This window comes from Nocardia terrae (assembly GCF_009760405.1).
Lineage (GTDB): Bacteria > Actinomycetota > Actinomycetes > Mycobacteriales > Mycobacteriaceae > Nocardia > Nocardia terrae.
The window spans coordinates 171,195-286,537 of sequence record NZ_WRPP01000004.1; the positions used below are offsets into that span (position 1 = coordinate 171,195).

General features: G+C 67.4%; 97 protein-coding genes and 1 pseudogene (1 of these 98 only partly in view). 39 read left to right on the forward strand and 59 right to left on the reverse strand.

Going from position 1 to position 115,343, the window contains the following annotated elements:
* Nucleotides 1-26: 26 nt before the first annotated feature.
* The gene (locus GPX89_RS20985) at nucleotides 27-1,007 is read right to left on the reverse strand and encodes an alpha/beta hydrolase (protein ID WP_157389355.1); all 981 of its coding nucleotides are present in this window, start codon (nucleotides 1,005-1,007) and stop codon (nucleotides 27-29) included.
* A gap of 247 nt (nucleotides 1,008-1,254) precedes the next feature.
* On the opposite strand from GPX89_RS20985, the gene rfbA reads away from it, so the two are divergent.
* Nucleotides 1,255-2,130: a glucose-1-phosphate thymidylyltransferase RfbA gene (rfbA, locus tag GPX89_RS20990; RefSeq protein ID WP_157389356.1), complete on the forward strand. Its 876-nt coding sequence runs from the start codon at nucleotides 1,255-1,257 to the stop codon at nucleotides 2,128-2,130.
* 2 nt (nucleotides 2,131-2,132) lie between these two features.
* Nucleotides 2,133-2,726 (forward strand): dTDP-4-dehydrorhamnose 3,5-epimerase family protein, encoded by a 594-nt coding sequence (locus GPX89_RS20995; RefSeq protein WP_157389357.1) that lies wholly within the window; start codon nucleotides 2,133-2,135, stop codon nucleotides 2,724-2,726.
* 186 nt (nucleotides 2,727-2,912) lie between these two features.
* On the opposite strand, the gene GPX89_RS21000 is transcribed toward GPX89_RS20995, so the two are convergent.
* Nucleotides 2,913-4,379, reverse strand: a complete 1,467-nt coding sequence (locus tag GPX89_RS21000; protein WP_328602107.1) for an MFS transporter — start codon at nucleotides 4,377-4,379, stop codon at nucleotides 2,913-2,915.
* An 86-nt stretch (nucleotides 4,380-4,465) separates the two neighbouring features.
* Here GPX89_RS21000 and GPX89_RS21005 point away from each other — a divergent pair, with 86 nt between their 5' ends.
* On the forward strand, nucleotides 4,466-4,885 hold the full coding sequence (locus tag GPX89_RS21005) for a MarR family transcriptional regulator (RefSeq protein WP_157389358.1): 420 nt from the start codon (nucleotides 4,466-4,468) through the stop codon (nucleotides 4,883-4,885).
* Here GPX89_RS21005 and GPX89_RS21010 read toward each other — a convergent pair whose 3' ends face one another.
* Both GPX89_RS21010 and GPX89_RS21015 read right to left on the reverse strand, forming a co-directional pair.
* On the reverse strand, nucleotides 4,886-5,758 hold the full coding sequence (locus GPX89_RS21010) for a helix-turn-helix domain-containing protein (RefSeq protein WP_157389359.1): 873 nt from the start codon (nucleotides 5,756-5,758) through the stop codon (nucleotides 4,886-4,888). It abuts the gene before it with no gap.
* 106 nt (nucleotides 5,759-5,864) lie between these two features.
* Nucleotides 5,865-6,452, reverse strand: a complete 588-nt coding sequence (locus GPX89_RS21015) for a DUF4282 domain-containing protein (RefSeq protein WP_157389360.1) — start codon at nucleotides 6,450-6,452, stop codon at nucleotides 5,865-5,867.
* A 338-nt stretch (nucleotides 6,453-6,790) separates the two neighbouring features.
* Between GPX89_RS21015 and GPX89_RS21020 the strand changes: the two genes are divergently transcribed.
* The 4 genes from GPX89_RS21020 (at nucleotide 6,791) to GPX89_RS21035 (ending at nucleotide 11,113) form a co-directional block, all read left to right on the forward strand.
* Nucleotides 6,791-7,267 carry a hypothetical protein gene (locus GPX89_RS21020; protein ID WP_157389361.1) on the forward strand — a complete coding sequence of 159 codons (477 nt, stop codon included), beginning with the start codon at nucleotides 6,791-6,793 and terminating at the stop codon, nucleotides 7,265-7,267.
* 306 nt (nucleotides 7,268-7,573) lie between these two features.
* Entirely contained in the window at nucleotides 7,574-9,787 is a 2,214-nt protein-coding gene (locus tag GPX89_RS21025; protein WP_157389362.1) for a molybdopterin-dependent oxidoreductase, read from the forward strand.
* 80 nt (nucleotides 9,788-9,867) lie between these two features.
* Nucleotides 9,868-10,011 carry a hypothetical protein gene (locus tag GPX89_RS21030; protein WP_157389363.1) on the forward strand — a complete coding sequence of 48 codons (144 nt, stop codon included), beginning with the start codon at nucleotides 9,868-9,870 and terminating at the stop codon, nucleotides 10,009-10,011.
* Between the two features lie 484 nt (nucleotides 10,012-10,495).
* Complete coding sequence (locus GPX89_RS21035; RefSeq protein WP_157389364.1) at nucleotides 10,496-11,113, forward strand: pyridoxamine 5'-phosphate oxidase family protein; 618 nt, start codon at nucleotides 10,496-10,498, stop codon at nucleotides 11,111-11,113.
* A gap of 12 nt (nucleotides 11,114-11,125) precedes the next feature.
* Here the strand turns inward: GPX89_RS21035 and GPX89_RS21040 are convergent, their stop codons facing one another.
* Nucleotides 11,126-11,587, reverse strand: coding sequence for a GtrA family protein (locus tag GPX89_RS21040; RefSeq protein WP_157389824.1), 462 nt, complete (start codon nucleotides 11,585-11,587; stop codon nucleotides 11,126-11,128).
* 157 nt (nucleotides 11,588-11,744) lie between these two features.
* On the opposite strand from GPX89_RS21040, the gene GPX89_RS21045 reads away from it, so the two are divergent.
* Both GPX89_RS21045 and GPX89_RS21050 read left to right on the forward strand, forming a co-directional pair.
* Nucleotides 11,745-13,151 (forward strand): FAD-binding oxidoreductase, encoded by a 1,407-nt coding sequence (locus GPX89_RS21045; protein WP_407939439.1) that lies wholly within the window; start codon nucleotides 11,745-11,747, stop codon nucleotides 13,149-13,151.
* The gene (locus GPX89_RS21050; protein ID WP_328602110.1) at nucleotides 13,148-13,909 is read left to right on the forward strand and encodes a decaprenylphospho-beta-D-erythro-pentofuranosid-2-ulose 2-reductase; all 762 of its coding nucleotides are present in this window, start codon (nucleotides 13,148-13,150) and stop codon (nucleotides 13,907-13,909) included. The genes GPX89_RS21045 and GPX89_RS21050 overlap by 4 nt, the downstream gene beginning before the upstream one ends.
* 472 nt (nucleotides 13,910-14,381) lie before the next feature.
* Here GPX89_RS21050 and GPX89_RS21055 read toward each other — a convergent pair whose 3' ends face one another.
* Nucleotides 14,382-15,302 carry an NAD-dependent epimerase/dehydratase family protein gene (locus GPX89_RS21055; protein WP_157389366.1) on the reverse strand — a complete coding sequence of 307 codons (921 nt, stop codon included), beginning with the start codon at nucleotides 15,300-15,302 and terminating at the stop codon, nucleotides 14,382-14,384.
* Between the two features lie 88 nt (nucleotides 15,303-15,390).
* On the opposite strand from GPX89_RS21055, the gene GPX89_RS21060 reads away from it, so the two are divergent.
* Both GPX89_RS21060 and GPX89_RS21065 read left to right on the forward strand, forming a co-directional pair.
* Nucleotides 15,391-17,316, forward strand: a complete 1,926-nt coding sequence (locus GPX89_RS21060; protein WP_157389367.1) for a galactan 5-O-arabinofuranosyltransferase — start codon at nucleotides 15,391-15,393, stop codon at nucleotides 17,314-17,316.
* 156 nt (nucleotides 17,317-17,472) lie between these two features.
* On the forward strand, nucleotides 17,473-19,362 hold the full coding sequence (locus tag GPX89_RS21065) for a glycosyltransferase family protein (protein WP_328602111.1): 1,890 nt from the start codon (nucleotides 17,473-17,475) through the stop codon (nucleotides 19,360-19,362).
* Here the strand turns inward: GPX89_RS21065 and GPX89_RS21070 are convergent.
* Together GPX89_RS21070 and GPX89_RS21075 are read right to left on the reverse strand one after the other, a co-directional pair.
* Nucleotides 19,347-20,945 (reverse strand): serine/threonine-protein kinase, encoded by a 1,599-nt coding sequence (locus tag GPX89_RS21070; RefSeq protein WP_157389368.1) that lies wholly within the window; start codon nucleotides 20,943-20,945, stop codon nucleotides 19,347-19,349. The genes GPX89_RS21065 and GPX89_RS21070 overlap by 16 nt on opposite strands.
* A 14-nt stretch (nucleotides 20,946-20,959) precedes the next feature.
* A complete protein-coding gene (locus GPX89_RS21075) occupies nucleotides 20,960-22,837 on the reverse strand; it encodes a serine/threonine-protein kinase (RefSeq protein ID WP_198347526.1) in 1,878 nt (625 codons plus the stop codon).
* A gap of 63 nt (nucleotides 22,838-22,900) precedes the next feature.
* Between GPX89_RS21075 and GPX89_RS21080 the strand changes: the two genes are divergently transcribed.
* Together GPX89_RS21080 and GPX89_RS21085 are read left to right on the forward strand one after the other, a co-directional pair.
* Nucleotides 22,901-26,161, forward strand: coding sequence for an arabinosyltransferase domain-containing protein (locus GPX89_RS21080; RefSeq protein ID WP_157389370.1), 3,261 nt, complete (start codon nucleotides 22,901-22,903; stop codon nucleotides 26,159-26,161).
* Nucleotides 26,162-26,390: 229 nt separating this feature from the next.
* The gene (locus GPX89_RS21085; RefSeq protein WP_407939441.1) at nucleotides 26,391-29,744 is read left to right on the forward strand and encodes an arabinosyltransferase domain-containing protein; all 3,354 of its coding nucleotides are present in this window, start codon (nucleotides 26,391-26,393) and stop codon (nucleotides 29,742-29,744) included.
* 92 nt (nucleotides 29,745-29,836) lie between these two features.
* Here GPX89_RS21085 and GPX89_RS21090 read toward each other — a convergent pair whose 3' ends face one another.
* The 21 genes and pseudogenes from GPX89_RS21090 to glf form a co-directional block, all read right to left on the reverse strand.
* Entirely contained in the window at nucleotides 29,837-30,043 is a 207-nt protein-coding gene (locus GPX89_RS21090) for a DUF5988 family protein (RefSeq protein ID WP_157389371.1), read from the reverse strand.
* A gap of 84 nt (nucleotides 30,044-30,127) precedes the next feature.
* Nucleotides 30,128-30,610, reverse strand: a complete 483-nt coding sequence (locus GPX89_RS21095; RefSeq protein WP_157389372.1) for a hypothetical protein — start codon at nucleotides 30,608-30,610, stop codon at nucleotides 30,128-30,130.
* 54 nt (nucleotides 30,611-30,664) lie between these two features.
* Nucleotides 30,665-32,209 (reverse strand): acyl-CoA carboxylase subunit beta, encoded by a 1,545-nt coding sequence (locus GPX89_RS21100; protein ID WP_328602112.1) that lies wholly within the window; start codon nucleotides 32,207-32,209, stop codon nucleotides 30,665-30,667.
* A 57-nt stretch (nucleotides 32,210-32,266) separates the two neighbouring features.
* A complete protein-coding gene (gene pks13 / locus GPX89_RS21105; RefSeq protein WP_198347527.1) occupies nucleotides 32,267-37,405 on the reverse strand; it encodes a polyketide synthase Pks13 in 5,139 nt (1,712 codons plus the stop codon).
* 116 nt (nucleotides 37,406-37,521) lie between these two features.
* On the reverse strand, nucleotides 37,522-39,444 hold the full coding sequence (gene fadD32, locus GPX89_RS21110) for a long-chain-fatty-acid--AMP ligase FadD32 (RefSeq protein ID WP_157389373.1): 1,923 nt from the start codon (nucleotides 39,442-39,444) through the stop codon (nucleotides 37,522-37,524).
* 473 nt (nucleotides 39,445-39,917) lie between these two features.
* Entirely contained in the window at nucleotides 39,918-40,901 is a 984-nt protein-coding gene (locus GPX89_RS21115; RefSeq protein ID WP_328602113.1) for a cutinase family protein, read from the reverse strand.
* Nucleotides 40,898-41,431, reverse strand: a complete 534-nt coding sequence (locus GPX89_RS21120; RefSeq protein ID WP_157389374.1) for a DUF732 domain-containing protein — start codon at nucleotides 41,429-41,431, stop codon at nucleotides 40,898-40,900. The genes GPX89_RS21115 and GPX89_RS21120 overlap by 4 nt, the downstream gene beginning before the upstream one ends.
* A gap of 134 nt (nucleotides 41,432-41,565) precedes the next feature.
* A complete protein-coding gene (locus GPX89_RS21125) occupies nucleotides 41,566-43,665 on the reverse strand; it encodes an alpha/beta hydrolase-fold protein (protein WP_407939476.1) in 2,100 nt (699 codons plus the stop codon).
* A gap of 149 nt (nucleotides 43,666-43,814) precedes the next feature.
* On the reverse strand, nucleotides 43,815-44,732 hold the full coding sequence (locus GPX89_RS21130; RefSeq protein WP_235947822.1) for an alpha/beta hydrolase: 918 nt from the start codon (nucleotides 44,730-44,732) through the stop codon (nucleotides 43,815-43,817).
* 256 nt (nucleotides 44,733-44,988) lie between these two features.
* Nucleotides 44,989-46,323: pseudogene (locus tag GPX89_RS21135) on the reverse strand (alpha/beta hydrolase-fold protein); the annotation flags it as partial.
* Nucleotides 46,324-46,430: 107 nt separating this feature from the next.
* Complete coding sequence (locus GPX89_RS21140; RefSeq protein WP_157389376.1) at nucleotides 46,431-47,471, reverse strand: alpha/beta hydrolase; 1,041 nt, start codon at nucleotides 47,469-47,471, stop codon at nucleotides 46,431-46,433.
* A gap of 364 nt (nucleotides 47,472-47,835) precedes the next feature.
* Nucleotides 47,836-48,819, reverse strand: a complete 984-nt coding sequence (locus GPX89_RS21145; protein ID WP_157389377.1) for an alpha/beta hydrolase — start codon at nucleotides 48,817-48,819, stop codon at nucleotides 47,836-47,838.
* A gap of 187 nt (nucleotides 48,820-49,006) precedes the next feature.
* Nucleotides 49,007-50,026 carry an alpha/beta hydrolase gene (locus GPX89_RS21150; RefSeq protein WP_235947731.1) on the reverse strand — a complete coding sequence of 340 codons (1,020 nt, stop codon included), beginning with the start codon at nucleotides 50,024-50,026 and terminating at the stop codon, nucleotides 49,007-49,009.
* A 157-nt stretch (nucleotides 50,027-50,183) separates the two neighbouring features.
* Nucleotides 50,184-51,128: an alpha/beta hydrolase gene (locus GPX89_RS21155; protein WP_198347528.1), complete on the reverse strand. Its 945-nt coding sequence runs from the start codon at nucleotides 51,126-51,128 to the stop codon at nucleotides 50,184-50,186.
* 124 nt (nucleotides 51,129-51,252) lie between these two features.
* Nucleotides 51,253-52,329 carry an alpha/beta hydrolase gene (locus tag GPX89_RS21160; RefSeq protein ID WP_157389379.1) on the reverse strand — a complete coding sequence of 359 codons (1,077 nt, stop codon included), beginning with the start codon at nucleotides 52,327-52,329 and terminating at the stop codon, nucleotides 51,253-51,255.
* Nucleotides 52,330-52,663: 334 nt separating this feature from the next.
* Nucleotides 52,664-53,707: an alpha/beta hydrolase gene (locus GPX89_RS21165; RefSeq protein ID WP_157389380.1), complete on the reverse strand. Its 1,044-nt coding sequence runs from the start codon at nucleotides 53,705-53,707 to the stop codon at nucleotides 52,664-52,666.
* Between the two features lie 262 nt (nucleotides 53,708-53,969).
* Nucleotides 53,970-55,964 carry a flagellar motor control protein ZomB gene (gene zomB / locus GPX89_RS21170; protein ID WP_407939442.1) on the reverse strand — a complete coding sequence of 665 codons (1,995 nt, stop codon included), beginning with the start codon at nucleotides 55,962-55,964 and terminating at the stop codon, nucleotides 53,970-53,972.
* A gap of 1 nt (nucleotide 55,965) precedes the next feature.
* A complete protein-coding gene (locus GPX89_RS21175) occupies nucleotides 55,966-56,913 on the reverse strand; it encodes a decaprenyl-phosphate phosphoribosyltransferase (protein WP_157389381.1) in 948 nt (315 codons plus the stop codon).
* A 26-nt stretch (nucleotides 56,914-56,939) separates the two neighbouring features.
* Nucleotides 56,940-57,524 (reverse strand): phosphatase PAP2 family protein, encoded by a 585-nt coding sequence (locus GPX89_RS21180; protein ID WP_157389382.1) that lies wholly within the window; start codon nucleotides 57,522-57,524, stop codon nucleotides 56,940-56,942.
* Nucleotides 57,521-59,467, reverse strand: coding sequence for a glycosyltransferase (locus tag GPX89_RS21185; protein WP_157389383.1), 1,947 nt, complete (start codon nucleotides 59,465-59,467; stop codon nucleotides 57,521-57,523). Before GPX89_RS21185 ends, GPX89_RS21180 begins: the two co-directional genes overlap by 4 nt.
* Nucleotides 59,464-60,660: a UDP-galactopyranose mutase gene (glf, locus tag GPX89_RS21190; protein WP_328602116.1), complete on the reverse strand. Its 1,197-nt coding sequence runs from the start codon at nucleotides 60,658-60,660 to the stop codon at nucleotides 59,464-59,466. The genes GPX89_RS21185 and glf overlap by 4 nt, the downstream gene beginning before the upstream one ends.
* Nucleotides 60,661-60,970: 310 nt before the next feature.
* On the opposite strand from glf, the gene GPX89_RS21195 reads away from it, so the two are divergent.
* Nucleotides 60,971-62,197 (forward strand): hypothetical protein, encoded by a 1,227-nt coding sequence (locus tag GPX89_RS21195; protein WP_157389384.1) that lies wholly within the window; start codon nucleotides 60,971-60,973, stop codon nucleotides 62,195-62,197.
* Here the strand turns inward: GPX89_RS21195 and GPX89_RS21200 are convergent, their stop codons facing one another.
* From GPX89_RS21200 to GPX89_RS21210, 3 genes are all read right to left on the reverse strand, one after another.
* Nucleotides 62,198-62,887: a DUF7144 family membrane protein gene (locus tag GPX89_RS21200; RefSeq protein WP_157389385.1), complete on the reverse strand. Its 690-nt coding sequence runs from the start codon at nucleotides 62,885-62,887 to the stop codon at nucleotides 62,198-62,200.
* A gap of 143 nt (nucleotides 62,888-63,030) precedes the next feature.
* The gene (locus GPX89_RS21205) at nucleotides 63,031-63,786 is read right to left on the reverse strand and encodes a MerR family transcriptional regulator (protein WP_328602117.1); all 756 of its coding nucleotides are present in this window, start codon (nucleotides 63,784-63,786) and stop codon (nucleotides 63,031-63,033) included.
* An 80-nt stretch (nucleotides 63,787-63,866) separates the two neighbouring features.
* A complete protein-coding gene (locus GPX89_RS21210; protein WP_157389386.1) occupies nucleotides 63,867-64,319 on the reverse strand; it encodes a DUF4189 domain-containing protein in 453 nt (150 codons plus the stop codon).
* A 288-nt stretch (nucleotides 64,320-64,607) separates the two neighbouring features.
* On the opposite strand from GPX89_RS21210, the gene GPX89_RS21215 reads away from it, so the two are divergent.
* Nucleotides 64,608-65,339 carry a S1 family peptidase gene (locus tag GPX89_RS21215; protein WP_157389387.1) on the forward strand — a complete coding sequence of 244 codons (732 nt, stop codon included), beginning with the start codon at nucleotides 64,608-64,610 and terminating at the stop codon, nucleotides 65,337-65,339.
* Nucleotides 65,340-65,406: 67 nt separating this feature from the next.
* On the opposite strand, the gene GPX89_RS21220 is transcribed toward GPX89_RS21215, so the two are convergent.
* Both GPX89_RS21220 and GPX89_RS21225 read right to left on the reverse strand, forming a co-directional pair.
* Nucleotides 65,407-66,045: an NAD(P)-dependent oxidoreductase gene (locus GPX89_RS21220; RefSeq protein WP_157389388.1), complete on the reverse strand. Its 639-nt coding sequence runs from the start codon at nucleotides 66,043-66,045 to the stop codon at nucleotides 65,407-65,409.
* Between the two features lie 28 nt (nucleotides 66,046-66,073).
* Nucleotides 66,074-67,012, reverse strand: a complete 939-nt coding sequence (locus GPX89_RS21225) for an EamA family transporter (RefSeq protein WP_157389389.1) — start codon at nucleotides 67,010-67,012, stop codon at nucleotides 66,074-66,076.
* Between the two features lie 108 nt (nucleotides 67,013-67,120).
* Here GPX89_RS21225 and GPX89_RS21230 point away from each other — a divergent pair, with 108 nt between their 5' ends.
* Entirely contained in the window at nucleotides 67,121-67,621 is a 501-nt protein-coding gene (locus GPX89_RS21230) for a MarR family winged helix-turn-helix transcriptional regulator (protein ID WP_328602118.1), read from the forward strand.
* 90 nt (nucleotides 67,622-67,711) lie between these two features.
* Here the strand turns inward: GPX89_RS21230 and GPX89_RS45505 are convergent, their stop codons facing one another.
* On the reverse strand, nucleotides 67,712-69,085 hold the full coding sequence (locus GPX89_RS45505; protein WP_157389390.1) for a SpoIID/LytB domain-containing protein: 1,374 nt from the start codon (nucleotides 69,083-69,085) through the stop codon (nucleotides 67,712-67,714).
* Between the two features lie 166 nt (nucleotides 69,086-69,251).
* On the opposite strand from GPX89_RS45505, the gene GPX89_RS21240 reads away from it, so the two are divergent.
* Nucleotides 69,252-71,492 (forward strand): N-acetylmuramoyl-L-alanine amidase, encoded by a 2,241-nt coding sequence (locus tag GPX89_RS21240; protein ID WP_157389391.1) that lies wholly within the window; start codon nucleotides 69,252-69,254, stop codon nucleotides 71,490-71,492.
* Between the two features lie 52 nt (nucleotides 71,493-71,544).
* On the opposite strand, the gene GPX89_RS21245 is transcribed toward GPX89_RS21240, so the two are convergent.
* Nucleotides 71,545-72,345 (reverse strand): HAD family hydrolase, encoded by an 801-nt coding sequence (locus GPX89_RS21245; protein ID WP_157389836.1) that lies wholly within the window; start codon nucleotides 72,343-72,345, stop codon nucleotides 71,545-71,547.
* Between the two features lie 260 nt (nucleotides 72,346-72,605).
* Here GPX89_RS21245 and GPX89_RS21250 point away from each other — a divergent pair, with 260 nt between their 5' ends.
* From GPX89_RS21250 to GPX89_RS21270, 5 genes are read left to right on the forward strand one after another with little or no spacing between them, the layout of a single operon-like run.
* On the forward strand, nucleotides 72,606-73,583 hold the full coding sequence (locus tag GPX89_RS21250; protein ID WP_157389392.1) for an ABC transporter permease: 978 nt from the start codon (nucleotides 72,606-72,608) through the stop codon (nucleotides 73,581-73,583).
* Nucleotides 73,583-74,560, forward strand: a complete 978-nt coding sequence (locus tag GPX89_RS21255; RefSeq protein WP_157389393.1) for an ABC transporter permease — start codon at nucleotides 73,583-73,585, stop codon at nucleotides 74,558-74,560. Before GPX89_RS21250 ends, GPX89_RS21255 begins: the two co-directional genes overlap by 1 nt.
* Nucleotides 74,557-76,416, forward strand: coding sequence for an ABC transporter ATP-binding protein (locus GPX89_RS21260; RefSeq protein ID WP_157389394.1), 1,860 nt, complete (start codon nucleotides 74,557-74,559; stop codon nucleotides 76,414-76,416). Before GPX89_RS21255 ends, GPX89_RS21260 begins: the two co-directional genes overlap by 4 nt.
* 43 nt (nucleotides 76,417-76,459) lie before the next feature.
* Nucleotides 76,460-78,142: an ABC transporter family substrate-binding protein gene (locus GPX89_RS21265; RefSeq protein WP_328602119.1), complete on the forward strand. Its 1,683-nt coding sequence runs from the start codon at nucleotides 76,460-76,462 to the stop codon at nucleotides 78,140-78,142.
* Between the two features lie 38 nt (nucleotides 78,143-78,180).
* A complete protein-coding gene (locus GPX89_RS21270; protein ID WP_328602120.1) occupies nucleotides 78,181-78,795 on the forward strand; it encodes a hypothetical protein in 615 nt (204 codons plus the stop codon).
* A 7-nt stretch (nucleotides 78,796-78,802) separates the two neighbouring features.
* On the opposite strand, the gene pip is transcribed toward GPX89_RS21270, so the two are convergent.
* The 6 genes from pip to GPX89_RS21300 form a co-directional block, all read right to left on the reverse strand.
* Nucleotides 78,803-79,759 carry a prolyl aminopeptidase gene (pip, locus tag GPX89_RS21275; protein WP_328602121.1) on the reverse strand — a complete coding sequence of 319 codons (957 nt, stop codon included), beginning with the start codon at nucleotides 79,757-79,759 and terminating at the stop codon, nucleotides 78,803-78,805.
* On the reverse strand, nucleotides 79,759-80,511 hold the full coding sequence (locus tag GPX89_RS21280) for a Type 1 glutamine amidotransferase-like domain-containing protein (RefSeq protein ID WP_198347530.1): 753 nt from the start codon (nucleotides 80,509-80,511) through the stop codon (nucleotides 79,759-79,761). The genes pip and GPX89_RS21280 overlap by 1 nt, the downstream gene beginning before the upstream one ends.
* A gap of 156 nt (nucleotides 80,512-80,667) precedes the next feature.
* Complete coding sequence (locus GPX89_RS21285) at nucleotides 80,668-80,892, reverse strand: DUF397 domain-containing protein (protein ID WP_157389396.1); 225 nt, start codon at nucleotides 80,890-80,892, stop codon at nucleotides 80,668-80,670.
* A 29-nt stretch (nucleotides 80,893-80,921) separates the two neighbouring features.
* Nucleotides 80,922-81,116 (reverse strand): DUF397 domain-containing protein, encoded by a 195-nt coding sequence (locus GPX89_RS21290; RefSeq protein ID WP_328602122.1) that lies wholly within the window; start codon nucleotides 81,114-81,116, stop codon nucleotides 80,922-80,924.
* Nucleotides 81,113-82,027 carry a helix-turn-helix domain-containing protein gene (locus GPX89_RS21295; protein ID WP_328602123.1) on the reverse strand — a complete coding sequence of 305 codons (915 nt, stop codon included), beginning with the start codon at nucleotides 82,025-82,027 and terminating at the stop codon, nucleotides 81,113-81,115. The genes GPX89_RS21290 and GPX89_RS21295 overlap by 4 nt, the downstream gene beginning before the upstream one ends.
* Nucleotides 82,028-82,697: 670 nt before the next feature.
* Nucleotides 82,698-83,444 (reverse strand): lysophospholipid acyltransferase family protein, encoded by a 747-nt coding sequence (locus GPX89_RS21300; protein ID WP_328602124.1) that lies wholly within the window; start codon nucleotides 83,442-83,444, stop codon nucleotides 82,698-82,700.
* Between the two features lie 105 nt (nucleotides 83,445-83,549).
* Here GPX89_RS21300 and GPX89_RS21305 point away from each other — a divergent pair, with 105 nt between their 5' ends.
* Nucleotides 83,550-84,404 carry a hypothetical protein gene (locus GPX89_RS21305; protein WP_157389399.1) on the forward strand — a complete coding sequence of 285 codons (855 nt, stop codon included), beginning with the start codon at nucleotides 83,550-83,552 and terminating at the stop codon, nucleotides 84,402-84,404.
* A gap of 45 nt (nucleotides 84,405-84,449) precedes the next feature.
* The gene (locus tag GPX89_RS21310; protein WP_328602234.1) at nucleotides 84,450-85,994 is read left to right on the forward strand and encodes a Rieske 2Fe-2S domain-containing protein; all 1,545 of its coding nucleotides are present in this window, start codon (nucleotides 84,450-84,452) and stop codon (nucleotides 85,992-85,994) included.
* A gap of 54 nt (nucleotides 85,995-86,048) precedes the next feature.
* On the opposite strand, the gene GPX89_RS21315 is transcribed toward GPX89_RS21310, so the two are convergent.
* From GPX89_RS21315 to serS, 7 genes are all read right to left on the reverse strand, one after another.
* Nucleotides 86,049-86,402 (reverse strand): BP74-related protein, encoded by a 354-nt coding sequence (locus tag GPX89_RS21315; protein ID WP_157389401.1) that lies wholly within the window; start codon nucleotides 86,400-86,402, stop codon nucleotides 86,049-86,051.
* Nucleotides 86,403-86,506: 104 nt separating this feature from the next.
* Entirely contained in the window at nucleotides 86,507-87,526 is a 1,020-nt protein-coding gene (locus GPX89_RS21320; RefSeq protein WP_157389402.1) for a MauE/DoxX family redox-associated membrane protein, read from the reverse strand.
* 90 nt (nucleotides 87,527-87,616) lie between these two features.
* Nucleotides 87,617-88,552 (reverse strand): DMT family transporter, encoded by a 936-nt coding sequence (locus GPX89_RS21325; RefSeq protein ID WP_328602125.1) that lies wholly within the window; start codon nucleotides 88,550-88,552, stop codon nucleotides 87,617-87,619.
* 35 nt (nucleotides 88,553-88,587) lie between these two features.
* Nucleotides 88,588-88,713: a hypothetical protein gene (locus GPX89_RS45510; RefSeq protein WP_268893339.1), complete on the reverse strand. Its 126-nt coding sequence runs from the start codon at nucleotides 88,711-88,713 to the stop codon at nucleotides 88,588-88,590.
* Between the two features lie 242 nt (nucleotides 88,714-88,955).
* Complete coding sequence (locus GPX89_RS21330) at nucleotides 88,956-90,215, reverse strand: MFS transporter (RefSeq protein WP_407939477.1); 1,260 nt, start codon at nucleotides 90,213-90,215, stop codon at nucleotides 88,956-88,958.
* An 81-nt stretch (nucleotides 90,216-90,296) separates the two neighbouring features.
* Nucleotides 90,297-92,165 (reverse strand): putative bifunctional diguanylate cyclase/phosphodiesterase, encoded by a 1,869-nt coding sequence (locus GPX89_RS21335; RefSeq protein ID WP_328602126.1) that lies wholly within the window; start codon nucleotides 92,163-92,165, stop codon nucleotides 90,297-90,299.
* 75 nt (nucleotides 92,166-92,240) lie between these two features.
* Nucleotides 92,241-93,500 carry a serine--tRNA ligase gene (gene serS, locus GPX89_RS21340; RefSeq protein ID WP_157389403.1) on the reverse strand — a complete coding sequence of 420 codons (1,260 nt, stop codon included), beginning with the start codon at nucleotides 93,498-93,500 and terminating at the stop codon, nucleotides 92,241-92,243.
* Nucleotides 93,501-93,648: 148 nt separating this feature from the next.
* On the opposite strand from serS, the gene GPX89_RS21345 reads away from it, so the two are divergent.
* The 6 genes from GPX89_RS21345 (at nucleotide 93,649) to GPX89_RS21370 (ending at nucleotide 99,361) form a co-directional block, all read left to right on the forward strand.
* Nucleotides 93,649-95,238 (forward strand): GMC family oxidoreductase, encoded by a 1,590-nt coding sequence (locus GPX89_RS21345; protein WP_157389404.1) that lies wholly within the window; start codon nucleotides 93,649-93,651, stop codon nucleotides 95,236-95,238.
* 264 nt (nucleotides 95,239-95,502) lie between these two features.
* Nucleotides 95,503-96,579, forward strand: a complete 1,077-nt coding sequence (locus GPX89_RS21350) for a septum formation family protein (RefSeq protein ID WP_157389405.1) — start codon at nucleotides 95,503-95,505, stop codon at nucleotides 96,577-96,579.
* A gap of 19 nt (nucleotides 96,580-96,598) precedes the next feature.
* Nucleotides 96,599-96,952, forward strand: a complete 354-nt coding sequence (locus GPX89_RS21355; RefSeq protein ID WP_157389406.1) for a metallopeptidase family protein — start codon at nucleotides 96,599-96,601, stop codon at nucleotides 96,950-96,952.
* Nucleotides 96,953-97,032: 80 nt separating this feature from the next.
* Nucleotides 97,033-97,344 (forward strand): PE domain-containing protein, encoded by a 312-nt coding sequence (locus tag GPX89_RS21360; RefSeq protein ID WP_157389407.1) that lies wholly within the window; start codon nucleotides 97,033-97,035, stop codon nucleotides 97,342-97,344.
* Nucleotides 97,345-97,358: 14 nt separating this feature from the next.
* Nucleotides 97,359-98,546, forward strand: coding sequence for a PPE domain-containing protein (locus GPX89_RS21365; RefSeq protein ID WP_157389408.1), 1,188 nt, complete (start codon nucleotides 97,359-97,361; stop codon nucleotides 98,544-98,546).
* The gene (locus GPX89_RS21370) at nucleotides 98,543-99,361 is read left to right on the forward strand and encodes an ESX secretion-associated protein EspG (RefSeq protein ID WP_328602127.1); all 819 of its coding nucleotides are present in this window, start codon (nucleotides 98,543-98,545) and stop codon (nucleotides 99,359-99,361) included. The genes GPX89_RS21365 and GPX89_RS21370 overlap by 4 nt, the downstream gene beginning before the upstream one ends.
* On the opposite strand, the gene GPX89_RS21375 is transcribed toward GPX89_RS21370, so the two are convergent.
* From GPX89_RS21375 to GPX89_RS21385, 3 genes are all read right to left on the reverse strand, one after another.
* Entirely contained in the window at nucleotides 99,362-100,024 is a 663-nt protein-coding gene (locus GPX89_RS21375; RefSeq protein WP_328602128.1) for a histidine phosphatase family protein, read from the reverse strand.
* Complete coding sequence (gene pheA / locus GPX89_RS21380; protein ID WP_328602129.1) at nucleotides 100,021-100,938, reverse strand: prephenate dehydratase; 918 nt, start codon at nucleotides 100,936-100,938, stop codon at nucleotides 100,021-100,023. Before pheA ends, GPX89_RS21375 begins: the two co-directional genes overlap by 4 nt.
* An 82-nt stretch (nucleotides 100,939-101,020) precedes the next feature.
* Complete coding sequence (locus tag GPX89_RS21385; RefSeq protein ID WP_328602130.1) at nucleotides 101,021-101,440, reverse strand: hypothetical protein; 420 nt, start codon at nucleotides 101,438-101,440, stop codon at nucleotides 101,021-101,023.
* A gap of 114 nt (nucleotides 101,441-101,554) precedes the next feature.
* On the opposite strand from GPX89_RS21385, the gene GPX89_RS21390 reads away from it, so the two are divergent.
* The 4 genes from GPX89_RS21390 to GPX89_RS21405 all read left to right on the forward strand — a co-directional run bounded on the left by GPX89_RS21390 (nucleotide 101,555) and on the right by GPX89_RS21405 (nucleotide 105,396).
* Complete coding sequence (locus GPX89_RS21390; RefSeq protein ID WP_198347531.1) at nucleotides 101,555-102,325, forward strand: DUF2470 domain-containing protein; 771 nt, start codon at nucleotides 101,555-101,557, stop codon at nucleotides 102,323-102,325.
* Nucleotides 102,326-102,458: 133 nt separating this feature from the next.
* Nucleotides 102,459-103,256, forward strand: coding sequence for a CPBP family intramembrane glutamic endopeptidase (locus GPX89_RS21395; protein WP_157389409.1), 798 nt, complete (start codon nucleotides 102,459-102,461; stop codon nucleotides 103,254-103,256).
* A gap of 50 nt (nucleotides 103,257-103,306) precedes the next feature.
* Nucleotides 103,307-104,755 (forward strand): LCP family protein, encoded by a 1,449-nt coding sequence (locus GPX89_RS21400; protein WP_157389410.1) that lies wholly within the window; start codon nucleotides 103,307-103,309, stop codon nucleotides 104,753-104,755.
* 92 nt (nucleotides 104,756-104,847) lie between these two features.
* Nucleotides 104,848-105,396: a ferritin gene (locus tag GPX89_RS21405; RefSeq protein ID WP_157389848.1), complete on the forward strand. Its 549-nt coding sequence runs from the start codon at nucleotides 104,848-104,850 to the stop codon at nucleotides 105,394-105,396.
* A 183-nt stretch (nucleotides 105,397-105,579) separates the two neighbouring features.
* On the opposite strand, the gene GPX89_RS21410 is transcribed toward GPX89_RS21405, so the two are convergent.
* The 4 genes from GPX89_RS21410 to GPX89_RS21425 form a co-directional block, all read right to left on the reverse strand.
* Nucleotides 105,580-106,497 (reverse strand): DUF5926 family protein, encoded by a 918-nt coding sequence (locus GPX89_RS21410; protein WP_157389411.1) that lies wholly within the window; start codon nucleotides 106,495-106,497, stop codon nucleotides 105,580-105,582.
* Between the two features lie 204 nt (nucleotides 106,498-106,701).
* Complete coding sequence (locus GPX89_RS21415; RefSeq protein WP_328602132.1) at nucleotides 106,702-107,469, reverse strand: glycerophosphodiester phosphodiesterase; 768 nt, start codon at nucleotides 107,467-107,469, stop codon at nucleotides 106,702-106,704.
* Complete coding sequence (locus tag GPX89_RS21420; RefSeq protein ID WP_157389412.1) at nucleotides 107,466-108,593, reverse strand: DUF4328 domain-containing protein; 1,128 nt, start codon at nucleotides 108,591-108,593, stop codon at nucleotides 107,466-107,468. The genes GPX89_RS21415 and GPX89_RS21420 overlap by 4 nt, the downstream gene beginning before the upstream one ends.
* A gap of 18 nt (nucleotides 108,594-108,611) precedes the next feature.
* The gene (locus GPX89_RS21425; protein WP_328602133.1) at nucleotides 108,612-108,983 is read right to left on the reverse strand and encodes a rhodanese-like domain-containing protein; all 372 of its coding nucleotides are present in this window, start codon (nucleotides 108,981-108,983) and stop codon (nucleotides 108,612-108,614) included.
* A 321-nt stretch (nucleotides 108,984-109,304) separates the two neighbouring features.
* Here GPX89_RS21425 and GPX89_RS21430 point away from each other — a divergent pair, with 321 nt between their 5' ends.
* Nucleotides 109,305-109,916, forward strand: a complete 612-nt coding sequence (locus GPX89_RS21430) for a hypothetical protein (protein ID WP_157389413.1) — start codon at nucleotides 109,305-109,307, stop codon at nucleotides 109,914-109,916.
* 176 nt (nucleotides 109,917-110,092) lie between these two features.
* Here the strand turns inward: GPX89_RS21430 and msrA are convergent, their stop codons facing one another.
* Nucleotides 110,093-110,755 carry a peptide-methionine (S)-S-oxide reductase MsrA gene (gene msrA / locus GPX89_RS21435; protein WP_157389414.1) on the reverse strand — a complete coding sequence of 221 codons (663 nt, stop codon included), beginning with the start codon at nucleotides 110,753-110,755 and terminating at the stop codon, nucleotides 110,093-110,095.
* Nucleotides 110,756-110,950: 195 nt separating this feature from the next.
* Here msrA and GPX89_RS21440 point away from each other — a divergent pair, with 195 nt between their 5' ends.
* The 3 genes from GPX89_RS21440 to GPX89_RS21450 all read left to right on the forward strand — a co-directional run bounded on the left by GPX89_RS21440 (nucleotide 110,951) and on the right by GPX89_RS21450 (nucleotide 113,329).
* Nucleotides 110,951-111,574, forward strand: coding sequence for a superoxide dismutase (locus GPX89_RS21440; protein ID WP_328602134.1), 624 nt, complete (start codon nucleotides 110,951-110,953; stop codon nucleotides 111,572-111,574).
* Between the two features lie 204 nt (nucleotides 111,575-111,778).
* Nucleotides 111,779-112,300: a peptidase gene (locus GPX89_RS21445; protein WP_157389416.1), complete on the forward strand. Its 522-nt coding sequence runs from the start codon at nucleotides 111,779-111,781 to the stop codon at nucleotides 112,298-112,300.
* Between the two features lie 291 nt (nucleotides 112,301-112,591).
* Nucleotides 112,592-113,329 carry a TMEM165/GDT1 family protein gene (locus GPX89_RS21450; RefSeq protein ID WP_157389417.1) on the forward strand — a complete coding sequence of 246 codons (738 nt, stop codon included), beginning with the start codon at nucleotides 112,592-112,594 and terminating at the stop codon, nucleotides 113,327-113,329.
* On the opposite strand, the gene GPX89_RS21455 is transcribed toward GPX89_RS21450, so the two are convergent.
* Both GPX89_RS21455 and GPX89_RS21460 read right to left on the reverse strand, forming a co-directional pair.
* Nucleotides 113,270-113,908, reverse strand: coding sequence for a TetR/AcrR family transcriptional regulator (locus tag GPX89_RS21455; protein ID WP_157389418.1), 639 nt, complete (start codon nucleotides 113,906-113,908; stop codon nucleotides 113,270-113,272). The two genes, GPX89_RS21450 and GPX89_RS21455, sit on opposite strands and share 60 nt — an antisense overlap.
* Before the next feature lie 26 nt (nucleotides 113,909-113,934).
* Nucleotides 113,935-114,843: an SDR family NAD(P)-dependent oxidoreductase gene (locus tag GPX89_RS21460; protein WP_157389419.1), complete on the reverse strand. Its 909-nt coding sequence runs from the start codon at nucleotides 114,841-114,843 to the stop codon at nucleotides 113,935-113,937.
* 145 nt (nucleotides 114,844-114,988) lie between these two features.
* Between GPX89_RS21460 and GPX89_RS21465 the strand changes: the two genes are divergently transcribed.
* Nucleotides 114,989-115,343 carry the 5' portion of an SDR family NAD(P)-dependent oxidoreductase gene (locus GPX89_RS21465; protein ID WP_328602135.1) on the forward strand. Its footprint extends 413 nt past the window's final position, so 355 of the gene's 768 nt are visible here — the first part of the coding sequence; its start codon is at nucleotides 114,989-114,991; its stop codon lies beyond the right edge, outside the window.

Consider the following 115,343-nt stretch of genomic DNA (forward strand, 5'->3'; position numbering starts at 1 on the left):
CATCAATCACGCTGTGCGCGATTCGATCACGCTGTGCGCGCGACCCGTTCGACCGCGATCTGGGCACGGACGAACCGCGCCACACTCGCCAGTGCCGCCCGGCTCTCGGGCATCGCCGGGAAGATGGCCATGAACGCGTGCACCTGCCCCCGCCAGATCTCGAGCGTGGCGGGTACGCCGGACTGGGCCAGCCGCTGAGCCATGATCTCGCTGTCGCGGCGCAGCACCTCGTCCTCGGCGACGATGAGCAGTGCGGGCGGCAGACCCGCCAGCACATGATTGACCGGTGACAGCCGCGGATCGAGGCGGCCGTCGACCTCCGCGCCCAGCTTCACCACGGACTCCAAGGCGGACAACGGAATCAGGGCGTCGCGGTGGTAGTTGGGGTGGTTGCGCTTCTCGGTGCAGTCCAGATCCAGTGCGGGGCACAGGCCGACGAGCCCGGCGGGCACCGGCAGGCCCGCGTCGCGGGCGCGCAGGGCGGTCGCGAAGGTCATGTAGCCGCCGGCGGAATCACCCGCGAAGACCACCTTGGAGGCCGGAACACCGTGGGCGAGCAGCCATTTGTAGGCGGTGAGGCAGTCGGTGACCGAACCCGCGATATCGGTCTCGGGCAGCTGCCGGTATTCCACGCTGACCACCGGCAGTCCGGTGCGGCGGGCGAGCGCCGCGACCACGGGGCGGTGGGTGTCCAAGCCGCACAGGAAGAAGCCGCCGCCGTGCATGTAGAGCACCGCGCCGTCGCGCAGCGACTTGCGCGCTCCGGCCGGTCGCACGATCTCCATGCGGAAGCCGTTGAGCCGCACCTGCTCCCGTTCCACTCCGCGCGGCGCCGGGCGGAACTTGGCCAGGGTGTTGATGACCGTGCTGGCGACCGGCATGGACGCCGCGGTGACGGGGACCAGTTCACCGGCGGGCCGGATCATGGTGCGCGCGACGACGGTCAGGGCGCGGGCGGCGGCACTGGTCCGGTTCGGGTTCTGGACAGGGTGGTCGTCGTGAGTCATCGCGCACCTACCTCGTTGTTGGCGCGCCGAGCCGTTCGTCCGGTGCGTCCGAAGCGTTGGCTCGGCACCCGGCGCGCGAGAGTCGGCGCTGACATCTCACATAGTGTCGTTTCAGAACACCATGGGAACGTGACCTACGTATCAGAAATCGCCGGATTGCTATGGCGGTAAACGGCCGTGATCGATTCGAAGTCCATTCGGAGCCTCACCACCACGGTCCGCGACCGAACTGGCAGACTGTTGTGACATGCGCGGAATCATTCTGGCCGGGGGCACCGGATCGCGGTTGCACCCGATCACGCGCGGGGTGAGCAAGCAGCTGGTCCCGGTGTACGACAAGCCGATGGTGTACTACCCCCTGTCCACCCTCATGCTGGCGGGGATACGGGACATCCTGGTCATCACCACCCCCGAGGACAGCGACGCGTTCGCCCGCCTGCTCGGCGACGGCAGCCGCTTCGGCGTCTCCATCTCCTATGTGGTGCAGCCCGAACCGGACGGCCTGGCCCGCGCCTTCGTCCTCGGGGCCGACCACATCGGCACCGATACCGCCGCACTGGTGCTGGGCGACAATATCTTCCACGGCCCGGGCCTGGGCACCGGCCTGCAGGCCCTGCACGATCTGGACGGCGGCGCGGTCTTCGCCTACCGGGTCTCGGACCCGACCGCCTACGGCGTCGTCGAATTCGCCGACGGCCGCGCCATTTCCATCGAGGAGAAGCCCAAGGCGCCGCGCTCGAACTACGCGATCCCGGGGCTGTACTTCTATGACAACGACGTGCTCGCCATCGCGCGCGACCTGAGGCCGTCCGACCGCGGCGAGTACGAGATCACCGATATCAACCGCGCCTACCTGGAGCAGGGCCGACTGCACGTGCAGGTGCTGCCCCGCGGCACCGCCTGGCTCGACACCGGCACCTTCGACTCCCTGCTGGACGCGGCCAATTACGTGCGCACCATCGAACAACGGCAGGGCCTGAAGATCGGTGTGCCCGAGGAGGTGGCCTGGCGGCTGGGCTTCATCGACGATGATCAGCTGACCCGGCTGGCGGAACCGCTGGTGCGGTCGGGTTACGGCAACTACCTGCTGGGCCTGCTGGACCACGGGCGAACCTGGGAGTAGGCATGCGGATTCGGGAACTGTCCATACCCGGTGCGTGGGAGTTCACGCCCGTCCTGCGCGGCGATGACCGCGGAGTCTTCTACGAGTCGTTCAAGGCCTCGGAGTTCGAGAAAGCCGTGGGCCGGCCCTTCGATCTGCTGCAGGTCAATATCTCCACCTCCGCGGCGGGCGTGCTGCGCGGCATCCACTACACCGAGAATCCGCCCGGCCAGGCCAAATACGTGACGTGCGTGCGCGGGGCCTTCCTGGACGTGGTGGTGGACCTGCGCCGCGACTCGCCCAGCTTCGGGACGTGGGACGCGGTCGTCATCGATGACGTCGAGCGCAAGGCGGTGTTCCTCACCGAGGGTCTGGGCCACGCGCTGCTGTCCCTCGAGGACGGCTCGACCGTCAACTACCTGTGCTCCTTGGAATACTCCCCCGAATTCGACCGGGATCTGGACGCTTTCGACCCGGACCTGGGGATCGAGTGGCCGACCGTCGGCCGTGACGGCCGCCCGCTCGAGTTCATCCGCTCCGGCAAGGACGCCGCCGCGCCGCGCCTGGCGGATCTGAAGCAGCTGTCCCGCCTCCCCGGAACTTCAGCGGACGGCTGAGAGCCGCAACCCGTCCCACACCCGTGCCGGCGGTTGAGTGCCAATCCGATTCCGGACGTCCCCGACGAGTTACCCAGATCCTTGCGAAATCAGTTGTTACGCAGGGGGCGCATCGCGTAACGCGATGCGCCCCAGCAATTTTCAAAGGCCCCGCCCGTGTGAGCGGCGAGCGGCGCCTCCACCGTGTCAGCCGACCAGCTCGACCTCCACGTCACGGGCCTCCTGGCGGCGGGCCCGCAGCTTGGGGATGAACACCGTCAGGGCGACCAGGGCTCCGACGATGGACACGCCGGCGGCGAATTCCAGGCCGGGCCGGTAGGTGTCGAGCATGGCCGACGGGGTCGGGTCGCTCGGCACGTTCGAGGTGACGATGGCGGTGGTCACCGCGAGCACGATTGCCGCACCGACCTGCATGGCGGTCTGCAGCACACCGGCCGCCAGGCCCTGCTCGTCATCCTCGATGCCGCTGGTGGCCTGAATGTTGATGGCGGGGAAGCCGACCCAGCCGATGCCGACCAGCAGCACGGCGGGCAGGATCACGGCCAGGTAGCCCGGCGCGGTGTCGATGCGCAGGTACATCAGGTAGCCCACCGCCATGACCACCATGGTGACGGCGATGATCGGGCCGGTGCCGAAGCGGTCGACGAGCTTGTCGGAGACGAAGGCCGAGGCGACCACCAGCAGACCGACGGGCAGCAGCGCCATCGACAGCTTCAGCGGCGACCAGCCCAGGGTGTCCTGCAGGTACAGCGTGGTGATGAACTGCCAGCTGAAGTACGAGCCGGCGACCGCGATGATGGCCAGGCTGGCCCGGACCAGGGTCGGCTTGCGCAGGATGCCCAGGCGGACCAGCGGGTACTTGACCTGGCTCTCGGCGTAGACGAACGCCGCACCCAGCACGGCCACCGCGACGAACGATCCGATGGTGCGCGCCGAGCCCCAGCCCGCCTGCGGGGCGGAGACCACGGTGTAGACGAGCAGCAGCATGGTGGCGGTGGACAGCAGCGCGCCGATCAGGTCGTGCCCGCCCTCCTCGGCCGGCTTGTCCTTGGGGACGAGGAAGTACGCGGCGACCAGCGCGGCCAGCGCGACCGGCACGGGGAGCAGGAAGGTCCAGCGCCAGCCGAGCCCGGTCATCAGGCCGCCGAAGAGCAGGCCCATGGAGTAGCCGCCGGCACCGAAGACGGTGTAGATGGACAGCGCCTTGTTGCGGGCGGGTCCCTCGGCGAAGTTGGTGGTGATGATGGACAGACCGGTCGGCGCGGTGAACGCGGCAGCCAGGCCCTTCACGAAGCGGGTCAGGATGAGCAGCGCCGGCGAGCTCACCAGAGCGCCGGCGAGAGAAGCCAATGCGAAGACCGCCAGGGCGATCAGGAAGACCTTGCGGCGGCCCAGCAGGTCGGCGGTGCGGCCGCCCAGCAGCAGCAGGCCGCCGTAGCCGAGCACGTATCCGCTGACGAGCCACTGCAGGGTGGAGGTCTGAATGTGGAGTTCGGTGCCGATGGAGGGCAGCGCGACGCCGATCATCGACACGTCGAGGCCGTCCAGGAACAGCACGATGCACAAGGTGATGAGCATGCCCCAGAGCCGGCCGGTCCACTTGGTGGTGTCGGCCGCGGTGCTCACTGCGGGGCGAATCTCGGTGGAAGTCACGAGAAGCGACAGTACATGCACGCGCATCAAATGCACAAGCATTTAATGCGGTTGCATGGTTCTGCCGAGGGGACTAGGATGGCCGCATGCCGAAGCCGACAGCGCCTGTCGAACGGCCCGTGACAACGTCTTTCGAGACGTCCGGGCTCGTAGGGGAGTGGCGCGATCTGCTGGCCCGGCACGCGACGACCTCGTGCGCTCTGGAAAAGGAACTGCAAGGCCGCCACCACATCGGGCTCAGCGAATTCGAAACCCTGGATCGCCTCGTCGAAGCGGACAGCGACAGCTGCAAGATGAGCGATCTCGCCAATGACATCTACCTGAGCCAGAGCGCGCTCTCGCGCACGGTGGCCAGGCTCGAGCGCGACGGGCTCGTCGACCGCACGCTGTGCACCGAGGATCGCCGCGCGATCTTCGTGTGCGTCACGGAAAAAGGGCGCGAACTGCACAAGCAGGCCGCGCCCACGCACCGGGAAGTGCTCGCCCAGAATCTGGGCCAGGTCTGATCAGACTGCCGCGCGCAGGGTGTCGATGACCGGAAGCGCGTCCACCGCAATCGAATTCACCGCGGCGTAGGCCTCGCGGTAACGCTCCACCTCGTGCTCCTTGTCCAGATACGAGGAGCCGGTCAGGGCCTCCACGTACACCACCGGCGGTTCGGTGGGTTCGCCTGCGGCGGTGGGGAATTCGAGCAGCACGAACCGACCGGCATCCATGCAGTGGTGGTAGCCGCATTCCGCGGGCAGCAGCCGCAGCCGGACATTGGGCAGCTCGCCGAGCTTGCGCAACCGGTCCAGCTGGCCGCGGGTCACCTCGTCGCCGCCGACGCGATGCCACAGCACCGCCTCGGAGATCACCACATCCAGCTGCATCGGCGACTCGGAGCGGGTGAGCAGCGACTGGCGGGCCAGCCGCACCCGCACCCGGCGGTCCATCTGCTCGGCCGAGATGCCCGGGTAGGCCCCGGCGAGCACGGCCCGCATGTACTGCTCGGTCTGCAAAAGCCCGGGGACCAGCTCGTTCTCGTAGCTGGTGAGCCGCCCGGCGGCCTCCTCGAGGCCGATGTAGACCTCGTACCCCTCGTCGATCACGTCGCTGAACTCGGTCCACCAACCGCGCGCCTTGGTCTCGCGGGCCAGCGAGGTGAGCGGCTCGATGGCGTCCTCGGGCGCACCGTAGATGCGGCACATGGCCTCGACATCCAGACTGCGCAACGAGGTCTGACCGGTTTCGATGCGCCAGATCTTGGCCTCGGACCATTCCAGGCGCTGGGCCGCCACCCGGGTCGTCATCCGCGCCCGATTGCGCAGGTCGCGCAGGTGCCGGCCGAGTTGACGGCGCGGCACGGTCGATCCGGTAATCCCCTGCGGTAGAGCCATTCGTCCCCCTAAACCAGTGTTGCGATCGCATTGTTGCACAGGAAAACTCAGCGATCCATGGACCCGGGACCCCTCCCGGTGGTTAGGATGTCGACTCCCTCTCAGGCTACTTCCTGGCCGACCGCTTACGGAAGCGCCAGAACTGCACGGCCTGAACATCTTTCGAGAGCTGGTTGACCGGCTCCGCCACGTCGGACAGCGCCTGGAAAAGGTCGTCGGCCATATCGGAGATATGGGAGACCCTGGCGGCCAACCGGGACGCGTTGAGGACGAACTCCAGCAGCAGGCGCACCGTCGCGGCGATCACCAGGCCCAGCGGGATGGCGAACACCACCCCGAAGACGATGCCCAGCCAGGCCGAAACCCGCCACAGCCCTACGGTTCCCACGATCGGAATCGCGAAAGCGCCCGCCAGGCCCAGCAGATACGCCAGCGGCAGCAGGGTGCGGGTGGCGGCGCGATGGAACTGCACGTCCAGCAGGGCCCGCGCGGCATCGACACTCCAGGAGCCGAAAGCGCTTGGACTGGCGAAGGGTTCGACCGGTTCCTCGGCCTCCTCGTCGGCGGCGATGCGCCGGGACATGCGACGGGTCGCGGACTCCTTGAAGGCGGCCCAGCGGCCCTCGGTGATGATCTCGTCGAACTCGTCGAACTCCCCGAGTTCGGCTGTGTTCCCACCCGATTGGTCGGCCATGCCGACGATCTCCTCTCCCGCAGACCTTTTCGGCCGACTCAGTCTCTCCGGTAACGCCGGGGATGCACAGGACGAGACAGTGTGTTGTAGAACACGTTCGTCCTGCGGGCGGGTACGGGGCCCGAGCGGGCATGCCAGCGCCCTTGACGCCGTTGCCGCAGGCAGAACCGTTGTCCTGATGCGATGTCTCTTCTGGGCCAGATTCCCTAAAGGGTCAAAACGGACTGGACACACGACGTTCTGGGACAGAACCGGACTGTCGGTGAAAAAGAGGGTGTAACGACCCGGTCATCCCGTTGCGATACGTCGCACAGAGCAGGAACTAGATCTACCGGGGAATGGAGAAACCAGTGCGTACGACGTTTTCGTCAGCCGTTGCGGAATCTGCGCAGGACTACATCCAGCGCGGCTGGACGGTCGCCGAAACCGCCAATGGCATCTGCCTGGTCACCGACGACGAGATCTCGGGCATCGAGGTCACCGGCGAGACCGCCGCGTTCGTGCGTCGCTACCTGCGCGCCAATGACCTGACCGGCCCGGTCATCGAGATCCCGGGCACCGAGCGCCGCGAGATCCACCTGGTGACCGGCCTGCGCAAGGCCGAGCGCGCCATCGAGGCGCTGCGCGAGTCGGGCGTGGTCGTCCACACCGACGGCGCGGGCATCCCGCTGCCGCCGAGCAAGCTGTCCGCCGGTGCGGCCTGCTGGGGCGTCGCCCCGCACGAGGCCCGCTGGGTCCCGCCGGTGGTCGCCATCGCCGCCGCGGTCCGCGCCGCCGCCAAGGGAGCGACCAAGGCGGCTCGTATCGCCTCCTGATACCGGCTCGAATATCGACTCGAAACCCGCGAGTGCACCCCGGCGCTCGCGGGTTTCGCTGTATCCGGGTCCAAACGTTGCAAATTCAGAGAGAACGGACATAACCCGTGGCCCCTTCGCCGGGAGCCACCGGGGAGATGCTCCCGAACCAAGATCCGCTGTTCTACCTGGATCCTGTCAAGCGCAAGGCGATTCGCAGGTCGTAACGGTCTCCAAGATTTCGCGCGGAAAGCTGTAGGAGTCCGCACACATACCCCGCGCGGTGGCAGGTGTTTCGCCCGATGCGACTCCGGGCGATCATTGGGTATGACCCACGTCACGGACAGCCCCCGGACACTGCTACGCACCTGCCCGCTCTGCGAGGCGGTGTGCGGCCTCGAGCTCACCCTGGACAGCGACGACCGGATCGTCTCGGTGCGCGGCGATCACGCCGATCCCTTCAGCAAAGGCTTCATCTGCCCCAAGGGCGCGACCCTCGGGCATCTGGACTCCGACCCGGATCGGCTGACCGCGCCGATGATTCGCGATCGCGCCACCGACACCTGGCGGACGGCGAGCTGGGACGAGGCCTTCGGGGTGATCCGGGAACGGCTGCCGCAGGTGTCGGCCGCCCACGGGAATCAGGCCGTCGGGCTGTACCTGGGCAATCCCAACGCGCACACCGTGGCCGGGGCGCTGTACGTGCCGCTGTTGATCCGGGCGCTGGGGACGCGCAGCCTGTTCTCCGCCAGCACCGCCGACCAGATGCCCAAGCAGGTGTCGAGCGGGCTCCTGTTCGGCGATCCGCTCACGGTCGCGGTCCCGGACCTGGATCGCACCGACTACCTGCTCATGCTGGGCGCGAACCCACTGGAATCCAATGGATCGCTCTGCACGGCACCGGATTTCCCGGGCCGGTTGAAGGCGCTGCGGCAGCGCGGCGGACGCTTCGTGGTGGTGGATCCGCGGCGCACCCGCACCGCCAAGCTGGCCGACGAGCACCTGTTCGTGCGGCCCGGCAGCGACGCCTACCTGCTGTTCGGGATCGTGCACACGCTGTTCGCCGAGAACCTCACCGACGTCCGCGTCGAGGTGAACGGACTGGACGAGGTGCGTGCCGCCGCAGCCGATTTCACGCCGGAGCTGGTCGCCGGCCGCACCGGGGTCCCGGCCGAGACCATCGTGCGGATCGCCCGCGAACTGGCCGCCGCGCCGACCGCCGCCGTGTACGCCCGGATCGGCACGTGCACAGCCGAATTCGGGACGCTCACACAGTGGCTGGTGGATGTCGTCAATGTGCTCACCGGCAATCTGGACACACCCGGCGGGGCCATGTTCGCCACCGGGGCGGCACTGGGCATCGTGCGGTCGCGGCCGTTCCGGACCGCGCGCTGGGGCAGCCGGGTGCGCGGATTGCCCGAGGCCATGGGCGAGTTGCCGGTCGCCACCCTCGCGGACGAGATCCTCACGCCCGGCGACGGGCAGATCAGGGCCATGGTGACCGTGGCCGGGAACCCGGTGCTGTCCGCACCCAGCGGCGCCCGTCTGGACAGCGCCTTCGCCGGACTCGAATTCATGGTCAGCGTGGACCGCTACCTCAACGAGACCACCCGCCACGCCGACGTCATCCTGCCGCCGCCGCGGATTCTGCAGTCCCCGCACTACGATTTCGCGCTGCTCAACTTCGCCGTCCACAACTACGCCCGCTACTCCCGGCCGCTGATTCCGCTGGGCGAGGGCGAGCTGTCGGAGGCCGAGGTGCTGGCGCGACTGGCCCTGGCGGTGTCGGGCCAGGAGCCGCAACCCGGTCTGGATCCGCTCACGGTGGTCGACGAGATCGTCATCGCGGGAACACTGCACAAGGCCGGAATGGCCGAGCGGCGCGGTGAGCTGCTCGGTGACAACACCACCGAACAGCGCATCGACATGATGCTGCGGCTCGGTCCCTTCGGGGAATGGGCGTCGACGCCCGATGACGCGAGCGAATGGCGCGGCAAGCTGAATCTGCGGGTGCTGCTGGACAATCCGCACGGGATCGATCTGGGCCCGCTGGAATCCAGGCTGCCCGGCGTGCTGCGTACGGCCTCGCGCCGGGTGGAGCTCGCACCGCCGGAGATGCTGGCCGATCTGGAGCGGTTGCGGGCCCGGGTGCGGGCCGAGCAGCCGGAAATGGTGCTGGTCGGGCGGCGGCAGCTGCGGTCCAACAACAGCTGGCTGCACAATGTCGGGCCGCTGGTGGGCGGGTCGAATCGCTGCACGCTGCACATCAATCCGGAGGACGCCGCGCGGCTCGGGCTGAACGGACTGGCCGTGGTGAAGTCGGCGGCCGGGACGTTGACCGTGGAGGTCGAGCCGACCGACGACATCATGCCGGGTGTGGTGAGCCTGCCGCACGGATGGGGTCACGAGGACAGCGAGCAGTCCGTCGCGCGGGCGCACGCCGGGGTGAACGCCAATGTGCTGACCGATGATTCGCTGGTGGACGCGCCCTCCGGGAACGCCGTGTTCAATGGCGTGCCGGTGACGCTCACCCGCGCCTGATGCCGGTGCCGGCATGTCCTTCGGCCGCGGCGCTGCCACTTTTCGAGTCCTGCAAGCGCTGAGAGGTGGAGCGGGCGGCGGTGTGTGTCGCGCTGCCGGCAGCGGGGCTGTGGCTGGTGCTGGTTTCGCTGGTGTTCCAATTGAATTCAGGTTTCCTCGGGCTGCGCGGACTGGCCGCACCCGGGGTCATCCTGTCCACACGCCCGATGTCGGGTTCACCGTGACGGTTCCGGTCCTACATGTCGTAACAGCCCTGGTGACGGGATCCGCAGGGTCCCGCGCTGGTCCAGCTGACCCAGGAGGATCTGGCCTCGGTAAAGACCTTTCGGTATTTAGGTTTCGAGTACCGAAGATCAGTCGCAACTAGGGGGATGACATCCGGAGCTTGTCATCCGAAACTCTGCAAAATGGACAAATCAGGAATGCGAAATCCCTGCGCCCCCTAGGGATCTCACATACTCGCGGCCCGTACGCGCGGCCAGCATCCCCACAGTTAAGGGACAAACGGCCCTTGTGGACCTTTTCATCCGGGAGGATCCTCCCTCGGGAACGTTTGTCCGGCACCAGTCGAGGATGCCCCACCAGGGCGGATACGCCGGTTCAACCATTCGCCACACGAAAATAGTTAAACCGTATAGCATTTCGGATGGCCGAAGTTCGTGGCCGAGCCTCTTCCATCCGGTGTTCAGTTACCAAAGGGGGCGCACGATGCCCGGTATCAGAAACGGCAGCGACGGCGAACGGGAACTCCAGGAGCGCTACGGAACCGAGGATCGGGCGCAACGCTTCTATACCGACCAAGTGCGAGATCGACTCAATACCCACATGATCGATTTCATTCGCCGGATGGATATGGCCTTCATCGCCACCTCCGACAAGCACGGCGAATGCGATTCGAGCTTCCGCGCCGGGCAGCCCGGCTTCCTGCACGTGATCGACGACCGCACCGTGGCATACCCGGAGTATCGCGGCAACGGCGTGCTGGCCAGCCTCGGCAATATTCTCGAGAACCCGCACGTGGGCATTCTCATGATCGATTTCGTGCACGATCTCATCGGCCTGCACGTCAATGGCACCGCCCGCATCGTCGACGACGCCCTCATGCGCCGCTGTGTCGCCGACCTGCCCGCCGACCAGCGCGGGCGGATTCCCGAGCGCTGGGTGGTGGTCGATGTGGAAGAGGCCTACATCCACTGCCGCAAACACATTCCGCACCTGGTCCCGGCACACCGCGAGACGCGGCAGTGGGGCACCGACAATGTGCGCGCCAAGGGCGGCGATTACTTCCGGGCCAAGGAAGAGAACAACGCCCTCGTCGAATCCTGAATCGGACGCCGCTTAGTTGATCTTGAAGATCACAGCCCGCTGGACAATGAAGTTGATCACGGTGGCGGTGCCCTGAGCCACGCAGAAGGCGAAGAACATCCGCCACCAGGCATCGGGCAAGGCGTAGTAACAGACCTGGTTGATGCCGACCTGCAAGGCGAAGGTCAGCGCGTACAAGGCGATCACCGCGATGAAGCGCTTGCGACTCGGCTCCGCCTTGAAGGTCCAGCGCCGATTGATCAGATAGGCCGTGGTCGTACCCGCGATGAAGCTGATGGACTTGGCCACCGGCAGCGGAAAACCGACCAGTTTGAAAAGCAGCGTGTACAGGCCGAAGTCGACAATGGCGGACAGGCCGCCGGTGACCGCGAATCGAATGATCTGCGTCTTGAGATCAACGTCCGTACCACCCGGTTCATCGACCAGGGGCAGCTCGGGCGGCAGGGGCAGATGGGGTTCCGCGGTCACAGGCAGAAGAGTAATGCCCGGGACAAAGGACACAAGCCTCGAGACGGTTATCCCTGTAGCCTCTATGCCGATGTCCACGAAAGCTCAGACCACGACCGAGGCCGCCACGGAGCCCAGCTCCGCAGGCGAGAGCCCTGTCGTAGGCAAAGAAAAAGAGGGCACAGTGTCGCAGGGGTCCTTCGACCTGCCGACGCAGACCCGGCGCTTGACCGGTTGGGGTCGCACGGCAGCCACCACCTCCGAGGTGCTCTCCACCAACGACCCCGAGCTGATCGCCAAGGCGGTCGCCATGGTCGCGGAGGACAACGACTCCAAGCCCGCGCACCTGCGTCGCGGTGTCATCGCCCGCGGCCTCGGCCGTTCCTACGGCGATCACGCGCAGAACGCCGGCGGCCTGGTCGTCGACATGACCGCGCTCAACCGCATTCACCGCATCGACCGGGACTCCCGGCTGGTGGACGTGGACGCGGGCGTGTCCCTCGACCAGCTGATGAAGGCGGCGCTGCCGTTCGGCCTGTGGGTTCCGGTGCTGCCGGGCACCCGGCAGGTGACCGTGGGCGGGGCCATCGGCTCCGACATCCACGGCAAGAACCACCACAGCGCGGGCAGCTTCGGCAACCATGTGCGGTCCCTCGATCTGCTCACCGCCGACGGCAAGGTGCAGACCATCGGGCCGAAGAAGAACGCCAAGCTGTTCTGGGCGACCGTCGGCGGCAACGGCCTGACCGGCATCATCCTGCGCGCCACCATCGAGATGACGCCGACCGAGACGGCCTACTTCATCGCCGACGGCATCAAGACCACCGGCCTGGACGAGACCATCGCGGTCCACAAGGACGGGTCCGAGGAGAACTACACCTACTCCTCCACCTGGTTCGACGCCATCAGCGCGCCGCCGAAGCTGGGGCGCGCCAATGTGTCTCGCGGCCGGCTGGCGAAACTCGATGAGCTGCCGAAGAAGCTGCGCAAGAACCCGCTGAAGTTCGACGCGCCGAATCTGCTGACGGTGCCGGATATCTTCCCGAGCTTCGCGGTCAACAAGTTCACGCTGGGCATGGTCGGCGAGGCGTACTACGCCCTCGGCGGCAACTACACCGGCAAGATCATGAACTTGACGGCGTTCTACCACATGCTCGACGTGGTCTCGGAGTGGAATCGGGCCTACGGTTCGGCCGGATTCATCCAGTACCAGTTCGTGCTGCCGCCCGAGGCCCTCGATGAATTCACCAAGATCATCGTGGATATCCAGCGGTCCGGTCACTACACCGCGCTCAATGTGCTGAAGTTCTTCGGCCCGGGTAACCCGGCCCCGCTGAGCTTCCCCATGGAGGGCTGGAACATCTGCGTGGACTTCCCGGTCCGCCCGGGTCTGAACGAGTTCGTGCGCGAACTGGACCGGCGCGTCCTGGAATTCGGCGGTCGCCTCTACACTGCCAAGGACTCGCGCACCGACGCGGAGACCTTCCACAAGATGTACCCCCGGATCGACGAGTGGATCAAGATCCGCCGAAGTGTCGACCCCACAGGCGTTTTCATGTCCGATATGGCGAGAAGGCTGGAGCTTCAGTGATCAATGCGGTAGGGAACCCGCAGTCCATTCTGCTGCTTGGCGGCACCTCGGAGATCGGCTTGGCGATCTGCGCCGAGTATCTGAAGAAGGGCCCCATGCGCGTCGTCCTGGCCGCGCTGCCGGGCGATCCGCTGCGCGAGGACGCCGTGTCGCAGATGAAGGCGGCCGGTGCCTCCGAGGTCCAGCTCCTCGACTTCGACGCGCTCGACACCGACAGCCACCCGGCCGTCATCGACGCGGCCTGGGCCGCCGGTGACATCGACGTGGCCATTGTCGCGTTCGGCATCGACGGCGACGGCGAGATCTTCTGGCAGGACCAGCGCAAGGCCGTCATGATGGCCGAGATCAACTACACCGCCGCGGTTTCCGTCGGCGTGCTGCTCGGCGAGAAGATGAAGGCGCAGGGCTTCGGCCGCATCCTGGCCATGTCCTCGGTCGCGGGCGAACGCGTCCGCCGCTTCAACTTCGTCTACGGCTCCACCAAGGCCGGTCTCGACGGCTTCTACCTCGGCCTCGGCGAGGCCCTGGCCAAGTTCGGCCCGCGCGTGACGGTCATCCGCCCCGGCATGGTCCGCACCAAGCTCTCCGCCCACGCCAAGGAGAACGGCCTCACGGTCAACAAGGAAGACGTCGCCGTCCTCGCCGTCGCCGCTTCCGAAAAGGGCAAGGAAATCGTCTGGGCCCCGGGCACTTTCCGCTACGTCATGATGATCCTGCGCCACATCCCGCGCCCCATCTTCCGCAAACTGCCGATCTAGCTACGACCTCAGCCGGAACACGGGGTGGACGAAATGTCCATCCCGCTTTTTCGTCGACTCCTCTGCCGTCTGGCGCTTCCTTCGTGACGAATCCCTGGTTGAGCGTTGGTTCGAACCGTATCTGAAGGCGCCTTGCGATCGTGCTACCCCCAGCGAGCCGAACTGTTGCGATCCGCGCGAAATCTGAAGGAGTACTCGGGTCTTTGCGGGATGTTCGAAGCCCTCTACAGTGATGTGACGGTGCCGAAATCCGCGGGTCTCTGGATTACCGGACTCCAGCATCGCGCGGCCGAGATTGGTTGCCACAGAGCATTTTCCGCAATTGATCTTCAAGTTTGCGCTACCGCCGCTTATCACAGGCTGGTAATCGTTCATGACGACAATGACTTCGTGACAGCCGCTCGGCTCGCCACCGAACTACGCCAGCAGAACGTTCATGACGGACCGCTGTAGCGGCCCATCGCCCCGGTTACTATCGACCTCGTAGATCCGCCACGCGGAAGAATCGGGTGGTCTGGAGGATTTCCGTGATGTCGGAGTGCTTCGGAGACCAAGACAGGTCGGTCATCGCACGGGACGGGTCGACGATGAGGGCAGACGGTTCGGGGGCGGGTGGTTTGTGCACCACGGGAACTCGCAGGCCGGTCTCGCGTTCTACGGCGGCCACCACGTCGAGAATGGTTGTCCCCCGACCGCTTCCGATGTTGTAGTGGGCGAATCCGCCCGGCTCGGGAGTGCGGTCGATGGCGGCGACGAACGCGGCTGCGGCATCGTCGACGTGTAGGTAGTCGCGCACGGCGGTGCCGTCGCCATTGATTCCCAATGGCGTCCGGGCCATTGCGGCGGCCAGCACTCGAGGAATCAGGCGGGTCGGGTCGCGGTCGTCACCACCGGCGAGGTTCGGCAGTCGCAGGATGGTCGCGCCGAGCGATCCGGTGGCCGCCTGTGCCTCGACCACGGCTTCGGCCGCGACCTTGCTGCTCGCATAGGGGTGAGGCGGTGCGATCGGTGTTTCCTCGGTCATCGGCTGTTGTTCAGGGGAGCCATAGACCGCGCAAGTGGAGGAGAAGACCAGGGCTCGCACATCGGCCTCGGCCATGGCTCGGAGAAGGGCGATGGTGCCGCCGGTGTTCACGTGGAAGTAGGGCAGCGGGTCGGTCAAGGATTCGCGGGCGCGGGTCAGGCCCGCGAGGTGGCAGACGCTCTCGACGCCCGCGACGGCCCGTCGCAGGGCGGCCGGGTCGAGCAGGTCGGCGGTACGCGTGTCCGCGGCGCCCGGGATTGTCCCGGCTCCGGGGCGGGCCATGGCGATCGGCTCGTGTCCCGCCGCGGCCAGGGCGGCCACGACGGCTTTGCCGAGGTAGCCCGCCGCGCCGGTGACCAGTACTCGCACGCTCGGATCCCTTCCTTCGAGGAGGTTCCGACGATAGTGACTAGGCTGACGCGCGGTCCATGGACACGAATGCGGAGGCAGAGTGCGGATGAGCGAGCGGGCGAGCGGGCGAGGTGCGCTGCTGGCGCGGCAGGCCGGTGAGGCTGTCGGGGAAGCGGTGCTCGCGGCGGTGGTCGCGGGCGTCGTGGCCGGGGTCGGGCTCGTGGCGTTCTCGACCGTGCACTGGCCGGCGTTCAACTCGTCCAATGTCACGCGGTCGCTCACCACGGTGGGGCAGGTCGTGGCGCTGGCCATGCTGGTGGCGGCGGTGGTGCTGCTGCGTGTGCACAAGTGGGGATGGCTGGCGAAACTGCTGTCGTGGGGCGGGATTTCGGCGTTCGTGACGGTGACGCTGGGGATGCCGCTGGCGGCCACGAAGTTGTATCTGTTCGGGATCTCCGTGGATCAGGAGTTCCGCACGCAGTATCTGACGCGGCTGACCGACAGTACGGCGCTGCACGATATGAACTACATCGACATTCCGCCGTTCTATCCGGCCGGATGGTTCTGGATCGGGGGACGGTTCGCGAGCCTGACCGGGATGGCCGGGTGGGAGGCGTTCAAGCCGTACGCCATCATCGGGCTGGCCGTGGCCGCGGTGGTCGCGCTCGTGTTGTGGTCCAAGCTGATTCGCGCCGATTGGGCGGTGGCGGTGGCGGCCGCCACGACCGCGGTGACGCTGGCCTACGGGGCGCCGGAGGCCTACAGCGCGGTCCTGACGCTGCTGCTCGGACCCGCACTGGTGCTGGCCTGGGGTGCGCTGCACCGGCCCGCCGCGCCCGGGAGCGAGGAGACGGCCGGGGGCTGGGGCGCCGTGCTGGGCACCGGGCTCTTCCTCGGGCTGGCGGCGACGTTCTACAGCCTGTACTTCGGCGTCGCGGTGTTCGCGGTGTGCCTCATGGCCCTGATCGCCGCCGGACTGGCGATTCGCGTGCAGCGCACCTGGCGGGCACTGTTGCCGATTCTGCTGCGGCTCATCGGAATCGGTGTCGTAGCCGGAGTGCTGGCACTCACCGTGTGGACACCGTTCCTGCTGAAATTCGTGTCCGGCAAGGCCTCTCTGGGCTCCGGCTCGGCCTTCCACTACCTGCCCGAGTCCGGGTCGCGGCTGCCGCTGCCCATGACCGAATTCGATCTGCTCGGAATCTTCTCCCTGCTCGGAATCATCTGGCTGGTGCTGCGGGCGGCCAGCTCGCGCCGGGCGCAGGCGCTGGGCATCGGTGTCGTCGCCATCTACCTGTGGTGCCTGCTGTCCATGGCGGCGACCGCGGCGGGAACCACCCTGCTGGCATTCCGGCTGGAAGCGCCGCTGGACGCCCTGCTGGCGGCGGCGGGCGTGTTCGGATTCGCCGAGGGCGCGCGGGCGATCTACCAGGCCCTCAGCGAGCCCGGCCGGTTCCGGCTGGCCGCGGCGGCGGTCGCGATCGCGGGTGCGATCGGATTCAGCCAGAACATCCCCACGGTGCTGGCCACGGAAATCGACACCGCCTACACCGACACCGACGGCAATGGCGCGCGCGCCGATCAGCGGGCCCCCTCGGCGGTCTCGCACTACCGTGAGATCGACGCGAAGCTGCTGGAGCAGACCGGGCGGCCACGGGACAAGAGTGTGGTGCTGACCGCGGACACCAGCTTCCTCGCGATCTATCCGTACTACGGATTCCAGGCCCTCACTTCGCATTACGCCAACCCGCTGGCCGACTTCGCCGCCCGCACGGCCGAGATCCAGCGCTGGGCCACGCTGAAGACGCCGCAGGAGCTGACCGACGCGCTGAACCACTGCCGCTGGCGGGCACCGGACGCGTTCCTGTTCCGCAACTCCGGCACTCAGTACACGCTGCGGCTGTCGCAGGACGTGTATCCGAACGACCCGAATGTGAAACGGTTCACAGTGGCGTTCCCGAAGGCCCTGTTCGAGGACCCGCACTACCGGATCACCGATATCGGTCCGTTTACTCTCGTGGTGCGTGTCTAAACAAAGGGACGAGACAAGCATCACTTATCCCCAAAAAGCGGTCGGAATCTGTGGATAGACGTCGGTTTCTGTGGATAACTTCCCGACTTGCCAGTGCAATCTCAGCCGAACCCGGTAGCGTGGGCCGCTGATTGCAAGGCACCAAGGAGTTAGCGCGTGGCACAGGGGCGGGTATCCGACCGGGGGGTTGAAGACGGTTCGGCGGTAGCGGTTCTCGACCGCCCCGCTCCGGAAACGGCTCGCCCCAAGCTCTCTCGGCCCCGGCGCGTAGCCCGCCGGATTCGGCTCGCCCGCGCCGATGTGATCGTGGCGACCGGGTATCTGTCGCTGGCGGTGCTGGTGCTCTCGGGCCAGTGGCTGCAGCCCGACCGCGGATATCTGATCAAGAGCGGCCAGGACCAGACCATGTGGGAATGGTTCTTCGCGGTCACCGCGCACAATGTCGCGCACCTGGAGAACCCGCTCGGCACGCTGCTGCAGAACTATCCCGACGGCGTGAACATGATGGCCAATACCGCCATGTTCGGCGTCGGGGTGCCGCTCACCCCGGTCACCCTGCTGTTCGGTCCGACGGTCACCTTCGTGCTGGTGCTCACCCTGGGCCTGTTCGGCACCGCGTTCGCCTGGTACTGGCTGTTCTCGCGCGAGGTGGTGTCGTCCAAGTTCGCGGCGGCCGTGGGCGGTCTGTTCTGTGGTTTCGCGCCCGCCATGATCTCGCACGCCAACGCACACCCGAATTTCGTGGTGCTGGCGCTGCTTCCGCTGATCGCGCTGCAGTTGATCCGGATGACGCGGCGCGCCAACGCGACCAGGGAACTCCGCAAGGCACGGCGCAATCGCGACGCCTTCGTGCTCGGCTTGCTGGTGGCGCTGCAGATCGCGCTCGGTGAGGAGCCGCTGCTCGTCTTCGCCTTGGCCTTCGGTCTTTTCGCGTTCGTCTACTACCTGCACGCGCCGGGCACCGGCCTGCGCGCGCTGCGCACCATCACCCCGACCGTGCTGCTGGCCGGGCTGATCACGGTGGCGCTCACCGAGATTCCGCTGTGGTGGCAGTTCTTCGGACCGCAGTCCTACCGATCCATCGAGCACGGGCCGATGGGCAACGATCTGAAGGCGCTGTTCCAGTTCCCGTCCGAATCGCTGGGCGGTCTGGTCTCGCACGGCCAGAACGTGGCCATCAATCCCACCGAGGAGAACTCGTACTTCGGCTGGCCGCTGTGGATCGTGGTCGCGGTGGCCGCGGTGCTCATGTGGCGCGAGCGGGTGGTGCGCGCGGCGGCCACGGTGATCGTGGTGTTCACGGTGCTGTCACTGGGCGCGACCCTGATGATCGGCAAGACGAGCACCGGCATCAACCTGCCGTGGAAGCGGCTCGACCATGTGCCGCTGCTGGATTCGGTGCTGGAGTCGCGCTTCACCATGGCCGCGATTCCGGCCGTCGCGATCATTCTGGCCCTGGCCACCCAGCGCGCCCTGGACTATTGGAAGGTCTCGGCGACCGACTGGCGGCCGCTGGCCCTGTTCGCGGCGCTGATCTTCGCGCTGCTGCCGCTCACCCCGACGATCCTGCCCGTCGTGCAGCGCCCGGACACTCCGGTGTTCTTCACCGACGGCACTGTGCGACACTATATTTCGAACGGTTCGGTGGTGATCGCACCGCCACCCACCGCACCCGACGCCCGCGCGCTGCGCTGGCAGGTCGATTCGAACTTCGCCTTTCCGCTCGCCGGCGGCTATTTCGTCGGCCCGACCGGCACCTCCAAGAAGGGCCGCTACGGCCCCGACGATCGCCCCACCGCCAGCCTGCTGATCAAGGCCCAGCAGTCCAATACGGTTCCGGTCGTGGACGACGCCGCCCGCGCCCAGGCGCTGGAGGACCTGCGCTACTGGCACGCGGACGTGATCGTGCTGCCGCCCACCGACAATGGCGACACTCTGCGCCTGACCGTCGACCAGCTCCTCGGCTTCCCCGCGAAATACGTTGACGGCGTGTGGCTCTGGGATGTGCGCGGCCTGGTCCGAGACGCCGGTCAGCCCACCTTCTGATAGGTCACGAAACCGCTGACCGAGAGCGCGCGGGTGATCTGCCCATTGCTCAGCAACAGCTCGTGCGTGCCCTGGACCTGGCAGCCGCTGCCGCCCGCGCTGAGGGTGCCCGCGCCGAGGGTGATGTCCCCGGTGCCGGGGACGCCGAGCAGACGGTAGTCGAAGACGCAGGTCACGCTGGAGGTCCGCACCGTCGAGGTCACCAGTACCTGGTTGATCTCGCCCTGCCGGATGCTCAGGTGATAGTCGTTGGCGTTGGAATCACTGGACCCCGACCACTCGCCGACGAATTCCGCGGGTACACGGCCCGCGGGCGTCGTGGTCGCGGCGACCGTGGTCGCGGGCACGGCTGTGGCCATGGTCGGTATCGCGGCGGACAGCGGTGCGCCGCTGGGGGTTCCGTGACTCTCCAGTTCGGCGACCACCCAGATGGCGCTGCCGCCGAGCACCGCGGCCGTCAGTACCGCGAACAGTCCGATGAGCACCCCGCGGCTCGTGCCCGAGGCGGGGCGGACCGGGTCCGGGACCCGATGCCGGTGCGGCACAGCGTCTTCGGCCGGTCCGCCCGCCCCGTAGGCGATGCCGTAGACCGGTTGACCGGAATCGGCGTAGTAGTGGCCCGGCCCCAGCACGGTCGGGTCGGTGCCCGGCGAGCGCAGCACGGTCGGGTCCGTGCGCGGGGACCGCGCCACGGTGGGATCGGTGACGAAGCCGATCGGCGGGGTATCGACCGAGGTCTTGGTGGCGGGGGCCCGCAAGGCCGCCAGTGCGGCATCGGTGAAATCCACACAGCTGGGGAATCTTTCGTCCGGATGTTTGGCCAGTGCGCGATCGAACACGGCGTCCAGCCCCGCCGGGAGATCCGGGCGCACCTGGGTCACGCGCAGCGGCGGCGTCGTGGTGTGCGCGTAGATCAGCCCCACCAGGTCGTTGGCCAGGAACGGCCGGGAGCCGGTGAGCAGCACGAAAAGCGTGCAGGCCAGCGAGTATTGGTCGGTGCGCGGATCCAGCGGACGGCCCGACACCTGTTCGGGAGAGGCGAAGGCGAAGGTCGCGGAAATGTCCCCGGTCTTGGTGACGTGTGTGGTCTCGTCACGCAGCCGGGCGATGCCGAAGTCGGTCAGCAGCGCTCGCTCGGGGCGCCCGTTCTCGGCCGGGGACAGCATGATGTTGGAGGGCTTCACATCCCGGTGCAGGACCCCTTTGGAGTGCGCGTAGTCGAGGGCGGAGGCGATGCCCGCGCCGATGCGCAGCGCCCGCTCCGGGGACAGGCCCGAAAGCCCGTCCGCGTCCGGGCCGTCCACGTACTGCATGGCGATCCACAGCCGCCCGTCGTCGAGTCCGCGGTCGTAGACCGAGACGATGTTCGGGTGGTCGAAGCGGGCGGTGATGTCGGCCTCCCGCTCGAAGCGCCGCCACCCGTCGGCGTCGGCGTTCACCTCGTCGCGGTGGAAGACCTTGAGCGCGGCCAGGCGCGGTAGCCGCGGATGCCGGGCGGCGTAGACCGTGCCCGAGCCACCGGCCCCGATCCAGCGTTCGATGACGTATCCGGCGATCTCCTCGCCCGGCTTCAGATCGGCCATGGTCGCGCACCTACCTACTTCAAGGGAGCCCTTTCGAGCCAGTCGGTCAGGAGGCTGTTCACCGTGTGCCCGGGCCAGCGCAGCACCATGACGAAGCGGGAGCGGGGGTCACCGTCGGGGAAGGTGACGGCGGCGACCGCGCGATGGGCCTCGGTGTCCTGGGTGGCCGCGGGATCCACGGCGGCGGCGGTGGTGACGGTCAGCTCGCCCGCGACGTCGTCGTGGCTGACTCCGGTGGTGGCGACCTTGTTGTCGAAGAAGAGCTGGGCGACCGATTGCCCTGGGCGAGCGTCGAAGTCGAGGATGTCGAAGTGGACCTGGCCGGTGGTGTCGTCGGCATTGCAGCGCACCCGGTGCGCACCCTGGGCGGCCTCACCGGGACCCGGATCCTTGGCCCGGCACGAGCTGCCCTGCCAGCCGACCGCGGTGCCGGTGGAGTCGAGCTGGCCGATCAGGCTGGGGAAGGCACGAGCGATGGCGGTGTCGTCGCGGCCCCAGGACGACACCACGGCGTCGTCGCGGGTGTAGGTGATCAGGCCGCTCACATCGGTTTTGCGGCTGACGCGGCCGTCGGACAGCAGGGTGAGCGTGGTCGGGCCGTTGGCCTTGCAGGCGTTGGCCGGTTCCCGCTCGACGATCTGGGAGGTGCCGACGATCAGCCGGTCGCCGTCGTGGGGCACCTCCTCCAGCGGCGCGGAGAATTCGCAGTGGAACGGAACCCCGTTGGGCAGCACGCCGTCCACGCGATTGGACAGCACGGGATCGCCGACCTTGCCCTGATCGACGGTCAGCCGGTAGTTGGTCTGGCCCTCGGTCGCCAGCCAGATACCGACGAACCTGTCCGGAACCAGGCCGCCGGTGGCGTGCACGGACGGCGGGTCGCCCCGGTGCAGGGCGAAGGCGACACCCGCCGCGGTCACCGCGGCCACCGTCACCGGAATGAGGGTGCGGCGGTGCACGATGCTCTGCCACAGCGGTTTCCGACTCCGGTCCGCGGGCCGGGGCACGGGCGGATGCGGGAGCAGTCGGGCGGGCGCGGTGAGGGCCAGCGCGGGATCGGAGTAGTAGGCCAGGGTGGCGGCGTAGGCGAAATCCGCGCAGCTCTCGAAACGATCCTGCGGATCCTTGGCCAGGGCGCGCTCGAAGACCGCGTCCATGGCCTCGGGCAGTTCGGGATTCACCTCGCTGATGCGCAGCGGCCGCTCCTGGGTATGGGCGTGGACCCACCCCAGCGGGTTGTCGGCGCGGAAGGGCCGACGGTCGGTGAGCAACACGAAAAGCGTGCAGGCCAGCGAGTATTGGTCGGATCGAGGACCGACCGGCTTGCCGCTCACCTGCTCGGGTGATGCGAAAGCGAAAGTGGCGGAGATATTACCGGTATGGGTGAACTTGGTCGTCTCGTCGCGCAGCCGGGCGATGCCGAAGTCGGTGAGCAGGGCGCGTTCCGGACGGCCGCTGTCGGGATCGGCCACCAGGATGTTGGAGGGCTTCACATCGCGGTGCAGCACGCCCTTGCCGTGCGCGTAGTCCAGCGCGGCCGCGATCTCGGTGCCGATGCGCAGACCCCGATCGGGCGAAACATTGTGCAGTTCAGCGGCATCCAGGCCGTCGATGAACTGCATGGAGATCCAGAACAGGTCCTCGGCGACGCCGCGGTCGTAGACCTGCACGATATTGGGGTGATCGAAGTGCGCGGCGATGTCGGCCTCACGCTCGAAACGCCGCCACACATCGTCGTCCCCCACGACGTCGTCCCTTTTCAAGATCTTGAGGGCTGTGAGCCTGGGTAACCGCGGGTGCCGCGCCGCGTAGACGACGCCCGACCCCCCGGCCCCGATTCGCCGCGCGATCACATACCCGGCGATCACTTCGCCAGGTCGCAGCTCGGTCATGCTTCCTCTTTGTCTTCCGGCCCGGCCCCACGCCCAGTTCGGATAACAACCATCATAGAGTCGATGCTCGTGCGCGCAGACTTCCGAGCGTTCCACCGCATCCGCATCGTCGCCCTGGTGTCCGGTCTTCTCGGATTCCTGCTGGCGGTGATCACGCCGATCCTGCCCGTCAACCAGGATCGGCCCACACTGCATTGGCCCCAAGGGGATACGGCGAACATCGACGCCCCATTGGTGTCGTATATCCCGTTGAACCTGGATGTGAGCCTGCCGTGCCAGCTCCTGCGAGACCTGCCGACCGGCGCCCTGTTCTCGACCGTGCCCGAGTCTTCCGGGCAGGCCGAGTCGAAGGGGCTGGTCGTCAAGGTCACCGACGAGCCGGAGAAGGGGCGCACGGTCTCGGTGCTGGTGCGGCTGATTCCGCTGCTGTCCGCACCGGTCTCGGAGATCGGGGACTGCACCGCGATCACCGTGCATTCCGATGCCGCCGAGACCCGGGTGGAGTTCACCGGGGTCGACCGCAAGGACGGGACGCCGTTCGTCGGCAGGGTCGGCGGTGACACCCGGCCGCAGGTGGTGGGCCTGTTCACCGACCTGAAGCGGGACCAGCTCGGAAACGCCTCCGCCACGGTGCATATCGACGCGCGCTTCACCTCCAGCCCCAACTGGATGAAGCGGGCCGCGACCATCGCCGCCGCGGTGTTCACGCTGATCGCCCTGATCGCGCTGCACATGCTGGACACTTCCGACGGCCGCAAGCCGCGGCGCTTCCTGCCCGCGCACTGGTGGCGTGTGCGACTCGCCGATGTCGCGGTGATCGGCACGCTGGCGGTGTGGCATGTCATCGGCGCGAACACCTCCGACGACGGCTACATCCTGAACATGGCTCGAGCCTCGAAGGTTTCGGGCTACATGGCCAACTACTACCGCTGGTTCGGGGTGGCCGAAGCGCCGTTCGGCTGGCCGTACGAGGTGCTGGCCTGGATGACCCGGATCAGCGACTCCAGCCCCTGGATGCGCCTGCCCGCCCTGCTGGCCGGAATCGCCTGCTGGCTGGTCATCAGCCGGGAAGTGCTGCCGCGCTTGGGTTCGCGGGTGCGCCGCGACAATGTCGCGATCTGGACCGCCGGACTGGTGTTCCTGGCGGCCTGGATGCCCTACGACAACGGGCTGCGCCCCGAACCGCTCATCGCGGCCGGCGCGCTGCTGACCTGGTGCTCGATCGAAAGGGCCATTGCCACCGGACGTTTGCTGCCTGCCGCGGCCGGGGTGCTGATCGCGGCGTTCTCGCTGGCGGCCGGGCCCACCGGGCTCATCTGCATCGCGGCGCTGATCGCGGGCGCGCGGCCGGTGCTCATGATCATCATCAAGCGCGCCAAGGGGCCGGGCTCGTGGCTGCTGCGCTACGGCGCGCTGCTCGCGCCCGGTGTGGCGGCCGGAACCCTGGTGCTGGTGGTGGTTTTCGCCGACCAGACCCTCGCCTCGGTCATGGAGGCGACCCGGGTGCGCACGCTGATCGGGCCCAATGTGGCCTGGTTCGACGAGCGCACCCGCTGGGATTCGCTGCTCATGCTCTCCCCCGACGGGTCGCTGGCCCGCCGGTTCGGGATCCTGGCCATGCTGCTGGCCCTGGTCGTGTGCGTCATGGTGATGCTGCGCAAGAACGGCCGCATCCCCGGCACCTCGCGCGGGCCGTCGGCACGGATCCTGGGCATCATCTTCATGTCGCTGTTCCTGATGATGTTCACGCCCACCAAGTGGACCCACCACTTCGGCGTGTACGCCGGACTCGCCGGATCGGTGGCGGCCTTGGCGGCGGTGGCCGTGGGCGTCAACGGGATCCGCTCACCCCGCAACCGGACGCTGTTCACCGCGGCGGTGTTCTTCCTGCTGGCCATGACCTTCACCGGGCCCAATGGCTGGTGGTACGTGTCCAGCTACGGCGTGCCGTGGTTCGACAAGGCCCCGCTCATCGCGGGCAAGGGCTTCTCCACGCTGTTCCTGGGGCTGGCGGTGCTGTGCCTGCTCATCGCGGCCTACCAGCACTTCCGGGAGCCGTACACGACGCCGAAGCCGGTGCGCGGCTTCGACAAGTTCGCCAGCATGCCGCTCACCATCGCGGCGGCGGCGCTGGTGCTGTTCGAGGTGCTGTCGCTGGCCAAGGCGGCGGTGAGCCAGTACCCGGCGTACTCGATCACCGAGTCGAATCTGCGGGCGCTGAAGGGCGATTCGTGCGCGCTGGCCAACGAGGTGCTGGTGGAGACCGACACCGCCGCATCGCTGCTGCACCCCTGGACCGGCTCCGACGCCGACGGATTGTCCGCCGAGAACACCGGATTCACGCCCAACGGCGTCGCCTCCGACCTCACCGCGGACGCCGAGGAGACCGTCACGGGCGGGGCCAACTCGGTCAACGACAAGTCCTCCGGGAACAAGACCTCCAAGACCACCGGTGCGGGCACCGGCGGCGGCAAGAGCGAGGAGGTCGGCATCAACGGCAGCTCGGTGGCGCTGCCCTTCGGGCTGGACCCGGCCAAGACGCCGATCGAGGGCAGCTACACCGAAGGCGAGCAGCAGGTTTCGAAGCTCACCACGCAGTGGTACAACGCCGAGAAGCTGAACAGCGTGCGCAACGACCCCGCGTACAAGGTGCTGATCGTGACGGCCGCCGGACGCATCAAGTCCTTCAACAAGGACGGCGTGCAGACCTACGGCCAGGACCTGGTCGTCGAGTACGGCACCCGTGACGCCCAGGGCAATGTCACGAACACCGGCCAGATCCGGCCGATCGATATCGGCCCGAGCCCGTCGTGGCGCAATCTGCGCGTGCCGCTGGATCAGATTCCCGCGGGGGCCAACGCCATTCGCCTGGTGCTCAGCGACGCCGACATCACCCCGCGTCAGTGGCTGGCCGTCACCCCGCCGCGACTGCCCAAGCTGGAGACGCTGAATTCCCTTGTCGGCGACAAGGCTCCGGTCCTGGAGGACTGGCACGTCGGCCTCGCCTTCCCGTGCCAGCGGCCCTTCGACCACCACGACGGCGTGGCCGAGGTGCCCGAATGGCGCATCCTGCCCGACCGGGTGGGCCAGGACGCCTCGAATGCCTGGCAGGACGACATCGGCGGCGGTCCACTGGGCTGGACGGGTTTGTTGCTCAAGTCCGAGACCCGGCCGAGCTACCTCGACCACGACTGGAGCCGGGACTGGGGTTCGCTCGAGAAGTTCACCCCTTATGTCCCGGATGCGAATGCCGAACCGACCCTGGACGTGACCGTCCAAACCCGCTCCGGCCTGGCCAAGGATGACCCCATCAAGGTCAAATGAGACGCGACAACTGATTTCGTGAGGTTCGGGGTAACTCACCGGGTACCCCCAGAATCGGTTCGGCACCCAACCGCCGGCACGGGTGCCGAACCGGCTACGGCTCTCAGCCGCCCGCTGAAGTCCCGGGGAGTGCGGGGAGCGGGGGCTTTTTCAATCATTTTCACTATGCGTGTCGTGGCGCGGGAGTGAACACCGCCACTCCCAGGGACTACCGATACGATCAGCAACCGTGCCCGACGCCTCCGCTGTCCTCACCAAGCCGGATAACCCGGCTACCGCACCCGCGACACCGCGCGATTTCCGCATCGCGAAGCTGATCGCTATCGTCGCGGGCCTGCTCGGCGCGGTTTTCGCGCTGGCGACGCCCTTCCTGCCGGTGCAGCAGACGCAGGCGGAGGTGAGCTGGCCGCAAGGCGGTTCGCTCGATCCGGTGCAGGCGGCGCTGATGTCGCAGGTGCCCATCGACGTCAACGCCACCATCCCGTGTTCCGCCGTCCAGCAACTGGATCCGCGCGGCGGCATCCTGCTGGCAACCGCGCCCCCGCAGGGCAAGGGCGCGGACCTGGAGGCCATGTTCGTTCGCGTGTCCGGCGAGAGCGTGGACGTGCTGGACCGGAATGCCGTGGTGGCCACCGCGACCCGCGCGGAGCTGAACGAGTGCTCCACCATCGTCATCACCTCCGACGACAAGGCGACCTCCGCGGTCTTCGAGGGCGTCACCCGCAGCGTGGAGAAGCCGACCGCGGACGGCGGCCGGGAACTGGTCACCGTGCCGGTCGAGGGCAAGCTGCTCGGCGACCTGCGCCCGCAGGTGGTGGGCGTGTTCACCGATATGAAAGGCGCGGTGCCGGAGGGCCTTTCGTTCCACATGACGGTGGACTCGCGGTTCTCCTCCTCGCCGACGATCATCAAGCTGGTGGCGATCATCGCCGCCGTGCTGCTCACCCTGCTGGCCATGGGCGCGCTGGCGGTGCTGGACACCAGTGACGGCCGCGGGCACCGGCGCATCCTGCCGGCGCACTGGCTGAAGCCGACCTGGGCCGACGGCGGCATCATCGGCACCCTGCTGCTGTGGCACTTCGTGGGCGCCAACACCTCCGACGACGGCTACATCCTGACCATGGTCCGGGTGGCCCCGCACGCGGGCTACCTGGCCAACTACTTCCGCTGGTTCGGCGTGCCGGAAGCGCCGTTCGGCTGGTACTACTACGTCATCCAGGCCTTCGCCGAGGTGTCCACGGCCAGCCCGTGGGTGCGAATTCCCGCGCTGCTCTGCGGAATCCTGTGCTGGCTGGTGATCAGCCGCGAGGTGGTGCCGCGGCTCGGCAACGCGGTGGCCAAGTCCAAGGTGGCGCTGTGGACCGGCGGCCTGGTGTTCCTGGCCTTCTGGATGCCCTACGACAACGGCCTGCGGTCGGAGCCCATCGTGGCCCTGGGCGCGCTGCTGACCTGGGTGTCCATCGAACGGGCCATCGCCACTTCACGATTGCTGCCCGCCGCGGTCGCCGTGCTGGTGGCGGCGTTCACGCTGGCGGCGGCGCCGACCGGCCTGATGTGTGTGGCGGCGCTGCTCGCCGGTATCCGGCCACTGGTCCGCATCGTGGTCCGGCGGCGCAAACAGTTCGGTGACGTGGCCCTGCTGGCGCCGATCGCGGCGGCCGGGTTCCTGGTCCTGGTGGCGGTTTTCGCCGATCAGACCTTCGCCGGAATCATGGAGGGCGACCGGGTGCGACAGGTGACCGGCCCCAACCTGGCCTGGTACGAGGACTACCTGCGTTACTACTACCTGTTCGTCGAGACCGTCGACGGCTCGCTGGCCCGCCGGTTCGCGTTCCTGCTCATGATCCTGTGCCTGATCACCACCCTGCTGGTGCTGCTGCGCCGGCGGCAGGTGCCGGGCATCGCGAGCGCGCCGACCTGGCGGCTCATGGGCGTGGTCTTCGGAACCATCTTCTTCATGATGTTCAACCCGACCAAGTGGACCCACCACTTCGGTTCGTACGCGGGCATCGCCGGCTCGCTGGCGGCGGTGACCGCGGTCGCGGTGTCCGCCACCGCACTTCGATCCCGCAAGAACCGCTCGGTGTTCCTGGCCGGGTTGCTGTTCACCCTCGCCGTCGCCTTCTCCGGCATCAACGGCTACTGGTACGTCTCCAGCTACGGCGTGCCGTGGTTCGACAAGCGGGTGTCGCTGCACGGCTTCCAGTCCAACACCTTCATGCTCATGCTCTTCGGCCTGGCCCTGGCAGTCGTGGCCTGGCAGTCGCTGCGTGAGGGCTACGCCAAGCCGATGGAGAACGGAAAGACCGCGCGCGGCAGGCGGGTCCGCAAGTTCGCGGCCATCCCGCTCACCGTGATCGCCGCGCTCATGGTGGCGTTCGAGGTGCTGTCGCTGGTCAAGGGCGCGGTGACGCAGTACCCGGCGTACTCGCTGGCGCGCTCGAACTTCGACGCGCTCGCGGGCAAGACCTGCGGGCTCGCCAATGACGTGCTGGTCGAGCCGGATGTCAACAGCGGCAACCTGACCCCGATCATCGATCCGGCCCACCCGCCGAAGGACGGCGACCCGCTGGCCGGGGAGAACCCGGTCGGCTTCTCCCCCAACGGCGTCGCCGACAAGCTGGACGCCGACAGCGTCGAGGTGAAGCCGGGCACCGGCAACACCTCCACCCAGACCGTGGGCCCGGCCTTCGAGAAGGGCCAGAACGCGGGCACCGGCGGCGGCAAGGGCGCGGAGGGCGTCAACGGGTCCACCGTGGCCCTGCCCTTCGGGCTGAACCCGGCCACCACCCCGGTCATGGGCAGCTACCAGGACGGCGTGCAGCAGCCCGCCGAACTGACCTCGAGCTGGTACCAGCTGCCGGCCCGCTCGGACGACTCCCCACTGATCGTCATCTCGGCGGCGGGCCGCGTCATGTCCTTCGACGACACCGGGAATATGACCTACGGCCAGGACATCTTCCTGAAGTACGGCCACCGCAACGCCGACGGCAGCGTCACCGAGCTGGGCCAGTACCGCCCGCTCGACATCGGCCCGGCCCCGTCCTGGCGCAACCTGCGCATCCCGCGCTCGGCGCTGCCCGACGACGCCGACGCCGTGCGCGTCTACGCCCGCGACCCGATCCTGATCGGCGACCAGTGGCTGGCCTTCACCCCGCCGCGGGTGCCGAAGCTGGTGTCGCTCAACAACTATCTGGGATCCGACCAGCCGATCCTGCTGGACTGGGCGGTGGGCCTGCAGTTCCCGTGCCAGCACCCGTTCGACCACAAGAACGGCGTGGTGGATTCGGCCCCCAAGTACCGCATCCTGCCCGACCGCCCGCTGGCCATCAGCTCCACGAACACCTGGCAGGCAGAGGAATTCGGCGGTCCGCTGGGCTGGGCGGAGATGCTGTCGGGCTCCAAGACCGTCCCGACCTATCTGAAGGACAACTACGCCCGCGACTGGGGTTCGCTCGAGCAGTACACCCCGTACTACTCGAACCCGTCCGATCCGGCGAAGTTCCCCAAGCCCGCGCAGATCGACACCCACGTGGTGGATCGCTCCGGGCTGTGGTCACCGGGCAAGATGCGGGTCTTCTGATCCGCTGAGCCCGGACATGCGATAGCCGGTGGCCGCCCGCTTCCTTGCGGGCGGCCACTTATGTGTTCAGGTCCTACCGAGATTTCGAGCGTTCAGCGCTTGGCGTCGACGTGAGCCACCCATTCGTAGACGGGCAGGCTGCCCTCCGGGGTGTCGCGCCACCGGGACGTCACTTTGAAACGCTCGTAGCCACTTCCGGTCTGCACCCGCAATTCGACGCCCGGTGGCGTGATCGGAACGATCCGCGTTTCGAGGTCTTCGGGCCCGCCTTCGAGTAGCGCCTTCGGTGAGGTACTCATAGCTGAAGGCTCTCACATCTGCCCGGGCCACCCGATAGATTCAGCGCAATCGGCGAGCCGCCTGAACAAGGCGGCGGGGTCCGTTCAGGCCAGGCCGACCAGACCCAGCAGGGTGCTCAGCGCGCCGCCGATGATCGGAATCTTCGAGGCGCTGCCGGTGCCCAGGCTGCCCGCCGGGACCGCCGTGACCGGGACGCTGGTGACCGCGGCATTGCCGCTGGTGCTGCTGCCGTCGTCGCTGGCCACGATCTTGACGGTGCCGGAGCCGACCGCGGTGGGAGTCCACGAGATGGTCGCGAGGCCGTTCGAGTTCACCGTCGAGGTGCCCAGTTGGGTGAGAGCGCCGCCGGCGGCGTCCCCGACCCAGAAGGTCACCACGGTGCTGGTGCTCGCGCCGAAGTCCGTCGCGGTCAGGGTGTAGGTCGAATTGACGTGCGCCAGGCCGGTACCGGGGGTGATGCCGGTGACCGCCGCGGACGCGGACGGCGCGGCGGACAGCACCGCCAGGGCGGTGGCGGCGGTGACCGCACCGCCGATGATCGTTCTCCGGGTTCGAGGGGTAGCCATCAGCGGGTCGCTCCAAAGCTCGCATTCCAAAACTGAAATGCGAGCTTTTCATAGCTACAGCGGGAGCAGGTGATGTTTGCGAGGATTGCGGGGAATTTTCTTGTCCCGCAGCACCTGCAGGGCCCGGCGGATCTCCAGCCGGGTGTGCGCGGGCTCGATGACCGCATCGATATAGCCGCGCTCGGCCGCCACCCACGGCGTCGCGATGGTCGCGTTGTAGAAGTCGATCATCTGCTGGCGCATGGCCGCGCGCTGATCCTCCGGCGCGGCCTCGAGCGACTTCGCGCCGATCAGCGAGACCGCGCTCTCCGCGCCCATGACCGCGATACGGGCCGTCGGCCAGGCCAGATTGATATCCGCGCCCAGCTGCTTGGAACCCATGACCGCGTAGCCGCCGCCGTAGGACTTGCGGATCACCACGGTCACCTTCGGGACCGTCGCCTCCACGAAGGAGAAGATGAACCGGCCACCGCGCTTGATGACGCCGATCTTCTCCTGCTCCACCCCGGGTAGGAAGCCCGGCGTATCGACCACGAAGACCAGCGGAATCTCGAAAGCGTCGCAGAGCCGGGTGAAATGGGCCGCCTTGTCGGAGGCGCGGGCGTCCAGCGCGCCCGCGTAGACCATGGGCTGATTGGCCACCACGCCGACCGTGCGGCCGTCCACCCGCGCGAAACCACAGATCACATTGCGGCCCGCGGACTCGCCGAATTCGTGGAACGCGCCGTCGTCGAAGATGCGCAACAGGATCTCGTGCATGTCGTAGCCGGCATTGTCGGCGTCGGGCACGATGCCGTTGAGCTCCAGATCCGATTCGGTGAGTTCCGGCTCCAGACCGGGATTCACGATCGGCGGCAGTTCCTGGCAGCTCGACGGCAGATAGCTCAGGTAATCGCGCACCCACTCGAACGCGGCGGCCTCGGTCTTGGCCACATGGTGGATATTGCCGTACTGCGCTTGGGAATTCGCGCCGCCCAGCTCCTCGAGGCTGACATCCTCGCCGGTGACCTCGCGGATCACCTTGGGGCCGGTGACGAACATGTACGCCTCTTCGGTGGCCACCACCACGTCGGTATTGATGGGCGCGTACACCGCGCCGCCCGCGCAGCTGCCCAGGATCATGGAGATCTGGGGCACCAAGCCGGACAACGGTTCCTGGCGTCGGCCCAGCTCGGCGTACCAGGCCAGCGAGGTCACCGCCTCCTGCACGCGCGCGCCGCCGGAGTCGTTGATGCCGACCACCGGGCAGCCCACCTTGGCCGCGAATTCCATGATGCCCGCGACCTTGCGGCCGAACATCTCGCCGACCGAACCGCCGTAGACGGTCTGGTCGTGCGAGAAGACGGCCACCGGGCGGCCCTCCACGAGGCCGTGGCCGGTGACCACGCCATCGCCGTAGAGGGCGTTCTTGTCGCCCGGATTGCGCACCAGCGCACCGATTTCCACGAAGGAACCGGGGTCCAGCAGCATATTGATGCGGTCGCGGGCGGAAGGGATACCCTTCCGGGCCCGCTTGGCGATTCCCGCATCGCCCGCCGGTTCCCTCGCAATGTCGAGCTTGTGTCGAAGGTCGGCGAGTTTCTCGGCGGTCGTGCTCACTGGTCTCCTTTCGGCAAAAACCTACTTTCGCAGAACCCGTGACGCGGTGGTGCTATTTCATGCCGTGGCGTCGATCTCCGTCAGCTTCTTGGTGAGATCTGCGCCGATGGTCGCGATACGCGGCTCATCGATGATCTGGAGATGGTCACCCGGGATGTGGATGATCTCCAGATCTGAAATGTGCTCGGACCAACCGCCGTTCGGACGACGATCACCGAATCGCGGCTCCAGCTCGATGAGCCCGTCGTGGTAGCGGTCGGCGAGGTAGAGGGTCACAGCACCGTCGTAATCCGACAACTCGAGCTTCTGCAGCTCTCGGTTCTCGATGAACGACGTGCGCTGGTGCTCCATCACACCACCCGGAATGTTCGCGCCCGCGAACTTGACCAGCTCCATGATGATCTGGATCTGCTCTTCGTCCGAAGCCGAGGCCAGCTCTTCCAGCTGCTCGTCATCGAGCTCGCCGTTGAAGCCGTAGGTCTTCTGCGCGAAGGCCTGGTACCGGCGCATGCGCGCCAGCCGCTCCTCGGGCGTGTTGTGCTCGGGCTCAACCGGAATGGCCAGGTCGATCAGGCCGACCAGACGCACGTCCGCACCTTCGGCGCGCATGAGCTGCGCGACGGTCAGCGCGAACACCGCGCCCAGCGACCAGCCGTAGAAGACGTACGGGCCCTCCGGCTGACGCTTGCGGATTTCCGGAATGTACTGGCGCGCGCGCTCTTCGATGGTGCCGTCGGTGCGTTCGAAGCCGTACATCGGGGTACCGGCCGGAAGCCGCTTCAGCAGCGGCTCGTAGACCAGGGTGTTGCCGCCCGACGGGTGGAAAACGAAGACCGGCACGGCATTCGAACCGGCTTCCTTCGCACGCAGGGTCCGAACGAAGCCCTCGACGTCATCGCCGTGCTCCTGGTACTCCGCCACGACATCGGAGATCTTCTCGATGGTCGTGCATTCGCGAATCCGTTCGGGATCGATCTGCGCCTTGGCACGCTCGGACAGCCGCGCGACCAGCTTGTCGAAGGTCTCGTCGTCGAGCTTCGGCAGCGGGTTGAAGATGCCGCCCGCCGACTTGCCCGTCACCAGTGCCCAGGTCGCGAAGACCAGCCGCTCCGGCGCGTTGCGGGGCGGGACATTGTCGGCATCGGTCTCGGCGATCGGCGCGGCCGACTCGTGCTCGGCCGCAACCGCTTCGGCCTCCGCCTCGATCTGCTCGGCCTCGGCCACCGGGGAGGTGGTCTCGACGCTGGGCAGCAGCGCCGCCGGGTCCTTGCCCTCGGCCAGGGCATTGCGCGCGGCCGAGATGAAGTCGGCGTCGACCGAGATGTCCTCGCCGGCGGCCTGCCGGGCGGCGATCTCGTCGAGCTGATCGCGGTGCTCGATGGCGTAGCGCAGCACCTTGCCGACCTCGAGCAGGCTGGCGTCGCGCACCGCCTGGATCTGCAGCTGCGGGATGTCGAATTCGTATTCGACGCGGTTCTTGATGCGCATGGCCATCAGCGAGTCCAGACCCAGCTCCATGAGCGGGATCTCCATGGGCAGGTCCTCGACCGCGTAGCCCATGGACTCGGCCACGATGATCGCCAGCCGCGCCTCGATGGTCTGGGTGCCGTTCGGGTCCCAGCGCTCGCCGGGTGCGGCCTCGATCGCGGCGGCCGGAGCCGGAGCCGCCTCGACGGCCGCGACCGGCTGTGCCACAACCGATTCCGGCAGCGGAGCGCCGGAGGTGACGACCGCGTCGAAGAGCGGGCTGAAGGCGCTGCCGTTCTTGGCGTGCACCGAGACCGACGCGCCGCCCGGGTGCGGGGTGAGCGTGGTGGTCAGGGTGCCCGCGGCCGGAATCTGGCCGTGGGCGAGCGAAGCGCCGACGGTGACGTCCGAAAGCACCTGGGCGGCAGCGGCGTTCACCAGCGCGGCCAGGTCGGTGACGGCCGACGCCTGGACCTCCCACACGTGGCGGCCGTCCGGCAGCGCCACGTGCGCGCCGGGGACGCGGGCGTTGCCCGAGCCGCCGCCGAAGCCGCCGGACACCTTGGGCCAGTACTGCTTGCGCACGAACGCGGTGCGCGGCACGTCGGCGTAGTCACCGGCGGGCAGCAGCGAGGGCAGGTCCACCTTGTGGCCCTGCACGTACAGCTGCGCCAGCGCGGCGATGACGCCCCCGGCCTCGTCTTCCTTGCGCTTGAGCGTCGGGATCAGCGCCGCGTTGTGCACGCCCGCCGAGTAGGTGGTGCCCAGCACCTGCATGAGCGTCACCGAGTGCGGCGCGAGCTCGAGGAAGGTGGTGATGCCGGTGTCCACGGCCTTGCGAATGGCATTGGTGAAGTACACCGAGCCGCGCATGTTCATGCACCAGTAGTCGACATCGTGGACCGGGGCGTGGCCCGCCTTGTAGACGGCGTCCTGGTGGACGGTCGAGTACAGGTCGCGCTTGAGCTTGGTGGGCTCGATGCCCGCCAGCTCGGCGGCGAGTTCGCCCAGCAGCATGTCCATCTGCGAGGTGTGGCCCGCGCCGCGGGTCGGCAGCACGCGCGCGAACTTGCCCTCGGATTCGGCGCGCGCCACGATGGCCTGCACCTGCTCCGGGATGCCGCCGATGACCGTATTGGTCGGCGCGGCGTAGATCGCGACCTCGATATCGGGGAACTCGGACTTGAGCGCCTCGATGTCGGCGGCGCTGTACTCCAGCAGGGCCATATTGCGGACCTGGTCGTCGGTCAGCATGGCCTCGCCCTCGGCCATCAACCGTGAGCGGGCGCAGATCACGCGGACCGCGTCCTCGAGCGGCAGACCGCCCGAAATGTAGGCTCCCGCAACCTCACCCTGCGAATGGCCGACCACGCCCTCGGGCTCCGCGCCGTGCGCGCGCAGCACCGAGGCCAGACCCACCTGAATGGTGAAGGTGCCGACCTGGCCGGTGCCGATGTCCCAGTCCATGGAGTCGTCGAGGATCATCTCCTTGACCGAGTACCCGGCCTCGTCCATAACCAGCTCGTCGACCTGATCGACGGTCTTACGGAAGATCGTGTTCTCGAGGTAGAGCTGCTTGCCCATCTTCCGGTGCTGCGCACCGAAACCGGCCATCACCCACAGCGCGCCCTTGGCGGCCGGGGAATCGGCGGTCCAGACGCTGTTGCCCGGCTTGCCCTCGGCAATGGCCCGCAGACCCGCGATGGCTTCCTCGTGGGTCTTGGCCACGACCACACCGCGCGAACGGCCGTGATTGCGCTTGGCCAGCGAACGGGCCACGTTCTCCAGCGGAGTCGCCTGTCCTGCTTCGGATTCCAGCCAGTCGGCCAGATCCTTGGCGGCCCGCTTGCGGCGCGAGGGCAGGTAGCCCGACACCGGGATGATGTACGGCAGCGGCTCGTCGCGGTCGACCCACTCCGGCTCCGGCGCAGCGGCTTCCGTAATGGCCTCCGCCTCGGCGACCACCTCGGTGGTCTCGTCGTCGAGGTCGGTGGTCTCCGGGATCTCGGGCGCGACCGGGGTCGGTACGTACTCCTGGATGACCACGTGCGCGTTGGTGCCACCGAAACCGAAGCCGGAGACGCCGATGGTGGCGGTGCCGCTGTAGCGCGGGAACTCGGTGGGCTCGTCAACAACCTTGAGGTGCGCCTGATCCCAGGGAATGAACGGGTTGGGTCCGGTGAAGTTGATGCTCGGCGGGATGACGTTGTTCTGCAACGCCATGATCACCTTGGCCAGGCTGGCCGCGCCCGCGCCGGACTCGATGTGGCCGAAGTTGGACTTGGCAGAACCGAGGAGGGCGGGCTTGTCGTCCTCGCGACCGCGACCGATCACGCGGCCGAGCGCATCCGCCTCGATCGGGTCACCGAGGAGAGTGCCGGTGCCGTGCGCCTCGATGTAATCGACGGCGGACGGGGCGATCCCAGCATCCCGGTACGCGCGGCGCAACACCTCGGCCTGGGCATCCGGGTTCGGAGCAAGAAGACCGTTGGAGCGGCCGTCGCTGTTGACCGCCGACCCCTTGATCACCGCGAGGATTTTGTCACCATCGCGCTCGGCGTCGGCCAGACGCTTGAGCACGATCAGGCCCGCACCCTCCGAACGGATGAAGCCGTCGGCGTCCTTCGAGAACGCCTTGAGGTGGCCATCCTTGGCGAAGACGCCGTTGACCTCGAAACCGAGGGTGGCGACCGGAGCCAGGATCATGTTGATGCCACCGGCGAGCGCCAGATCGGAGTCACCGTTGCGCAGCGAACGCACCGCCTCGTGCACAGCCACCAGGGTGGACGAGCAGGCGGTGTCGACGGCCACGGACGGGCCGCGGAAGTCGTAGAAGTAGGAGACGCGGTTGGGAATGATCGCGGAGGATGAACCCATCAGGGCATAGCCCTCGGCCGAGATGGGCACGTTCGGATCGCGCTGCCCACCCGCCGCACCCGCGACGATGAAGCTGAAGTCGTTGGTCGAAGTGCCGACGAACATACCGACCGGCTTGCCCTTGAGCTCGTTAGCCGGAATCCTGGCGTGCTCCAAGGCTTCCCAGGTCAGCTCCATCATGAGCCGCTGCTGCGGGTCGACGCGCTCGACCTCGACGGGTGACATGGCGAAGAACTCCGCATCGAAGCCCTTGACCACGTCCTGGTCGAGATAGCCGCCCAGCGTGTTGGCCTGCTCGATGGCCTCGGCGAGGCGCGGATCACCCTTGAACTCGTCCCAACGACCCTCGGGTAGTTCACGAATCGCGTCACCGCGATTGATCAGGAACTCCCAGGTGGATTCGGGCGTATCACCCGCCCCCGGCAACCGGGTGGACAAACCGACGATGGCGATATCGTGCGCCTCGCCCGGCTGGAATCCCGTCGTATAGAACGAATCGTCGGCCGCCTCGGCCGGAACGTCGGGCTCCCCGTTGATGATTCGCTCGGCCAACGACCCGATGGTCGGGTGCTGATACACGATGGTCGCGTTCAGGACGACCCCGGTGAGCTCCTCGATATCGCCACCGAGCGCGAGCGCGTCGCGGGACGCCAGGCCGAATTCCTCCATCGGCCGGTCCACGGTGATGTTCTCGATCGGCTGCCCGGTCGCGTCGGCGACCCAGCGCCGCAGCCATTCCCGCAGATCCGCCACCGACATATCGGTGACCGCAGCCTTGGGTTTGGCGGTCTCGCCGTCCGTCGGAGCGTTGTCGGTCGTCTGGGTGGGGTTCGTGCCCTCGTTCTCAGCCATCAGTTCCTCAAGCTACCTGTCTGCGTACGGTGCGCGGCGTGAATCGTGGTTGGTGATCCATGCATGAATGGCGCGAGCCGAACCGGCTCGCGCCATTCATCTGTGAGACGGTCGTCTCACTCCTCGTCTGGTGCATCGGGGAAGGCCTGCTGCGTGTAACCACCACGCAGTGTGCCTCCCATGTACTCAGCCTTGCAGGCACGACGCGCGATCTTGCCGCTGGACGTGCGCGGGATCGACCCGGCGGGAACGAGGAGGATGTCACGCGCGGTGACACCGTGCCGGGAGGAGATGGCCGCGCGGACCGCGTCGGCGATGGGGCCGGGATCGGCCTTGCCCGCGCCCGGACCACGCTCAGCCACGATAACCAGCTGTTCGCTGGCATCGTCGGCGTCGAAGCTCAGACCTGAATGGCTGTCCTGGGCAAAGACTTCGGCGGGCAGCTGGTTGGCCGGGACCGAGAAGGCCGCGACGTAACCGGCGCGCAGCATGGTCGAGGCTTCCTCGGCGGAGTGCTCGAGATCCTGCGGGTAGTGGTTGCGGCCGTCCACGATCACCAGATCCTTGACGCGACCGGTGATGTAGAGCTCGCCGTCCACGTACACGCCGTAGTCGCCGGTGCGCAGCCAGATGCCGTCGGCCGGAACGCCTTCGGCGTGGCTGCCCTCGGGCTGGCGACGGGCCAGCTGGTTGCGGAAGGTCTTCTGGGTTTCCTCGGCGCGACCCCAGTAGCCGATGCCGATGTTGTTGCCGTGCAGCCAGATCTCGCCGACCTCGCCGTCGGCCACCTCGCGGGCGCCCTCGGGGGAGTCGATGGACTCGGCGTCGACGATGGTGGCCCACTGCGACAGCGACACATAACCGCAGGAGACCTGCGCGATGGCGTTCTCGGTGCCCGGCTCGACCTTCACCACGCGACCGGCATTGAGCTCGTCGCGATCGACGTAGATGACCTTGGCCTCGTCCTCGTGCCGGGTGGCCGACACGAACAGGGTGGCCTCGGCCATGCCGTAGCAGGGCTTGATGGCGGTCTTGGGCAGGCCGTACGGCGCGAACGCCTCGTTGAACTTCTTCATCGACTTGGTGGTCACCGGCTCGGAGCCGTTGATCAGGCCGAGGACGTTCGACAGGTCCAGCGACTCGCCCGCCTTGGGCAGGCCGCGGACGGCGGCGTGCTCGAAGGCGAAGTTCGGTGCGGCGGCGAAGGTTCCGGCGCCGTCGGAGACCGCGGCCAGCTCGTTGATCCAGCGCGCGGGACGGCGCACGAACGAGGCCGGGGACATGATGGTGATGTACTTGCCGCCCACGGCGGGCAGGATCACCGTCAGCAGACCCATGTCGTGGTACAGCGGCAGCCAGGTGACGCCGCGCGAATTCTCGTTCAGGTCAAGCGCGTTCACCATCTGCAGCACATTGGTGCCGACACCGCGATGGGTGATCTCGACACCGGCGGGCACGCGGGTGGAACCGGAGGTGTACTGCAGGTAGGCGATGTCGTCGACCGCGATGTCCGGGCGGATCCAGGATTCGCCGACGCTGTCGGGAATCGCGTCCACCGCGATGATGCGCGGGCGCTGGGCCGCGGGCAGCGAGCGGAAGAACTGGCGGACGCCGGCGGCGGAGGAGCTGGCGGTCAGGATCGCCGAGGGCGTGCAGTCACCGAGGACCGCGTGCAGGCGGTCGGTGTGGCCCGGCTCGTCCGGATCGAACAGCGGCACGGAGATGGTGCCCGCGTAGATGGCGGCGAAGAAGGAGATGACGTAATCCAGCCCCTGCGGAGCCAGGATCGCGACCCGATCGCCCCGCTTGGTCACCTGCTGCAGTCGGGCGGCCACCGCGCGCAGCCGCGTGCCGAACTGACTCCAAGTGAGGTCCTGGTACTCACCGTCGCGCTCGCGTGAGTAGTCGATGTAGCGGTAGGCCAAGTCATTGGCGTCATTACCATGGGTGTGCTTCTCGACGTAGTCGACGAGGGTGCGTCCCTCGGGAATCGTGATGTTCCCCGTTTCGTCGAGGTAATCGTCGAAAGTCTCGTCCATTCCTTCTTCTCCTCCGAGGCACACGCGGCATGAGACGGCATGCATTGCCGCTGTTACCTGTGAGGCCCCGACTCTCTTCGCCCGCGGGAGCTCCATGGGAGAGCCAACCTGCAGAATTGTGTTGCGGTCTGCGCGGTGACCGTCTATTGGCTAGATGTTCTCAAACCAGGGACATGTTACAGAGGGGTCGTCCGGCCATGCTTCGGAGCGGCCGAACATCTCCCAGCTCACACCTCTGGGCTAGTGCTTCACCGGCGCGAATGCCTCCAAATGGGTGGGGAGCGCCCCACATAGGACACAACAAGGTCATGGATGTGAGTTGCCGCACGCACCGGGTCTCGGCTGTGTCGCAACCCGGAGCACTTTACCGGGTGACCCCGAAACTGGGGGGTCGGTCGGGTGGGGTCACACGAGAGGACGAGTGCTCATCATCAATGGTGCGCCCCGGCGCATAAGAAACGCTGAGCCGATGCTTACGAATGTGCCGGGTGCGGAGCGTTTTCGATGAGGCCCGAGGCCCAGTTCACGGTCCACACGGTGGCCGTGGTGCCGTTGTCGTCGACCTGATAGCCGTTGTAGAGGCTGTGCACCGGGTTGCCCGCGGCGCGGACCAGGATGTTCAGACTGCCGAGGATATTGGCGGGGTTCAGCGCCTGGCGCGGGGAGTCGCAGATCAAATCGCCTGCGGCGCAAATGGTGAAGGTCCGGTTGGCGAGTTTGCCGAAGCCGCCGCGCGGTCCGGTCATGGTGATGCCGGGGACGTTCAGGCCCTTGAGCGCCACCTCCGCGCCGACTCCCGGTGGGGTGGGGCCGATCTCGGTGGCCTCGCCCGGATCGCCCACATCGCGGCGGCCGTCGGCGATGGTGGTCACGCCGAGTACCAGGTCCTCCGGAATCGGGCCCTTGCCCGCGCCGATCTGCGCGGCGATGTCACCGACGATCACGGCGCCCTGTGAGAAGCCCGCCAACACATAGGTGGTGAGCGGACATTTCTTGTAGGTCTGGGCGAGCTTGTCGGTGGACCGGGTGGCGCCCTCGGAACGACTGTTGTTGTAGGAGGACTGGCCGTCGGGCGGAATGGCGATCGGGTTGGAGAACTGGGCCACGTACGGCGTGGTGTAGACCTCGACCCGCTCGTTCGGGAACTTGGCCCGAATCGGGTTGGAGATGTTGAGCATCAGCGACGCCGGGTTCGCGCTCGGGTTGTAGGGGTCGTCATTGCTGTTCGACTCCCAGGTGCCCGGCACCGACAGCAGGAACACGTCCGGGCAGTCGGCCGGCTGCGACGTCGGACGGGTCGGCCCCGGGGGCTTGGGCCCCGGCAGCCGCAACCGGCCCGCCAGCAGGTACCACAGCAGCAGCGCCACCACGACCACGATCACGATCGCGGCGATGACGAGCAGCAGGCAACCCGCCGGCCGGGGCCGGCGTCGTCCGATTCGGCGTCGCGTCGTCACTTGTCGCAGTAGCTCTTCGAGGCGACGTCGTAGTAGATCTTGCCCGCCTGCTCGACCGACATCTTGGACGGATCGAAGGACGGATCGGAGCCGGCGATGGCGGTCACGTAGGTGATGATCTGATCCTGCGGGGCGTTCTCCGACTTACCCTGGCAGACCAGGTTGGCCGCGGTGATGGCGATATCGGAGGAACCGGGGGTGATGCCGGCCTTCTTCAGCTCGTCGAGGAAGCCCTTCTCCTTGTCCGACAGGGCGGGCGAACCGCTCTGGGTGGTGAGGAACTGGCTCGGCACCGGCTGCGGACGCTCGGGCGAGGACGTCGCGGAATCCGGCGCGGGCTGCGGTGCGGCCTGATCCGTGGTGGACGGCGATCCCGCTGCCGGCGTCGTGGGCGCGGCGGAGGCGGCGCTCGTGGTGGTCAGCGTGGGCGTGCTCTTGGCGGTGGAATCGTTGCTACCGCAGGCGGCGAGCAGTCCGGCGGCGGCGATGGCGGCCACCACGCCGAATACCTTTCCACGGGTTCCGTGCATCTATTCGCTTCCTATATCTGTCCAAGGGCAAAAGGTCGCCCCCAGGCTAGCCGTAACCCGGGTCGACGTCCCGGGCCACAACGGAACCTCATCTACTTCTTAGGGCCGCTTAGGGCCTGTTGGCCGGAAATGTCTCAGTTGGGACGGACCTCGGGACCCAGCGCCGGAACCGGCGGCGGCTGCGGCGGATCCGCGGGTACCGGCTCGGGAGCCGGGGCCGCGGCGGGCTGCGAAGCCGGGGCCGTCGGGGCCGGGACCTGGGCCGCGGGCGCCGGCGCGGGCGCTTGGGGAGCCGGCGCGGGCGCTTGCGGCGCAGGCTGCGGGAGGGTGGGCAGACCCGGGAACAGCGCGGGCTGCTGGGCCGCGGGCTGGGGCTGGACCGGAGCGGGCTTGGGCTGCTCACTGCCCGGAATGTTGATGGGGCGGCCGTCGAGGGTGGCCGCGGTGACCCGGCCGTCCCGCAGGGTGAGAATGCCGCCCTGGAAGGTCTGCTGTGAGCCGCCGGGGATCTGCCCCTCGTCCGAGAGCGGATAGCCCAGGGGGCCGTTCTCGAATCCGGTTGCGCGCCAAGCGTCCATGATCGGACCGTTGCTGACGCCCCATGCGCCCGACAGCGGACTCCAATAGATATTGCCGCCCTCGAACGCGGAGTAGCGGCCGAAGTCGCGCAGCGGCTGCTCCCCCGCGATCGGGAAACCGTAAGAGCTGTTCTCGAATCCGAGCTGGCCGTACTTGCCCAGGATCAGACCCTGCACCAGATGCGCGCCGGTCTTGGCGCTGAAGTACATGGGCCCGTTCTCGAAACCCTGCACCACGCCGTCCCTTTGGGGCGTGCGCGCCTCCTGGCCGTTGGGGTAGCCGGCCGGGCCGCGCTCGTAGCCCTGCTTGGCCCACTCGTCGAAGATGGCGCCGCGCACCGCCTGCGCGCCGGTCTGCGGGGTCCAGTAGATCGACCCGTGCTGGAAGGGCTGCAGCCGGCCGCGGCCGTCGGGCAGCCCGCCCTCACCGGCGGTCGGGAAGCCCAAACCGCTTGCCGCGCCGTTGAGTCCGGCGTAGCTGCCGCCGATAGCCCCGGCCACCGGCTGCGCGCCGGTGGCCTGCGAGTACAGCACCTTGCCGCCGCGGAAGTCCTGGGCCACGCCGCCCGCCACCGGATATTCGCCGGACAGGCAGTCGCCGAGCCAGCTGTTGCCCTGCGCCACCGGCGCGATGGCCCCGCCCAGCTTGCAGTCCAGCGCGGTGGCGTCCACGCCGATCGCGGCGGCGGTCTGCGGCCAGGCCTGGCGCATCTCGAAGTCCCAGTACGGCCAGGTGTGGGTGCCGGACGGGCGGTAGTTCACCGAGACCGGGATGTTCAGCTTGTTGAGCTTGGCCACGAAGTTCTGGGTGCTCAGCCGCGACAGCACCTCGAGGCCCAGGCCCGCGTAATTGGTGGTGATGCCGGGGATGTCGGAGAGCGGGTCGGTGGTGCCCGCGACGCCGTTGCCGCTCGAGACGTAGAGCGCCACGCCCTTGAGCTTGTCGGCCAGCTCGTACGGGTCGTGTTCCTTCCAGGCCGGACTGCCCGGCGGGCCGAACATCTTGCTGGAGTCGAAGCCGCCCGCGTCGTGCATGGCGAAGTTGACCGCCTGCGGCATGCCGAGCGAGGTCAGGGTGAGGAAGCCGGAATAGGAAGCGGCCGAGCGCACCCAGCCGGGATTGCGGGCGGCCAGCATCATGGCCGCGGTGCCGCCCATCGACAGGCCCTCCACCGCACGCACGTCGGTGGCCCGGAACTGGCTCTCCAGCAGGGGCGGGAGCTCCTTCACCAGGAAGGTCTCCCACTGGTAGTTGCGGCCGTTGTCGGGTGCGAGCCAGTCGGCGTAGAAGCTGGACTGACCGCCGATCGGCAGCACCACGAGGGCGTTCTTGTCGGCGTAGAAGCCGGCCGCGCCCGCGTCGTGGGTCCAGCCGTTCTCCTCGTCGGTGGCGCGCAGGCCGTCGAGCATGTAGACGACCGGGAACTTGGCGTCCGGCTTGGCATTCCAGTCGCGCGGCAGCAGCAACTGGATCTCCACCGGCGCACCGGAGGCGGGCGAGTTCACCCAGACGGACACGCGGTGGTCGTTGACCCAGTTCATCTTCTGGATGCTGGCCGCCGGAGCGGCCGGCGCCTCAGGGGCGGCGGATGCCGGACCGCAGCCCACGAAAGTGCCCGCGGCCAGCGGAAATATCGCCGCCGCGGCGCATGCCATCACGCGCGTGCGCCCCTGCTTGATCCCACGGACAACTCCAGCCACACAAGTGTTGTACCTCCGCGAGCACGCGACTCCCGGTAGGACACACGGAAACCGGCCGTCTTACAGCAAACGACCAGTTTTCATATGGCTCGCGGCGTGTCGCGCTACGACACCCCGAGGGCAGCCAGAATGTCCGGGCGGGCGGCGGCCAGCTGGTCCTGCCAGTAGCCCCACGAATGGGTGCCTGCCACCGGCAGGTTGTAGTGCGCGCCGATGCCGAGCTGGTTCATCCGGGCCATGAACGAGACGGTATTGACCATCGACAACGCCTCGAGGGCAACGGCATTCATGGTGTTGAAGATGCCGATCGGGGAATCCGGGTGATCGTGCGGCCCCAGCACGCCCCACGAGGCGGAAATGAACAGCGGCAGATTGCGCAGCTGCGGGGCGAAGACGAAGGGGTCCATGCGCAGCCAGGCCGGACTCCAGGGCCAGGCCATGGAATCCACGTTGAATCGGCCGGCGTCGAGCATGGCGATCCGGATGGCCTCGCGCATGCCGGGCGCGGAGATATTGAGGTAGCCCGAGAACGAGGACGCGTGCTTGAACTGGTCGCGGTGGTAGGCGGCCAGGGCCAGCGCCGCCGAACCGCCCATGGACAGTCCGGCCACCGCGTCATTGGTGCGCGAGACGCCGTAGCCCTCGAGGAAGGCGGGCAGCTCCTCGGTCAGGAAGGTCTCCCACCGGTAGGTGAACTTCTGGCCGTTGGTGCTCGAGGGCGCGCGCCAGTCGGTGTAGAAGCTGGACTGGCCGCCGACCGGCATCACCAGGGTGATGTTGTCGTCGGCGAACTGCTGCAGCGCGTTCGTCTCGAAGGTCCAGGCATTGAAGTCGTCACGGGCGCGCAAGCCGTCGAGCAGGTACAGCGCGGCGTCGCCACCGTGCTTGGCCCACTGCACCTGCACCTTGATCGGGCCCATGCTCGACGGCACCATCAGCTGCTCGAAACCGCCCTCGGGGGTGCGATGCAACGGGTGCGTGGGCATGGCCAGCGCGGGCCCGGCCAGACCGGGCAGCGCCATCACGGCCGCGGCCGCCACGAGGGCGCGCCGCCAGGCACGTTTGGCGCGACCGCGCGTGATTTTCCGAACCGAACCGCTCTGCGGGCATGACGAAGCGCCCTGTACTGCCATAGAGATCGATCTCCTGAACCGCAGGGGGGAGCACACCGACGTGACGGGAGTCACGGACAACGGTGCACTCTACCGGGGGCCGTTCGCGATCCGGCAGGTATCCGCTTCAGCTGGCGTGTATCTCGGCCTTCCCGTCGCGGAAGACGATGGTGCCGTGCTGGAACGCCTGCTGCACACCGCCCTGTATGGGCGTTTCGTCGGACGTGGGAAAGCCGAGTGCGCCAGCGGGTCCCGACGCGCCCTCATACGCGCCGCCGATCATCCCGCCGATCGAATGCGCGCCGGTGCCCGCCGACCACAGCACCCGCCCGCCCCGGAAGTCCTGTGCCGCACCGCCGGCCAGCGGATACTCCGCGGTCAGGCAGTCGCCCAGCCACGACTTCCCCAGTGCCACAGGCAGAATCGCGCCCGCCGCAGTGCAGTCCGGCTTGGCCGCCTCCACACCCAGCGCGGACGCCGCCTGCGGCCAGGACTGCCGCATCTCGAAATCCCAGTAGGGCCAGGAGTGCGTGCCGGAGGGCCGGTAGTTCACCTGCACCGGAATGCTCAGCTTGTTCAGCTTGGCCACGAACTGCTGAGAAGAGAAGCGGGACAGCACTTCCAGCGCCATGCCGGTCCAGTTGGTGCTCACGCCCGGGATGCCCGCGGGTAGGTCGTACACGCCGGCCAGGCCGCTGCCGCTGGACACATACAGGCTGAGGCCCTTCAGCCTTTCGGCGAGGGCGTAGGGATCGTGCGCCTCCCATTCCGCGTCGGTGGCCGGGCCGTACATGGCGTCGGCGCTGTAGCCGCCCGCGTCGCGCATGGCCCACGCGATCGCCTGCGGCATACCGAGAGTCGTCAGGGTGAGCACCCCGGAGTAGGAGGCGACGTAGCGCACGAAACCGGGATTGCGGGCCGCCAGCGCCATGGCCGCGGTGCCGCCCATGGACAGTCCGGCCAGGCCGCGCACATTGGTGGTACGCCAATCATGATCCAGCAGCGGCGGTAATTCCTTGGTGAGGAAGGTTTCCCACTTGTAGGTCTTGCCGTTGTCGGGGTGCTTCCAGTCGGAGTAGAAGCTCGCCGCGCCGCCGACCGGCAGGACCACGGTGACGTTCTTGTCGGCGTAGAAATCCTGCGCCCCAGCGTCTTTCGTCCAACCGCTCTGATCGTCGGTCGCACGCAGGCCGTCGAGCATGTAGAGCATCGGGAATTTGGCGTCGGGCTTGTTGTTCCAATCCCTGGCCAGGAGTAGTTGCACCTGGATCTGGGTGCCCATGGCGGGTGAGTCCACCCACAGGGCTACCCGTCTATCGGTCAGCCACACCACATTTCGAATATCGGGTTTCGTCGGTTTGGCCGGTTCGCCCGTGGGTGGCGCCGCCCCCGGTTCGGCATACGCGGGCCCACCCGTCAGCAAGGCTGTCGTGGCTACCGCGAGTGCGACCAGTCCTGCGCGGCCGCCTCTCCCCCATCTACCAATTGCCACAGCTGTCACATAGGTTTTCTACCCCGTTGCGGCGAATCTTGGGGAGGCATAAAAGAACCGGCCACCCTCTCGGATGGCCGGTTCATGCATTCGCGCTATCGCGATGCGGTTGTCTGCTACGCCAGACCGAGGGCGCTCAGCATCTGCGGGCGAGCCTTGATCAGCTCGTCGTGCCAGTAGGCCCACTTGTGGGTACCGGTGGCGGTGAAGTCGAACTGAGCCGGGATGTTCAGCTGACCCAGGCGGGCCTGGAACGCACGGGTGTTCACCGAGGCCAGCGCCTCCAGGGCGATGGCGTTACCGGTGTTGAACACGTCGGCGGCCGAACCGATGCCGTCGTGCGGACCGGGGATGCCGTTACCCGAGGAGATGTACATCGGCAGGTTCTTCAGCTGCGGCGCGAACACGAACGGGTCCATGCGCAGCCAGGCCGGGCTCCACGGCGCGGCCATGGAGTCGACGTTGTAGCGGCCGGCGTCGAGCATGGCCAGGCGGATAGCCTCACGCATGCCCGGCGCGGACAGGTTCAGGTAGCCCGACATCGAGGTGGCCTGCTTGAACATGTCGCGGTGGTAGGCGGCGGTCATCAGGGCGGCCGAACCACCCATGGACAGACCCGCGATCGCCACGTTGTTGCGCGAAACGCCGTAGCCGGAAAGGAAATCGGGGAGTTCCTTGGTCAGGAAGGTCTCCCACTTGTAGGTGAACTTCTGACCGTTGGTGTTGGACGGTGCCGCCCAGTCCGCGTAGAAGCTGGACTGGCCGCCGACCGGCATGATGACGTTGATGTCGTCATTGGCGAAGATGCCCGGGGCGTCGCCCTCGTCCGCGTTGGCCCACGCATTGCGATCATCGCGGGCACGCATGCCGTCGAGCATGTAGACCGCGGAACTACCGCCGTTCTTGGCCCACTGCACCTGCACCTTGATCGGGCCCATGCTGGACGGCACCATCAGCTCTTCGAAGCTGCCGGGGATCCCGCGATGCATCGGGCCGAAGGCCGGAGCGGCCGAGGCGATGGACGGGGCGGCCAAGGAGGCGGTCGGGACAGCCAGCGCCGCAGCGGTGACGGTGGCGGCGACGAGCCGTGTGCGCCAACCACTCTGCGCACGGCGTCGCGACGATACTCCCGGCACGGCGGACCTGCCGAAACGCATGGATACTGCTCCTTCTCTACCGCGGTACTGCGCTACCGCGGTGTCTTAAGTTGTCAATCGCGCGCACACGGCATGACAAAGCCGCGCGTGGACGAACGCGATCAGCACTCACAGGTGAATCCCGACAGTTCCCTGCGAGCGAAGCGCTACCACGGCTGGTCACACTTGCGCTCGCTGGAGGGTATTCGACGCTCCGAGCGGTTGGCAAGGTCATGCTTAATGATTGGCGGATTACCACCATCGCATACGACCGTAATGGTGCGGTGACCATATCGCGAATCCTTCGTGATGTCGCGGCGACGCGGAAATCCCTTACGCCGCACCCGGCTTCGCCCCTATCACACAATCGGCCGGGGGATTTGACTCACCCGATGTTCGCACTCAGGTCCGGCAGCATGTTGTAGACCTGGTCGGCCCAGTACGGCCAGTTGTGCACACCGTTCGCGGTGAAGTCGAAGACGGCATTGTTCGCGCCCAGCGAGTCCAGTCGCGCCTGGAACGAGCGGGTATTCGCAAGTGCTATCGCTTCCAGGCCCATCGCATTGCCGACGTTGTACGCGTCCAGGGGGCTGTGCACCACGTCCCGCTGACCGGGCAGGCCGTTCCCGCTCGAGATCCACAGCCGGGTGCCGTTGTCACGCAACCGCGGCGCGAAAACGAAAGGATCGTTGCGCAGCCACAATTCACTCCACGGCGGACCCCACATGGCGTCGATGTTGTAGCCGCCCGCGTCCAGCAGCGCGGCGCGCAGGCCCTCGCGCATACCCGGGGCGGAAATGTTCAAATACCCGGAATATGATCCGGCATAACGGAACTGGTCCGGGTGATAGGCCGCCAGCACCAGTGCGGCACTGCCGCCCATGGACAGTCCGAACACCCCGTTCCCGTGTGGATTGAAGCCCAGCCGGGCCGCCATCGCATTGCGCAGATCGCGGGTCAGGAAGGTCTCCCAGGCGTATGGGACAGTTTGGCCATTCGTGTTGGACGGAGCCACCCAGTCCGAATAGAAGCTGGACTGGCCGCCGACCGGCATCACCACATTGATGTTCCAGGCGGTCAGCACGCGCTCGATATCGGTGTCGATCTCCCAGCCGGAAAGGTCGTCGCGGGCGCGCAATCCGTCCAGCGCGTAGACCACCCGCTGGGTATTGCCGTCATTCGCGCGGAAGATCCGCGTCTTGATCGGGCCCATGGAGGAATCGACCCAGAAGTCGTAGCCGCCCGGATCGAATGACGCGGCGGCCGGCCCCGCGGCCCCGACCATCCCGGACAGTGAAACGGCAACCGCCACGGCGAGTCCCGCGAGGGACCGCGACAGCGAACCACGAAGCACCCGAACAGACCGCATCGACTCGCCTTTCACGAGGCGTGGTCACCGTTGACCACAGCCGAAATGCAGAAACTGCTGACGCTGGAACAGCTATAAGCCTCCGGCGGAAGCGGATCGCTATCAAAACACCTGAAGCGACCAAACCGTGATTTGAAACGACGATGGCCGCCGCCCTCCGGGACGACGGCCATCGAATTCGTCCGGCTTATCCGATATTCGCGGACATGTCCGGGATCATGCGGTAGGCGTCGTTGGCCCAGTTCGTCCAGGCGTGCAAGCCGTCGGCCGGGAAGTCCCAGACGGCATTCTGGGCGCCCAGCGTGAGCATGCGGACCTGGAAGGCGCGGGAGTTGGCCAGGGCCAAGGCTTCCAGGGGCGCGCCACGGACCAGGCGGTCGGCTGCCATTCCGAGCGGAATGTTCAGATCGTCGGGCATGGGAGCGCCACTGCCCGCCGACACCCAGACGCGGGTGTTGTTGGCGATCAGCGTCGGCGCGAAGACGAACGGGTCCATACGCAACCAGGTCTGACCCCACGGCAACGCCATGCAGTCGACGTTGTAACCGCCGGCGTCGAGCATGGCGACACGGATCGCCTCACGCATACCGGGCGCCGAGATATTCAGATAGCCCGAGTACGAACCGGCGTAACTGAAGAAGTCGGGGTGGTAGGCGGCCAGGGTGAGCGCGGCGCTGCCGCCCATGGACAGACCGAACACGCCGTTGCGATTCGGGTTGAAGCCCAGCCGATTCGCCAGCTCCCAGCGCAGATGGTTGGTGATGAAGTCTTCCCAGGCGTAGCGGTAGCTCTTGCCCGGGCCGCCGCCCATTGCCTCGGTCGCGCCCGAACCGGTGCCGTAGGCCGCGGATCCGGCCCCGGGCGGAACGCCGAAGAACGAGCTCGGCGCGTCCCAGTCGGCGTAGAAGCTGGACTGGCCGCCGACCGGCATCACCACATTGATGTTCCAGTCGGCCAGCACCTGCGGCACATTGGTGTTGATCTCCCAGCCGTTCAGGTCCTCCTGGGCACGCTCGCCGTCGAGGACGTAGACCACCCGTTGGGTATTGCCGTCGCGTGCCCGCAGAACGCGGGACTTGATCGGCCCCATGACCGGGGAGTCGGCCCAGAAATCGAAGATGGCGGGATCGAAGGCCGCACTGGCCGGTGGCGATTCGATCACCGCCACCCCGAGTGGCATCAGCAGGGCGGCAGCAGCGACGCCCATGACCCTTCGTGTGAAGCCTCGCACCCGCATCGACCCAGCCCTTCTCGTTTTGAGCAGAACACTGATCACGCAGAACTGATCTTCGCTACGAGACGAGTATCGGATGTCCAGCTGGGCGTGTCCCGTGTGGTCAACGCGGCGAGTCGCGAAACGATCCTCAGCCGGCCAGCGCCGCGCGCAGGTCGCCGAGCCATTTCCGCTGGGTGTTGCGGGCGAGCGCGGAGTCGGGCGCGGTGAACTCGAAAATGTGCCAGGCGCCCGGCACATTGCAGACCGTGACCGGAATGCCCGAATCCATGAGGCGGCGGGCGTAATCCAGCGCCTCGTCGCGCAGCGGATCCAGATCGCAGGCCAGCACGAAGGCGGGCGGGAGCCCGCTCAGGTCGCCGACACGGGCCGGGCTCGCGTAGACCGGAACGGTTTCCGCCTCCGGCTCGGGCAGATAGTGCCGATAGGTCTGTGCGATGTCGGCGTTGTTCAGGAACCTGGGATCGGTGATCAGCCGCGCCGACTCGGTGTCGTGGCGATGATCCAGGGTCGGGATGTACATCGACTGGTACGCGATCGCCGGGCCGCCGCGATCCCGCGACAGCAGGGCCAGCGACGCGGTCAGGCCGCCGCCCGCCGACTTCCCGGTGACCGCCACCCGATCCGCGTCGACGCGCAGTTCGGCGGCGTGCTCGGCGATCCACTCCAAGGCGGTGTAGCAGTCCTCCATCCCCGCCGGGTACCGATGTTCGGGCGCGAGCCGGTAATCGACCGAAACGGCCACCGCGCCAACCTCTTCGGCGATGGCGATCGCGGTGCGGTCCTCGCCCGGCCGGGAGCGGCCGAAGGCGAAGCTGCCGCCGTGAATGTGCAGGACCGCGGGCAGCGGACCCGCGACGCCCTTCGGCCGGTAGACGCTGATCGGAATGAGATTGCCGTCCGGCCCGTCGATTTCGAGATTCCGGATGTCCACGCCGGACGTATCGAGCGGCATCGAGTCCTGCAGCGCCCCGAAGTTGCGGCGGGTCGCCTCCAGGTCGTCGAAGAGGTTCGGTCGTTCCGGCATGCGGTCCAGCACGTCGGCGAGTTCGGGATGAACGGTCGTGTTGTGCACAGTCACTCCATAGTCTCACTGATACCGTTTCGTTGGTATCGAAGATATAGTCTCAATGAGACGGTGTCAAGGACACGAAAAAGCCCCCGCCCAGGTGGGGCGGGGGCTTTTTCGAGAGCTGGAGTTACCCGATGTTGTTGGAGAGGTCGGGGAGCATCCGGTAGACCTCGGCGTTCCAGTTGTTCCAGTTGTGGACACCGGTGGCCGGGAAGTCGTAGGTGACGTTGTTCGCGCCCAGCGACATCATGCGGGCCTGGAAGGCGCGGGTGTTGGCCAGCGCGAGACCCTCGAGCGGCATGCCCTGGATCACCGACATCACGCCCGAGACGTCACCCGCACCCGGAATCGCGCTCGCGGCGGAGATCCACAGGCGGGTGTTGGCGTCGCGCAGGCGCGGCGCGAAGACGAACGGGTCCATGTGCAGCCACTGCGGGCCCCACGGCGGAGCCATCGAGTCCACGTTGTAGCCGCCGGCATCGATCATGGCGGCGCGAATGGCCTCACGCATACCGGGAGCCGACGGGTTCAGGTAGCCGGAGAACGAGCCCGCGAAGCTGAACTGATCCGGGTGGTAGGCGGCCAGGGTCAGCGCGCCGGAACCGCCCATGGACAGACCGAAGACGCCATTGCGGGTGGTGCTGAAGCCGAGTCGGCTGGACAGCGCGTTGGGCAGGTCCTGGGACAGGAAGGTCTCCCAGGTGTAGCGGTAGCTCTTGCCGGGGCCGCCGCCCAGGATCTGGAAGGCGCCCGAGCCCGACGAGGAGCCCGAGGAGGACAGCGAGGAGGAGCCCGAGGATCCGGCGCCACCGCCGACGCCGAGAATGCTGCTGGGCGCGTTCCAGTCGGCGTAGAAGCTGGACTGGCCGCCGATCGGCATGACGACATTGATGTTCGCGGCGGTCAGCGCGTGGGTGATGTCGGTGTTGATTTCCCAGCCGCTCAGGTCCTGCCCGGCGCGCATGCCGTCGAGGGCGTAGACGACGCGGGAGGTGTTGCCGTCGGCCGCGCGGAACACCCGCGACTTGACCGGGCCCATGGACGCCGAGTCCACGTAGAAGTCGAATCCGCTGGGATCCAGTGCGGCGTTCGCCGTACCGGCGCCCACCGCCGACACCCCGAGCGGCAGTGCAATCGCCAGAGCCAATCCGACCACGGAATTCTTGAGCCAACCGCGGGATCTCTGACGTCTATCGCCTCGCATTGATTTGTCCGGCCTTTCCTGTCGTTCGGTCTCACCGTGTGCTCGTGACCACGGCAGAGGTCTCGGCGACCCTATCGTGTGAGTGGTAACTGAGCGTTATCGGAACGTGACGAAAGTGACGAGCACCACGGTTTGCCAGGAATGTGGCGCAGCACAATGCCTGATTGCGGCTCGAGCGCCGAATTCCACCCCCGCGGTCTCATATCCATACGCTATTACTCCGTACTACACCAATGTAATTCATCGTGTACTGCGCGAACAACAGTGCGCGCCTTCAGCATCCCCCGAAACGGCGGGTAATGCTCAAGGCGCGCACAGGATATCGAATCGGCCATCAGCCGATGTTCTTGGACAGATCAGGGAGCATGCGGTTCAGCTCCCCTTCCCAGTTGATCCAGTTGTGCACCCCGACCGCCGGGTAATCGGTGACCATATTGCCGCCGCCCAGCGCCGCCCAGCGCGTTTGGAAAGCCTTGGTGCCCACCAGGGCAACCGCCTCGATGCCCATGGCCTGGACGACCGTGGTGGTGATGTCGGGCAGCGAACCCGGCAGGCCGCTGCCCGCCGAGAGGAACAGGTGGGTGCCGTTGGCCTTCAGCTTGGGCGCGAACTGGAAGGGGTCCAGGTGCTGCCACTTCAGGTCCTTGGGACCGGCCAGCGCGTCGACGTTGTAACCGCCCGCGTCGACCATGGCGACCCGGACCGCGTCGCGCATGCCGGGCAGTGACAGGTCGAGCGCGCCGGACATCGATCCGGCGTAGGAGAACTGGTTCGGATGGAAGGCCGCCAGCATGAGCGCGGAACCGCCGCTCATCGACAGCCCGAAGATGCCGTTGCGAGTCGGACTGAAGCCCAGGCGATCCCGCAGCGCGTTGGGGAGATCCTGGCTCAGGTAGGTCTCCCACTTGTAGGTGTAGGACTTGCCCGGACCGCCGGAAAGCGCCTGCGTGACACCGGACCCGGAGTTCTGGGAGGCGGTGCCCGCGGGCAGGCCGAGGAAGGTGCTGGGCGAGTTCCAGTCCGCGTACCAGCTGGACTGACCGCCGATCGGCATGACGACATTGATATTGGCGGCCGTCAGCGCATGGGCGGCATCGGTATTGATCTCCCACCCGTTGAGGTCGTCGCGGGCCCGCTCACCGTCGAGCGCGTAGACCACGCGGTTGGTATTGCCGTCGGCCGCGCGGAAGACGCGGTTCTTGATCGGTCCCATCGAGGAGTCGACGTAGAAGTCCATGCCGTCCGGACTGAAGGCGGCCTGCGCCGGGGCCGTTCCGAGGACGGACACCCCCAATGGCACCGTGGTCGCCAATGCCAAGGCCAGCACCGACTTCCGCAACCAGCTCCGCGCCCCACCCTTAACCGTCACGCCCCGCATATTCGGCCTTCCGTCCGTGCGCCCCGAGCCTCCCTGGTCTACCCGCTCGGGTTCGTGTTGCGACAACCGTTGCCGCGCAGCGGGTTTACCGGGTCGGCGACGGGAGTACTCGCGGAGCTTATCGCGAAACCACCGCCGGGGTGTTACCAAATCGAGACAGCATCCCATACATCACACCCCTGAAAGTGACCTTTCGGTCAAACCCCCTCACATAAAAGAGAAAACCCCGCATCCGGTTCGGATGCGGGGCTTCGTCTGCCGATTACTTGGGCGGTGCCGGGGGCGGCTGCGTCGGATCGACCAGCTGGCAACGCTGGATCTCGTACTTCGGCACCCGGTCGATGCGGTACTTGGCGAAGTCCAGCGACTGCATCAGGTTGTGCCGCCAGCGGTCGAACGTGAGCGGCGCCCGCGAGGAGGCCAGCAGCGCCTGGGTCTCCGGGCAGGACAGCGCCGTTCGCGCCTGGGTCACCCACTTCTCGTCCAGGAACGAGGGCATCCACGGGTGCTTGTCCACCATGCCGGTGTCCACCACGACCCAGTCCGGGTAGAGGTCCTTGTCATGGCCGATGCGGCCGTCGGTCAACCGATCGGTATGCGCGGCAAGCGGATACGCCAGGCCCATCTGATCGATGACCCGCACGTCCAGAGGAACGTTCATGCTGGTCATGCCGAGGTTCAGGAAGAACACCGTGTGTTCGGGCTTCTCGTCCATCCCCGGCTGCGGCAGCGGTTGCGGCACGATGTACCAGTTCATGAACGACGGCGAGACGATGAGCAGCGCGCCGTCGGGCGAGTTGCCGATGTCGCGGACCATGGCCCGCATCCACGGGTAGTCCAGGTAGTCCGAGGCCAGGATCGGGTGATCGTGTCCGGTCCGCAGCACGTAGTAGATGCGTTCGTCCACAATGCCGTTGGCGCGGATGGTGGTGCCGGTCTTGATCGCGGTGGTGTTGGCCGCGAACAGCGCCCAGCCCGCGGTGCCGACGAACGCCGCGAGTACGAATACGAACGCCCAGTTCAATCGCCGCTGTCCGGACTCATCGGCACGCGGCAGCCGGATCGGCACCACCGACACCGGCAGCATGAGCAGGAACAGCTGCGGCAGCAGCATGCGGCCGTGCATGAAGTCGCCGCCCACGCGCAGTTCGTAGATGACGAGCAGGACGCCGCCTGCCACCATGAGGGTCACGACCGCGGCCGGGCTGCGCAGCCACACGCTGAACCGGTGAATCCGGTCGCGCCAGTTCCCCTTCGAGGTCTCGGATTCCTCCGTCTCTGCGTGGTCCGCCGACGCGTCGCGGCGACCTTGGCGCACCAGCACGATCGCGGCGGCGGCCAGCAGCGCCAGCGGCAGCCACAGCCAGTACGGGCCGACCAGGTCCCACAGGTAGGTGAAACCGTGCGACCACTTCGCCCCGGCGGCGTCCTTGGCGACCGCGGTATTGGGGTAGGGCAGGCCGTAGTAGCCCATCCGCCAGATCTGGTAGCCGACCGGCACCAGCCCGGCCACCACCACGACGAGGGTGCGGAACTGCCAGGGGCGCAACCGGGTCGCGGGGACCGGGGCGCAGAACAGCATGAGCAGCGTCAATCCGCCCACGACCGACATCTCGGGCCGGATCACCGGGGCCAGACCGGCCCAGAAGACCAGTCCGAAAAAGCTTGCGACGCGCACCTTCTCGGCCTGCGACCAACGCATGAGCCACCACCACATGACAGCTAGCCAGAAGATGACCAGGCAGTTCTCCAGTCCGGAGGTGGCGTAGTCACGCGCGGGCGGCAGCGCGATGTAGACGATGGCGCCCGCGGGCACCAGCAGCGCGGAAGACGTTCCGCCCCACAGCCGGGCCGAGCCCAGCATGGCGAACACGATGGCCAGCACCGACATGGTGAGCGCGATGCCGAGCACCACGTACTCCAGCCGCGCCTGGGTCAGCCAGCTGAAGAACCAGACGACATAGGTCCAGGCCGCACTCGTATTGGTTTCGACCCGTTCGCCCTGGTTGAAGACCGGACCGTTGCCCGCCAGCAGGTTTCGGACCGTGCGCAGCACGATCAACCCGTCGTCGGCGATCCAGCGGCGCTGCCACGCGCCGGCCCCGAACAGCGTCGCGGTCAGCACGATCCCACCGATGAACGTGGCTCGGGATAGTCGTGAGAAACGGCGCGCGGAATCATCCGCGCGCCGACGGGCGCGATCGACCGGCAATTGTGCCGTCTGCGCGCCCGGCTCTCGCTCTTCTCCCTCTACCACGTCAGGTGAGATAGACAGCGACACCCAGGGCTCCGATCAAGGCGACTGCGAGGAACTGGAGGACGCGGTCCCCCAGGGCGATCTCTTCCGGCTCACCCGCTTCGCCGCCGTCGACGTCCACCGCGTACCGCATGATGGCGATGACGAACGGAATCATGGAGATGGCGAACCAGATGGTGTCCTTGGCGCGATCCTGCTCGAACGCCCACAGACCGTAGAACACGACGACCGCGGTGGCCGACAGGGTCCAGACGAAACGCAGGTAGGTCGGCGTGTAGTACTCCAGCGACTTGCGGATCTTGGCGCCGGTGTCGAGCGCGATCTTCAACTCGGCGTAGCGCTTACCGGCCGCCATGAACAGCGAACCGAAGGCCATGATCAGCAGGAACCACTGGGACAGGCGGATATCCGAGGACACGCCACCCGCGACCGCGCGCAGCAGGAAGCCCGAGGACACGATGCAGATGTCCAGCACCGCCTGGTGCTTGAGGCCGAAGCAGTAGGCCAGCTGGATGCCGATGTAGACCGCCATCACCACGGCCAGATGCCAATTCGCGGTGAACGACAACAGGATCGAGCCGAGCAGCAGCACCGCCGAGAGCGCGAAGGCCAGGTTCACCGGCACCACGCCGGCCGCGATGGGCCGGAAGCGCTTGGTCGGGTGGGCCCGGTCGGCCTCCACGTCGAGCGCGTCATTGACCAGGTAGATGCCCGAGGCGGCCATGCAGAACACCACGAAGGCGATGGCCACGTGCCCGAGCACCGACAGGTCGGTGATCACCAGTTGACCGCTCGCGGTCTTCCCGGCGGCCAGCGGCGCGGCCAGCACCAGCACGTTCTTGATCCACTGCCGCGGACGCATGGCCTTGATCAGGCCGCCGCCCAACGTCTTCGGCGGTCCCTTGATGACCGCCTCTGCTAGGTCGGTGCTGGTGGGCTCTTCGCTCATGTCAACGATGGCTCTTTCCTGGGCGGTCACTTCGCGAGTCTCTTTTCGGCGGCGAGCACGGCTGCTGCTGATGCTGCGCCCAGCGCCGAACCCGCCAGCACGTCGGTGGGGTAGTGCACGCCGAGGACGACCCGGGAGAGCAGCATCGGCGGGACGAGCACCGCTGGCAAGGGTAGCCCGGTGAGTCTGCCGAGCAACACAGCCGCCGCCGTGGTCGAGGTCGCGTGCGAGGACGGGAAGCTCAGCTTCGACGGCGTCGACACGTTGACCTGCACGGACGGATCGTGCGGGCGCTTGCGGCGGACGACGCGCTTGATGACCACGGACGCGGCGTGCGCGCCGAACGCGCCGACGGCCACGCCCGCCCACTCGCGGCGGCGCGGCTTGTCGACCAGCGCGCCGACCGCGGCGATGCCGAGCCAGCCCAGCGAGTGCTCACCGAAGTGCGACATCCCGCGGGCGGCCTTGATGACGCCCGGGTTCTGCCCGATGGTGCCCTGCACCAGGTTGATGATCTTGACCTCGGCCGGGGACGCGACCGGGGCCTCCGGCGTATCCGGGACCACGTGCAATCCGCGGTCCTGGCCGGAAACGGGCTGTGCAGCCGTCATTTGGGCTCGTTCCTTGATTCAGTATCGATGCCGAAGACGTTCTCCCACGCGGCCTTGCTGGTGAGGTGGGCGTGCGCGCGACGATACTGCTCACGCACCTCGGGGAAGCGCTCGGCCAGCTCCTTGCGCAGGCGCATCGCTTCCTTGAACAGCTCCATGGCCTTTCGCGGATCCCGCTTACGGTAGACGACGCCGCGGCCGTCGGCGGTGGTTACGGTGACGCCGTCCACCTGCGACAGCAGGAACCAGCGCGCGTCCAGCGTGGGGACGTTCAGCTGGGGGGTCTCGTGATGGCGCGGGTTGGCCTTGCGGAAGTTGTGCAGCACGCCCTTGCCCAGGCGCGCCACCTTCCCGATCGGGTTGCCCGGCTCGCCGACCGCGCCCACCTCGGCGTGCGAGGGCAGCGGCAGTTCGGTCGAGGACGGCAGCACCACGGCGTCGGGGTACTCCTTGCGCATGGCGTGCACCTTGCCGAGCGCGGTCGGCAGCAGCTCGAACAGCTTCTCCGGGCCTGCCAGGTAGTCGCGGATCGCCTCGTTCTGGATGGCGACCGTCGAATACTCCAGGCACAGCAGGTGTTTCAGCGTGGCCTTGACGGTGTTGACGACCATGGGGCGGCCGTCGTTGGGCAGGTGCAGGGAGGCCACCACCAGGCGGTTGCGCAGGTGGAAGTAGGCCTGCCAGTCGATGGCGTCGTCCTTGTCGGACCAGGCCATGTGCCACACCGCCGCACCCGGGAGAGTGACGGTCGGGTAGCCGTGTTCGCGTGCGCGCAAACCGTATTCGGCGTCGTCCCACTTGAGGAACAGCGGCAACGGCTGCCCGATCTCCTCGGCCACCTGGCGCGGGATGACACAGGTCCACCAGCCGTTGAAGTCGACGTCGATGCGCCGGTGCAGCAGCTTGGAGTTGTCGCGGTCGCGCAGCGGGTTCTTCGCGAAGTCGTGGTCGTACTCGACGTTGGGGGCCGCGGTCCACATGAAGATGGAGCGGTCCACCACCTCGCCCATCACGTGCAGGTGCGAGCGCTCCTGCAGGTTGAGCATCTGGCCGCCGGTCAGGATGGGCGACTTGGCGAACCGCGAGAACGCCAGCGCACGCAGGATGCAGTCCGGCTCGATCTCGATGTCGTCGTCCATGTAGACGATGTATTCGGCATCGGTGGTCTTGAGCGCCTCGTACATGACTCGGCTGTATCCGCCGGACCCGCCGAGATTCGGCTGGTCGTGAATCGCCAGACGACCGCCCAGGCGGGCGGCGGCCTCGGTGAAGCCGGGCTCGTCCACGACCTTGCGGTTGCCCTGGTCGGGGATGATGACGGCCTTGATCTTCTCCAGCACCAGCGGATCCGAACCCAGGGCGGTCAGCGTCTTCACCGCGTCGGTCGGGCGGTTGAAGGTCGGCATGCCCACGGCGATGCTGCCCTCACCCGGCGCCTCGACCGGCGCGTACCAACCGCCGCTGCGCATTTCGACGTGGCTGTCGGTGGTGATGTCGAACCAGATCCAGCCGCCGTCCTCGAACGGGCCCAGATCCACCTCGAACTCCACGAAGTCCGCGGCCGCCGCGCCCTCGCCGGGCGTGCTGAACTCGTTGCCCTGCACGTGGATTCGCGAGCCGTCCGCCTTGGAGCGGTAGACGTCGACGCGGCCGTGGCCGGACAGCTCCAGCCGCAGCACCACCGACTTCAGCACGCTCCAGCGCCGCCAGTAGCTGGCGGGCACGGCGTTGAAGTAGGTGCAGAAGGAGACCTCGGACTCCGCGCCGATGGCCAGCGCCGTGCGCGTGATGGCATGCGCGCGACGGGCATTGGTCTCGGATTCCTCGAGGTACAGCTTGCGCACGTCCAGCGGCTCACCCGGCCGGGGCAGGATGACGCGCTGGAGCAGGGATACGGCGCGAGTCTCGGTGCTCATGTCTTCCCGAGTCAGTTGGGCGGTCATTCGGCGACATCCACCAGCGGGGCACCGGATTCCAGGTGCGGGCGCAGCACATTGTCGAACATGCTCAGCGCCGCGCCGATGGCCATGTGCATGTCGAGGTATTGATACGTGCCCAGGCGGCCGCCGAAAAGCACCTTGTTCGAGGCGGTTTCGGCCTTCGCGCGCTCGCGGTAGGCGAGCACCTTGGCGCGATCCTCGGGGGTGTTGATCGGATAGTACGGTTCGTCGCCGGTCTGGGCGAAGCGCGAGAACTCGCGCATGATGACCGTCTTGTCGGTGGTGTAGTCGCGCTCGGGGTGGAAGTGACGCGGCTCGATGATGCGGGTGTAGGGGACGTCGGCGTCGTTGTAGTTCATCACCGACGTGCCCTGGAAGTCACCGGTCTCGAGCACCTCGGTCTCGAAATCGATGGTGCGCCAGCCGAGTTCGCCCTCGCTGTAGTCGAAGTAGTGGTCCAGCGGGCCGGTGTAGACGACCGGGGCGTCCGGGTTCTGGGCGCGGATCTCGTCGCGCACGTCGAACCAGTCGGTGTCCAGACGGACCTCGATGAGGTCGTTCTCGGCCATCTTCGACAGCCACGCGGTGTAGCCGTTCTTGGGCAGGCCCTCGTAGGTGTCGTTGAAGTAGCGGTTGTCGAAGGTGTAGCGGACCGGCAGCCGGGTGATGATGTTCGAGGGCAGTTCCTTGGGATCGGTCTGCCACTGCTTGGCCGTGTAGTCGCGGATGAACGCCTCGTAGAGCGGGCGGCCGATCAGCGAGATGCCCTTCTCCTCGAGGTTGGTCACGTCCTTGCTGTCGATCTCCGCGGACTGCTCGGCGATCAGCGCGCGGGCCTCGTCCGGGGTGAAGTAGCGACCGAAGAACTGCGACAGCAGGCCCAGGCCCATGGGGAACTGGTAGGCCTGCCCCTTGTGCATGGCGAAGACCCGGTGCTGATAGTTCGTGAACTCGGTGAACTCGTTGACGTAGTCCCACACCCGCTTGTTGGAGGTGTGGAACAGATGGGCACCGTACTTGTGGATTTCGATGCCGGTTTCCGGGTCCGCCTCCGAGTAAGCGTTGCCGCCCAGGTGATAGCGGCGTTCGACCACCAGCACCCGCTTGCCCAGCAGGTTGGCGGTGCGTTCGGCAATGGTCAGTCCGAAGAAGCCGGAGCCGACGACGATGAGATCGAAGGGGGATGCGACGGTCACGGGAGCCCAGCGTACCGGCACCACCTACGAGCGCGCGTGGGCTCCGTCGGGGTGGGTTGGCAGCCTTCGCGACGGGTGGATGCGGTGACTTTGCCGGAACCGGTGGCGAACCTCGCGAGGTTAGCCCGCTCGGTGACCCGCGTCATCCCGCTGATTGGGAATGGTCGCCGTTATTTAGCGCAAAGTTCACGAAACCGCTGACAGTTGCGTCATGAGAGCTGTATTACATACCCACTGAACTGATCGACCGACCAGTTTTTTGCCGTGTGTTTGCGCGGCCGTGCCACCAGCTCGACCTGAAAGACCACCCATGCGCTTCACACGTCTCGCCCCACTCGTGGGCGCGCTGACCATCACGGCCGTGCTCGGCACCGCCGCCCTCATCCCCGACGCCGCCCCGGCCCGCGCCGACGAAGGCGACACCCTCGGGGCCTCCCAGATCGCCGACGCCGATGGGGTCTGCGGCAAGCCCGGTGCGGCCACCTTCGACGACGTCATCACCGCGGCCGCCACCACCATCCGCACGGTCGTGCCGGCCGGGCAGCAGGCCGCCTACGACCAGTCGGTGAACGACTTCCGGCAGAACGTCGCCTCGATTCACGTGCACCGCCGCGGGTTTCTGCCGCTGAGCCCGGACGAGGTCAACGACCGCACCCAGTTCCTCGACGACCCGATCGTCACCTACATCGTCAACAACCTCGACGCCATCCGCACCGGGCAGGTGAACAGGACCATCGCGCTCTCGGATCTGAAGGTGCGCGACGTGGTCGAGGTCTTCATCCTCGCCACCCGGATCGTGAAGATTCCGGCCCAGTTCGCCTCCAGCCTGGTGCCGACCGTCGGCTTCGTGCTGAAGCCGATCGTGGGCGCGCTGTTCAACGGCGTGAAATCGCTGGCGCGCGCGGTGCAGTCGCAGCTGTCGGTGGGCTGCGGCAATAATGCCGTCTATCGGAAGCTGCAACTGGACCTGCCCGATGAGCACGTGGACCTACCGCAGCCGCTCATCGATCTGGCCAACCAGGTGGTGAAGGCCGACGGCGGCTGCACCCCGATCGCCGAGCTGAAGACCGCCGACCTGGTCGAGCGCACCCGCAACTACCTGACCACCGCCGCGCTGCCCGTCGACCCGAACGCGGTCAACGCCAATGCCGATGCGCTGCAGGGCTTCCTGGCGAGCAATCGGGTCGCCGACGTCATGATGCTGCGCCGCACCGAACAGCTCGGCCCGATCGTGGACGCGCTGGACTACGGCCCGCTCACCTTCCTGGCCAACCTCGGCTTCGACATCTACGAGGGCCGCGCGCTCGACACCGTGGCGCTGGCGGATGTGAAGGTGGAGAACGTCTTCTCGCTCATCACCTTCGCGCTCGACACCACCAGCCTGCTGCTGACCGTCGGCAACACCCTCGCCGGGTTCACCGGCGTGGCCTCGACCATCACGACGCCGCTGGGCATCGCGGAGACCATCGCCTTCGCGCCCGCCACCTACGGCGCGCCGATCCTGCGCGGGGTCATGCAGTCCATGTGCGCGGCGTGATCAGTAGTAGGGGTAGTAGGCCTGCTGCGGCGGAACGGGTGTCTGCTTCCCGGCCTCGATCCAGCGGCCGGTCGGCGGCACCGCGGCGAAGACCAGAATCAGGATGGACATGAGCAGTCCGATGACTCCCGCCCCGGGGCGGCCGACCAGGCTGATCAGGCCGAGCACGATCGCGATCGAGGACATGACGATCAACATGATCCGGCCGGCCGTCTTGCGCATGAACAGCAGTGTCGCGCCGACGCACCACACCACGCCGACCACCAGCACCAGGATTCCGATTCCGATCAGGACGCCGAAGAGCTCGCTGTCGCTGGAGCTGGTGCGGTACTCACTGCGGTCGGTGACGACGGCCGAGGCGATGAGCATGAACACCCCCGCGATCAGTGAGAGCACACCCACGATGATCGCCAGCACGCCGGCCGTGATGGCGGTGCCGCCGCTCGGGGCCACCGGCACGCCGTAGGGCGCGTATCCCGCCCCGGCGGGATACGCGGGCATGGGACCGGCCGGGTAGGCGGGCATCGGATATCCCGGCTGCTGCGCGAAACCCGGTGCCGGCGCGCCGGTTTGGCCCGGATACGGCTGCTGCTGATAGCTGGACTGCGGCGGATATTCCACCGGCGCGAAGCCCGGCTGCGGCTGATCCTCTGGCCCGGTTTGTCCGGATTTTTCATACGGGTAACTCATCGGGTCTCCTCCCCTCACACTCTGGCGCGAACTCTACTCCGGGCCGCTGACATGGGCGAACGTGTTATTCCGGGGAGGTATGGAAGACGCCGCGGCCCCTTTCGGCGGTCACCGAAAGGGGCTGCGGCGGTGCGTTTTCCCGACTAGAGCCGAGTGGCGGAGTACACCCGGATCGCGGCGCGGACGTACTCGGCATTGCCCTCGCCGTACTTGTCGTAGTTCTGGGCGAATCGCGGATCACCCACGTACATATCCGCGAGCCCGTTGAAGTACTGGGCGTTGACCGGCCCGCCCGAGGGCGAGCTGCCGATCCAGTCGTAGTGCCGCTGCACGATGGCCTGCACCTCGTCGCTGTCGGCCGCTAGGCCCGCCGTGTGGGCGCGGGCGTAGTCGGCGGCGATGTCCTCGTGCGTCCGGATGTGCGCCTTCTGCTCGGCGACGCTCATCGAGCGCCACCAGCGATCACCCTTCTCGTACGCGTCCTGGCCCCAGCGTTCGATGACCTCGTCCTTGTACCGGGTGTGGTCGAACCCGTCGAATACTTCGTCTGCCATGAGTTGCTCACCTGCTTCCGTCTTGCGCAATGTGGTTTGCACCGAGGCGATTTGGCGCGCGATCCGGTCCTGCTCGTTTTTCAGCAATTCCAGATGCGTGCGCAGGGCGGCGGCGGTGTTCTTTTGCCCGTGCAGGACTTCGGCGATGGCCGGCAGGCCCAGGCCGAGTTCCCGGAGCAAAAGGATGCGCTGCAACCGAACGAGGGATTCCTGGTCGTAATAGCGATAGCCATTGGATCCGATCCGGGTGGGCGGCAACAACCCGAGCTCACCGTAGTGCCGCAGGGTGCGGCTGGTGGTGCGGGCCACTTTGGCCAATTCCTGGATGGACCATTCGGCGTTCACGTTCCGGCCTTTCGTATCCTCTCGTTCACCTCGATGAATTCAGGATGCAAGTTGACGCAACGTCAAGGTCAAGCCTTAATCTACGCGCCGTCGGTGCACTGGGTGTAGCGGATGTGCACGGACTGCTTCGCCGGGGCGGAGCTGCCGAAGAAGCCCGTCGGCTGCGGCAGGTAGTTGGTGAGCCGGGTCATGGCGTCCTGCTCGGCCTCGGCGCGGTTGCTGCCCGAACCGCCGTAGTAGTAGTTGTGATCGGCGCTTTCGGCGATGGCGCCGCAGCCGTCCCGGAACTGCGCCACGACCGTGCAACCGCGGTGGGCGCACTGGCCGATCGCGTCGGCGTCCGAGCTCCCCCAGTTCGGGTAGTTCCAGGCCGCGCCGTAGAACAGGCCGCCGTCGGTGCTCAGCGCCAGCGAGCCGTACAGCGAGCCGTTCGGACCGCGCTCGGCGCTCGCGGTTCCCGCCCCCAGCGACGAAACCAGCACCGCGGCAGCGGAAACGAACATGGTCAGGGCGAGTTTGCCCGAAAAAGCCATTAGAAAATTCTCCCCATTCGGAAGCGGCGGAATAGGCCGCTCCGGTTGCCCTCCGTGGTGCGATCACCACTGCCCGGAGTTCTATCACGGAGCGCCGACACGACCAAGCGCGTTTCGGTCACTCGGAACCCGCTGCCGGGCAAAGCGTTCCGAATGGGTAACCGGATCGGTCATCCGCGAGGCGACTTGCAACCCGGTTGCGGGCATGACATGCTCCGCGTGCGCGCCGGCGGCCTCCCGATTTCCCCGCGCGCACGAATTCGATTTTCGGGGGATGAGGAAAATCCAATGTTCTCTGCGGGCCGCGCCCGAGTTCTGCGCGTGGCGGCCATCGCCGCCGCCGCTGTCAGCTCCACGCTCCTGTTCGCCGGCCCCGCGAACGCGGCCCCGCCGGTGACGCTCGGCGGCGGTTCCGGTGTCTACGTCGAGGACCTCACGACCACGGACTCGGTCAGCGACTGCACCCTCACGGCCGTCGGCTACGACAACAGGAACCAGCTCGTCGGCCTGACCGCCGGCCACTGCGGCGAGGTCGGCGCGCGCGTCGCGGCCGAGTACACCCGCAGCGGCGGCATCGGCGTGGTCGCCGAGAAGAGCGAGGACATGGACTGGGGCATCATCGTCTTCAACGCGGACCGGGTGATCCCGACCCGCCAGGTCGCGCAGTCGGTGATCAACTCGGTCGGCGCGCCGCCGCAGGTCGGCGAGAACGTCTGCAAGAACGGCCGCACCACCGGCTTCACCTGTGGACCGGTGTGGGAGAGCCGGGCCCTGACCTTCCGCAGCCAGGTGTGCGCCAACCACGGCGACTCCGGCGCGCCCGTGCTGCGCGGCGACCAGCTGGTCGGAATGGTGGTGGCGGGCACCGACTTCAAGGCCGGGCCGATCGACATCGAGCTGCCGCTGTGCGAGGGCGGCGGCAACCTGATCCACGAGCCGGAGCTGGCCACCAACATCACCGCGGTGCTGGCCGACATCGACCGCCACGGCGGGGCGGGCGCGGGCTTCCGCATCGCCTGATCTCATACGGCGAACGGGGCGTGACCGGATTCGGTCACGCCCCGTTCTCATTGTCCGGTCAGGGTTTTCAGTATCCGACCGTGAGGCGGGTGCGGTGGTGGCGGGGCTGCTCGATCTCGTCGAGCAGGGCAATCGCCATGTCCTCCATGGAGATCGAGGAATTGCCCTCGGCGTCGACCAGCATCTCGTCGGCGCCGAGACGGAACACGCCGGTCCGCTCGCCGGGCTCGAACAGGGCGGCCGGGCTGAAGTAGGTCCAGTTCACGTCGTGCGTGGTCGTGCGGAACACCTCCAGCTGACGGTTGCCGCCCTCGGCGATGGGGATGAGTTCGGCGGGGAATCCGGGCTGCTCGGTGAGCAGCTTCCCGGTCCCGGCGACGGTGAGACTGCCCGCGCCGCCGATCACCAGGAGCCGAATTCCGCTGTCCGCCAAGCCTTCCAGCAGGGCCGCGGCCACCTCGGCGAGTTCGTGCTCGCTGCCCACCGCCGGGCGGGTCGTGCTGATCACGACATCGCTGCCGGCGCTGGCCTTCTCCACCTCGGTGGGATCGGTGGCGTCGGCCGTCCACACCTCGATCTGTTCGGGTAGATCGCGCAGCCGGTCCGCGTGGCGGGCGACGGCCCGCACCCGGTGGCCGCGGCGCAACGCCTCGGTGACGACGCGGCTTCCCGCGTCTCCACTGGCTCCGAACACTGTGATCTGCATGGTCTTTCGCTCCTTCGAGGGGTTCCGGTCAGGCCGGGAGACTGGTCTTGGTGGTTTCCGCCGTGGTGTCCGGCGCGGGTTCCGGTGCGCGGGGCGCGGTTCCGGTCTGGCCGAGCAGCAGGCCGCCCAGCACGATGAGCATTCCCAGCACCTGCAGCGGAGCCAGCGACTGGCCGAGCGCGGCCCAGCCGATGACGGTCGCCGACAGCGGGCTGAGCAGGCCGAGGAAGGTCACCGAGGTGGCATTGGTCTTGGCGATGCCGCGGAACCACAGCGCGTAGGCGAGAGCGGTGCCGATCAGGCCGAGGTAGAGGTAGCCGCCGATATTGCGGGCGTCCAGCGCGGGCGGCGCGCCCTCCACGATCGCGGCGATCGGCAGGAGCATCGAGCCGCCCGCGGTCAGCTGCCAGCCGGTCATGGCCAAGGGCGTCACCCCGTCCGGGCGGCCCCACAGTTTGGTCAGCACGGTGCCGCTGCCCATGGCCACGGCCGCGCCCAAACCTGCGAGGACGCCGAGGGTGTCGAGAGTGGCGGTGGCTCGCAGGACCACGAGCGCGACGCCGGCCAGTCCGATGACTGCCGCCAGCACCTTGCGGGCGGTGAGCCGTTCATTCCCGGCGAGGGCCGCGAAGCCCACCGCGAACAGCGGCGCGGAGGCGGTGACGACCGCGGCGACCCCGCCCGGGAGCCGGTAGGCCGCGACGAACAGCAGTGCCGTGAAGATCCCGATATTCAGTCCGCCGAGCGCGAGCGCGCGCGGAATCCATTGGCCGTGCGGCAGTTTCCGCGTCATCGCCAGCAACAGCAGCCCCGCGGGCAGCACTCGCATGACGGCCGTGAACATCGGCCGCTCGGGCGGCAGGAAGGTAGTGGTTACGGCGTAGGTCGACCCCCACACCAGCGGCGCGAGCCCGGTGAGGGCGAGCGTCCCGGCGAGTCCGGCGGCTCCAGCGCGTGAGGTGGTCATCGATAGCTCCTCATTGATAATCTCAACGTTGAGATAACACCATCAGTGATACCTCACCGTCAAGTATCTCAACGTTAAGATTTATTCCGTCCCGAGAGGAGCCCGCCGGTGCCCGACGCCGTCGACCAGATCACCGCCGCCTGGCGTCAGCAACGCCCCGACGTCGACACCGCCCCCATGGAAATCTTCGGCCGCCTCTCCCGCCTGGGCCGCCTGGTCGACCGCGAACTCACCGACTTCTTCCGCACCCACGGCCTGGAACGCTGGGAATTCGACGTCCTGGCCACCCTCCGCCGCTCCGGCGACGAATCCGGCCTCAGCGCAGGCGCTCTCAACAAGGCCGCCATGATCACCTCCGGCGCCATCACCAACCGCATCGACCGCCTGACCGCCAAGGGTTGGGTCGACCGCGTCCCCGACCCCACCGACCGCCGCGCCATCCGAGTCCACCTCACCGACACCGGCCGCGAACTCGTCGACCGAATCCTCCCCCTGCACATCGCAAACGAACAACGCCTCCTGACCGCCCTCTCCCCCACCGACCGCGAAACCCTCATCCCCCTGCTCCGCAAGTTCGCCGAATCCCTCGGCGACCTCTCCTTGGAGTGAACCCGAAAAGGCGGTGCCCTCTTTTCGAGAGCACCGCTACTTTCCTTGCACCGCAGACGAACTCGGGGGCCGCAGACGAACTCGGGCGAACTACTGCGGGAGCACCGCAGGCGATAGCGGCGCGGTGGCGGGGTTCGAATACGGGGAGGTCGGCGGGGTCGGGGTGGAGGCCGTGCGGGGGGCCGGGGTTGCGGTGGGGAGGACCGGCTTGACCGGTTCGGGGCTGGCCTGGCCCGGGGCCCAGCGGGAGTCGGAGAGCATCGAGTTCGGGTCGACGCTGCCGAGGTTGGGGAGGGATGGGAGGGGGATGTTGACCCGGGTGCGGTTGTTGGGGGTGGGGCGCACCTGGGGGGAATTGCCCGGGGCGGTGGGGGTTTCGGCGCCCGGGGTGGTGTTGGTCGGATCCGTGTAGGTGGGAGCCGGGGCGGTGGCGTCCGGGGTGGTGGGGTCCGATTCCGTTGGGGCGGACTGGTTTTCCGGGGTCTGCGGATTCAGGAACGGGAGGTTGGGGAGGGTGGGGGTGGCCGCCGGGAAGTCGGTGACGGCGGGTCCCACTTCCATGGCGGTGGCGGGGGTGGGGAGGCCGCCGTCGGGGGCCGCGGAGTATTCGGCTCGGAGGATGCGGTTGTCGCGGGTGAGGACTTGACCGGAGGTGGCCTCGACGGCGGCGGTGGTGCGGGGGTCTTCCTTGTCGGTGCCCAGGTACATCTGGCAGTCGGTGGTGTCGCAGGTTTGGGCGTAGGAGTAGCGCTGTTCGGCCAGCGCGTAGGAGCGCGCGGCGATGGCCTGGGCGCGCAAGGCTTCGGCGCCGCCCTGATCGGCCCAGTCCGGGACCATTTCGGCGGGGACCACGCCCTTGAGGTAGTCGTCGAGGTCGAGGTCATTGACCGTGCGGGGGGAGCCGTTGTCGAGGGCCACGCCCAGGACGCCGCGGTAGGCGTTGCCGCCGCAGATCTCGAGCTGTTCGTTGGCGGGGCGGTCGGTGCCGTCGGCGACGGGGTAGGCCCACGGGTCGTCGGTGGAGCCCTGCCAGAGGTTCGCGCCGTCGCAGCCCTGGGTGATGGTGACGTCGGCGCCGGACGCGGTGGGCGTCAAATGTGCTGCCTGGCCGGGGATCACGCGCCGACCGGCGACGAAGAAGACGGAGTCGGAGGCGATGTCGAGGGTCTTGTCGTCCTGCTCCATGAGGCGGACGCGGACCGTGGTCGGGCCGATGTCGGCGAGTTCGGCGCCGGAGTAGTAGTTGGCCAGGATGCGGTCGGCGGTCCAGCCTGCGACGGCCTTGTCGAAGGCGCCGTTCTGGCTCAGGCCGCGGCCGTGACCCCCCGCGGCGGTGAAGTGGAAAGCGTTGTCGGGCCAGGCCCAGAGCAGGATCGCGGCGCCGCCGGTGGTGGCCGCGGCGACCAGGGACAGGGTGAGCAGACCGCGCCGTCTACGGCGCTGGGCTAGGTACCCGTTCGGCATGTCATACCCGTTCTGTCGAGAGCCGAAGCTACATTCGAGTTACCCAAAGCTAAGCCTCAACCATACGTTCAGGGAATGTGACAGTAGGGACTAGTGTGATCGCTGATGCGCCAATGAGCAAGCTTGTGCTCCGGGCGCGGTTAGACGGATTTACCTCGAATGGGAGATGCTCGTGCCGTATCGCAGACCGAAACCCACCATCGCGCTCCCGATTGTCACCGTCCTCGCGCTGGCCGCGCCCGTCGGCGTCCTGGCGCTGACCGATTCCCGAGATGTCCGGCCCGCAGACGAGAGCAATCTGGCAGCTATACCTGCGCAAATGGCCGAAGTCGCCCTGGCTTCGGCGCCCGACATCGTCCTGCCGCTCCGGGAGCTGACCGGGCTGAATCTGCCCGACCTCCACCTCTCCGATCTGCGGATGCTGCCGCTGCCCAGATCGATCCAGGTTCCGCCGAATCTCATTCCGGGCGTGCAGCTTCCGAGTGAGATTCCGCTGCCCCGGCTGAATTCCTCACCCCAGCCCGACGGCACCGCACCCGCCCTGCCGAGTTCCACCCGCCCGTCCACGCCCGCCGCCATCCCCAGCCCGAGCCGCCCGGCCGCGACGCCGAGCCCGACTCGCCCGGCCGCACCGGCGGCCACTTCCAGCCAGATCCCCCCGCAGAGCCCCGCGGCCGGTACCCCCGGCTTCATCGCGGAGCCCATGCCCGATACCCCGGTCGCCGAATCACCGACCGGCCCGGTCGATTCCACCGATCCGGTGCCCGGCCTCACGGGCGACAGCACTCCGGCGCTCACCCCCGGTGCGGTCCCCAGCGAGCTGGCCGACAAGGTCGGCGCGCAGGTCAAGGAGCTGACCCGCGACACCCCGTTCAGCATGGTCGCGCTCACCGCCGCACAGGACCTGATCGGCACCACCACCAAGCTCCGCGCCCAGCGGCCGGACGGCACCTGGGGTCCCTGGTACGACGCCGAGACCGAGAACGGCAAGGACCGTCCGGTGGCGGGCAAGCGCATCGGCACCGAGCCCATCTACGTCGGCAATACCAAGACCGTGCAGATGCTGGTGACCCGCAAGCCGGTCTCCGCACCCGCCGAACCCAAACCGCTGGACGACGGTTCGGCCGATCCGGCGCAGATCAATCTGGAGAAGCTGGCCGCGGTGCTCATCGATCCGGGCCGCGGCAGCATCGACGAGAACCTCTCCACGGTGGCCGCGCCGCTGCCCGGCGGCGGTCCCAAGGTGATCACCCGGGCCCAGTGGGGCGCGGACGAATCGCTGCGCTGCGAGGAACCCACCTACGACGACGGCGTCTCCGCGATCACCGTGCACCACACCGCGGGCCGCAACGACTACACCAAGGCCGAGTCCGCGGGCATCGTGCGCGCCATCTACGCCTATCACGCGAAGACGCTGGGCTGGTGCGACATCGGCTACAACGCGCTGGTCGACAAGTACGGCCAGATCTTCGAGGGCCGCTACGGCGGGCTGGACCGCCCGGTCGAGGGCGCGCACGCGGGCGGATTCAATATCAATACCGCCGGTGTCGCGCTCATGGGCGACTACGAGGACGAGGCCCCGACCGACGTGTCGATCCAGGCGATCGGCAAGTACATCGGCTGGCGGGCCAAGGTCGCCGGACTCGATCCCGAGGGCTCCACCACCATGTACTCCGAGGGCAGCGACTACACGAAATACGCTCTCGGACAGGCGGTCAAGCTGCCGAACATCTTCGCGCACCGCGATGTCGGCAACACCACCTGCCCCGGTGACGCCGCCTACGCGCTGATGGACAAGATCCGGCAGATCGCCGAGGACACGGCGGGCAGTACGAGCGCGGCCACCCCGACGACCACCCCGCGCGTGCGCCCCGGCCAGAACGCCGGCAACCCGCAACCCTCCCCCGCCCCCGATGCCAATCAGGGCGATCAGGCCGACCTGACCGCTCTCGCCGATCTGACCCAGAAGATCCTGAACATGCTCGACCGCAGTCCGGTCGCGCGGTACTGGAACGATCAGGGCGGCGCGAACGGCCCACTGGGACAACCGAAAGCGGAGCCGGTGGCGCTGGCCGACGGCGGCCAGTACGGGCAGTTCGCCAACGGCTACGTGTATTCGAACCCGTCCGGGCAGATCTTCTCGGTGGTCGGCAAGATCCTGGAACGCTTCCTGCAACTGGGCGCGGCCACCGGCATTCTGGGCCTGCCCTCGAGCAACGAGTACGCCGTCCAGGACGGTGTGCGCGCCGACTTCCAGAACGGCGCACTGATTTTCAACAAGCTCACCGGAATAGTCACCACGGTCCTGAAGAACTACGGCGCGGTTCAGGACCCCGCCCCCGGCAAGCCCATCCCCGCCCTGGGCACCCCCGCCCCCGAACCCCTGGCCGGGCAACCCTCCAACTAGGAAGCCACTGCGTCATCCCGGCCTGTGCTCGGCCGGGATGACGCGGTGTTGTTCAGGCCCACCAGCGTTCGAGGGTGCGGGCGACGCCGTCCTCGGAGTTGGACGGGGCCACCTCGTCGGCGGCGGCGATGGCCTCGGGGTGGGCATTGGCCACGGCCACGCCGTGGCCCGCCATGAGGAGCATGGGGACGTCATTGGGCATGTCGCCGAAGGCGATCAGGGAGCTGTGCTGGACGCCGAGGCGCTGGGCGATGGTGGCCAGGCCGGTCGCCTTGCTGACACCGGGGGCCGACAGTTCGATGAGGCCGTTGTCCGTCGAGTAGGTCAGATCGGCGCGCCCGGCCAGGTGTGGTTCCAGGACGGTCCGCATGACGGCGCTCGAGGTGCCGGGTAGGCGGATCAGCATCTTGATCGCGGAGGCGGAGATGACCTCGGCGCGCGAGACCTGCGTGTCGTCCGGGTTGAGCCAAGCGTGCTCGTATTCCGGCGAACTCACGAACTGCGGCGTCGCCGCGTCGTGCGCGCTGACCCCGACCCGCTCGGCGGCCAGCCCGCACCCCGGCAGCAGCCGCTCGGCCAGATCCGCGGCCCACGTCAGCGTCTCGATATCCAGCGTCCGGGTGTCCAGCACCCGATCGCTCGCGCTGTCATAGATCACCGCACCGTTGCCGCACACGCACAGCGGCGCGAATCCGAGCCCGTCGACCACCGGATCGATCCACCGCGGCGGCCGCCCCGTAGCGAGCACGAACGGCACCCCATCCGCGATGAGCGCCCCGATCGCGGCTTTCGTACGCGCGCTGACCTGCTCACGGTGGTCGATGAGCGTGCCGTCCACATCGGAGGCAACCATCTTGGGTTTGGGCAGGTGAAAGAGCGTCACCTACTCCATCCTGCCTCGAGCCGCATCCCGTGCGCCCGTGGATTACGGACGATGCCGTACAAACGAGACCTTTCCGGCACCCCGCCCGGTCAAGGCCCTCCACCCCCGTTGCATCCCGAGAGCCACACCCAATAACACACCGATTGCCGGAGCGTCTCCCCTCCGTACCCCGCGTTTACGCTTTCCACTCCCTATGATCTGGGGTCAGTACTCGACCCCGAAAGGGAATGATGGCCGGTTTTCTGCTGCGACGTGCGCTGAACTATGTCGTGCTGCTGGTGCTGGCATCGTTCCTGACCTTTGCCCTGGCATCACTGACCTTCAATCCACTCCAGGCCCTGGAGCAGCGCAATCCGCGCCCGGAACAGTACGTGATCGACCAGAAGCGCACCGAACTGAAGCTGGACATGCCGATCCCGCACCGGTATGCGGATTGGGTCGGCGGCGTCGTCCTACACGGTGACTTCGGCAAAACGCTGGCGGGGCAACCGGTCAGCGAGGAGCTGCCACGCCGGATCGGGACCAGCTTGCGGCTGCTCATCATCGGATCCGTGCTCGGCACACTGCTCGGCATTCTGGTCGGTGCGGCGGGCGCGATCCGGCAGTACAAGATCAGTGACTACCTCACCACGATCCTGTCGCTTCTCATTCTCAGCACACCTGTGTTCCTGCTCGCGACACTGTTGAAATACGGTGCGCTGGAGATCAATACGGCATCCGGGACACAGATCTTCTACTACACCGGCGAGACTTCGGCGAATGCGGTGCACGGCACGTGGAACCAGTTCGTCGACCGGGTGCAGCACATGGCTGTACCGACCCTGGTACTGATTCTCGGCGCGGCCGCCAGCTACAGCCGCTACCAGCGCAACGCCATGCTGGACGTGCTGCAGAGCGACTTCATCCGGACAGCCCGTGCCAAGGGTCTGACCCGGTCGAGGGCTCTGTACAAGCACGGTCTGCGAACCGCGCTGATTCCTATGGCGACGCTGTTCGCCTACGGCTTCGGTGGATTGATCACCGGCGCGGCCTTCGTCGAGAAGATCTTCGGCTGGCATGGCGTAGGTGAATGGCTGGTCGATTCCATCAATGCTCAGGATCTCTACCCGGTGGTGACGATCACCGCGTTCGTCGCCCTGGTGATTCTGCTGTCCGGGTTGCTCTCCGATATCGTCCTCGCGATTCTCGACCCCAGGGTGCGTGCCTGATGACCGAGACAGAACTCATCGCAGGGGGCACGCCCGAGCCCGCCGCGGCCGGCCGTCGCAAACTGGTAGTGCGACGATTTCTGCGCAACAAGCCCGCGGTCGTCAGCCTGGCGATCCTGGCGCTGATGGTGATCCTGGCCTTCGCGCTGCCGCCCTTCCTGAAATACGACTACCAGCAGATCGATTACACGGCCCTGCTGCAGCCGCCCAGCGCACGACACCCGTTCGGCACCACCCAGATCGGGCAGGACATGCTCGCGCAAACGCTGCGCGGCATGCAGAAGTCGTTGATCATCGGTTTCTCGGTGGCATTCATGTCGGCCCTCATCGCAGCCTTCACCGGATCCATCGCGGGACTGCTCGGCGGACTGACCGACACGATCATCATGTGGGTGGTCGACCTGTTGCTGGTGATGCCGAGCTTCATCATCGTGGCGCTGTTCGCGCCGCGCACGAAGGGCAGCGGCAGCATCGCGCTGCTGATCCTGCTGCTCGGCGGTTTCGGCTGGATGATCAGCGCCCGGATGGTCCGCGGCATGACCCTCGGCCTGCGCGATCGTGAATTCGTCCGAGCTGCACGGTATATGGGCGCGTCCACACGGACGGTGATCACCACACACATCCTGCCGAACATCGCCTCCATTCTCATCATCGACACAACCCTCGCGATCGGTGCGGCGATCCTCGGCGAAACCGGGCTCAGCTTCTTGGGATTCGGTGTCCAGCCGCCGGACGTATCGCTCGGCTCGCTGATCGCCTCGGGCACCAAGTCGGCACTGACCTACCCGTGGCTGTTCATGTTCACAGGCGCCCTCCTCATCGCGATCGTATTGTGCGCCAACCTGGTCGGGGACGGCCTGCGCGATGCTTTCGATCCGAATGCGAGCCGGGCCAGGGCCAATCGGAAGGACCGTGCGGACAAGAGCGCCACCCGTCGTGCGAGCAAGGGCGACACCGCCGGAAAGGCCCAGGCATGACAGATAGGACGGGTCGCGCTACCACCGCCCCACTGCTCGAGGTCACCGATCTTCACGTCTCCTTCCCCGGCGAGGAGGGTCGCATCGACGCCGTGCGCGGTGTCGGCTACACCGTGCAGGACGGTGAAGTATTGGCCATCGTCGGGGAATCCGGTTCGGGCAAGTCGGTTTCGTCGCTGGCGGTCATGGGACTGCTCCCGGACCAGGCCCGAGTGCGCGGTTCCATCCGCCTGCGCGGGCAGGAACTGCTCGGAATGGGCGATCGACAGCTGTCCACATTGCGCGGCAGCAAGATCTCGATGGTTTTCCAGGACCCGCTCTCCGCGCTGACGCCCGTCTATCGGATCGGCGATCAGATCGCGGAAGCCCTGCTCGCACATGGAAAGATGAGCAAGCAGGAGGCCGCCGACCGAGCGGTGGAACTGCTCGATCTGGTCGGTATCCCCGATGCCGGGGTTCGGGCCAGGGCCTTTCCACACGAGTTCTCCGGCGGTATGCGTCAACGTGTGGTGATCGCCATGGCCATCGCCAACGATCCCGAGCTCATCATCTGCGACGAGCCGACCACCGCACTGGATGTCACTGTGCAAAAGCAGATCCTGAGTCTGCTGCGTAAGGCACGCGACATCACAGGCGCGGGAGTCGTCTTCATTACCCATGACATGGGTATCGCGGCCACCCTGGCGGATCGGGTGGCTGTCATGTACGCCGGCCGGATCGTGGAAACTGCCCGCACCACTGACCTTTTCGCTGCGCCACGGATGCCGTACACGGTCGGTCTGCTGAGTTCCATTCCGCGACTGGACGGTCCAGCGCGCACACCACTGGTCCCCATCGTGGGTGCGCCGCCCGCCATGCACGCGTTACCACCCGGCTGCCCGTTCGCACCGCGCTGCCCGGTCGCGATCGAAGAATGCCACGCGGCGGAACCGCCGCTGCGGGACACCGAGCCCGGGCATCGGGCCGCTTGCATTCGCGTCGCCGAGATCGGGAGCACGGACCTCTTCGCGGCCTACCGGCGCGAGGCGCCGCCTGCGGAAGAACCCCAGCCCACCGATGACTCAGTGGTGTTGCGAGTTTCGGAGTTGCGGAAGACCTTTCCGCTCACCAAGGGCGTGGTCTTCAAACGCCGTATCGGCGAGGTGAAGGCGGTGGATGGTGTCAGCTTCGAAATCAGGTCGGGCCGCACTCTCGCACTGGTCGGCGAATCCGGTTCCGGGAAGTCGACCACGCTGACCGAGATCATGGAGTTGCTCACGCCGGAGAGCGGCACCATCGAGGTGCTGGGCAACGATGTCGCCACGCTGACCAAGGCACGTCGCCGCGAGATACGCCGCAAGATGCAAATCGTGTTCCAGGACCCGTCCGCGTCACTGGATCCCCGGCTACCGATCTTCGACGCCCTGGCCGAACCGCTGCGCGTGAACGGTCGTCCGAACGATGAAATTCAGCGCCGGGTCAAGGAATTACTGAGTCTGGTGGGCCTGCGTCCCGAACACGCCGACCGCTATCCGGCCGATTTCTCCGGTGGACAGAAGCAGCGCATCAATATCGCGCGTGCCCTCGCACTGGATCCGGAAATCCTGGTGCTGGACGAACCGGTCTCATCGCTGGATGTGTCTATTCAGGCAGGCGTGCTGAACCTGTTGCGCGACTTGCAGGCCCAGCGCGGATTGTCGTACCTGTTCGTATCCCACGACCTCTCGGTGGTACGCAACCTCGCTCACGACATCGCCGTCATGTATCGCGGTCAGATCGTCGAATACGGTGCGGCCGAACAGATCTTCGCCGATCCTCGGCATGAGTACACCCGTGCTCTCATCGACGCCGTACCGGTCCCGGTCGTCTCGGGATAGGGCGGACAATGTTCCAGCAGAACTCCGACGGAAGGAGCAACCGGTGAGGATTCGCTCGATCGGGATCAAGCTCGCGGTCCCACTGGTGGCCGTGTCGATTGTCGCGACCGGCTGCGGTGGCGGCAACGACAATTCCAGCGCGGTGGCATCCGACCTCGGATCCACCAGCGACATCAACCCTCATGATGTCGCTGACCTACGTGATGGCGGCAATCTGCGGCTCGCGATCTCCGCGCTTCCCTCCAATTGGAACACTCTCCAAATCGACGGTAACGACGCTGAGGTCATGGGCGTCGAACGGTCGACGATGCCGCGAGCGTTCAAATCCGATGCGGCGGGTAACCTCTCGGTGGACACCGACTACTTCACCGACGTCCAGCTCACCAATTCCAACCCCGAGACGGTCGTCTATACCATCAATCCCAAGGCGATCTGGTCGGACGGCACCCCGATCACCTGGGAAGACATCTCTGCGCAAGCCAATGCGCTGAGCGGGCGGAACAAGGCCTTCCAGATCAACAACACCCAAGGCTGGGACCGTGTCGAGAAGGTTGAGCGCGGCGTCGACGATCGCCAGGCCGTTGTCACTTTCAACAAGCATTTCGGTGAATGGCGGGGCCAGTTCGCGGGCAACAGCTTCCTCTACCCGAAATCCGTGACGGGGACCCCCGAAGCATTCAACACGGGCTTCGTGAATGCCATGGGTGCCAGCGCGGGCCCGTTCATCGTCCAGTCCGTCGATCGTGGACAGGGTCGAATCACGCTGGGCCGCAATCCGAAATGGTGGGGTAATACACCGAAACTGGACACCATCACCTTCAGCGTCCTCGACGCCCAGGCCATGGTTCCCGCGCTGCAGAACAATGAGATCGACGCCGTAGGCCTGGCGAGCCGCGACGAACTCAAGTCCGCCCAAGGCACCGCGGGCGTCGCCATCCGGCGGGCCAACAGCAGCCAGTGGTCGCACCTGACCTTCAACGGCGCGCCCGGTTCCATCCTGGCCGATCCCGCGCTCCGGGTGGCCATCAGCAAGGCCATCGACCGGCAGGGCATCGCGACAGCCATGGAGAACGGTCTGGTCATCGATCCCAAGCCGCTCAACAACCACATCTACCTCACGAACCAAAAGGGCTACCAGGACAACTCGCTGGGCTTCGACCCCGACGCCGCGGCCAAGGAACTCGATGCTCTTGGTTGGAAGGTCCCGCCCGGCGGCGGTACCCGGGAAAAGGACGGTCGCAAACTCGAGATCCGCGACGTCATGTACAACCAGGACTACTGGGTGCAGCTGGCGCAGATCATGCAGCAGAACCTCGACCGGATCGGCGTGAAGCTCACCATCGACACCAAGCCGGGGCAGGACTTCTTCCCCAAGTACATCAAGACCGGTGATTTCGATGTAGCGCAGTTCGTTTGGGTCGGTGATCTGTTCCCGCTCGGCAGTCTCGACCAGATCTGGGGCTATCACCCGGACGACTGGCAGGGCAACTACGGCCACATCGGCTCCGAGGAGATCAACAACCTGATCGAGCAGACCGTCTCCGAGCTGGATCCGCAGAAGGCGATGGAAATGGCCAACCAGGTCGACAAGAAGGTCTTCGAAGAGGGACACTCCCTGCCGCTGATCCAGTCGCCGGCCAATATCGGCGTGCGCGCTAACCTCGCCAATTACGGTGCGCCCGGTCTGCTGAGCCTGGACTACACGAAAATCGGCTTCCTGAAGTGAATTCCCGGATGGGTCAGCCTCTGGCCTATCCGGCGCTCGTGACGATCGGGACCCTGGCGATCACGCTCGCCTGGGTCCCGTTCGCCGATCCGGACCAGGTGGCCATGCTCGGCACTGTCACCCTGATCATCCTGGGTTACACAGGGTTTCGGTTCGCGATGGCGCTCGGGTATCTACCCGTCGGGGTGCCCGGCGGGGCCGAGCGCCGTGAGGTGGCGGTGCGGCGGGTGCGACAGCAGCATCGGCTTGTCAGCCGGTCCTGGCTGGAATTCACCGTAGGCGGGAGGGACCGTTGGCTGCCGGTGTATTTCGATCCCAAACTGGTGACGCTCACGCAGGACTCGGCCGAATTGGCCGGGCGGATGGTGTTCGTCGAAGGGCATCGGGTGTATCCGTCCGGGCGAGTACGCAATTCGGAGCCGGTGGGTCGGCTGATCGACAATCCGGTGCGGCCGGACCCGGAAGCGCTGACGCGCACCGGACTTGGCCGCAGACTCCTGTTGGACGCACAATCGGCGGTCGTCGGCCCGTTCGCGGGTTTGCTGTGGGTGTACGCATCGGGCGGCGGGTGGTCGGCCTTCGTGGCCGCGACACTGGTCGCGGCGGCAGCAGCGACCTGGTTGGCCACCATCCGAGGCTCCGACCCGAGCTGAACAGGGCTCAATCGGCGAATCGGGCGACGGCATCGTAGATGCTCGCCACCATGGCCGGGCTGCCAGTGTGCCCGGAGTCGTCAATGATCCGCAGTTCCGCGTCTGGCCAGGCTTGCGCGAGTTCCCAGGCCGTGCGCACCGGCGCGGACAGGTCGAGTCGGCCATGGATCAGGATGCCGGGGATTCCGGCAAGCTGGTGTGCGTCACGCAGTAACCGGTCGTCGTCGAGCCAGGCCGCGTGTGCGAAATAGTGAGTACAGATCCGCACGAAAGCCAAGCGCGCCGCATCGAGCTTCGCACTGTATTGACCTGGCGCGCCCAGGGTTTCATGTGCGATCACCGCATCCTCCCAGGCGCACCACTCTCGCGCGGCCCGCTCGCGCACAGCCGGATCCTGATGTTCCATCAACTGCCTGTAGCCCTCGACCAGATTTCCGCCCCGGTATGCGGCGGGTGCCTCGCTCCGGAATCGTTCCCACTCGATCGGTAGGAGTAGCCGCAGTCCGCCGTAGAGCCAGTCGATCTCCTGTGGACGAGCCATGGTCACCCCGACCAGCACGATTCCGATGACCCGCTCCGGGTGACGCTCGGCGTAGGCGAGGATGAGGGTGCAACCCCACGAACCGCCGTAGAGCACCCAGCGCTCGATAACGAGGTGCTCACGCAACCGCTCCATATCGGCCAACAGATGTTCAGTGGTGTTATGTGCCATGTCAACGCGGGGATCGGAGGCGTGCGGCAGGCTCTCACCACAACCGCGCTGATCGAACAGGACAATCCGGAACACGTTGGGATCGAACTGTTTACGAGCTCCGCGGTGTCCACCGCCACCGGGACCACCGTGCACTGCCAACACGGGCCGACCGGCCGGATTCCCGCTGGTTTCCCAGTAGATCCGGTTGCCGTCGCCGACATCCAGCAAGCCTGACGCATGGGGCTCGATCGCGGAAAACGGCGGCCGCACTATCGACCTGGCTGGTCGAAGAGCTTCCAGTGCCCCTCGGAGATGACTTCGATGGCACCATCCACCACCTTGATAGCCGTCTCGTCATCGACCGCATACCCCGGAACCGGCATACGCGCGGCCCATTTCTCGGCGTCGGCCATGGTGTTCTCCGGACACCTCACGTTGTCCAGGTGTGGGAACATCGAGAATCCGACCATGCCGAGCGTGTGGTCGCCGGCCTCGGTCGGCCTCCAGCCGACGAACTCTTCCCCGACATTCGGGGCCATCACCATGCTGCCGGCGCTCAGTCCCACATAGACCGTCCGGCTCAGCGAAGGCAACAGATCCGCCAGTCCGGATGCGCGCATCCAGTGGTGCAGATACAAGACGTCACCGCCACACACCAGCAGGGCGTCGGTCTCCCGGACCATGGGGACCCAGTTCTCTGAGTCGATGCTGGGCAGCGCGGTCAACTCCAGCATTCCCACGGACTTCCACCCGAGTTCGACCATGGGGTTGGGGCTCTGCCCGGCAATCTGCCGCCACGTCAGGACAGCGGTCCCGGGCAGTCCGCCGTACATCGCGGTGGGGATGCACAGAGCAGTGGACTCGGAGATGGGTTTGCCCAGCATGTCGACCAGTGCGTCACGAATGCTCTGATTGCTGACACCACCGGAGGTGAGAAGAAGCTTCACGGCACCTTCCTTGTCCATCGTGAGCCGTGCTGGGAAGGGGTATTTTCGTGGCGCGCCGAAGACTTCCAGCGTCACCAGATCCTTTGGCAGACAAGTCAATCACGGTGCATCGACTCGCACAAGCGTACGAATCAGCAGTACCGACACTCTCCGAGCTCCACCGGCATGCAGTGAGGTGCGACGAATCGGGCATTGATGTTCCTCAGTGCATGCTCGTAGTCGGCGCGCCGATTACGGCCGGTCGAATTCGCCATCCCGGACGCCCGCGGTGAAGGCATCCCATTCGCCGGGCGTGTAGACGAGAACATGTCCGTCCCTGGCTTTCGAGTGGCGCACTGCAATATCGCCATCGGCCAGGAAGGCAACCTCGACGCAGTCGGGGCCGTTGCCGCTCTTGGTGCTCTTGCGGAATAGGGCGTTGCGGAGGCGGGTGTCCGTACCGGACAGGTTGTACATCGTGGCTAACCGTTCTTCCGGCTCCAGGATCAGCGTTGCCAGATTTTGCTGCCGAGAAATTCGTCCCAATCCGCGCCTGCGAAAACCAGGTTGGGGCCTGCCGGGTCCTTGGAGTCGCGGACTCCGACCCGGCCGCCTGCGAATGCGACTTCGACGCACTCTCCGCCGCTGCCGCCGCTGTATGTGCTCTTGTGCCATTCCGCTTCGGACCAGTCGATGTTCACGTTGCGAACTCCCTTGCTGCCTTGCGGAGCAGATCCCTGCTGGCCTGCTCGCCCAACGCTAGGCTTCGGTGCCTGGCGGCGGCGCGTTGATAGCGCTCGACCACACGTTGGTCAGTGAAATACATTGCTCCCGTGTAACTCTCAACGTAGACGACGGTCGGCTCGACGATCTGACCGTTTCCATCGATCCCGAAATCCAGCACGATGAACGGTCCTGTCAGGTCACCGAGCGGGAGGCCCGCCGCAAAGGGAAGCACCCTGATCGAGAAGTTGTCGCGGGTACTCAGGTCGGCGAGGCGACGGAGTTGGGTGGCCATGATCTTGGCGCTACCGATCACGCGGTGCAGCACCGATTCATCCAGGACCATGTCAACCTCGATCGGAAGTGCTTTGCGGGTGAACAGCACTTGGCGATTCATGCGGATCTCGACGCGGCGGTCGATCTCGACGGATGTCGCCTCGGGATGGACGGTTGTGAACAGCGACCGTGCAAAGTCGGCGGTTTGTGCCAGTCCGGGAACGAGTTCGGCGTATGAGGTCAGCTTCTTGGCATCGGCTTCCAGTCCGATGTAAACATCGAAATCCTCCGGAATCACATCGCCGTACTCGTGCCACCAATGCTTGGTGTTGGCCTGCTGTGCGAGTCCCTTCAGCCCCTCAGTCGTGGTTTCATCGGCACCGAGTACGCGGCAGATGGCTTCGATGTCCCAGAGTCGTATCCGCACGGCAGGATCGGCGGTCTCCAGCCGTTGGACTGTCGAGTCGCCCCGTTCGATCGCCTTGGCGACGTTGGCGATCGTCATGCCGGACTGCTGTCGTAGGTCGCGTAGGTGCCGACCGAGTTGCCGTCGAGGGATTGTGGACCCGTTCTGAGACATCTTCCCTCCTATGTGAATGTGAAACATTCGCATACTGGATGACGTTCGAGCAGTCTTGGATCGCGCGATGAGCGTGCGTGAATTCTATCGTGGTCGCTTGAGGCAGCCACGGTGAATTATCCAAATTCCGTTGTTCAGCACATGGTTTCGCTGTGAGCTGAGGACATGGACACATGGATTTCGCTACTGGCAATCGCCTGCTGCGTTGCCCTCGTCGCAGGTGTTCGTTGGAGTATCGACTACGACAGCCCCCAGATCCCTCCAGCGACAGGTGGGCCGCTGGTCATGGCCGGAGGCGTTGAGTTGCGTCAGGTTCCGCTAGAGAACCGGCATCGGGCGCACGGCAGGCATCGGGCCGGGTGAGGACATGACCAATCCGTACATCGCGCCCGAAGACCTTCCGCGGCGGGATTCGCGCAAGCTGCCCTCGTGGGCGAAACCGGGTGCGGTGGTTCGGTTTCGGGTGACCGGGCGGGAGGTGGTCGAATGTCGGATCGAGGTGGCTACCGACCGGGGGATCACGTTGTCGAATGGGGAGCGGTTCCTCGTCGCACATCTGCGGTGGGGAAGCTCCGATGACACAAGTTATTTCGAGAAGTACGACGCGATCGGACGCATCACGAAGACTGCACGGCCGGTGTGAACCGAACGGCCTGTCCCGGGGGTGCTCCTCCCAGGGACAGGCCGTTTGCGGTTTCAGTGCTTATTCGGGTTTGGTGCGGCGGGCTGCTTTTTCGGCGGCTTCGGCGGCGTCCATGGCGTTGGCTTCCTCCAGGGTGGGGGCGCTGCCGCCGAGGCGGGCGGGGACCCAGTAGGCGCCGGGCTCGTGGGTGTAGTCCTTTTGGAGGTCCAGGAGCATGGATTCCATGGTCTTGTGGAGCTCTTCGGTCAGGGCCGAGGCGGGCTCGTAGGGCTGGATGGGCTTGCCTACCGCGATGGAGATGGGGGTGTTGGTGCGGCCCAGGCGTTTCGGGAAGCCCTTGGTCCAGACGCGCTGGGCGCCCCAGATGACCATGGGGATGATGGGGACGTTCGCCTCGATGGCCATGCGGGCCGCGCCGGACTTGAATTCCTTGATCTCGAAGCTGCGGCTGATGGTGGCTTCGGGGTAGACGCCGACCAGTTCGCCGGAGCGCAGGCGGTCGACGGCCTCGTGGTAGGAGTCCGCGCCCGCGGACCGGTCGACCGGAATGTGCTTGAGGGCGCGCATGATCGGGCCGGAGATGGAGTTGTCGAAGACTTCCTTCTTGGCCATGAAGCGGATGTAGCGCTTCACGGTGCGCGCGGGCAGACCCGCGTAGGTGAAGTCCATATAACCGGTGTGGTTGATCGCGATCACCGCACCACCGGTCGCCGGAATGTTTTCGTCACCCTTGACGGTGAACTTCAGGCCCTGTGCCGCGAAAACGGTGCGGGCCAGCCCGATGACGGGGTAGTAGACGGGTTCCACAAGTCCGCTAGCGTAGTCGCTGCCCGCGCGGCATCCAGTGATCCAGGCAACACCTTCTTGATTGATGTGACTTCCAGACACTGAAAGAGGTTCGCAGGAGTGACGGTGCCCTTGACAAGCAGCGGCCGGACAGCGCCGCGTGCACATCTCCGCAAGGGGCTGCTCGGGACATTGCTGATCGGCGCGGCGTGCTTCGGCGCGGGCTGCGATTCGCATGTCGGGATCGAGGGAACCGATTGGCACGCGGACTCCGGCGATGCCGCGCAGACCGTCACCGATACCCGGACCGCGCCCGCGGCGGCGATCGGTGGCGTCGGCTCGGTGCCCGGCAGGCCGGAGGCCGCGGCGGCCGTCGCCCGCTGGGCGGCCGATCTGCGCGGCAGGGGGCTGGACGAACTGGCCGGCCGCTGCTGGACCATGGCCCCGCGCAACGTGCACGCCATGTACGCCGAGCCGCAAACCATCCTCGACGCGCTGGCCGGGCCCGGTAGCATCAGCGAAAACGCGGTGACCTGGCAGAACACCGAGGTGATCGTCACCGCGCAAGATCGCGACATCGCCACCGGCTACGCCTGCCCGCACGTGTACCCGACCGGCGGCGAGGCCGGATTCAACGACGCCGACGCGCGACACACGGTGCGGCGCTTCCTATCCCGTGCCACCGGCAATCCGCTCGACCCCGCCGACCGGGAGGACGCGTATCCGCTGATCTGCGCGGCCGGACGCACCTGGGATCCGGACGGCACCGGCAAACCGTCGAATGTGCCGCTGGCGGTGAACCCGTCGAAGCCGGGCACGGTAAAGACCTTCGTGGACCAGTCCATCAAATCGGAGTGGCCGCGCGGCGGGTACATCACCGTGTCCGTGCCGGTCACCACCGGGACGGGTAATCAGACAAAGCAGATATACACCTTGAAGTCGGGCTCCGAGGGTTACTGCATCGGCGACGTCTCCGGCTAGTCGGTAGTCTGGGTGGCTGGTAACGGTCAGGGAGGAATGAAGCTCGTGCAGATCACCAGCGTCGGACACGCCGGATTCCACATTCGCACCGCGGCCGGGACGATCCTCTGCGATCCCTGGGTCAACCCCGCCTACTTCGGATCGTGGTTCCCGTTCCCCGACAACACCCAGTTGGACTGGGACGAGCTCGGCAACTGCGATTTCCTCTACGTCTCGCACCTGCACCGCGATCACTGGGACGCCAAGCACCTCGCGGACAAGGTCAACAAGGACGCCACCGTCCTGCTGCCCGACTACCCGGTGCCGGACCTCAAGCGGGAACTGGAGAAGCTCGGCTTCACCAAGTTCGTGGAGACCGAGGACTCGGTCAAGACCACGATCACCGGTCCCGGCGGCGACCTCGACATCATGATCATCGCGCTGCGCGCGCCCGCCGACGGACCGATCGGCGACTCCGCCCTGGTCGTCTCCGACGGGGAAACCGTGTGCTTCAACATGAACGACGCGCGGCCCGTCGACATGGATGTCCTGCACGAGAACTTCGGGCACGTGGACATCCACCTGCTGCAGTACTCCGGCGCCATCTGGTACCCGATGGTCTACGACATTCCGACCAAGACCAAGGCCAACTTCGGCAAGCAGAAGCGCCAGCGCGGCATGGACCGCTGCCGCTCCTACATCGAGCAGGTCGGGGCCACCTGGGTCGTCCCGTCCGCCGGCCCGCCGGTCTTCCTCGACGACGAACTGCGCTACCTCAACGACGATCACGGCGACGAGGGCAATATCTTCCCCGACCAGATCGTGTTCCTGGATCAGATGAAGATCCACGGCAACGAGGGCGGGCTGCTCATGATCCCCGGCTCGACCGCGGATCTGCGTGGCAAGGAACTGAATTCGCTCACCCACCCGGTCGACCCGGACACCATCTACGGCGACAAGGCCGCCTACATCGAGGACATGGCCCAGCGCATGGCTCCGGTGCTGGCCGCCGAGAAGGCCACCTGGGCCCCGGCCGAGGGCGAGCCGCTGCTGCCCGCGCTCAAGGCCAAGTTCGAGCCGATCATGGCGCAGTCCGACCTCATCTGCGACGGTATCGGCTACCCGGTCAGCCTGGTCATGGGCGACGAGACCGTGGTGCTGGACTTCCCCAAGCGCGTGGTCCGCGAGCCCATCGAGGGAGAAGGCAAGCACCGCTACGGCTTCCGCATCGCGCCCGAGCTGGTGCGCACCGTGCTGCGCGACGACGAGCCGGACTGGGTGAACACCATCTTCCTGTCCACGCGCTTCACCACCTGGCGCATCGGCGGCTACAACGAATTCCTCTACACCTTCTTCAAGTGCCTCACCGACGAGCGCATCGCGTATGCCGACGGCTGGTTCTCCGAGGCGCACGACGATTCCGCCTCCACCGAACTCGACGGCTGGGAAGTGCAGCGCCGCTGCCCGCATCTCAAGGCGGACCTGTCGAAATTCGGTGTGGTGGAAGGCAACACGCTGACCTGCAACCTGCACGGCTGGCAGTGGGACCTGGAGTCGGGTCGCTGCAAGACCTCCAAGGGCCACGAGCTGCGCTCGAAGAAGCTGGTCTGATCCCGGTGGGTGCGGCCGGTCCCGGGTATCGGCCGCACTCCGGGTTTCACCGCGTCAGTTGTTGATCTCGGAGTCACTCAGTTCACGAGTGAGCCGCGAGGACCACGGACACCAGAAGCAGCCCGGCAGGAACGCACCGCACGCCTCGTCGAGGTTCTCCTCGAGGTAATCCATGCTCGAATCGCAGACCTCGATGGCCACGGTGAAGAAGGTGATGGTGTCCGGGTCGAGGAAGAAGTCCCAGCCCGGGTTGTACGCCGCCTTCTGCTTGCGAATCCTGCCCATCACATGGGTGGACATCGTCTCCTCACCGGACAGGATGCGGCGCGCCTCTTCGATGCGCTGCTCGTTTCGGAGTTCGAAGACGAATTCTTTGCCGGAGTAATCGGTAAAAGCGAAGTAGGCCATGATTGTTCCCTTCGGCGGAGCGATCGGGGGAGGCAGGACCTGCCTTTCGATGGTAAGGCTCACAAACCGGGTGAATTGCCTAATTCAATTGCGTACCAACAGGTTTAGAGAACCGCCCCGTTTGTTTGGGGCTCCGCCGAGCTGCCAGTTCGCTTTGCCTGAAATATCAAGTCACGCACCGCCATCGCGCCGCGCCCGACCGGCGCCGCCACCCGGCCCTGCTCATTGATCAGAACTCCCGAGGGCGTCCCCCGCACGCGATACCGCAGCGCGGCCTCGTTCCCCTGCTGCACCAGCACCGGAATCTCACCGAGCCCCTGCTCCCGGCCCCAGGCCGCATGCTCGGCCACCTCACCGTTGCCCAGCACCGCGATGGTCAGCGCATCGGCGGACCGCGCCTGCCACCGCGGCAGCTCCCGTGCGAGCGCGGCGCACATCTCACAGCTCGGGTGCACGAACACCAGCAGCAAAGACTTTCCCGGCGACAGCAACTCGTGCAGTCCGCTGCGGCCGCCCGAGGTCTTCAGCACTTCGAATTCCGGAGCCACCGCCCCGGGCGGCAGGCCCTCTCCGCCCAGAGTCGACAGCACCTGCTCGTCCAGCCGCCGACGCAACGAACGCAGCTCACCCCACAGCGACACCAGCACCGCCGCGAACCCGGCCGCGAACGCCATCGCGACGGCGTGATCGACCGGCAGCGCGCCCGGCACCTCCGACTCCGCCAAGGTCGCCACCAGCGTCCACCCGGCCAGCGCGATGAGCACGATATTGCGCACCACCGTGCCCCGCCCGATCGGCGCGGCACTCGCCGCCCCGAAACACGAACAGACCGGCCGCCTTCCGTGCCGGAGCAGCCGCACCACCGCACCGGTGAACATGCCCAGCAGCAGAATCGCCACCAGCGCCGCACCGGCCGCCGTCCACGGCGGCAGGACCGCGACCGCCACCGCCGCCTCGACCCCCGGCAGCCCCCACGCCACCGCGGGCACCCACGCCAGCGGAATCCCGAACTCCCCCACCGCCTTCCGGGTACCGGCCGCGTCGGCGAACTTTCCCCACGCCGAAAGCCCGAAGACGACGGCCAACACCAGACGCGCGGCCCACACCGCGTAGTCGATAGCCATACCGCACCATCGCACACTCACATGGACGGCGAATTACGAATCCGGGGAACAGATTTCACCCGTGCGACGAAGCGCGCCGCCCCGTCCTGCTCAGCCGCGCGATCGGGCGGCCAGCGCGACCGCCACGAAGGTCAGCGCACAGCCGACGATCGCCGCGGCCGAGAGACCCGTCCCGGTCGGAGCCACCACGTCCAGGACCAGCGACGCCAGCAGCTGCCCGGCCACCGACGTCAGCCCGAGCAGCAGCACGCCGATCCCCCGGACCACCAGCACCGCCAGCGCGACGAACACGATCCCGATCAGGCCGCCGAGATACAGCCAGGGTTCGCCGGGCAGCTCGCCGAAACCTCCGCGGCGGAACAACACCCCGGCCTCGATCACCACCAGCGCGGCGGTCCCGGTCGCGAAATTGGCGAGCGTCGCCGAGAACGGCCCGCCGACCACGCCCACCCGCCCGTTCACCGCCTGCTGCCAGGCCACCAGCAACCCGGCCACCAGCGGCAACGCCACCAACAGCGCCGAGGCCCCCGAATGCCCGACCGAACCGGATCCGTTCCGCCCCACCGCCGCGAGCAGCACCGCCACCAGCCCCAGCACCGCCGCGGCAATCCGCCACGCCGTCACCGGCGTCCGCCCGCCCGGCCCCCACCCCAGTCGATCCACCACCAGACTGCTCACCACCTGCCCCGCCACCGCCGCCACGGTGAACGCCGTGACCCCGATGGTCGCCACCGTAAGCCCCTGACAGGCAACGAAATACGCACCCGACAGCCCACCCACCAGCTGCCACCACCGCAGCTCCCCCGACCCCAGCGCATCCCGCACCCGCCCCACCCCGGCCCGCAACCGCCCGCTCCCCGCGAACACCACCGCGAGGATCAGCAGCCCACTCCCGAAACTGATGGTCGCCGCCGCGATCCCATCCCCCAGCCGATGCCCGAGCTCCCCATTGATCCGCGCCTGCGTAGCTACGGCCACACCAATCGAACCCCCGAACACCAACCCCAGCCACCGCCGCACCGCCACGGGCTGATTGTGCCCTCATGGGTGCGGCAGGCGACCTATCGGTCGGACTTCGGGGTGGCGGCGGCCGCGCGGTCCTCGGATTTGATGCGGGCGCGAATGGCGGAGACCATATTCCGATCCCGTTCGTGCCGCCCCGTCGACACGGGGTGGTCGAGGTTCATCCACACCACCATCAAGACACAGAGGGCCATAGCCACTGCGATGAACCAGAATTCGAGCATTATTCGGACCGCCTCTCTCCGAAGTTCGCCTGACCGACCGCCGAGATGCGCAGCGACACTCGCCTGCGCGCGTACGCCGCACCGGCGGCGCGGGTATCAGAATTCCCCCGGCCCGCTGCGGGAGGTAGAGACGATCCGCTCCTTCCGGTGGTGATCTTCGGCCTACTTCGAGGGGACCTGACTCACTCCGGCAGCCAAGTCGGGACGAGCACGGCTGCCAGCAGCAGCGGTATGCCGAGCAATGCGACGACCATCGGCAGTGACAACCATGTGGTGGCCAGGGCGGCGAAGGCGAAGACCAGCAGGGCGACGACCTCGGTGGCGAAGCCTGACACCGAGGTGACGGTGGCTCGGGCGGGACCGGCGATGGCGTCCTGCAAGCGGGCCGAGGCGATCACATCGGCGTTGAAGTCGATGCCGTACGCGATGCCCACCGCCGAAAAGCCGACGGCCGTCAGCACATACAGGGCAGCCGGGTGATGTGCGGCCGATCCGGCCAGCAGGGTGCCGCCGATGAACAGCACACCGGCGACCGCGAGCACACCGGCCATGGTGCGTGTTCGCATGCCCTCGGTCCGGCCCGCCAGCAGCGAACCGGCCAGCGAGCCCGCCACCGTGACACCGACGAGAATCGCCGCCAACGCCGGTCCCGCACCGGCGTGATCGGCCAGCAGCGCGAAGTATTCGTCGAAGGCGGTCATGCCGTTCAGCAGGGCGACCAGCACCACGCCGCGGCGAATCATCCGGATACGCACGGCTTCCCGCAGACCGGCGCGCAGCATGGCGAGGTAGCCGGACGAATCCGGCTGCGGCGCAGCGTGTTCGGATCCGTCCTCCGCCAGGTCCTCGACGTCCTCCTCCAGGTCCTCGACGTCGGCCGCGGACACCGATTTCGGCGCGCTCGGCAGCGCGATCGCGGAGAGGGTGTGCAGCACCGCCATGCCGACGCTCGACCAGGCGACGAGTGTGTAGCCGCCCAGGGCGTACAGCGGGGCCGCGGCGAGAATGCCCGCCAGAGCGGCGGATTCGGCGGCGGCACGGACATAACCCATGAGTCGTGGGTAGGAACGGGTCGCGGCGCGGGCGGTGAGGTCGTCGTAGATCAGGGCCTCGAAGGCGCCCGAGCGCAGTGAACCCGACGCGCCCCACAGAATGAATCCCGCGGCGAAACCCAGGTAGGACGGAAACAGCGTCCAGCTGAGGAAACCGCCCGCGAGCAGCACGCCGGACAGGATCAACAGACCGCGACGCGACACCGTGTCGGCCCATGCGCCGGAAGGAATCTCCAGCAGGAACGAGGTTGCCGACCAGATGGCGAACAGCGAGGAGATCTGTGCGGCACCGAGCCCGTGCGCGGCGAACAACAGCGCGTACAGCGCATAGAGCGGGATCAGGTCCGCGGTGAACGCGAAGAGGATCGCGCGAAGGGTCGGTGCTCGTATCGAACCCCCGCGCTCGGTGCGAGCGCGGGGCAGGGCACTACGGAGAACGAATCAACAGGCGTAGATCACCAGGCGCATGCGCTAATTCTGCGCGCCCGGCCCATTGCCGTCGAGCGGATTATCGAGCGGGATCCAGCCATTGGTGGAGACCTCGCCCTCCGACACCGCCGCGCCCACCAGGCCGTGCCGGTCGTTGAGGTCGTTGATGAGCTCGGACACCGGGTGCGAGTCGCTGTAGTGGTAGCCCTGGGCCAGCGCGAAGCCGAGTTCGGTCAGCACCGCGGCCTGGTATTCGGTCTCCACGCCCTCGGCGATGACCTGCAGGTCGAGCGACTTGCTCAGGGCGGCGATCACGCCCAGCAGCGGCGGCGCGGGCGAATCGGAGCGGATGGCCGCCACGAAGGACTGGTCCACCTTGAGGATGTCCGAGGGCAGGGTGGCCAGGCGGCTCAGCGAGGAGTAGCCGGTGCCGAAATCGTCGATGGCGATCCGGACGCCGCGCTCGCGTAGCTTGTGCAGGTTCGCGATGGCGGTCTCGGACTCGGCGGCCAGTTCGCTCTCGGTCACCTCGAGCACGAGTTGCTCGGCGGGCCAGCCGGTCTCCTCGAGAATGCCCGAAACCCGGTCGGCGTACTCGGTTTCGGCGAGCTCGAGGCCGCTGACGTTCACGTTCAGGGTCAGATCGAGCTGGGCGAAGGTCTCCTGCAGCCGGGCGGCGTCGGCGCACGCGCGCCGCAGCACCAGCTCGTCCAGGTCGGAGATGAGGTCGTATTCCTCGGCGACCCGGATCAGGCCCTCGGTGGTGACATCCGGCTGCGCGTGAGAAGACCAGCGCAGCAAGGCTTCCACGCCGACCGCGCGGGTCGCGCCGTCGGAGAGCGAGACGATCGGCTGGTACTGCACGTCCAGCGTCCCGCGGTCGATGGCCTCGCGCAGCTCCACCGCCAGCGGCAGCTGGCGCGAGGACTCCAGCACCGTGCGATTGCGGCCCGCCTGCTTGGCCCGGTACAGACCCACGTCCGCGCGCGACACCAGCAGCGACCCGGATTCGCCCGGCTGCCACGACGTCACACCCGCCGAGCACCCGGTGGTCACGGCGGCCCGCAGCTCCTCGGTCAACAGGATCGCGGCCTGCTCGGTGGTGCCGGGCAGCAGCAGCGCGAAGGCGTCACCGCCGTAGCGGGCCAGCCGCTGATCCGGCGCGAGCAGCTTCGACCAGGTGTCGGCCACCCGCTGCAGCACGGCGTCACCGGCCCGGTGTCCGAGGTGATCGTTGATCTTCTGGAAGCGGTCCAGGTCGACCAGCACCAGGGCCAGGCCCTGACCGGTGCGGGTGGCGTGCGCGATGGCATTGCTCAGCACGCGGTCGAAACCGCGGCGGTTCAGCAGACCGGTCAGCACGTCGATATCGGCGTCGGACGCCATCCGCGTCAAAATGCCGACCACGATGCCGATTCCGAAGGTGATGCCCGCCGGGATGATGCCCGACCACCACGGCAGCCCGCGCGAGGGCACCACCCACAGGCACATGGCGATGGCGAACGCCAGATGCGCGCCCAGCCACCGCCAGGAGAAGAAGATGGCGGCATCGCAGGCGACGAAGACATAGAACGCCGCCAGGCTGATCGCGCCCACCGTGTTCGGAAACCAGTGCACCGCAACGGTCACCAGCACGGTCGCGGTCGCCACATAGGCGTGATGCACCGAATGCGGCAGCCGCGGACCCCAGATCAGCAGGCTGATACCCAGCAGCAGCGCCACGAACGCCGCCGCACCCACCAGCGGTCGATTGCCCTCATCCCCCGGAGCGACCGCCGTCAGGATCAAGCCCAGCAGCCCACCCATGACGTAGAACGCACCGGTGGTCCGAGCCATGACCATTGCCGTCGCCAGCGCCGATGCCGCCCGCACCCGGGTTCGGGTATCGCCGCGAGACCCGATTCCTCGCACGCTGCCTAGCCTAGACATAAGCCCAGCCAGCGGTAGACACAACCGCCGGAATAAGCCACGCCGAGTAGCGAATTCTCAGCGCGGTACCAGCACGTCGGTACCGACGAAAGGCACCAGCGCAGCGGGCACCCGCACCGATCCGTCGGCTTGCTGATGGTTTTCCAGCAACGCGACAATCCACCGGGTTGTCGCCAATGTGCCATTCAGGGTGGCGGCGGTCTGCGGCTTGCCGTTCTCGTCGCGGTACCGGACATTGAGCCGACGGGCCTGGAACGTCGTGCAATTCGAGGTCGAGGTGAGCTCGCGGTAGGTCTGCTGGCTGGGAACCCAAGCCTCGCAATCGAATTTGCGCGCGGCCGAGGAGCCCAGATCGCCGGCGGCCACATCGATGACGCGGTAGGGCACCTCGATGGCGGCCAGCATCTCCTGCTCCCAGGCCAGCAGCCGCTTGTGCTCGGCCTCGGCCTGGTCCGGCGTGGTGTAGACGAACATCTCCACCTTGTCGAACTGGTGCACGCGAATGATGCCGCGGGTGTCCTTGCCGTAGCTGCCCGCCTCGCGGCGGAAGCACGACGACCAGCCCGCGTACCGCTTCGGCCCGGCGCTCAGATCCAGGATCTCGCCCGAGTGATAGCCCGCCAGCGGCACCTCCGAGGTGCCGACCAGGTACAGGTCGTCCTCTTCCAGGTGGTAGACCTCGGCGGCGTGCTGGCCCAGGAAGCCGGTGCCCTGCATGACCTCCGGGCGCACCAGCACCGGCGGGATCATCATGGTGAACCCGTTGGCCGTCGCCTTCTGGGCCGCCAGCTGCAGCAGACCCAGCTGCAGCAGCGCGCCGTAACCGGTGAGGAAGTAGAAGCGCGAGCCCGAGACCTTCGCGCCGCGCTCCATGTCGATGATGCCCAGCGACTCACCCAGGTCCAGGTGATCCTTGGGCTCGAAATCGAATTCGCGCGGGGTGCCGACGTGGTCGAGCACGATGTAATCGTCCTCGCCGCCCGCGGGCGCGCCCTCCTGGATGACGTTCGACAGCGCGCGCTGGGCGGCGACCATCTCGGCGTCGGCGGTGTTCTCGGCCGCCTCGGCCTCCTTCACCTTGGCCGAGAGCTCCTGCCCGTGCTTGAGCAGCTCGGCGCGCTCGTCCGGGGAAGCCTTGCCGACCTTCTTGCCCAGGGCCTTCTGCTCGGCGCGCAGATTGTCGGCCGTCGCGACCGCCGCGCGACGGGCGGCGTCCGCCTCGAGCAGGGTGTCCACCAGGGAGGGGTCCTCACCGCGAGCACGCTGCGACGCACGAACCGCTTCCGGGTTTTCCCGCAGGAATCGAAGGTCGATCATGCAGCTCAGCCTAGTGTGCGGGCTCCACCCAATTTCGTGTAGGTCCGCTCATCCGCCCCACGACCGGCCGATTTCCACCCTAGGGTTAGCCCATGGGACGGCAGGCAGTCCGGAAGTGGCTCCGCCGTGGTCTTTCGGAGGAGTCACGATGACCCAGTACACCCCGCATACCGCCGATTTCGTCGTAGTCGGAGCCGGATCAGCGGGGGCCGCGGTGGCGGCACGATTGAGCGAGCGACCGGGGACCAGCGTCGTGGTCCTGGAGGCGGGCGGGGAGGACAAGGACAAATTCGCGCACATCCCCGCGGCCTTCAACCAGCTCTTCGAGGGACCCAACGACTGGAACTACCGCACCGAACCCCAGTCCGAACTCAGCGACCGGCGGGTGTACTGGCCGCGCGGCAAGATGCTCGGCGGCTCCTCCTCCATGAACGCCATGATGTGGGTGCGCGGCTTCGCCGCCGACTACGACGAGTGGGCCCGCTACGCCGGACCCGAATGGTCCTTCGCATCGGTGCTCCCCTACTTCCAGAAGATGGAGACCGTCGAGGAGGCCAGCGAACCCGGCGAAGGCCGCAACGGGCCGCTGCACATCTCCCGCCAGCGCAGCCCGCGCCCGCTCACCCACACCTACCTGCAGGCCGCCGCCGAAGCCGGATACCCGGTGGAACGCGCGAATCTGGACCGGCCGCAAGGCTTCTCGCAGACCATGGTGACCCAGAAGCGCGGCGCGCGCTGGAGCACCGCCGACGCCTACCTGCGGCCCGCCCGCCAGCAGGGACGCAATATCACCGTCATCACCGACGCCCACGCCACCAGAATCTTGTTCGAGGGCACCCGGGCCATCGGCGTGGAATTCCGGATCGGCGGCGAGACCAAGCAGATCACCGCCAAGCGCGAGGTCGTGCTGTCGGGCGGGGCGATCAACAGCCCGCAGCTGCTGATGCTCTCGGGCATCGGCGACGCGGATCGGCTGCAGGAGCTCGAGATCCCGGTCGTGCGGCATCTGCCCGAGGTCGGCCGCGGCCTGCGCGACCACCTGGCCGCGCCCATCGTCTACCGCACCACCGCGGGCAGCCTCTACGGTGCGGACAAGAACCTGCTCGAACTCGCCAACTACCTGGTGCTGCGGCGCGGCCAGCTCACCTCCAACATCGGTGAGGCCTACGGATTCACCCGCAGCCGCGAAGATCTCGACCTGCCCGACCTCGAACTCATCTTCGGCCCCGCGCCCTATATCGCCGAGGGTCTCGGCGATCCGGACGGGCACGCGCTCACCTTCGCCGCGGTGCTGCTCAAGCCGGAATCCATCGGCAGCATCACCCTCACCTCGCCCGACCCGTTCACCGCGCCGCGGATCAACCCGCGCTACTGCACCGAACCCGCCGACCGCGCCGCGCTGCTCGCGGGCCTGCGCACCTGTGTCGAACTGGCACACCAGCCTTCGATGAAGGCGCACATCGGCGACCTCATGCAGCCGGCCGTCCCCTCCGACACCCCGATGGAGGAGATCCTGCGCCGCTGCCTCGAGGACCACTCGCACACGCTGTACCACCCGGTCGGCACCTGCGCCATGAGCAAGGACGAGAACAGCGTGGTGGATCCGCAACTGCGGGTGCGCGGCATCGAGGGCCTGCGCGTGGCCGACACTTCGGTCATGCCGATCATCACCCGCGGCCACACCCACGCCCCGGCCGTCATGATCGGCGAGAAGGCAGCCGACCTCATCCTGTCGTAGGGAGATTCCCCCGTCATCCCGGCATGCTCTTGGCCGGGATCCACACCGCCGGTTCATGTCCCGTCGATGTGGATCCCGGCCGAAGCCGCGCCGGAATGACGGAGCGGGGTGCGAAGTTGGGCGTGAACGCAGGTGGTTCGTGGCGAGGGTGAGAGGGCGCTGCAATGATGGGCACCGATGCCTGAGCAAAAGATGCCTCCGCAGTGGCCCTCGTCTTCCTCGTCGAAGCGCCCCGGGCCGCCGAACCGTCGCAAGCCGACGGCGATGGATCGATTGCTGTCGCCGGTGCGCGCGGTGGAATCCAAGCTGGACAAGAACGGTCCGCTCTCGGCGTCGACGGTCCGGTGGGGGCTGCTGGCGATGGCGGTCGGCGTCACGCTGGCCGTGCTCATCACCATGTTCGTCTCCAACGGCTTCGACTCCAATCGCGTGAAGGCGCACGCGCCGGGGGCCACCCCGCCCACCGGCGCGGTCGCGGGCAGCGCCTTCGGCACGGCCGCCGCGGGCGACTGCCTGACCTGGTCCAAGGCCGGCGCCACGGACCTCAAGAAGCTCGACTGCGGCAGCAAGCACATGTTCGAGGTGACCGGCGTGGTCGACCTGAGCAAGTACCCGGGCCGCGAGTTCGGGCCGGGCGCGGCCTATCCGGACTCGCTGCGATTCACCGAGCTGCGGGATGAGCACTGCGTCAGCGCCTCCCAGGCCTACCTCGGCGGAAAGCTGGATCCGCGCGGCAAATTCGACGTCGGACTGATCCAGCCCGGCAAGGACGGCTGGAAGGCCGGCGAGCGCACGCTGCGCTGCGGCCTCCAGGTCAAGACGACCAACGGCGAGGCCGCCATCACGTCCACGGGCAGCGTCCGCGACGTCAATCAGTCCAAGGTCTACGACACCGGCACCTGCATCGGCATCAAGAACGGCCTGCCCACCGGCGAGCCCGTCGACTGCACCCAGCCGCACACCTACGAGATGATGTCGACCGTCGACCTCGGCACCCACTTCAATGGTGGCCCGCCGTCCAAGGACGAGCAGGACAAATTCATGTCCGACCAGTGCGCCAAGGACGCGGGCGACTACCTCGGCTCCCCCAGCGCGGTCCTCGACAAGACGCTCACCGTCTTCTTCGACTACGTGGACGCGCGCAGCTGGCTGGTCGGCAGCCGCAGCCTCAACTGCATGGTCGGCAAGGGCAACGACCAAGGCTTCTCCTCGATCACCGGAAGCGCCAAGGGCGACATCCAGATCGACGGCCAGGTCCCGGTGCCGCCGCCCAACAACGGCCGCTACACCCCGCCGCCGCTGCCCGGTGCGTCCCCGCCGGTTATCCCCCAGCCACGCTGAACCGGCGGTAGCCGACACCATGGCAGTGCGCATGACCGACGACCGCTTCGAGGAACTGGTCGGCGATGCTCTCGACCTGATCCCGTCGGAGTTGTCACAGGCGATCGAGAATGTGGTGGTGCTCATCGAGCCGCGCAGCGACGAGGACCCCCACCTGCTCGGTCTCTATCACGGCATCGCCCTCACCGACCGGGACTTCAGCCACTACGGGGGCGTGCTGCCCGACACCATCACCATCTATCGCGAGGCCATCCTCGAGATGTGTCACAGCGAAGAAGAGGTGGTCGAAGAGGTGGCAATCACAGTGATTCACGAGATTGCCCACTATTTCGGGATTGACGACGAGCGCCTTCATCAGCTGGGATGGGGCTGAACAGCGGCGCTGGGAACCGATCAGCAAACCTCTGCGTCCAATCTTCATATCCGGGGTGGAACGTAGAAGGGAACCCGCACATGGTTGGCCATGTCCTCGTGCAGCCCGAGGTGATTCTCGCGGCGGCCCTCGAGCTCGACCTGCTCGCCGAACGCCTGGCCGCCGCCGCGAGCGCGACCGCGCCGGCGACCCACGTGCTCCCCTCCGGCACCGAGGAAGTCTCCTTCCTGGCCGCCGCGCATTTCAACAACGCCGCGTTCACCCACGACCACTCGGTTGCCCAGGGCATTCTCGAGCTGCATCACGCGGCCGCCACCCTGCGCAGCCAGCTGGCCCAGTACCTGGCCCAGGACGCCCTGCGCGCCGCCGGTCTCGCCGCGATCCAGGTGTAGGAGGGGAGATACACATGACGCTGGGAATCACCGGGGTGTTCTGGCTGCCCCGCATGGCCGAATTGAATTCCGTGTCCCTCAATGCCGGGACGCACGCCATTCCGCTGGTGGCCGCCAATTCCGCCTGGAGTGCGCTGACCGCCTCGTGGGTGGACGCCACCACCACGGTCGCCCGGGTCATGGCCGAGATCGGGGTCGGACTCGAAGGACTGAACGGCATCAATGTGCTCGCCCGCCTCGGTGTCTTCACCGGCTGGGCCGAACAGCAGGCGGTGATGGCGGGCGTGATGGCCGGTAAGGCCGCCGCCAATGCCACCGCCTACACCGTGGCCTCCATCGCCATGCCGAGCCTGCCCGAGATCGCGGCCGTGGACGCCGCGCGGGTGGCCGCGTACTCCAGCGGCGGCGCGCTCAACGGCACCGCCGAAGCCGCCGAGGCCGCCAAGCTCGCCCTCGACATCCGGGCCGCGCTGGTGATGGAAACCTACGAGGCCGCGACGAGTCTGATGGTGATGACGCCGGGGCAGTTCCTCATGCCGCCGCCCATCGCCATGGGCGCGGGCAATGCCAATGCCGGCGGGGACGCCTTCGCCAACAGCAGCGATCCCATCCAGGCGGCGCTGGGCGCGGCCGCGGCGCTGGCCCAGAATCCGGCCGTCACCAGCGCGCTCTCGCAGGTCGCCCAGGTGGCGGGAACGGTCGTCACCAGCGGTGTGACCAGCGCGGGAAACGTTGCGAGCACGGCCATTACGGCCGTCGCCAACGCGGTCACCCAGGGTCCGGGCCTCGGCGGCGCGAGCATGCCCGCGACGGCGGGTGCGGGCGCCGCGGCCGTCGGCGTGGGCGGCGGGGCGCTGGCCACCCAGGCCGTGTCCTACAACGGTGTCGGCGCGTCGGTGAGCATCGGCAACGGCGGCGGCACCCTGCAGCTTCCCAACGGCTGGGGCTCGGGCCTCGGAAACGCCGGTGGCACACCGGCTCCCGCCGCGCCCATGATGGCGGAACCGGTGAGCGTCGCCACGACTCCGGCCTCGACCGCTCCGGTCCGGTCCTCGGGCACCAGCCCGCTGCTCGGCAGCCAGGGCAGCGACGAGGAAGAGACGCACCGCGGCGCCGATTACGGCCGCTCCGCAGAGGTGTTCGCCGACGGCCGGGTCATCGCGCCCGCGGTCATCGGCGGCGATCCGCTGGCCGACCGGTGACCGTCCTCGGCGAGGGGCGCGGACCGTCGCTGCTGGGTTCGGTGACGCTGTCACTGGATGAAATGCAGTATCTCCAGGAGACATTGGGGATCGACGAGCTGCCCGTGGTGCTGGACGCCATGGGCCGCTACGACAATGCCGCCGACCACGACGCCGCCATGGCCGCGGCGGCCGCCGCGCTGACCGAGCGCGACCTGCTCGACGACGACCAGGTGCATCCGGAGCTGGCGGCCCGGCTGCGGGTGCTCTACCGGCCGCACTGGGTGCTGGCCGTGCGCTGGTACGTGGCCGACCAGGTCAACCGGTTCTGCCTGGCCAAGGGCGAGGACTTCGAGGTGGTGGCGCTGCGCGGGCCCGGTTCGTATGTGATCGACGAGGCGAGCCACGACCTCGCGGGCACGGTGCTGGCCGCGCTCGGCCCGGCCGAGCCGCTGGAACTGGCCGGCATGAACGCGCCCACCGCGGACCTGGTCCCCATCTTCGACGACGCCGGTGATGCCACCGCCACGGCGAACCGGCTGGCGAAGGTGTGCAACCCGGCCCGCGACGCACAGGTCATCGCTTCGGCTCTGGTGCAGGTGGATTCGCACGCGGAGATCGTCGGAGTGCTCTACGGGGACGGCTCCCGCGAGGTCGCCGACAGCCATCTCGCCATGTACGACACCCGGCACGGACGGTTCCTGGCCATCACCACCACCGCCGACGACGGTACCAAGTGGACCTCGTTCGCCACCGGCACGCCGGCCCGATTCCGCACCGCCCTGCAGGATCTGCTCGAATCCCTGCCGCTGCGAACGGAATTCCCGAGCTCCTAGTCAGCCCATCGGGTCGTCGCCGGTCGGCGCGATGGCATCGGCGAACGGGGCGGGGTAGCGGCCCCAGCGGGTGCACTCCCAGAGGTTGTTCTCGAACGGGAGCAGCTCGATGGTCTCGGTATTGTCGAGATGATTGTTCGCCGCGAAAAGCCTTGGCACACCCGTGAGTTCCCGCGACACCAACCGCATGGCCGCACCGTGGCTGACCAGGATGACATCCTCGGCGTCCGGCTCGGAGAGATACTCGTCGCGAATGCGTTGCAGGGCGGGGATATAGCGGGCGAGCACATCCTCACCCGATTCGCCGCCCGGCACTCTGACGCTCAGATCGCCGAAATGCCAGGCGTGGTAGACCTTCTGGAATTCCTCGTGCGCGGCCCTGGTGTTCGAGCCCTCGAGATCACCGAGCTGCACCTCCTGCAGATCGTCGAGCACCTCCAGCGGCACGCCGGTGGCCGCCTCGATGTAGCCGCCGGTCTGCCTGGCCCGCAGCGCCGCCGAGGAGAACAGCCGCTGCGGCGGTGTCACCAGATTCGAACCGAAGGTCTTCGCCTGCGCCACACCGCGTTCGGTGAGCGGTAGGCCCGGTAGGCGGGTGTCGAGGATCTTGCCGACATTGCCCTCGGTCTCGCCGTGCCGGACCAGGATGAGTTTGCCGGTCACAGGTCGGCCACCCCCTTCTTCAGATCGGCCAGCCAGGCCGAGGCGGGTGCGTCGGGCGGCGGCGGGGTTCCGGTGGCCGAGGTGGCGGGCCAGGAGCCGAGGAAACGGATCCGGGCGGCGGTGCGGTGCAATGCCTTCAGGGCCTCGGCCACCGCGGTGTCGTCGATGTGTCCGACGCAGTCCAGGTAGAAGCGATAGGTGCCCATGCCGGTGCGGGTCGGCCGGGACTCGATGCGGGTGAGATCGATGCCGCGGGTGGCGAATTCGGCGAAGGCGCGCATGAGCGAGCCCGGCTCGTTGGCCAGCTCCAGCACGATCGAGGTGCGATCGGCGCCGGTGCGCGCGGGCGCGGACTGTGGCGCGGCGACCAGCACGAAGCGGGTGACGGCCTGATCGACATCGGCGACCCCGTCGGCCAGGGTGGTCAACCCCAGGCGCTCACCGGCCAGTGCGGTGGAGACGGCGGCCTCGGCGTGCCCGGCCGCGACATCCTCGGCGGCCGCGGCATTGGAGGCGGAGGTGTACATCTCGGCGAGCGGCATGTTCACGGCCAGCCACATGCGGACCTGGGCGGCCGCGACCGGATACGCGGCGATCCGGCGCACCTCGGCGAGCTCGATGCCGGGGCGGCCCACGATCGTGAAGGCCACGTCGAGATCCGTCTCGGCCATGATCTGCAAGCGGGGGCCGACGGCCAGCGCGTCCAGCGTCGGCGCGATGGAACCCTCGACCGAGCTCTCGATCGGCACCACCGCGCCCGCGGCCTTGCCCGCCCGCACCAGCTCGATCGCCGCCCCCTGGCTCGGCGCGGGGACGCGCTCGACCGGCCCATCGAAGGTTCCGGTGGACTCCAGTTTGGCGAGGGCCATCTCCGTAAAGGTTCCCGACGGCCCGAAGTAGGCGATGCGCGGCACGGTTACGACATTACTTGCGTGTGCGCGGTCACCCCCGGCTTTGGCCGACTCCCGGGTAACTTCGCACCCCGACCGGGCCGGATCAGGCACCGAGCACGGCCAGCGCCGCGGTGACGTCGGCGACCGCGGCGGTCTCGACGGCCAGCAGCACCTCACGCAGCGCCTCGACCGCGGGCGGCTTCAGCCCGGTGAGGAACTCGAGGTCCGGGGAGGTCAGCGCGGCCCGGATGTCGTCGCCGATGAGCGCGGCCACGGTCGCGGCGATGCCCGCCAGCGCCCGCTCGCCGGAATCGGTGCGGAGCACGAAACCGCTGTCGCCGTGGACGATTCGCACCAGGAACTCCGACACCGCTTCGTCGTCGAGCCCCGGATCGAGCACCTCGACGCCCGGATCGGCGGAGACGGGCCGGACCAGGTCCTGCGCCAGACGGCGGGCCGGGCGCGGCGGGACGGACAGGCTGAGCGCGACCGGCTCGGGCGCGTGGGACGAATCGTGCGGCACGCCTTCACGGTAGCGATCGGCTCGTCGCCGCCGGGACGGCCTCCCGGGAACCCCTTGCGCCCGCGATCCACGTCACTTAGCTTAGGTTTACCTAATTCCAATCCGGAGGTGTGTATGCCACCCGCGGCCCAGCTCGTCGCACCCACAACCGCCGAACGCGTGCACAGCGCCTGCGCCCACGCCGAGAACGCGATGCTGGCCCTGCCCGGCCTCGACCCGGCGCCCACCTCGGTGCATCTGCTGCGGCAGTGCGGCGACATGGTGGTGGCGGTACCCATGAACTCCACCGCGGCCGGGCTCGTACTCGGCTGCGGGACGAACGGATCCCCGGCGGTCCTGGAACTCACCGATCAGGCGCCGCTGGCGCTGCGCGAGCGGGTGCGCGCCCTGGTCTGGCTGCGCGGGTGGGTGCACGCCGTCCCGTCACACGCCCAGCGCGCGCTGGCCGGCGCGGTCGCCGCCGACCACCCGCATCCGGCGCTGCTCGACGTCGGCCACACCGCCACCCTGCTGCGGCTGGTCATCGATTCCGCGGTCGTCGCCGACACCTCCGGGGCCGACTCGGTCGACCGCGATCGGCTCCGCGACGCCCGGCCCGACCCGTTCTGCGCCTTGGAAGCGGGCTGGCTGCAACACCTGCAGGCCGACCACGCCGACGTCATCGACCGCCTGGCCCGGCGCCTCCCGCACGCCCTGCGCCGCGGAGCCCTCATCCACCCGCTGGCCATCGACCGCTACGGCGTCACCCTCCGGGTCGAGGCCATCGACGCCGACCACGACATCCGCATCCCCTTCGACCACCCCGCCGACGACATCGAATCCCTGAGTCGCGCCGTACACGCCTTGGCGGGCAACCCCTTTCGCGGCGGTGTCCACCGCATCTGACCAACCGTGCCGCGGGCGTGGTGTTACCACCGCCGATGCCGGGCCGCTGATCTTGTGATCGGGCCCGGCGGGATGGAAGCGCCGCAGACACCACGGGGTGTCGGCCGGTGTGTACGCGCCTAGATTGACGGGCATGGTCTCGGCTGCTGAATCCGCTCCCACCTGGCCCACGCCCGAGTCGTCCGAGCAGGTCCGGCGGGCGATCAAACTCGAGGTCGCGGTGGTGCTGGCCATCACCTTCGGGCTGAGCGGGGCCAACGCGGCGCTGTCGCTGCTGGAGAGCGCGCTCTCGCCCGGCGGGGTGGGCGGGCAGACGGTGGCGCTGAATCCGTCCCGGGCCGCGCAGTCGACCATCGATCTGCTGTTCCAGCTGCTCGGCGTGGCCAGGCTGCTCGGATGGGCGGCGCTGGGGCTGTATCTGTTGTGGCGCAGCGGGATCGCGCCGCGCGCGATCGGGCTGGTGCGGCGGCTGCGCCGGCGCGCCGACATAATGCCGGGACTGCTGCTCGCGGCGGTGATCGGGATCCCCGGGCTGGGCCTGTATCTGACGGCGCACGCGCTGGGGGTCAGCGTCACCATCGTGCCGAGTTCACTCGAGCACTGGTGGCGATTGCCGGTGCTGGTGCTGTCCGCGTGGGCCAATTCGGCGGCCGAGGAAGTCCTGGTGGTCGCCTACCTCATCACCCGGCTGCGCGCGCTGGGCTGGTCGGAGAATCGCTCGCTGCTGGCCTCGGCTCTGCTGCGCGGCAGCTACCACCTCTACCAGGGGCTGGGCGGCGGGCTCGGAAACATCGTGATGGGGTTGATCTTCGGGCGCTACTGGCAGCGCACGAACCGGCTCTGGCCGCTGCTGCTGGCGCACGCGCTGATCGACACGGTCGCCTATGTCGGCTACACCTTCCTGCGCGGACACGTTTCCTGGCTGCCGTAATCCAATCGGAACGAGCCACGCGAGCGCTGCGGTCGGTACTGTTTCTGGTGATGAACGGCGACGACCCCCAGCACTTTGCAAGGATGCGCCGGGAGCCGCCGCCGGGACGCCCGGGCGAGCCCCCGGCGCGACCGCAACGACCTATGGCGAATCCCGGGCAATCACAGAGACCTTCGTCTCACCGATCGCCCGGAGAGGGCCGACCCGTTAACGGCGACGGGCCCCGGATAGAACCAACCCAGGTGATCCGACGCGATGAATCCGGCCAGGCCCTGGCGTATTCGCAGGTGCCGCCGAATCGTGCACCGGCGCCACCGAATCGGCCTGCGGCCGATCGAGTCCCGCCGCGGGGCAATCGGGTTCCGCCACCGGGCAATCGAGGCCCGGGCCGGGAACCCGCGGGCAGCCCGATGGGATATGCGCCCACCCAGCGGCCCGAACCCTTCCGCGACGAACCGCCCCGCACGCCCCCGCCACCGCTGCCTCCGGGCAAGCGCCGCGGCGGCGGCGACCGCCCGCCGCGCGGCTCCCGGCCGCGCAAGAAACGGCACTGGTTCCGCTGGATCCTGTCGCTGCTGGTCGTGCTGCTGCTGATACCGGTCGCGGCGGCGATCTATGTCGACACCCACCTCACTCGAATCGATGCGCTCGCGAACTACCAGGGGCGGGTCGGCGACACGCCCGGGACGAACTGGCTTCTGGTCGGATCCGACAGCCGCTCGGGACTGAGCAAGGAGCAGGAACAGCAGCTGTCCACCGGCGACTCCTCCGATGTCGAGGGCGAGCGCACCGACACCGTCATGCTGGTGCACATCCCCAAGTCGGGGCGGCCCACGCTGGTCAGCATCCCGCGCGACTCCTATGTCAGCATTCCCGGCGTCGGCAAGGACAAGATCAACGCGTCCTTCGCCGCCGGCGGGGCGCAACTGCTGGTCAAGACCGTCGAGGGCGCGACCGGACTGCACATCGACCATTACATGCAGATCGGCTTCGGCGGCTTCGCGAACATGGTCGACGCGGTCGGCGGCATCGACATGTGCCTGGACGCCCCGATGAACGATCCGCTGGCCGGGATCAACCTGCCCGCGGGCTGCCAGAAGCTCAACGGTCCCGAGGCCCTGGGCTTCGTGCGCTCGCGCGCCACCCCGCGCGCGGACCTGGACCGCATGCTCAATCAGCGAAAGTTCTTGAACGCCTTGCTGAAGAAGGCGAGCAGTCCGGCCACGCTGGCCAACCCGTTCCGGTCCTGGCCGCTGGTGAGCGACCTGACCGCCGCGCTGAAGGTCGACAACGGCGCGCACATCTGGAACCTGGCGTCCCTCGGCAATGCGCTGACCGACGATCCGATCACCACCACCGTGCCGGTGGGCGGGTTCGAGGATGTCGCGGGCAGCGGAAATGTGCTGCTCTGGGACAAGACGAAAGCGAGTGCGTTCTTCGACGCGCTGGCCAAGGATCAGCAGGTGCCCTCCGACTTGATCACCACCGTCGGGAGCTAGTCGAATTTAGGCAATACTTGCCTCAATTAGGTTGTGCTCAATAAGGCTTGACTTGGATGACACGCCAAATTGCCGAGATTAATCTCATCCGCATGTCCACCCGAACCCAAGCCAAGACGAGCAAGTTCCACGCCCTGCTGCAGGATCAGATCCGCAACGAATTCAGCGCCGAACACCAGTACATCGCAATCGCGACGTGGTTCGACCATGCCGATCTTCCTGTCCTCGCGAAGTATTTCTACAAGCAGGCCGTCGAGGAACGCAATCACGCGATGATGATCGCGCAGTACCTGATGGATCAGGACAGCGCCGTCGAGATGCCCGGGATCGAGGCCGCCACTTCGAAATTCGCGAATGCCAAGGAGCCCATCGCCCTGGCCCTCGCGCAGGAGCAGACGGTGACCGAGCAGATCGTCCAGCTCGCCAAGACCGCCCGTGAAGAGGGCGACTACCAGGGCGAGCAGTTCATGCAGTGGTTCCTCAAGGAGCAGGTGGAGGAAGTGGCGACCATGCGGAAGCTGCTCACCGTGGCCGATCGGGCCAGCTCCAACCTGTTCGATCTCGAGAATTACGTACTGCGGGAGATGAGCGGCCCGTCGGATGCCTCGGGTGCTCCGCACACCGCTGGCGGCGCGCTCTAAATACCCCGCGGAGCGCTGTAATGCGCTCGGGCCGAGGCAATTCGGCCCACCCTGGTGGATTTCACGACAGGCCCGATCCCTGCACGGGATCGGGCCTGTCGCATGCGCTCGGTCATTCGGCGCGAAATATATATTCTTTCAATATCTTCCGCCGAGAAGAACCGTAATTCGTTCGGCTCGCGGTCAGCGCAGGGTGACCTGGCGCGACCGCAGGCCGTCGCGGGAACGACGCTCGTCGGAGGTCAGCGGAGCGTCGACCTTCAGAGCGGCGGCCAATTTCGCGCCGAATTCGCGTGCGGGGGCTTCCCATTCGCTCGCGTGCATCTCCCGATCCAGGTCGAAGACCGGGACCAGCAGCCCGTGCGTGCGGAACGAGCCCGCGAAACGCGAACCCTCGCCCAGGTGCAGATCACCGGCCGCGTGCAGGCGCGCCAGCGCCAGCATGAGCTGATCCTCGTCCTCGGGCCGCACCCAGCGCACGTGCGCCTTCTCACCGGCGTCCACCCACCAGGCCGCGCCGATCGCGTCCGCGCCCAGCTCCAGGCGGGCCGACGGCATGATCGCCTGATTCGCCTGCTCGATGGTGGCGGCCACCTGCGGGTCCGGGGTGACGCCCTCGGGCACCCACCAGTTGAAGTCCTGGTGCACGGTCAGGTCCAGGGCCGCACCCGGGTCCAGCACCTCCGTGAGGCGCGGCGCGCCGGCCGCGTCCGCGGCATTGAGCGACTCGCCCGGCTCGGCGGCCTGCGTCCACAGGATGGCGGCGGCCAGATCCGCGGCGGGATCGCCCGACTGGAACTGCACCTGCGTGCCGACGAAACCGACCGGCTCGTCACCGGCGCGGACCAGCGCGGCGACCGCGCCCGGCAGCACCGTGGCGAGGGTGACCGCCCGCTCGGCGGCGACATTCGGCGACAGCTTCAGCGTGGCGGTCGCCGACGGCACGAACTCCCGCAGCGCGACCAGATCGCACTCGGCGGCCAGGCCTTCGAAGGGCCGGGTCACGGCCGACGCCGCCGCCTCCTGCGCGGCGCGGCGGGCGGCCAGCTTCTCCGCGCGATTGCTGTCCGGCTTGGGACTATTGCGCTTGCTCTTACCCATGAGAGGAAAACCTACTGTGTTTGATGCCCTCCGCTTCGCTCCGGGCGGGTTTGCGGCGCTGCAAGTCTCGTTCTTCCCTCCCTCCGCTTCTCCGCTTCGCTCCCCCGCTCCGCTCAGTCCAGAACGAGACGCGCCGCAAACCGCCTGGTGATCCGTCCCCGAAGTGGATCGGCGGGTGGAGGGTCCGGCACGAAGTCTGCGAATTCAGGCAGTGGTGAGTACGGCTTTGGTGCGGGCCGGGTGGTTGGTGGCGACCCAGTCCACGCCCAGGTCGGCGCAGAGCTGGACGTCCTCGGGATCGTCGCAGGTCCAGACGTAGGTGGCGCGGCCCGCGGCGGCGGCCTTGTCGACCAGGTCGGGGTGCTCGCGCAGGGTCCGGACCGAAGGGCCGATCGCCGTCGCGCCGACCGTGTGCGCCGCGCCGCCGGAGAGGTAGAGCGAGGACTCGCCCAGCAGCACCGTGGGTAGCAGCGGGGCCGCGCGGCGGATGCGCCAGACGGCGGTGGCGGCGAAGGAGATGACCACGGCCCGCGCGTGATCCGCCGAGGCGGGCGCGCCGATGCCGTAGCGGTTGAGCTCGGTCAGCAGCGTGGTCTCCACCAGCGCGCCGTACCGGACCGGATGCTTGGTCTCGATGAAGAGCTTGGTGGGACGGCTCTTCCAGTCCAGCACCAGCTCGATGAGTTCGGACAGGGTGAGCACGCCCTCGGGCTCGGACTCGGTGCCGAAGTTCAACGCCTTCAGCTCCTCCAGGGTCATCTCGCTGACCGCGCCCGTCCCGTTCGAGGTGCGCTCCACGGTGCGGTCGTGCACGCAGACCAGATGCCCGTCACGGGTCAGGCGGATATCGCATTCGACACCGTCCGCACCCTCCTGCAGGGCGAGATCGTAAGCGGCGAGCGTGTGTTCGGGTCGAGTCCCCGACGCCCCCCGGTGCGCTACCACGAACGGCGCACGACTGGCCCGGCTCACTTCGCCAATACCTCCTGTTGCTCTGCCTCCGGCGACCCGCCGGAATCCGGTTCCACTGCCTCGGATTCCGTCTCGGGCGCGGTGACCTCATCATTCCCGACGGCGGCGACCGGCGCGCGCCCGGCGGAATCGGCCGCGCCCGGCCGCACCGGTTCGATCACCGGGCGGGCCGGCCCGGTGGCGATCACCCAGCGCCGCAGCGGCTTCGGACGACCCCGCAGATCCAGTCCCGCGAACGCGCGGACCAGGCCCAGCGAAGCGACCGCCACGGCCGCCGCGACCAGGTCCGTCCACATGCTCACCAGCACCCCGTCGGCCTGCACCTGCAGCGACTTCGCGAAGCGGTAGAGCATTGCCACCAGCACCAGCACCGCGTTCAGCAGCCAAGCGCCCCACCAGATCCGGACCGCCCGCAGCAGCCGCGAATCCGCGCCGGCGGCGATCCGCAGGCGGGCGGTCTCGGTCAGATACACCCCGGGCCACACCAGATTCACCACCGGGACCACACAACCCAGCACCAGGGAGCGCAGCGTGCGCGGATCGGCCTGGCCCAATTCGGCGTACGCGGCGCGACGGGTCTCGGTGAGCCAGCCGACCAGCGCCACCGCCGCAGCCAGCGCCAGCAGCATCGCGACGATCGAGGAAACGGTCACGGCCGCATCGGAAATCCACAGCAGCCAGGGCTGGATCAGCCGGGTGCGGTTGCGCAACAGGATCCCGTACCGGCCCAGTTCGGTGAGGGCGGTCAGCACGAACAGCCCGACGGTCGTCAGCAGCAGCGTGCCGACCCGCTCGGTCAGCGCGGCCAGCGGCCGGCGCGGGGCGGCCGCCTCGGCGGGCGGCCGATCGTGCAGGCCCCATTGCGGAATCTGGCGGTAGCGCGGCGTCTCCGCCGCGGGTCGCCGGACGGGCTGCGCGGCAGGCGATTTCCGGCCCGGCGGGCGCGCCACCCAGCGATAGTTGCGGCGATCCGCGGGCGCGTCCACGGGAGCGGGCGAGAGCAGCACGCCGTGGCAGCGCGGGCACCAGTGCAGTGGTTTGCCCTGTACCGCCCAGCGCGCGCCGCAGCGGGCGCACGGCTGTACGACGGCGGATCGCGATCGGCCCACCTGTCCCCCGTTCATCGCTCCACCTCTCCGCGCCTAGTAGATCTTCGCCTCGGGACCGTCACCGGCGAGCGGCCGCCCGGTCTGCTGCCAGGCCACCATGCCACCCGAGACATTGACGGCCTCGTAGCCGATCTGGTTCAGGTACTCGACCACCGCGATGGACCGGCCGCCCTGCCGGCAGATCACGTAGATCTCGGCGTCGATATCCAGTTCGTCGAGCCGGGCGGGCACATCGGTCATGGGGATATGGACGGCGCCGGGCGCGCGGCCGAGCTGCCATTCGTCGTCCTCACGGACGTCGAGGAGCTGGGCGGGCGCGGGCGCGGCCGAACCCCAGCCGTCGACGGCATCGAATTCCGCAGGCACCGCGTCGATCGGCACCGAGGGCACGTGGGAGTTCGTCACGGTTTCGATCCTGCCACGCGCGCGCGAGGGCTGTGGAGTTCCGTACCTGCGCACGGTCGGTTTCAGGAGTTATCCACATAATCCACAACCTGATCCACAGGTTGACAGCCGACCGAATAGTCCGAGTCCGCTCCGGTCGACCGATCCGGAAGTCCCCTCCCCCGTTCCGGAGCGGCCGACCTGAGGGCCTGTCCCAGAAGGCCCCATTCAGTCTGACGCCCCAGGTGAGCCCATGGTTCCGTTCGGATCGGAAAAAAACGACAACACTACCGAAAAACGGAAATCCTGGGCCGGGCCAGGCAAGATCGGTAGCCTGGCGCTATGACTGTGAGCAGGGGGCTACTCGACGGCCTGGACATCAAGGGACTCAACCTCGCGCTGTCGGAGGCAACCTGCCTCGGCATCGACGTCGACACGGAGAACGCCACGCTACGGCTGGAACTCGACGTGCTGACCCTGCCCGAGGACGGACCACCGCCCGCGGACTGCGATATCTACCTGACCCTCACCGGGGTCAGCCGGGTCGCCTGCTCGCTGCGCCGCCAGCGCTGGGACGACCTCGAGCCCGTTGTGCTCCCCCTCACCCTCGACGGCCTGCACGACGCCGTCAACAGCTTCGGCGGCGGCGCACTGCACGGCTGGGACTTCCTCGATCTGAGCGACAGCTCCTGGAGCCAGTGGAAGAAGCTGCTCAGCTTCGACACCGAACTGCGCGACACCCCCGGTGAGCACATGATGGAGTTCTCGCAGGAAGAGGGCATCGACCCGCGCGAGCTCGACCTGCGCATCTGGTTCGACGGCGTCGAGGTCACCGACAAGCAGGGCACCCCGATTCCGTTGCAGCAGTTCATCGACGGCGGCGTCCGCTGGTGGCAGGCCCATGACGCGGGCGACCCGCGCACTCAGCGACCGGACGTCGTTCCGCCCCTCTGAGGCGACCCAAGAGGTTTGGGGGCCTTGGTCCCCAAACCACGACGGTGCCAACTGATCTCGTGAGGTGGGGGTAACTCACCGGGAACGCCCAGAATTGGTTCGGCAGCCCACCGCCGGCACGGGTGCATGAGTCCCGACGGCTCCCCAGCCGCCCGCTGAAGGCCCGGGGAGGCGGCTCAGTAGCTCACACCGGTGCCGTGGTCGGGGCAGTAGCCGCCGGGATTCTTGGCCAGGTACTGCTGGTGATAGCCCTCGGCGTAGAAGAAGGCGGAAAGGTCGGGCAGCGGGGCGATCTCGGTGGTGATCTCGCCGAATCCGGCCGCCGTCAACCGTTCCTGATAGATCCCGCGGGTCTCCTCGGCCACCTTGAACTGCTCATCGTCGAAGGTGAACACGGCCGAGCGATATTGGGTGCCGCGGTCGTTGCCCTGTCGCATGCCCTGCGTTGGGTCGTGGTTCTCCCAGAATTGTTCGAGAATTCCGGCGAAGTCGATCACCCGCGGATCGAACACCACGAGCACGGATTCGGTGTGTCCGGTTCGCCCCGAGCAGGTTTCCTCGTAGGTCGGATTGGGGGTGAATCCGCCGGCGTAGCCGACCGCGGTGCTGTACACGCCGTCGAGCTGCCAATACCCCTGCTCGGCACCCCAGAAGCAGCCCATGGCCACCACCGCGAGCCGCATTTCCGGCGGGAAGGGCGGTTTCAACGGATGGCCGTTGAGGTAGTGCTTGTCCGGAACGACCAGCGGTTCGGAACGACCCGGCAGCGCTTGCTCGGCTGTCACCATGGTCGGTTCCGGTAGTCGCAAACGCCCAACGAACTCGTCGTACCACGACATGACTCGATGCTACGGGACCGGGCGAGACCGGCGGCGATGTTGCGATCGCTCGGATTCCAAAGGTTGGGAAAGATATACATCGGCCGGAATGTGGGGGCACGCAGCCCGGTTGCAGACGAGCGGGTGTACGAATGATGGTTGGGTGCGCCTCGGAACCATTCCGGGGGCACACGGCCCCGACACGAAAGGGACATCGTGGCTGTTTACACGCTGCCTGAACTTGATTACGACTACAGCGCCCTGGAGCCCTTCATCTCCGGGCAGATCAACGAGATCCACCACACCAAGCACCACGCGGCCTACGTCGCCGGTGTCAATGCGGCCCTCGAGAAGCTGGAGGAGGCGCGTGCCAAGGACGACCACGCCGCCATCTTCCTGAACGAGAAGAACCTCGCGTTCCACCTCGGCGGCCACGTGAACCACTCCATCTGGTGGAAGAGCCTGTCCAAGGACGGCGGCGACAAGCCGGTCGGCGATCTGGGCTCGGCCATCGACGAGGAGTTCGGCTCCTTCGACAAGTTCGTCGCGCAATTCTCGGCGGCCGCCAACGGCCTGCAGGGCTCGGGCTGGGCGTGGCTGGGCTACGACACCCTGGGCAACAAGCTGCTCACCTTCCAGCTGACCGACCAGCAGGGCAACGTGCCGCTCGGCATCATCCCGCTGCTCGGCCTGGACATGTGGGAGCACGCCTTCTACCTGCAGTACAAGAACGTCAAGGCGGACTACGTCAAGGCGTTCTGGAACGTCGTGAACTGGGCCGAAATCCAGGAGCGCTACACCAAGGCCGTCGCCCAGGGTAAGGGCCTGATCTTCGGCTGATTGCCCGAGTCGGGGTTTCGTACACCCGATCTCCGGTTATTCGAAAGACCCGTGGACCACTCGGTTCGCGGGTCTTTCGCATTTCGAGAGGCCGGGTGCTAGCACTCTTTGGTACTTGTGTGCCAGTTCTATTCGGGTACAACCTGGTGTTCACACTGGCAACATTGGGCACAGCCGCCCCCTGGAGGGTTCGGGAGGCACATCATGAGTGATCAGATCGGCGTCATGCCGTTCCATGCGCGCGGCTCGCTGCAGGGTTTCGTGATCTCCGGCCGATGGCCGGATTCCACCAAGGAATGGGCGCAGGTGCTGGTGCTCGCGGTGCGGGTGGCCGGACTGCCGGGACTGTTGCCGACCTCGACGGTGTTCGGGGCGCGCGAGGAGCTGCCCGAGGATCCGGATCCGGCGATGGTGGGCCTGGTGATCGCCGAGGGCACGGTGCTCGGCACCGAAGGGTTGCAGCCGGGCATGTTTGCCGGACATGTGCCACCGGCGTTGATCATGCTGCACCCGCCGCGCGAGACGCGGCCCTCGCTGCCCGAGTGCGCGGGCGCGGCCTCCGGGTGCCTGCTGCTGCCGGGCCTGCCGCACCTAGGACTGGAACATCGGGCGGCCTGGGTGGAAACCGACAGCGACGGCACGGTGACCTCGATGGTTTCGCGAGTGGGCGTGAATCCGATCAGCGATCCCGACACCGCGGTTCTGGCCATGCTGCTGGCCGCGTAAGGGTACCCGAAACCTTCCGGCAGCATCGCCAAACTTATTGCGCGCATTGCGATTTGGGCGACAGTCGTTTGCACGCGCCCGGTTTGCCGGAGTAGCATGGCCTTGAGCGAAGGGGAGTAGCCCCCAATCACGCCGTCGACATACTGATCCTTCCCGGGTCCGGCGCGTGAACCGGATCGAATCCGGTGGGCGAGACCTTCGGCCGATGAAAACCAAACCGATTGACCGGTGCGGTGTCGGCTGAAGCGTCCGCATTCAGCCGACAGGCCGGAGACCTGGGAGCAGACCTTCATGATCGCCACGATATTGCTGAGCTTCGGCGTGCTCTTCCTCGCCGAACTGGGCGATAAATCGCAACTCATGGCCTTGACGTTCGCGCTGCGTTACCGCTGGTGGGTGGTGCTGTCCGGCATCACGGTCGCCAGCATTCTGGTGAACCTGATCGCCGTCGGCGTCGGCCATTTCCTCGGCGCGGCCCTGCCGACCGGCGTCATCTCCGTGTTCGCCGCGGCCACCCTCCTCGGCGTCGGACTCTGGACCCTGCGCGAGACCCTGCCGTCGAACTCGACGGGCGAGACCGAAGAGGTTGTGTCGCAGCCCAAGTCGCGCAATGCGTTCCTGGTCGTGGTGTCGGCGTTCCTGCTGGCCGAGCTCGGCGACCGGACCATGTTCGCCACCATGGCCCTGGCCACCAAGAACGGCTGGGTCGCGGTGTGGATCGGCTCGGTGGCGGGCATGGTGGCCGCGGGCGGGCTGGCCATCCTGATCGGCGTCACCATCGGCAAGCACATTCCGGAGCGGACCATCGCGGTCTGCTCGGGCCTGTTGTTCCTGTACTTCGGCGCGCTGACGCTGCTGGAGACCTTCGCCCACGGCCTGGGCACCCCGGTGGGCGCGGTGCTGGCGCTGGCGCTGCCCGCGCTGGCGGGCGGCATCTTGGTCCTGCTGAGCCGCCGCGGCGCGGAACCCTCAGTCGCCGAGCACGGTGTCGCCGAACAGTTCTCCGCTACGCCGCACGAGGTCCAGTAGCGGCTCCCGCAATTCGCGCAGCCCGTCCAGGTCGCCGACCGCGATGCGCGCGGTGACCATGGCGCTCAGCGCCGCGACCAGGGTCTGGCACGCGAAGCGCTGGGACTCGGTGTCCGCGCCGAGCACATCGGCGACCATGGCCACGAAGGTCTCCTGCAGCTGGGTGCGGCGGGCGATGGCCTCCGGGCCGACGGCGTAGACCTCGACGAGAAACAAACGGGCGTAAGCGGGTTGGCCGGCCAGCGCCTCCAGGTACGCGCCCAGCAGGCGGCCCATCCGTTCCGTGCGGGTCTCGCCGTCGAATTCCGCGCCCGTCGCCGCGAGGACTCCGGTCAGCATGAGCTCCACCGCACGCTCGTAGGCGGCCTCGAAACAGTCCTCCTTGGAACGGAATTGCTCGTAGAAGGTCTCGCGGGAGACGCCGGCCCGTTTGATGACCGCGGCGACCGGCGTTCCCACATAACCGTTCTCGGTCATCGCCTCGGCCATGGCGAGCAGGATGCGGTCGCGCTGCGCGGCGACGACGGTCTCCCGGGGGAGGCCGTGGCGGCCGCGGGGCAGTTGGCGGGTTGCGGGCATAGGCGGGACTCCATTGGCCGGTGCGTTCAGGCGAGCTTTCTCATTCTGCGGGGTCGGGCCGGTTGTTCGGTGGTGAAGCCGGTCGGTTCGGTGCGCGCGATCTCCAATCCGCCCGCGACGCCGCCGCGCAGCGAGTAGTCGACCAGGAGCTGAGCCAGCGGGCGACACCACAGCACCATGCTCACCCAGTAGGGCGAGACGATGCGGCGGGAGCGGCGGGCCAGGGCCCGTTCACAGGCGTCGATGGCCGGACCCAGCGGCGCGATGCCGGACACCGTGGAACGGCCCAGGATGCTGCGGGCCGCCTCGGTGCCGAAACCGCGGCTGGTCATCTCGGTGTCGAGTTCGGCGAAGTAGGCCATGCCGACCCGGGCCCCGGTGTGGCGCAATTCGATGCGCAGGGTGTCGCCGAGCGCCTCCACGGCCGCCTTGGAGGCGCTGTAGGCCCCGGCCAGGGGTAGGTGGATCGCGGCGGCCAGCGAGGAGATGAGCAGGACGTAACCGTCGCGGTGCGCGAGGTGGGGCCCGGCGGCGCGCAGCGTGTAGTAGACGCCGAGGACATTGACCGTGAGGGTCTCCTCCAGGACGGTGGGGTCACCGCTGAGCAGCGAGAGTTGCCGGGCGATACCGGCATTGCACACGACGGCGTCCAGGCCGCCCAGTTCGGCGGTGAGGGAATTGACCACCCGCTGCACCTGGGCCGGATCGCCGATATCGCAGTAGCGCCAGGGCGCGTCACCGCAGTCGGCCGCGACCTGGGCCAGCAACGTCTCCTCGATGCCGAGCAGGGCGACGCGCGCCCCGTGGTGGTGCAGCTGCCGGGCCAGGGCGGCACCGATCCCCCGGGCCGCGCCGGTGATCAGGATGCGTTTGCCGGCCACGCGCGGGGCCGAACGTCGAAATCCGCGGCGATGACCGGCCGCGCTGGCATTCATGTATGCGAAACTACCACTTAGACGAACACCCGTGTTCGCAAATCTTGCGAGCAACCCCTCGCAGGGCACGCGCCCGCCCCCGCTATCGTGCCTATTGACGGAGGGCCAGTGAGAGGGCCGTCCACAGTCGAGAGGACCAATCACCGTGGAGATTTCGGGCTCCGCCGCCATTGTCACCGGAGGTGCGTCCGGTCTGGGTGCGGCCACCGCCAAGCGCTTCGCCGACCTGGGCGCGACCGTGTTCGGCCTGGATCTGGCTCAGTCCATCGAGCGCGCGGGCGACAGCGTCCCCGCCGGTGTCACCCTCATCCCGACCGACGTCACCAGCGGTGACGAGGTGGCCGCCGCGGTCGCCAAGGTCGTGGAATCCGGTGTGCCGCTGCGCATCGTCGTCAACTGCGCGGGCGTCGGCTGGGCGGGACGCATCCTGTCCAAGAACGGCCCGCACGACCTCGAGCTGTTCCGCACGGTGATCACCGTGAACCTGCTGGGCTCCTTCA

Coding starts and splice junctions, on each gene's coding strand:
- GPX89_RS21460 (WP_157389419.1), bottom strand. CDS start 114,843: ATGAATGCCAGCGCGGCCGGTCATCGCCGCGGATTTCGACGTTCGGCC.
- serS (WP_157389403.1), bottom strand. CDS start 93,500: ATGATCGACCTTCGATTCCTGCGGGAAAACCCGGAAGCGGTTCGTGCG.
- GPX89_RS21185 (WP_157389383.1), bottom strand. CDS start 59,467: ATGACCGCCCAACTGACTCGGGAAGACATGAGCACCGAGACTCGCGCC.
- GPX89_RS21130 (WP_235947822.1), bottom strand. CDS start 44,732: ATGGCGCTGCCCGGTCTGGCCGGGCCCGCGCTGGCCATGCCCACGCAC.
- GPX89_RS21060 (WP_157389367.1), top strand. CDS start 15,391: ATGAGCGAGCGGGCGAGCGGGCGAGGTGCGCTGCTGGCGCGGCAGGCC.
- GPX89_RS21210 (WP_157389386.1), bottom strand. CDS start 64,319: ATGGCTTTTTCGGGCAAACTCGCCCTGACCATGTTCGTTTCCGCTGCC.
- GPX89_RS21145 (WP_157389377.1), bottom strand. CDS start 48,819: ATGCGGTCTGTTCGGGTGCTTCGTGGTTCGCTGTCGCGGTCCCTCGCG.
- GPX89_RS21010 (WP_157389359.1), bottom strand. CDS start 5,758: ATGGCTCTACCGCAGGGGATTACCGGATCGACCGTGCCGCGCCGTCAA.
- GPX89_RS21195 (WP_157389384.1), top strand. CDS start 60,971: ATGCGCTTCACACGTCTCGCCCCACTCGTGGGCGCGCTGACCATCACG.
- GPX89_RS21125 (WP_407939476.1), bottom strand. CDS start 43,665: ATGGCATGCGCCGCGGCGGCGATATTTCCGCTGGCCGCGGGCACTTTC.
- GPX89_RS21430 (WP_157389413.1), top strand. CDS start 109,305: ATGACTGTGAGCAGGGGGCTACTCGACGGCCTGGACATCAAGGGACTC.
- GPX89_RS21260 (WP_157389394.1), top strand. CDS start 74,557: ATGACAGATAGGACGGGTCGCGCTACCACCGCCCCACTGCTCGAGGTC.
- GPX89_RS21450 (WP_157389417.1), top strand. CDS start 112,592: ATGATCGCCACGATATTGCTGAGCTTCGGCGTGCTCTTCCTCGCCGAA.
- GPX89_RS21075 (WP_198347526.1), bottom strand. CDS start 22,837: ATGACCGAGCTGCGACCTGGCGAAGTGATCGCCGGGTATGTGATCGCG.
- GPX89_RS21295 (WP_328602123.1), bottom strand. CDS start 82,027: ATGCGAATGTTTCACATTCACATAGGAGGGAAGATGTCTCAGAACGGG.
- GPX89_RS21220 (WP_157389388.1), bottom strand. CDS start 66,045: ATGCAGATCACAGTGTTCGGAGCCAGTGGAGACGCGGGAAGCCGCGTC.
- GPX89_RS21020 (WP_157389361.1), top strand. CDS start 6,791: ATGGAGAAACCAGTGCGTACGACGTTTTCGTCAGCCGTTGCGGAATCT.
- GPX89_RS21355 (WP_157389406.1), top strand. CDS start 96,599: ATGGCAGTGCGCATGACCGACGACCGCTTCGAGGAACTGGTCGGCGAT.
- GPX89_RS21420 (WP_157389412.1), bottom strand. CDS start 108,593: ATGAACGGGGGACAGGTGGGCCGATCGCGATCCGCCGTCGTACAGCCG.
- GPX89_RS21350 (WP_157389405.1), top strand. CDS start 95,503: ATGGATCGATTGCTGTCGCCGGTGCGCGCGGTGGAATCCAAGCTGGAC.
- GPX89_RS21070 (WP_157389368.1), bottom strand. CDS start 20,945: ATGGCCGATCTGAAGCCGGGCGAGGAGATCGCCGGATACGTCATCGAA.
- GPX89_RS21345 (WP_157389404.1), top strand. CDS start 93,649: ATGACCCAGTACACCCCGCATACCGCCGATTTCGTCGTAGTCGGAGCC.
- GPX89_RS21200 (WP_157389385.1), bottom strand. CDS start 62,887: ATGAGTTACCCGTATGAAAAATCCGGACAAACCGGGCCAGAGGATCAG.
- GPX89_RS21390 (WP_198347531.1), top strand. CDS start 101,555: ATGCCACCCGCGGCCCAGCTCGTCGCACCCACAACCGCCGAACGCGTG.
- GPX89_RS21250 (WP_157389392.1), top strand. CDS start 72,606: ATGGCCGGTTTTCTGCTGCGACGTGCGCTGAACTATGTCGTGCTGCTG.
- GPX89_RS21120 (WP_157389374.1), bottom strand. CDS start 41,431: ATGCACGGAACCCGTGGAAAGGTATTCGGCGTGGTGGCCGCCATCGCC.
- GPX89_RS21180 (WP_157389382.1), bottom strand. CDS start 57,524: ATGACGGCTGCACAGCCCGTTTCCGGCCAGGACCGCGGATTGCACGTG.
- GPX89_RS21015 (WP_157389360.1), bottom strand. CDS start 6,452: ATGGCCGACCAATCGGGTGGGAACACAGCCGAACTCGGGGAGTTCGAC.
- GPX89_RS21445 (WP_157389416.1), top strand. CDS start 111,779: ATGAGTGATCAGATCGGCGTCATGCCGTTCCATGCGCGCGGCTCGCTG.
- GPX89_RS21255 (WP_157389393.1), top strand. CDS start 73,583: ATGACCGAGACAGAACTCATCGCAGGGGGCACGCCCGAGCCCGCCGCG.
- rfbA (WP_157389356.1), top strand. CDS start 1,255: ATGCGCGGAATCATTCTGGCCGGGGGCACCGGATCGCGGTTGCACCCG.
- GPX89_RS21320 (WP_157389402.1), bottom strand. CDS start 87,526: ATGGCTATCGACTACGCGGTGTGGGCCGCGCGTCTGGTGTTGGCCGTC.
- GPX89_RS21035 (WP_157389364.1), top strand. CDS start 10,496: ATGCCCGGTATCAGAAACGGCAGCGACGGCGAACGGGAACTCCAGGAG.
- GPX89_RS21245 (WP_157389836.1), bottom strand. CDS start 72,345: ATGGTTGCCTCCGATGTGGACGGCACGCTCATCGACCACCGTGAGCAG.
- GPX89_RS21225 (WP_157389389.1), bottom strand. CDS start 67,012: ATGACCACCTCACGCGCTGGAGCCGCCGGACTCGCCGGGACGCTCGCC.
- pks13 (WP_198347527.1), bottom strand. CDS start 37,405: ATGGCTGAGAACGAGGGCACGAACCCCACCCAGACGACCGACAACGCT.
- GPX89_RS21095 (WP_157389372.1), bottom strand. CDS start 30,610: ATGGCTACCCCTCGAACCCGGAGAACGATCATCGGCGGTGCGGTCACC.
- GPX89_RS21215 (WP_157389387.1), top strand. CDS start 64,608: ATGTTCTCTGCGGGCCGCGCCCGAGTTCTGCGCGTGGCGGCCATCGCC.
- GPX89_RS21090 (WP_157389371.1), bottom strand. CDS start 30,043: ATGAGTACCTCACCGAAGGCGCTACTCGAAGGCGGGCCCGAAGACCTC.
- GPX89_RS21005 (WP_157389358.1), top strand. CDS start 4,466: ATGCCGAAGCCGACAGCGCCTGTCGAACGGCCCGTGACAACGTCTTTC.
- GPX89_RS21400 (WP_157389410.1), top strand. CDS start 103,307: ATGAACGGCGACGACCCCCAGCACTTTGCAAGGATGCGCCGGGAGCCG.
- GPX89_RS21395 (WP_157389409.1), top strand. CDS start 102,459: ATGGTCTCGGCTGCTGAATCCGCTCCCACCTGGCCCACGCCCGAGTCG.
- GPX89_RS21365 (WP_157389408.1), top strand. CDS start 97,359: ATGACGCTGGGAATCACCGGGGTGTTCTGGCTGCCCCGCATGGCCGAA.
- GPX89_RS21025 (WP_157389362.1), top strand. CDS start 7,574: ATGACCCACGTCACGGACAGCCCCCGGACACTGCTACGCACCTGCCCG.
- fadD32 (WP_157389373.1), bottom strand. CDS start 39,444: ATGGACGAGACTTTCGACGATTACCTCGACGAAACGGGGAACATCACG.
- GPX89_RS21080 (WP_157389370.1), top strand. CDS start 22,901: ATGCTCGTGCGCGCAGACTTCCGAGCGTTCCACCGCATCCGCATCGTC.
- GPX89_RS21405 (WP_157389848.1), top strand. CDS start 104,848: ATGTCCACCCGAACCCAAGCCAAGACGAGCAAGTTCCACGCCCTGCTG.
- GPX89_RS21175 (WP_157389381.1), bottom strand. CDS start 56,913: ATGAGCGAAGAGCCCACCAGCACCGACCTAGCAGAGGCGGTCATCAAG.
- GPX89_RS21140 (WP_157389376.1), bottom strand. CDS start 47,471: ATGCGTTTCGGCAGGTCCGCCGTGCCGGGAGTATCGTCGCGACGCCGT.
- GPX89_RS45505 (WP_157389390.1), bottom strand. CDS start 69,085: ATGCCGAACGGGTACCTAGCCCAGCGCCGTAGACGGCGCGGTCTGCTC.
- GPX89_RS21360 (WP_157389407.1), top strand. CDS start 97,033: ATGGTTGGCCATGTCCTCGTGCAGCCCGAGGTGATTCTCGCGGCGGCC.
- GPX89_RS21240 (WP_157389391.1), top strand. CDS start 69,252: ATGCTCGTGCCGTATCGCAGACCGAAACCCACCATCGCGCTCCCGATT.
- GPX89_RS21285 (WP_157389396.1), bottom strand. CDS start 80,892: ATGTACAACCTGTCCGGTACGGACACCCGCCTCCGCAACGCCCTATTC.
- GPX89_RS21160 (WP_157389379.1), bottom strand. CDS start 52,329: ATGCGAGGCGATAGACGTCAGAGATCCCGCGGTTGGCTCAAGAATTCC.
- GPX89_RS21150 (WP_235947731.1), bottom strand. CDS start 50,026: ATGGGCGTCGCTGCTGCCGCCCTGCTGATGCCACTCGGGGTGGCGGTG.
- GPX89_RS21165 (WP_157389380.1), bottom strand. CDS start 53,707: ATGCGGGGCGTGACGGTTAAGGGTGGGGCGCGGAGCTGGTTGCGGAAG.
- msrA (WP_157389414.1), bottom strand. CDS start 110,755: ATGTCGTGGTACGACGAGTTCGTTGGGCGTTTGCGACTACCGGAACCG.
- GPX89_RS45510 (WP_268893339.1), bottom strand. CDS start 88,713: ATGAACCTCGACCACCCCGTGTCGACGGGGCGGCACGAACGGGATCGG.
- GPX89_RS21315 (WP_157389401.1), bottom strand. CDS start 86,402: ATGGCCTACTTCGCTTTTACCGATTACTCCGGCAAAGAATTCGTCTTC.
- GPX89_RS21410 (WP_157389411.1), bottom strand. CDS start 106,497: ATGGGTAAGAGCAAGCGCAATAGTCCCAAGCCGGACAGCAATCGCGCG.
- GPX89_RS21455 (WP_157389418.1), bottom strand. CDS start 113,908: ATGCCCGCAACCCGCCAACTGCCCCGCGGCCGCCACGGCCTCCCCCGG.
- GPX89_RS20995 (WP_157389357.1), top strand. CDS start 2,133: ATGCGGATTCGGGAACTGTCCATACCCGGTGCGTGGGAGTTCACGCCC.
- GPX89_RS20985 (WP_157389355.1), bottom strand. CDS start 1,007: ATGACTCACGACGACCACCCTGTCCAGAACCCGAACCGGACCAGTGCC.